Annotated in this window: 88 protein-coding genes, 3 tRNA genes and 2 pseudogenes (2 of these 93 running past the window's edge); 48 read left to right on the top strand and 45 right to left on the bottom strand. The window is 43.1% G+C overall.

Annotation, left to right across the window (positions count from 1 at the left end):
* The 4 genes from cas6 to C511_RS0115205 all read right to left on the bottom strand — a co-directional run.
* Nucleotides 1-157: the 5' portion of a CRISPR-associated endoribonuclease Cas6 gene (gene cas6 / locus C511_RS0115220; RefSeq protein WP_024997198.1), read on the bottom strand. Its footprint begins 515 nt before the window's first position; 157 of the gene's 672 nt are visible here — the first part of the coding sequence; its start codon is at nucleotides 155-157; the stop codon falls past the left edge of the window.
* 324 nt (nucleotides 158-481) lie between these two features.
* Nucleotides 482-554 (bottom strand) — tRNA-Thr (locus C511_RS0115215).
* A 216-nt stretch (nucleotides 555-770) separates the two neighbouring features.
* Nucleotides 771-1,946 carry a molecular chaperone DnaJ gene (dnaJ, locus tag C511_RS0115210; protein ID WP_024997199.1) on the bottom strand — a complete coding sequence of 392 codons (1,176 nt, stop codon included), beginning with the start codon at nucleotides 1,944-1,946 and terminating at the stop codon, nucleotides 771-773.
* 3 nt (nucleotides 1,947-1,949) lie between these two features.
* The gene (locus C511_RS0115205) at nucleotides 1,950-2,558 is read right to left on the bottom strand and encodes a nucleotide exchange factor GrpE (RefSeq protein WP_024997200.1); all 609 of its coding nucleotides are present in this window, start codon (nucleotides 2,556-2,558) and stop codon (nucleotides 1,950-1,952) included.
* 234 nt (nucleotides 2,559-2,792) lie between these two features.
* On the opposite strand from C511_RS0115205, the gene C511_RS0115200 reads away from it, so the two are divergent.
* Entirely contained in the window at nucleotides 2,793-4,412 is a 1,620-nt protein-coding gene (locus C511_RS0115200) for an ABC-F family ATP-binding cassette domain-containing protein (RefSeq protein ID WP_024997201.1), read from the top strand.
* A gap of 353 nt (nucleotides 4,413-4,765) precedes the next feature.
* Here the strand turns inward: C511_RS0115200 and C511_RS0115195 are convergent, their stop codons facing one another.
* Nucleotides 4,766-5,809, bottom strand: a complete 1,044-nt coding sequence (locus C511_RS0115195; RefSeq protein ID WP_024997202.1) for a leucine-rich repeat domain-containing protein — start codon at nucleotides 5,807-5,809, stop codon at nucleotides 4,766-4,768.
* Between the two features lie 124 nt (nucleotides 5,810-5,933).
* Nucleotides 5,934-8,060 carry a Tex family protein gene (locus tag C511_RS0115190; RefSeq protein ID WP_024997203.1) on the bottom strand — a complete coding sequence of 709 codons (2,127 nt, stop codon included), beginning with the start codon at nucleotides 8,058-8,060 and terminating at the stop codon, nucleotides 5,934-5,936.
* Nucleotides 8,061-8,170: 110 nt separating this feature from the next.
* On the opposite strand from C511_RS0115190, the gene C511_RS0115185 reads away from it, so the two are divergent.
* The 6 genes from C511_RS0115185 to C511_RS0115160 all read left to right on the top strand — a co-directional run bounded on the left by C511_RS0115185 (nucleotide 8,171) and on the right by C511_RS0115160 (nucleotide 16,151).
* Complete coding sequence (locus tag C511_RS0115185; protein ID WP_024997204.1) at nucleotides 8,171-10,090, top strand: sensor histidine kinase; 1,920 nt, start codon at nucleotides 8,171-8,173, stop codon at nucleotides 10,088-10,090.
* A gap of 19 nt (nucleotides 10,091-10,109) precedes the next feature.
* Nucleotides 10,110-11,849: a bifunctional metallophosphatase/5'-nucleotidase gene (locus C511_RS0115180; protein WP_024997205.1), complete on the top strand. Its 1,740-nt coding sequence runs from the start codon at nucleotides 10,110-10,112 to the stop codon at nucleotides 11,847-11,849.
* A 12-nt stretch (nucleotides 11,850-11,861) separates the two neighbouring features.
* Entirely contained in the window at nucleotides 11,862-12,347 is a 486-nt protein-coding gene (locus C511_RS0115175) for a GAF domain-containing protein (RefSeq protein ID WP_024997206.1), read from the top strand.
* 44 nt (nucleotides 12,348-12,391) lie between these two features.
* Complete coding sequence (locus C511_RS17625) at nucleotides 12,392-12,736, top strand: hypothetical protein (RefSeq protein WP_027318366.1); 345 nt, start codon at nucleotides 12,392-12,394, stop codon at nucleotides 12,734-12,736.
* A gap of 53 nt (nucleotides 12,737-12,789) precedes the next feature.
* Nucleotides 12,790-15,114 carry a TonB-dependent receptor gene (locus C511_RS0115165; RefSeq protein WP_024997208.1) on the top strand — a complete coding sequence of 775 codons (2,325 nt, stop codon included), beginning with the start codon at nucleotides 12,790-12,792 and terminating at the stop codon, nucleotides 15,112-15,114.
* A gap of 164 nt (nucleotides 15,115-15,278) precedes the next feature.
* On the top strand, nucleotides 15,279-16,151 hold the full coding sequence (locus C511_RS0115160) for a helix-turn-helix domain-containing protein (protein ID WP_027318365.1): 873 nt from the start codon (nucleotides 15,279-15,281) through the stop codon (nucleotides 16,149-16,151).
* 3 nt (nucleotides 16,152-16,154) lie between these two features.
* Here C511_RS0115160 and C511_RS0115155 read toward each other — a convergent pair whose 3' ends face one another.
* Genes C511_RS0115155 through C511_RS0115145 form a run of 3 tightly spaced genes read right to left on the bottom strand, consistent with a single transcriptional unit; the run spans nucleotide 16,155 to nucleotide 21,584 of the window.
* On the bottom strand, nucleotides 16,155-17,423 hold the full coding sequence (locus C511_RS0115155) for a TolC family protein (protein ID WP_024997209.1): 1,269 nt from the start codon (nucleotides 17,421-17,423) through the stop codon (nucleotides 16,155-16,157).
* Nucleotides 17,424-17,463: 40 nt separating this feature from the next.
* Entirely contained in the window at nucleotides 17,464-20,562 is a 3,099-nt protein-coding gene (locus C511_RS0115150) for an efflux RND transporter permease subunit (protein WP_024997210.1), read from the bottom strand.
* Nucleotides 20,559-21,584: an efflux RND transporter periplasmic adaptor subunit gene (locus C511_RS0115145; RefSeq protein WP_034782600.1), complete on the bottom strand. Its 1,026-nt coding sequence runs from the start codon at nucleotides 21,582-21,584 to the stop codon at nucleotides 20,559-20,561. Before C511_RS0115145 ends, C511_RS0115150 begins: the two co-directional genes overlap by 4 nt.
* Before the next feature lie 170 nt (nucleotides 21,585-21,754).
* Here C511_RS0115145 and C511_RS0115140 point away from each other — a divergent pair, with 170 nt between their 5' ends.
* Nucleotides 21,755-22,648 (top strand): helix-turn-helix domain-containing protein, encoded by an 894-nt coding sequence (locus C511_RS0115140; RefSeq protein ID WP_024997212.1) that lies wholly within the window; start codon nucleotides 21,755-21,757, stop codon nucleotides 22,646-22,648.
* 56 nt (nucleotides 22,649-22,704) lie between these two features.
* On the opposite strand, the gene C511_RS0115135 is transcribed toward C511_RS0115140, so the two are convergent.
* The 4 genes from C511_RS0115135 to C511_RS0115120 all read right to left on the bottom strand — a co-directional run bounded on the left by C511_RS0115135 (nucleotide 22,705) and on the right by C511_RS0115120 (nucleotide 29,370).
* Nucleotides 22,705-23,112, bottom strand: a complete 408-nt coding sequence (locus C511_RS0115135) for a DUF4878 domain-containing protein (RefSeq protein WP_024997213.1) — start codon at nucleotides 23,110-23,112, stop codon at nucleotides 22,705-22,707.
* Between the two features lie 33 nt (nucleotides 23,113-23,145).
* Nucleotides 23,146-23,730, bottom strand: coding sequence for a YiiX/YebB-like N1pC/P60 family cysteine hydrolase (locus tag C511_RS0115130; RefSeq protein ID WP_161625906.1), 585 nt, complete (start codon nucleotides 23,728-23,730; stop codon nucleotides 23,146-23,148).
* Nucleotides 23,731-24,009: 279 nt separating this feature from the next.
* Nucleotides 24,010-26,067 carry a RagB/SusD family nutrient uptake outer membrane protein gene (locus C511_RS0115125; protein ID WP_024997214.1) on the bottom strand — a complete coding sequence of 686 codons (2,058 nt, stop codon included), beginning with the start codon at nucleotides 26,065-26,067 and terminating at the stop codon, nucleotides 24,010-24,012.
* A gap of 21 nt (nucleotides 26,068-26,088) precedes the next feature.
* Nucleotides 26,089-29,370 (bottom strand): SusC/RagA family TonB-linked outer membrane protein, encoded by a 3,282-nt coding sequence (locus C511_RS0115120; protein ID WP_024997215.1) that lies wholly within the window; start codon nucleotides 29,368-29,370, stop codon nucleotides 26,089-26,091.
* Nucleotides 29,371-29,681: 311 nt separating this feature from the next.
* Here C511_RS0115120 and C511_RS0115115 point away from each other — a divergent pair, with 311 nt between their 5' ends.
* A complete protein-coding gene (locus tag C511_RS0115115) occupies nucleotides 29,682-32,654 on the top strand; it encodes a two-component regulator propeller domain-containing protein (RefSeq protein WP_027318362.1) in 2,973 nt (990 codons plus the stop codon).
* Here C511_RS0115115 and C511_RS0115110 read toward each other — a convergent pair.
* From C511_RS0115110 to C511_RS17030, 4 genes are all read right to left on the bottom strand, one after another.
* On the bottom strand, nucleotides 32,649-33,230 hold the full coding sequence (locus C511_RS0115110) for a Crp/Fnr family transcriptional regulator (RefSeq protein ID WP_024997218.1): 582 nt from the start codon (nucleotides 33,228-33,230) through the stop codon (nucleotides 32,649-32,651). The genes C511_RS0115115 and C511_RS0115110 overlap by 6 nt on opposite strands.
* A 128-nt stretch (nucleotides 33,231-33,358) precedes the next feature.
* Nucleotides 33,359-33,802: an N-acetylmuramoyl-L-alanine amidase gene (locus C511_RS0115105; RefSeq protein ID WP_024997219.1), complete on the bottom strand. Its 444-nt coding sequence runs from the start codon at nucleotides 33,800-33,802 to the stop codon at nucleotides 33,359-33,361.
* A 5-nt stretch (nucleotides 33,803-33,807) separates the two neighbouring features.
* Nucleotides 33,808-34,080: a hypothetical protein gene (locus C511_RS0115100; protein WP_034782462.1), complete on the bottom strand. Its 273-nt coding sequence runs from the start codon at nucleotides 34,078-34,080 to the stop codon at nucleotides 33,808-33,810.
* Nucleotides 34,081-34,178: 98 nt separating this feature from the next.
* A complete protein-coding gene (locus C511_RS17030; protein ID WP_034782594.1) occupies nucleotides 34,179-34,667 on the bottom strand; it encodes an HU family DNA-binding protein in 489 nt (162 codons plus the stop codon).
* Nucleotides 34,668-34,908: 241 nt separating this feature from the next.
* On the opposite strand from C511_RS17030, the gene C511_RS0115090 reads away from it, so the two are divergent.
* Complete coding sequence (locus C511_RS0115090) at nucleotides 34,909-35,136, top strand: DUF4248 domain-containing protein (protein WP_027317654.1); 228 nt, start codon at nucleotides 34,909-34,911, stop codon at nucleotides 35,134-35,136.
* A 24-nt stretch (nucleotides 35,137-35,160) separates the two neighbouring features.
* Here the strand turns inward: C511_RS0115090 and dnaB are convergent, their stop codons facing one another.
* The 5 genes and pseudogenes from dnaB to C511_RS18485 all read right to left on the bottom strand — a co-directional run.
* Nucleotides 35,161-36,525, bottom strand: coding sequence for a replicative DNA helicase (dnaB, locus tag C511_RS0115085; protein ID WP_024997222.1), 1,365 nt, complete (start codon nucleotides 36,523-36,525; stop codon nucleotides 35,161-35,163).
* A gap of 65 nt (nucleotides 36,526-36,590) precedes the next feature.
* Nucleotides 36,591-37,178, bottom strand: a complete 588-nt coding sequence (locus tag C511_RS0115080; protein ID WP_024997223.1) for a hypothetical protein — start codon at nucleotides 37,176-37,178, stop codon at nucleotides 36,591-36,593.
* Between the two features lie 486 nt (nucleotides 37,179-37,664).
* Nucleotides 37,665-37,940 (bottom strand): DUF4248 domain-containing protein, encoded by a 276-nt coding sequence (locus C511_RS17620; RefSeq protein WP_081698321.1) that lies wholly within the window; start codon nucleotides 37,938-37,940, stop codon nucleotides 37,665-37,667.
* Nucleotides 37,941-38,283: 343 nt separating this feature from the next.
* On the bottom strand, nucleotides 38,284-38,667 hold the full coding sequence (locus tag C511_RS18490) for a 3-oxoacyl-[acyl-carrier-protein] synthase III C-terminal domain-containing protein (RefSeq protein ID WP_316929588.1): 384 nt from the start codon (nucleotides 38,665-38,667) through the stop codon (nucleotides 38,284-38,286).
* An 84-nt stretch (nucleotides 38,668-38,751) separates the two neighbouring features.
* Nucleotides 38,752-38,904, bottom strand: a pseudogene (locus tag C511_RS18485) (hypothetical protein); the annotation flags it as partial.
* 1,002 nt (nucleotides 38,905-39,906) lie between these two features.
* Here C511_RS18485 and C511_RS18000 point away from each other — a divergent pair.
* From C511_RS18000 to C511_RS0115055, 3 genes are all read left to right on the top strand, one after another.
* Entirely contained in the window at nucleotides 39,907-40,218 is a 312-nt protein-coding gene (locus C511_RS18000; protein WP_148297684.1) for a hypothetical protein, read from the top strand.
* A 4-nt stretch (nucleotides 40,219-40,222) separates the two neighbouring features.
* Complete coding sequence (locus C511_RS0115060) at nucleotides 40,223-40,834, top strand: hypothetical protein (RefSeq protein ID WP_024995805.1); 612 nt, start codon at nucleotides 40,223-40,225, stop codon at nucleotides 40,832-40,834.
* Between the two features lie 513 nt (nucleotides 40,835-41,347).
* On the top strand, nucleotides 41,348-42,208 hold the full coding sequence (locus tag C511_RS0115055) for a helix-turn-helix domain-containing protein (protein ID WP_024995804.1): 861 nt from the start codon (nucleotides 41,348-41,350) through the stop codon (nucleotides 42,206-42,208).
* Here the strand turns inward: C511_RS0115055 and C511_RS0115050 are convergent.
* The 3 genes from C511_RS0115050 to C511_RS0115040 are packed head-to-tail and all read right to left on the bottom strand — an operon-like array spanning nucleotide 42,201 to nucleotide 46,328.
* Nucleotides 42,201-43,862 (bottom strand): MFS transporter, encoded by a 1,662-nt coding sequence (locus C511_RS0115050; RefSeq protein ID WP_027318361.1) that lies wholly within the window; start codon nucleotides 43,860-43,862, stop codon nucleotides 42,201-42,203. The two genes, C511_RS0115055 and C511_RS0115050, sit on opposite strands and share 8 nt — an antisense overlap.
* Nucleotides 43,859-44,938 carry an HlyD family secretion protein gene (locus tag C511_RS0115045; protein WP_081698320.1) on the bottom strand — a complete coding sequence of 360 codons (1,080 nt, stop codon included), beginning with the start codon at nucleotides 44,936-44,938 and terminating at the stop codon, nucleotides 43,859-43,861. Before C511_RS0115045 ends, C511_RS0115050 begins: the two co-directional genes overlap by 4 nt.
* Nucleotides 44,939-44,969: 31 nt before the next feature.
* Complete coding sequence (locus C511_RS0115040) at nucleotides 44,970-46,328, bottom strand: TolC family protein (protein WP_024995801.1); 1,359 nt, start codon at nucleotides 46,326-46,328, stop codon at nucleotides 44,970-44,972.
* Nucleotides 46,329-46,879: 551 nt separating this feature from the next.
* Between C511_RS0115040 and C511_RS0115030 the strand changes: the two genes are divergently transcribed.
* Nucleotides 46,880-47,104, top strand: coding sequence for a winged helix-turn-helix domain-containing protein (locus tag C511_RS0115030; RefSeq protein ID WP_024995799.1), 225 nt, complete (start codon nucleotides 46,880-46,882; stop codon nucleotides 47,102-47,104).
* 123 nt (nucleotides 47,105-47,227) lie between these two features.
* On the opposite strand, the gene C511_RS0115025 is transcribed toward C511_RS0115030, so the two are convergent.
* On the bottom strand, nucleotides 47,228-48,139 hold the full coding sequence (locus C511_RS0115025; protein ID WP_024995798.1) for a phospholipase A: 912 nt from the start codon (nucleotides 48,137-48,139) through the stop codon (nucleotides 47,228-47,230).
* A 162-nt stretch (nucleotides 48,140-48,301) separates the two neighbouring features.
* On the opposite strand from C511_RS0115025, the gene C511_RS0115020 reads away from it, so the two are divergent.
* The 10 genes and pseudogenes from C511_RS0115020 (at nucleotide 48,302) to C511_RS0114975 (ending at nucleotide 55,357) form a co-directional block, all read left to right on the top strand.
* A complete protein-coding gene (locus tag C511_RS0115020) occupies nucleotides 48,302-48,952 on the top strand; it encodes an NAD(P)-dependent oxidoreductase (protein WP_024995797.1) in 651 nt (216 codons plus the stop codon).
* A gap of 294 nt (nucleotides 48,953-49,246) precedes the next feature.
* Nucleotides 49,247-50,279: pseudogene (locus tag C511_RS17015) on the top strand (virulence RhuM family protein).
* Nucleotides 50,280-50,432: 153 nt separating this feature from the next.
* Complete coding sequence (locus tag C511_RS0115010) at nucleotides 50,433-50,756, top strand: ArsR/SmtB family transcription factor (protein ID WP_024995796.1); 324 nt, start codon at nucleotides 50,433-50,435, stop codon at nucleotides 50,754-50,756.
* A 96-nt stretch (nucleotides 50,757-50,852) separates the two neighbouring features.
* Nucleotides 50,853-51,308 (top strand): arsenate reductase ArsC, encoded by a 456-nt coding sequence (locus C511_RS0115005; RefSeq protein ID WP_024995795.1) that lies wholly within the window; start codon nucleotides 50,853-50,855, stop codon nucleotides 51,306-51,308.
* A 12-nt stretch (nucleotides 51,309-51,320) separates the two neighbouring features.
* Nucleotides 51,321-52,361, top strand: a complete 1,041-nt coding sequence (arsB, locus tag C511_RS0115000) for an ACR3 family arsenite efflux transporter (protein WP_027318359.1) — start codon at nucleotides 51,321-51,323, stop codon at nucleotides 52,359-52,361.
* A 17-nt stretch (nucleotides 52,362-52,378) separates the two neighbouring features.
* Entirely contained in the window at nucleotides 52,379-52,612 is a 234-nt protein-coding gene (locus tag C511_RS0114995) for a thioredoxin family protein (protein WP_024995794.1), read from the top strand.
* Nucleotides 52,613-52,616: 4 nt separating this feature from the next.
* Nucleotides 52,617-53,054 carry a nitrophenyl compound nitroreductase subunit ArsF family protein gene (locus C511_RS0114990; protein WP_024995793.1) on the top strand — a complete coding sequence of 146 codons (438 nt, stop codon included), beginning with the start codon at nucleotides 52,617-52,619 and terminating at the stop codon, nucleotides 53,052-53,054.
* A gap of 3 nt (nucleotides 53,055-53,057) precedes the next feature.
* Nucleotides 53,058-53,765, top strand: coding sequence for an aromatic aminobenezylarsenical efflux permease ArsG family transporter (locus tag C511_RS0114985; RefSeq protein ID WP_024995792.1), 708 nt, complete (start codon nucleotides 53,058-53,060; stop codon nucleotides 53,763-53,765).
* A gap of 6 nt (nucleotides 53,766-53,771) precedes the next feature.
* On the top strand, nucleotides 53,772-54,740 hold the full coding sequence (locus C511_RS0114980; RefSeq protein WP_027318358.1) for a permease: 969 nt from the start codon (nucleotides 53,772-53,774) through the stop codon (nucleotides 54,738-54,740).
* Nucleotides 54,741-54,847: 107 nt separating this feature from the next.
* Nucleotides 54,848-55,357: a flavodoxin gene (locus C511_RS0114975; protein WP_024995791.1), complete on the top strand. Its 510-nt coding sequence runs from the start codon at nucleotides 54,848-54,850 to the stop codon at nucleotides 55,355-55,357.
* Nucleotides 55,358-55,429: 72 nt separating this feature from the next.
* On the opposite strand, the gene C511_RS0114970 is transcribed toward C511_RS0114975, so the two are convergent.
* Nucleotides 55,430-55,502, bottom strand: a tRNA-Glu gene (locus C511_RS0114970).
* Between the two features lie 46 nt (nucleotides 55,503-55,548).
* Nucleotides 55,549-55,638: transfer RNA gene (locus tag C511_RS0114965), tRNA-Ser, on the bottom strand.
* Nucleotides 55,639-55,881: 243 nt separating this feature from the next.
* Between C511_RS0114965 and C511_RS0114960 the strand changes: the two genes are divergently transcribed.
* Entirely contained in the window at nucleotides 55,882-57,231 is a 1,350-nt protein-coding gene (locus C511_RS0114960) for an MATE family efflux transporter (RefSeq protein ID WP_027318357.1), read from the top strand.
* A 59-nt stretch (nucleotides 57,232-57,290) separates the two neighbouring features.
* Nucleotides 57,291-58,952 (top strand): putative transporter, encoded by a 1,662-nt coding sequence (locus C511_RS0114955; protein WP_024995789.1) that lies wholly within the window; start codon nucleotides 57,291-57,293, stop codon nucleotides 58,950-58,952.
* 66 nt (nucleotides 58,953-59,018) lie between these two features.
* Here the strand turns inward: C511_RS0114955 and C511_RS0114950 are convergent, their stop codons facing one another.
* The 4 genes from C511_RS0114950 to C511_RS0114935 form a co-directional block, all read right to left on the bottom strand.
* The gene (locus C511_RS0114950; protein ID WP_024995788.1) at nucleotides 59,019-60,677 is read right to left on the bottom strand and encodes a long-chain fatty acid--CoA ligase; all 1,659 of its coding nucleotides are present in this window, start codon (nucleotides 60,675-60,677) and stop codon (nucleotides 59,019-59,021) included.
* Nucleotides 60,678-60,752: 75 nt separating this feature from the next.
* Nucleotides 60,753-61,796 carry a GDP-L-fucose synthase family protein gene (locus C511_RS0114945; RefSeq protein ID WP_027318356.1) on the bottom strand — a complete coding sequence of 348 codons (1,044 nt, stop codon included), beginning with the start codon at nucleotides 61,794-61,796 and terminating at the stop codon, nucleotides 60,753-60,755.
* 7 nt (nucleotides 61,797-61,803) lie between these two features.
* The gene (gene gmd / locus C511_RS0114940) at nucleotides 61,804-62,886 is read right to left on the bottom strand and encodes a GDP-mannose 4,6-dehydratase (protein WP_027318355.1); all 1,083 of its coding nucleotides are present in this window, start codon (nucleotides 62,884-62,886) and stop codon (nucleotides 61,804-61,806) included.
* 6 nt (nucleotides 62,887-62,892) lie between these two features.
* Nucleotides 62,893-64,065, bottom strand: a complete 1,173-nt coding sequence (locus tag C511_RS0114935; RefSeq protein ID WP_024995787.1) for a dicarboxylate/amino acid:cation symporter — start codon at nucleotides 64,063-64,065, stop codon at nucleotides 62,893-62,895.
* Nucleotides 64,066-64,173: 108 nt separating this feature from the next.
* Here C511_RS0114935 and gnd point away from each other — a divergent pair, with 108 nt between their 5' ends.
* From gnd to pgl, 3 genes are read left to right on the top strand one after another with little or no spacing between them, the layout of a single operon-like run.
* Nucleotides 64,174-65,646, top strand: coding sequence for a decarboxylating NADP(+)-dependent phosphogluconate dehydrogenase (gene gnd, locus C511_RS0114930; RefSeq protein ID WP_024995786.1), 1,473 nt, complete (start codon nucleotides 64,174-64,176; stop codon nucleotides 65,644-65,646).
* Between the two features lie 24 nt (nucleotides 65,647-65,670).
* Nucleotides 65,671-67,194, top strand: coding sequence for a glucose-6-phosphate dehydrogenase (gene zwf / locus C511_RS0114925; RefSeq protein WP_051260544.1), 1,524 nt, complete (start codon nucleotides 65,671-65,673; stop codon nucleotides 67,192-67,194).
* Nucleotides 67,191-67,901 (top strand): 6-phosphogluconolactonase, encoded by a 711-nt coding sequence (gene pgl, locus C511_RS0114920; protein WP_024995784.1) that lies wholly within the window; start codon nucleotides 67,191-67,193, stop codon nucleotides 67,899-67,901. The genes zwf and pgl overlap by 4 nt, the downstream gene beginning before the upstream one ends.
* Before the next feature lie 295 nt (nucleotides 67,902-68,196).
* On the opposite strand, the gene C511_RS0114910 is transcribed toward pgl, so the two are convergent.
* Genes C511_RS0114910 through C511_RS0114885 form a run of 6 tightly spaced genes read right to left on the bottom strand, consistent with a single transcriptional unit; the run spans nucleotide 68,197 to nucleotide 74,555 of the window.
* Nucleotides 68,197-68,895 carry a LytR/AlgR family response regulator transcription factor gene (locus C511_RS0114910; protein WP_024995783.1) on the bottom strand — a complete coding sequence of 233 codons (699 nt, stop codon included), beginning with the start codon at nucleotides 68,893-68,895 and terminating at the stop codon, nucleotides 68,197-68,199.
* The gene (locus tag C511_RS0114905) at nucleotides 68,892-69,959 is read right to left on the bottom strand and encodes a sensor histidine kinase (RefSeq protein WP_024995782.1); all 1,068 of its coding nucleotides are present in this window, start codon (nucleotides 69,957-69,959) and stop codon (nucleotides 68,892-68,894) included. The genes C511_RS0114910 and C511_RS0114905 overlap by 4 nt, the downstream gene beginning before the upstream one ends.
* Before the next feature lie 25 nt (nucleotides 69,960-69,984).
* The gene (locus C511_RS0114900; RefSeq protein WP_024995781.1) at nucleotides 69,985-71,205 is read right to left on the bottom strand and encodes an ABC transporter permease; all 1,221 of its coding nucleotides are present in this window, start codon (nucleotides 71,203-71,205) and stop codon (nucleotides 69,985-69,987) included.
* Nucleotides 71,206-71,216: 11 nt separating this feature from the next.
* Entirely contained in the window at nucleotides 71,217-71,960 is a 744-nt protein-coding gene (locus C511_RS0114895; protein ID WP_024995780.1) for an ABC transporter ATP-binding protein, read from the bottom strand.
* Between the two features lie 53 nt (nucleotides 71,961-72,013).
* Nucleotides 72,014-73,213, bottom strand: coding sequence for an efflux RND transporter periplasmic adaptor subunit (locus C511_RS0114890; protein WP_226992434.1), 1,200 nt, complete (start codon nucleotides 73,211-73,213; stop codon nucleotides 72,014-72,016).
* Nucleotides 73,214-73,223: 10 nt separating this feature from the next.
* On the bottom strand, nucleotides 73,224-74,555 hold the full coding sequence (locus tag C511_RS0114885; RefSeq protein WP_024995778.1) for a TolC family protein: 1,332 nt from the start codon (nucleotides 74,553-74,555) through the stop codon (nucleotides 73,224-73,226).
* A gap of 189 nt (nucleotides 74,556-74,744) precedes the next feature.
* On the opposite strand from C511_RS0114885, the gene C511_RS0114880 reads away from it, so the two are divergent.
* Genes C511_RS0114880 through C511_RS0114870 form a run of 3 tightly spaced genes read left to right on the top strand, consistent with a single transcriptional unit; the run spans nucleotide 74,745 to nucleotide 77,682 of the window.
* A complete protein-coding gene (locus C511_RS0114880) occupies nucleotides 74,745-74,960 on the top strand; it encodes a DUF4492 domain-containing protein (RefSeq protein ID WP_024995777.1) in 216 nt (71 codons plus the stop codon).
* 13 nt (nucleotides 74,961-74,973) lie between these two features.
* Nucleotides 74,974-76,527 (top strand): cytochrome ubiquinol oxidase subunit I, encoded by a 1,554-nt coding sequence (locus C511_RS0114875; protein WP_027318353.1) that lies wholly within the window; start codon nucleotides 74,974-74,976, stop codon nucleotides 76,525-76,527.
* A 6-nt stretch (nucleotides 76,528-76,533) separates the two neighbouring features.
* A complete protein-coding gene (locus tag C511_RS0114870) occupies nucleotides 76,534-77,682 on the top strand; it encodes a cytochrome d ubiquinol oxidase subunit II (RefSeq protein WP_024995776.1) in 1,149 nt (382 codons plus the stop codon).
* A gap of 236 nt (nucleotides 77,683-77,918) precedes the next feature.
* On the opposite strand, the gene C511_RS0114865 is transcribed toward C511_RS0114870, so the two are convergent.
* The 4 genes from C511_RS0114865 to wecB form a co-directional block, all read right to left on the bottom strand.
* The gene (locus C511_RS0114865) at nucleotides 77,919-78,875 is read right to left on the bottom strand and encodes a D-2-hydroxyacid dehydrogenase (protein WP_024995775.1); all 957 of its coding nucleotides are present in this window, start codon (nucleotides 78,873-78,875) and stop codon (nucleotides 77,919-77,921) included.
* Between the two features lie 42 nt (nucleotides 78,876-78,917).
* Nucleotides 78,918-80,189 (bottom strand): replication-associated recombination protein A, encoded by a 1,272-nt coding sequence (locus tag C511_RS0114860; protein ID WP_024995774.1) that lies wholly within the window; start codon nucleotides 80,187-80,189, stop codon nucleotides 78,918-78,920.
* Between the two features lie 9 nt (nucleotides 80,190-80,198).
* Nucleotides 80,199-82,775 carry a DUF5686 and carboxypeptidase-like regulatory domain-containing protein gene (locus tag C511_RS0114855; protein WP_027318352.1) on the bottom strand — a complete coding sequence of 859 codons (2,577 nt, stop codon included), beginning with the start codon at nucleotides 82,773-82,775 and terminating at the stop codon, nucleotides 80,199-80,201.
* A gap of 185 nt (nucleotides 82,776-82,960) precedes the next feature.
* The gene (gene wecB / locus C511_RS0114850; protein ID WP_024995773.1) at nucleotides 82,961-84,046 is read right to left on the bottom strand and encodes a non-hydrolyzing UDP-N-acetylglucosamine 2-epimerase; all 1,086 of its coding nucleotides are present in this window, start codon (nucleotides 84,044-84,046) and stop codon (nucleotides 82,961-82,963) included.
* An 85-nt stretch (nucleotides 84,047-84,131) separates the two neighbouring features.
* Between wecB and C511_RS0114845 the strand changes: the two genes are divergently transcribed.
* From C511_RS0114845 to C511_RS0114835, 3 genes are all read left to right on the top strand, one after another.
* Complete coding sequence (locus C511_RS0114845) at nucleotides 84,132-84,749, top strand: trimeric intracellular cation channel family protein (protein ID WP_024995772.1); 618 nt, start codon at nucleotides 84,132-84,134, stop codon at nucleotides 84,747-84,749.
* 195 nt (nucleotides 84,750-84,944) lie between these two features.
* Nucleotides 84,945-85,448: an RNA polymerase sigma factor gene (locus C511_RS0114840; protein ID WP_024995771.1), complete on the top strand. Its 504-nt coding sequence runs from the start codon at nucleotides 84,945-84,947 to the stop codon at nucleotides 85,446-85,448.
* A gap of 286 nt (nucleotides 85,449-85,734) precedes the next feature.
* Nucleotides 85,735-87,510, top strand: a complete 1,776-nt coding sequence (locus C511_RS0114835; RefSeq protein WP_024995770.1) for an oxaloacetate decarboxylase — start codon at nucleotides 85,735-85,737, stop codon at nucleotides 87,508-87,510.
* 86 nt (nucleotides 87,511-87,596) lie between these two features.
* Here the strand turns inward: C511_RS0114835 and mtgA are convergent, their stop codons facing one another.
* The 3 genes from mtgA to C511_RS0114820 form a co-directional block, all read right to left on the bottom strand.
* The gene (gene mtgA, locus C511_RS0114830) at nucleotides 87,597-88,283 is read right to left on the bottom strand and encodes a monofunctional biosynthetic peptidoglycan transglycosylase (RefSeq protein ID WP_027318351.1); all 687 of its coding nucleotides are present in this window, start codon (nucleotides 88,281-88,283) and stop codon (nucleotides 87,597-87,599) included.
* A 117-nt stretch (nucleotides 88,284-88,400) separates the two neighbouring features.
* Nucleotides 88,401-89,072, bottom strand: coding sequence for an OmpA family protein (locus tag C511_RS0114825; protein ID WP_024995769.1), 672 nt, complete (start codon nucleotides 89,070-89,072; stop codon nucleotides 88,401-88,403).
* A gap of 123 nt (nucleotides 89,073-89,195) precedes the next feature.
* Nucleotides 89,196-90,548 carry an MATE family efflux transporter gene (locus C511_RS0114820; protein WP_024995768.1) on the bottom strand — a complete coding sequence of 451 codons (1,353 nt, stop codon included), beginning with the start codon at nucleotides 90,546-90,548 and terminating at the stop codon, nucleotides 89,196-89,198.
* Between the two features lie 193 nt (nucleotides 90,549-90,741).
* On the opposite strand from C511_RS0114820, the gene C511_RS0114815 reads away from it, so the two are divergent.
* From C511_RS0114815 to C511_RS0114755, 13 genes are all read left to right on the top strand, one after another.
* Nucleotides 90,742-91,629 carry a sugar phosphate isomerase/epimerase family protein gene (locus tag C511_RS0114815; RefSeq protein WP_024995767.1) on the top strand — a complete coding sequence of 296 codons (888 nt, stop codon included), beginning with the start codon at nucleotides 90,742-90,744 and terminating at the stop codon, nucleotides 91,627-91,629.
* 58 nt (nucleotides 91,630-91,687) lie between these two features.
* The gene (locus tag C511_RS0114810; RefSeq protein ID WP_024995766.1) at nucleotides 91,688-93,178 is read left to right on the top strand and encodes a DUF4992 family lipoprotein; all 1,491 of its coding nucleotides are present in this window, start codon (nucleotides 91,688-91,690) and stop codon (nucleotides 93,176-93,178) included.
* A 32-nt stretch (nucleotides 93,179-93,210) separates the two neighbouring features.
* A complete protein-coding gene (locus tag C511_RS0114805) occupies nucleotides 93,211-96,546 on the top strand; it encodes a SusC/RagA family TonB-linked outer membrane protein (RefSeq protein WP_024995765.1) in 3,336 nt (1,111 codons plus the stop codon).
* Nucleotides 96,547-96,558: 12 nt separating this feature from the next.
* Nucleotides 96,559-98,742: a RagB/SusD family nutrient uptake outer membrane protein gene (locus C511_RS0114800; protein WP_024995764.1), complete on the top strand. Its 2,184-nt coding sequence runs from the start codon at nucleotides 96,559-96,561 to the stop codon at nucleotides 98,740-98,742.
* Nucleotides 98,743-98,942: 200 nt separating this feature from the next.
* Nucleotides 98,943-100,631 (top strand): polysaccharide lyase, encoded by a 1,689-nt coding sequence (locus C511_RS0114795; RefSeq protein WP_027318349.1) that lies wholly within the window; start codon nucleotides 98,943-98,945, stop codon nucleotides 100,629-100,631.
* 17 nt (nucleotides 100,632-100,648) lie between these two features.
* Nucleotides 100,649-101,320, top strand: a complete 672-nt coding sequence (locus tag C511_RS0114790; protein ID WP_024995763.1) for a DUF3826 domain-containing protein — start codon at nucleotides 100,649-100,651, stop codon at nucleotides 101,318-101,320.
* Between the two features lie 189 nt (nucleotides 101,321-101,509).
* Complete coding sequence (locus C511_RS0114785) at nucleotides 101,510-102,433, top strand: glycoside hydrolase family 43 protein (protein WP_024995762.1); 924 nt, start codon at nucleotides 101,510-101,512, stop codon at nucleotides 102,431-102,433.
* A gap of 21 nt (nucleotides 102,434-102,454) precedes the next feature.
* A complete protein-coding gene (locus tag C511_RS0114780; RefSeq protein WP_027318347.1) occupies nucleotides 102,455-105,772 on the top strand; it encodes an MGH1-like glycoside hydrolase domain-containing protein in 3,318 nt (1,105 codons plus the stop codon).
* An 81-nt stretch (nucleotides 105,773-105,853) separates the two neighbouring features.
* Nucleotides 105,854-108,568 carry a glycoside hydrolase family 78 protein gene (locus tag C511_RS0114775; RefSeq protein WP_394356864.1) on the top strand — a complete coding sequence of 905 codons (2,715 nt, stop codon included), beginning with the start codon at nucleotides 105,854-105,856 and terminating at the stop codon, nucleotides 108,566-108,568.
* Nucleotides 108,565-109,896, top strand: coding sequence for a glycoside hydrolase family 28 protein (locus C511_RS0114770; RefSeq protein WP_027318345.1), 1,332 nt, complete (start codon nucleotides 108,565-108,567; stop codon nucleotides 109,894-109,896). Before C511_RS0114775 ends, C511_RS0114770 begins: the two co-directional genes overlap by 4 nt.
* A gap of 5 nt (nucleotides 109,897-109,901) precedes the next feature.
* Complete coding sequence (locus tag C511_RS0114765; protein WP_024995761.1) at nucleotides 109,902-111,869, top strand: 6-O-methylesterase; 1,968 nt, start codon at nucleotides 109,902-109,904, stop codon at nucleotides 111,867-111,869.
* Between the two features lie 206 nt (nucleotides 111,870-112,075).
* Nucleotides 112,076-114,466 carry a glycoside hydrolase family 95 protein gene (locus C511_RS0114760; protein ID WP_244877243.1) on the top strand — a complete coding sequence of 797 codons (2,391 nt, stop codon included), beginning with the start codon at nucleotides 112,076-112,078 and terminating at the stop codon, nucleotides 114,464-114,466.
* Between the two features lie 30 nt (nucleotides 114,467-114,496).
* Nucleotides 114,497-115,343: the 5' portion of a glycoside hydrolase family 140 protein gene (locus C511_RS0114755; RefSeq protein ID WP_148297689.1), read on the top strand. Its footprint extends 620 nt past the window's final position; the window shows 847 of its 1,467 coding nt (coding positions 1-847); the start codon lies at nucleotides 114,497-114,499; the stop codon falls past the right edge of the window.

Below are 115,343 nucleotides of genomic sequence, written 5' to 3'. Positions count from 1 at the left end.
ATTTTTTTCCACCTAGTAACCAAGAAAAAGAATATAGTGAAATTTTATCATGTATTTCATTAGCGCCTAACCATTTGTGAATTGTTCCAACAAGTTTTTGTTGGTAATTAAATGGTACTACAGAAGAATTAGGGGATGTTTGTATGCAAATTTTCATGTCTTTTTTAGTATTAAAAGTTATTATCTAATTAGATTGATTAAAAGAACTATCAATTAACTTTTAGTCAATATTTACAAGATGAAACCAGTTGCGTGAATTAAGTATATTATGTTTGTAATATCCTTTTTTGTTGAATTGTTATGATTCAATTACAAATGTAGTGAAATAAAATGTTACGGTTTGTGGCTTTTGATCTTTTTTTATTTATGTTTAGAAACATAAATAAGAAGTTCGTAGAGGTAAGATATGATGTGTATGGAAAATCGGTTTGTTTGATAGTGAGAATAGTATTATTGACTAAAGATCTGTGTTTCATAGTTGAGCCGGTAGCCGGACTTGAACCGGCGACCTACGCGTTACGAATGCGTTGCTCTACCAACTGAGCTATATCGGCTTGAATTTTACGGTTGCAAATTTATAATATTATATTAAATAGCGTGCCTTAATTTAGAAAAAAGTTTCTGCTTTTTTTAGAAAATACCCGTAAAGCGTTGAAAAACAAGTTGATGCAGGATAAAAAAAATGCAGGCCTAGAAATAAAAATCTCAGGCCTGCAATTTTGAAAAGTTGGCCAACAATTTAAAAAAGTTGGGCAACTTTTATCTATTCGTTAATCGAAGAAGTTCCGGAACTTCTTGAATATTTTTTCCTTCACACCGCTGCTGGGCTTGAAGTTGTCTGAACCTTCCAGTTTCTCCAATGCCGCTTTCTCGTCCTTGCTGAGCGCTTCGGGAATGTATACGCTTACATTGACCAAGAGGTCGCCTGTGCCGTAACCGTTAACCGAGGGTAATCCTTTGCCACGAAGGCGCAGAACCTTACCCGGCTGTGTGCCCGGATCAATTTTTACCTTTACTTTGCTGTCGATGGTAGGAATTTCAACCGCACCACCCAAAGTCGCTGTAGGTACGCTCAGCAGCAAATTATAAATTAAGTCGTTTTCGTCACGAATCAGTTCGGGATGCGCTTCTTCTTCTACCTGAATAAGCAAGTCGCCCGGTATGCCGTTTCGTTTTCCGGCGTTACCTTTTCCTTGCATAGACAGCTGCATGCCTTCCATTACTCCTGCGGGGATGTTTACAGATACCACTTCTTCGCCATACTCGATGCCGTCTCCGTTGCAATGCTTACATTTGTTTTTCACAATCTTGCCCTCGCCACCGCAAGTAGGACAGGTAGTGCGGGTTTGCATCGTGCCCAGAATGGTTTGCTGGTTGCGTATCACCGTTCCGCTTCCCTTACAGGTTGGACAGGTTTCCGAACCGCTGTTGTCTTCTGCGCCGCTGCCGTGACAGTGCGAACAAGGCACGTATTTCTTCAGTTTGAACTTCTTTTCAACGCCATTGGCAATCTCTTTCAGGTTGAGTCTCACCTTCACACGTAAGTCGGAACCGCGAAAACGACGCTGCTGCTGGCCACCACCGCCACCGCCAAAGCCTCCGAAGCCGCCTCCGAAGCCTGAATGTCCACCAAATATATCGCCAAACATAGAGAAAATGTCGTCCATAGACATGTTCTGACCAAAGCCACCGCCAAACGGCCCGCCGTTGCCGGCTGCACCGCCCATGCCCGCGTGTCCGAATTGATCGTAACGGGCTTTCTTATCGGGGTTGCTCAAAACATCGTATGCCTCGGCAGCTTCTTTAAACTTCTCTTCTGCCGTTTTGTCTCCCGGGTTTTTGTCGGGATGGAACTCAATGGCCTTTTTGCGGTATGCCTTTTTTATCTGGTCGGCCGTAGCGTCCTTGCTGACGCCAAGCACTTCATAATAATCTCTTTTCTCCATAACTTATTCTCCTACAACCACTTTAGCGTGACGGATTACTTTTTCGTTCAGTACATATCCCGTCTGCACGCAATCCAGAATTTTGCCTTTCAGTTCTTCAGACGGTGCGGGGATTACAGCGATAGCCTCATGGTAATCAGTATCGAGAATCTGGTTATTTGTTTCAATAACTTTCACTCCATTCTGCCCGAGAATGCCCATGAACTTACTGTAGATAAGTTCAACTCCTTCTTTTACGGCTTGCACATCGGTTGCCGATTCCATTGTTTTAATGGCACGCTCCAAATCGTCGATAACGGGCAGGATGCTGCTGATGCTTTTCTCGCCACCGTTTAAAATCAACTCGGCTTTCTCTTTGAGTGTTCTTTTGCGGTAGTTGTCGAACTCGGCAGACAGGCGAAGGTATTTGTCTTTTTGCTCTTCGATGGTTGCATTGGCTTCTTCCAGCTGGCGCGCCAATTCTTCTTCTACCGACAGAACGGGAGTTTCTTCACCTTGGTTTTGGTTTGTATCAGTGGCAGCCGCTTCTTGTTGCGGTGCGTCTGTACAATCCGTTGTTTCTTCTGTATTTAACTGCTCTTCGTTAAGGGTTTCTTTTTCTTTTGGATCCATATTTATTGTATTATTTTTCATTGTAATTCATGAATGTTGCCCTATGCAGGACAGAATGTCTGCTTTTTAGCCAACAAAAACTTTGCCAATTAACATAAGTTGCCATTACGGCCGGCAAAGGTAATGCTTTTATGTCAGATTGACACCCCCGGCATGCGCTATAATTCATTAAAAATAACTACCTTTGCCGCCGAATCAGATTGAGATAGGAACTAAATAACAAAAAACTATAGAATGATTACAGTTTCAAATGTATCGGTACAGTTTGGTAAAAGGGTATTGTTTAATGATGTAAACCTCAAATTTACCAATGGTAACTGCTACGGCATTATCGGTGCCAACGGTGCCGGAAAATCAACTTTTTTACGTACTATTTACGGTGATCTGGACCCAACAACGGGAACAATCACGCAAGGTCCGGGCGAACGTTTGTCCGTTTTAAGCCAGGACCACTTTAAGTGGGATGCCTTTACGGTAATGGATACCGTGATGATGGGGCACAGTGTGCTTTGGGATATCATGAAGCAGCGTGAAGTGCTGTATGCCAAAGAAGATTTTACAGATGAAGACGGGCTCAAGGTGTCTGAGCTTGAAGAGAGATTTGCTGAACTCGACGGATGGAATGCCGAGAGTGATGCTGCCATGTTGCTTAGCGGACTGGGAGTGAAGGAGGATAAGCACTACGTTTTAGTGGGCGATTTGAGTGGTAAGGAAAAGGTGCGTGTCATGCTGGCACAGGCTCTTTATGGTAATCCCGACAATCTGTTGCTCGATGAGCCTACCAATGACCTCGACATGGAAACGGTTATGTGGCTGGAAGAGTATCTGGCTAATTTTGAACATACGGTGTTGGTGGTAAGTCACGACCGTCACTTCCTCGACTCGGTTTGTACGCATACGGTGGACATTGATTACGGTAAGATTAATATGTTTGCCGGTAACTATAGTTTCTGGTACGAATCCAGTCAGCTGGCACTGCGTCAGCAGCAAAACCAAAAGGCTAAGGCTGAAGAGAAGAAGAAGGAATTGGAAGAGTTTATTCGTCGTTTCAGTGCCAATGTTTCAAAAAGTAAGCAAACTACCAGCCGCAAAAAAATGCTCGAAAAGCTTAATGTGGAGGAAATCAAACCTTCTTCACGCAAGTATCCGGGTATCATCTTTACTCCCGAACGTGAACCGGGTAACCAGATTCTGGAGGTTTCGGGCTTGAGCAAGAAGACGGAAGATGGTGTGGTGCTGTTCAGTGATGTGAACTTCAACGTGGAGAAAGGTGACAAGATTGTGTTCTTGTCGAAAGACCCGCGTGCCATGACTGCTTTCTTTCAAATCATTAACGATAAGATGAAGGCCGATAGTGGTCATTTCAGCTGGGGTGTAACCATTACTACGGCTTATTTGCCGGTTGATAATACAGAATATTTTAATACCGATTTGAACCTGGTAGACTGGTTGAGCCAGTTTGGCGAGGGCAACGAGGTGTACATGAAAGGGTTCCTGGGGCGTATGCTCTTCTCGGGCGAAGAGGTTCTGAAGAAGGTGAACGTGCTTTCGGGAGGTGAGAAGATGCGTTGTATGATTGCGCGCATGCAGCTGAAAAGCGCCAACTGTCTTATACTTGACACACCGACCAACCACCTTGACCTGGAATCTATTCAGGCTTTCAACAATAACTTGAAAACTTACAAGGGTAATATACTTTTCTCCTCACATGACCACGAGTTTATTCAGACAGTGGCCAACCGTGTGATTGAACTTACACCGAATGGTGTGATTGATAAGATGATGGAATATGATGATTATATTACATCGGACCACATCAAGGAGATTCGTACCAGAATGTACGGTGAGGGATAACGATTTGCTCGTTACAAAATCTTTTATACACCCGGGTGTACACATGCTGTACATCCGGGTGTATTGCTATCGTACACCGGGGTGTACGAAATGTGTAGATCCGGGTGGAGACGAAAATTGCTCACCTGCAAAATAAATCAGGTAAGCATGCTAACTGAAATCCTCTATCTAAAGGGTTTAGTTAGCATTATATTGTAAGGAATCAATGCAAAAAAGTTGGTGATACTTGGTGATACTTGGTGACACTTTTTTTTAGCCAAGTGTCACACCTAATAATCTGATTATCAAGTCGCTACAAGGTTGGTGATACTTGGTGATACTTTTTTTCATTCATTTTATGAGGAATGAGCGGTTCATCTCTTATAAACGAGCTTGCTATTCTCTTCGCCAAACAGGTTATCGCCCAATGTAGTGATGCGATTTCCCTTTGCTACTACGTAATGTAGGTTGCTGCATCCCATAAAGGCACCATACTCAATGGCTGTTACCGTTTCGGGCAACTCGAGCGTTCCGCTCAGGCGGCTGCAATTGCTGAAAGCTCTTTGACCAATGGATTTCAGGTGTGCAGGCAGTTGCATGCGTAGCAAATATTTCTTCTGTGCAAACGTAAATTCGGGAATAACGGTGGCATTGGTCTTCTCCATGTTAATGGAAACCAGGTTGGGCATGTAATCGCGTATCAGTTTAAAGTCTGCATTGTCCAGTTTACCTTCCACGGTGAGGAAGTTAATGTTCTTCGGCTGAAAGCCTGCTTTCATAATTTCGTTTTCCAAACTGCTCATTAGTCCTACCTGAATGGTGGCTTCCACCGGTTCGCCTTCAATAAAGGCAAAGTTTTCCCATCTCTTCTTCAGGCGATAGCCGTCACTAGAGCCCAGCGGTACGAAGATAGCGGTTACACTGTCAGCCAATGCTTCGGGCAGCAGGTTGGGAGGGGTTTTCTTCTTTATCTGGCAGATGCTAAGTTGTTCGCATCCTTTGAATGCACCATCTTCAATGTTGCGCGTCTTTTCGGAAAGCACCACTTTGCGCAGCGTGGTTTTGCCTTTGTATGCTCCGTTTTCTTGTTTGCAGAAGGCATAAGCCGGAACGCAGTTGGGAGGGTACACGTAGAACTTATCGGGGTACGTGCCGTCTTTACCCATATACATCTTTATCTCTGCATTCGATATGTCTAAAACTTCCAGGCTGCTAAATTCATCACGAAGATGCCTGAAGTCGATTGCATTAATTTTGCCGGTAAGCGTGAGGTGTGTTACGCTGCGAGCCTCTTCTTCGGTCAGTGCGGAAATCATCTGTCCGGCTTTGCTCACGAAGAAGGTCTTACTCACTTGGGCTACTGAGTTAACAGCACCCGTCACAATCATTAAAACGACTAATAGATGTCTTCTTTTCATGGTACAAAATAAATGTTTAGACAAATATAGCAATATAGTTCAGTAAGCAAATTAGCTTTTTGTATTTTATAGCTAATTTGCTTACCGTGTTAACAAACTATTGTATTTCAAAAGGATTTGTGACTTACTCTATTCCCTTTAAAGTGAGTTGTATGCGTTTGCGTTCTTTGTCTATGCTGAGTACCTTCACCGTGATGTGCTGATGAATGGATACTACTTCGGAAGGATCGGATATGTACCTGTCGGCCATTTGCGAGAGGTGTATCAATCCGTTTTCCTTGATGCCCAGGTCAACAAAAGCGCCGAAGTTGGTGATGTTGCCCACGATGCCGGGCAGTATCATTCCTTCGCGTAAATCGTCGAGTGTACGTATGCTTCTGTCGAATTCAAACACTTTGGCCGTTTCTCGCGGATCTCTTCCCGGCTTGTCGAGCTCCTGCATGATATCGTTCAGTGTTGGCAGTCCCACCGTTGAAGTGATGTACTGTTTCAAGTCGATGCGCCCCCTTAACTCTTTGTTGGCTATTAGTTCGGCAACGGTACACCCCAGGTCTTTGGCCATTTTCTCTACGATGTGATAACTTTCAGGATGCACAGCGGTATTGTCGAGCGGATTTTTGGCGTTGGGTATACGCAGGAAACCGGCACATTGTTCAAACGCCTTGGCACCCATGCGGGGAACTTTCATCAGTTCCTTGCGTGATGCAAACGCACCGTTCTCTGCCCGGTAGTTGGTGATGTTCAACGCCAACTGAGGTCCCAAACCCGAAATGTAAGTAAGCAGGTGACTGCTGGCCGTGTTCAGGTTTACGCCGACCAGGTTCACACAATTCTCCACCGTTTGATCGAGTGCTTTCTTCAGCTTGGTTTGGTCTACATCGTGTTGATATTGCCCCACACCGATTGATTTGGCATCAATCTTAACCAGCTCGGCCAGCGGGTCCATTAGTCTTCTGCCTATAGACACGGCCCCTCTTACCGTTACATCGTAATCGGGAAATTCGTCGCGCGCCACTTTCGAAGCCGAATAGATGGATGCACCCTGTTCGCTCACCACGAAAACCTGTAACTTGCGGTCGAATTGCTGGTTGGTGATAAACTCTTCCGTTTCGCGACTTGCCGTTCCGTTGCCGATGGCTATGGCTTCTATGTTATAAGCCTCCACCATCTTCCTGATTTTGGAAGCAGCTTCTCCTGTTTTGTTCACCGGCGGATGAGGGTATATGTTTTCGTTGTGCAACAAGTTACCTTGTGCATCCAGACATACTACCTTACAGCCGGTCCTGAATCCCGGATCGATACCCAACACTCTTTTCTGTCCCAGGGGAGCAGCCAGCAACAATTGTTTCAGGTTTTCTGTGAACACGCGTATGGCTTCGTCGTCAGCCTTTTCTTTGCTGAGATTTCCCGTCTCGGTTTCTATGGAAGGTTTCAGCAAGCGTTTGTATGCATCTTGCAATGCCTCGGCAACGTAACGTGCACATGCATTGTTACTACGTATAAACATACGTTCCAGTCGGCCAACGCACTCTTCGTCGTCCGGACTGATGCTTACCTTGAGCAAGCCTTCCGATTCTCCTCTGCGGATGGCAAGCAGTCGATGCGAACTGCAACGCTTCAACGGTTCCGAGAAGTCGAAGTAATCGCGGTATTTAATAGCTTCTTCCTCCTTACCCTTGATCACTTTGGAAGAGATCACAGCCTGACGACCGAAAAGGTTTCTCACCGTGTTACGTGCCTGTTCGTCTTCATTAACCATCTCAGCTACAATATCTTGTGCGCCTTTGATGGCTTCGTTTATATCTTTTAACCCATTTTTTAGAAATTGAGCAGCTTTTTCTTCCGGGTTATTTTCCCTTTGCATCATAAGCGTAATGGCCAAAGGCTCCAGTCCTTTCTGTCTGGCTATCTCGGCTTTTGTCTTTCTTTTGGGCTTATACGGAAGGTATATGTCTTCCAGCGTACTGCTTTCCCACGTTTCTTCTATTCTCTTTTTAAGCTCGGGAGTTAGTTTATTCTGCTCTTCTATTGTGTTAATGATTGTTTCTTTTCTTTTGGTGATTTCACATAATTTGTCGTATCGTTCTTTGATATTTCCAATCTGTACTTCATCCAATCCGCCGGTCATTTCCTTACGGTAACGACTTATAAAGGGTATTGTAGCCCCTTCGTTGAGCAGATTAAGTGTACTTTCCACTTGTCTTTCGGTTATGTTGAGTGCTGTGGAAATCAGCAACTGGTAATTTTTCATTTTTTTATGTTTTATGGGATTTGTTTGCAAATATATTCATTTAATCTTTTTGAAAATGCAAAAATATGCTATATTTGCAAATGAAATAATAAAGATATACCCCCTCCCTAATGGCAAAGTTTAGTATTAATAAGCAATATTTGCTATCGCTTGCTCTGGTATTCTTACTCGTTCATCCGGCGAGTGCAGTTTTGGCGGCTGTCCGTCCCAATATACTAATTATAAATTCTTATAATGCCGATGCACAAGGAACTTCCAATAACATCTCGGAGTTTATGGATGAGTATCGGAGGTTGGGTGGAACAGAGAATGTGGTGATAGAAAACATGAACTGTCAAAGCTTTCAGGAATCACCTAAGTGGAAAGGACGCATGCAGGCTATTCTCGATAAGTATATTCATTCATTACGTCCTCGTCTCATAGTTCTGGTAGGGCAGGAGGCTTTTATCTCCTATCAATCTCAGGAAAATCCATTATTGAAAGACATCCCGGTGATATGTGGCATGGTGAGCAGACGCATCATCGATCTGCCGGTTGACAGTGCCCGGGCAGCCAACTGGCAACCTCGTTCCATTGATGTGTCCGACGGTAAGGTGCGTTATCCCATTCGTGGTGGGTATTTGTATAACTATGATGTAGATGCAAATATCTCGCTAATCAGAAAGCTATACCCTCAAACTAAAAATATTGCCTTCTTGTCTGATAACAGCTACGGTGGTGTGGCGCTTCAGGCATTCGTTCGGCAGGAAATGACCAAATACGAAGATCTGCGGTTGATTCAACTTGATGGGCGACATCACACGCTGTATACCATTGTTGACGAGCTGCGCAGCCTTCCACCCCATACTGTATTATTGATTGGAGCATGGAAAATTGATGCGAAGGGTGAATTCTTTATGCGCAATGCTTCTTATGTGATGATGGACGCCAATCCTGAACTTCCGGTGTTCACCCTTTCGAACGCCGGTTTTGGCAGTTGGGCGTTGGGAGGTGTCATGCCTACGTATTTTATTTTTGGCCGTTCGCTAGCTCGCGAAGCTGTTGAGGTTCTGGAGAAGCCCAAGAACTATGATATGAAAGCCAATTTCGTGGAGAATCAGATGATGTTTGATTACATTCGCGTGAATGACAGAAAGCTTTCACTCAATGTGTTGAATGGCAACGATTATCGTTTCATCAATAAGCCGCTTACGTTGTACGAACAGTACAAATATCATCTTTGGGCGTTTGTTGCATTCCTGCTTTTTTTAGTTATCGGGTTTATCTCTTCGCTTTGGTTCTTCCTGCGCACCAAAAAATTAAAAGACTCTCTGGAGGTTTCCGAACAGGAGTTGCGTGTTGCCAAAGAGGCTGCGGAAGAGGCCAGTCGTTTAAAGTCATCTTTCCTGGCGAACATCAGCCATGAAATACGTACTCCACTTAATGCTATAGTCGGTTTCTCAGAAGTGTTGCTTGGCGGAGGGTATACACCCGAGGAGCAAAAGCAATACATGAGTATCATTCAACGCAATTCGGACTTATTACTTAAACTGATTAATGACATCATTGAGGTGTCTACGCTGGAAAGCGAGAACGTTGAGTTTAAATATCAGGAGTGTGATGTCGTTGAATTTTGCAACCAGTTATTGCTTTCGCTGAACTTTGCCGATAGCTCGGAAAATCATTTCCGTTTCGCTTCCTCTCTGGAGAGTTACGTGGCTAAGGTGGAAGTACAGTACTTGCAACAGGTTATCCTCAATTTGCTTTCTAATGCCGATAAGTTTACCAAACAGGGAACTATTACGCTTGAGGTCAGCGTGAATCAGTCGTTCATTGAGTTTGCCGTAGCCGATACCGGCTGTGGCATTCCACAGGAGAAACAACAGGTTGTCTTTGAACGTTTTATAAAACTAAACGACTTTGCTCAGGGTACCGGACTGGGTCTGTCTATCTGCAAATTGATAATACAAAAATGGGGAGGGGAAATTTGGGTGGATCCTGCCTATAGTAAAGGGGCACGTTTTGTGTTTACTCACCCTATCGTTAAATAAATAAGTAATCAAAAATAATATGAAGTTAAAGGTTATTGTCGGTTCATTGGCTTTCTTATTGTCGGCCTCTGCTATGGAGGCGCAGGAAAAGGTCATTGATCTGAAATTTGTGCAAACGAGTGATATGCATGGAAACTACTTCCCATATAGTTTTACGTTACAGAAAGACTGGATTGGTAGTATGGCACGTGTGGCGGCTTTTGTGAAGAAGGAACGCCAGCACTACGGTGAGAATCTGGTTCTTATGGATAACGGAGACATTCTTCAGGGACAGCCGTCTTCGTATTATTATAACTACATTGATACCGTATCGACTCATGTTTGTGCGGACATGATGAACTACATGGGTTACAATGTAGGCAATATGGGAAATCACGACGTGGAAACCGGACACAATGTGTATGACCGCTGGATTAACGAGTGCAATTTCCCTGTGTTGGGTGCCAACATTATTCGTACTTCCGACGGTGAACCTTATCTTCCTCCTTATACCATTATGAAACGTTCGGGGATTAAGATCGCGATATTGGGACTTATCACTCCGGCCATTCCTGCCTGGCTTTCCGAAAACTTGTGGCACGGATTGCGGTTTGACGACATGGAAGAGTCGGCCCGCAAGTGGATGAAGGTGATCCGCGATAAAGAGCGTCCGGATATTGTGATTGGTCTGTTTCACGCCGGACAGGAGTCGATGATGATTGGCGGCAAATACAAGGAAAATGCTTCGCTTGACGTGGCACGCAACGTGCCGGGTTTTGATATCGTGATGATTGGGCACGATCACATAGCCGATTGCAAAAAGATAGCTAACGTAAAAGGTGATTCGGTATTGATTATTGATCCGGCCAATAATGCTGAGTTGGTGAGCAATGTTACGGTAAAGGTGAAAGTGAAACATGGCCGTGTTAGGGATATGGAGGTGAAAGGGGAACTTACCGATATGAATGCTTTTACTCCTTGCCCCGATTTTATGGCTAAGTTCAGCCCGCAGTTTACTGCTTTGAATGAGTTTGTGTCTAAGCGAATCGGTTACTTTACGAAAACCATTAGTTCGTGGGAGGCGTACTTGGGTCCTTCGGCCTTCGTTGACCTCATACATGAACTGCAACTTGAAATATCCGGAGCGGAAATTTCTTTTACCGCGCCGCTTTCTTTCGATGCAAAGATTAATAAAGGGGATGTTCGTGTCGGTGATATGTTTAACTTGTACAAGTATGAAAACATGCTCTATACCATGATGCTTTCGGGTAAAGAGATTAAGAATTACCTCGAAGAATCTTATTACTGGTGGACAAATCAGATGAAATCTCCCTGGGATCACTTACTGTGGCTGAACGACAATTTCAGCGGACACGATGACCGGAGTACTTTTAAGAATTACAGTTTCAACTTCGATTCGGCAGCCGGCATTATTTATACGGTAGATGTTACCAAGCCCAAAGGTAGTAAGATTACCATTGTGAGCATGGCCAACGGTAAACCTTTCAGCATGGATAAGATGTATAAGGTTGCACTCAATTCGTACCGTGGTAACGGGGGAGGAGAATTGCTTACCAAAGGTGCCGGACTCACCGCGGAGGATTTAACCAAACGCTTGGTCAGTTCAACAGACAAAGATTTGCGGTATTACCTCATGCAGTATATTGATGAAAAAGATACGATTGTACCCAAAGCTTTGCACCAATGGAAGTTTATTCCCGAGGAGTGGACTGTTCCGGCAGCCAAGAGAGACGGACGTTTGTTGTTTAACCGCGAATAATTAGGTACGGATATGGCAGAAGATTTACAGATAGCAGAAGGTAGCAAAGAAGAGAAATACCAATCGCTCATTCCTCAGATAGAAGGATTGGTTGATGGTGAAACGGATGTGACGGCTAATTTAGCCAATATTTGTGCTGCGCTGAAAAGCACGTTCCACTTTTTCTGGGTGGGCTTTTATCAGGTGAAAGAAGATCAGCTGGTGCTGGGACCGTTTCAGGGTCCGGTGGCTTGTACCCGTATCCGATACGGAAAAGGGGTGTGCGGCACTGCCTGGAAAGAGGCTGTTACGCAGCTGGTTCCCGATGTGGATGCTTTTCCCGGTCACATAGCTTGCAGCTCGCTTTCGCGATCGGAGATTGTTGTTCCCGTTATGGTTGACGATAAGGTGTGGGGTGTGCTCGATGTGGATAGTGAGGCATTGGCATTCTTTGATGAAACCGACAAAAAGTATCTGGAATATCTTTGCGATGAAATTGTTGCAAAGGTTACAAAGTAATTCGGTTTAAAAGTTATATCTTTGCGCTCTCAAACAATAAGGACATGAGAGCAACGTTGTTTAAAAAGGTATTACTGCCCTTCTTCCTCCTTACGCTGTTTACAGTGTACCAGGCAAGCATTTCGATGTTTACCCACGTACACTACGTAAATGGGGTGATGATAACGCACTCTCACCCTTTCGACGGCAAGCATAAGCACACCAAAAGTGAACTGGTGGTTATCGACCGCTTGTCTCATGCCGTTACCCTCGAAAATCATATTACGTACGACTTTAAACCTTTCTTCCGGGTCTTATTTTCCTTGGAACAGGAAAGGTTATTAGCTCATGTTTCACAATCATTCTTTCAAATACCCTCTTTCCGGGCTCCTCCTTTTTGTGTACTATAATCCCGTTGTATTTTAGTCAAATTTAGTTTAGTACATAAAGAAATAAAATATAAATGAAACAATTAATTGTTGTGCTCATGCTGCTGTGTGCAGGTATGAGTGCTTTAGCCGTTACGCCCGATAATCCGGTAAAGGAAGATCGTGGTCGCGGAAGAGGTAAATGCCTTGTTAAAGGCAAAGTGATTGTCAAAGGAAGCAAAGAAGAGTTGCCTTATGCTACCGTACAGATTATTGGTCTGGATGGTGGAGTGGTTACCAATGAACACGGTGAGTTTGAAATAAACCATTTGGGCAAGGGGCGTCACCGGCTTCGTGTTCGGGCTATGGGGTATCGCACTGAAGAGAGAGAAGTGGTGCTCGACAGTGAGAAACCTGTGGAGACTAACTTTGCTTTGGGTGAAGAGGCTTTTGTAACCGATGAGGTAGTGGTTTCGGCCAATCGCAACGAAGTAAGCCGCAAGGAAGCTCCTGTGGTGGTTAACGTGATGAGTACCAAGTTGTTTGAGATGGTAAACTCTACCGACTTAGCCAAGAGCCTCGATTATCAATCGGGTTTGCGTGTGGAGAACAACTGCCAGAACTGTGGTTTCCCGCAAGTGCGCATCAACGGTCTGGAGGGTCCTTATTCGCAGATATTGATTAACAGTCGCCCGGTAGTCAGTGCGCTTTCAGGGGTGTACGGACTGGAACAAATCCCGGTGAACATGATTGAACGCGTGGAAGTAGTACGCGGTGGAGGTTCGGCTTTGTTTGGCGCTAACGCTGTGGGCGGAACGGTCAATATCATCACGAAAGATCCTATTAATAACTCGTTCCAGGTGTCAAGTACCCTATCGAACATGAACGGTAAGTCGTGGGAGCAGTACATGGGTGCCAATGCATCACTGGTGTCGAGTGATAACACGTACGGCATTGCATTGTATCAGGCTTACCGCAACCGTAATCCTTATGATTCCGATGGTGACGGATTTTCGGAACTGGGTAAGCTTAACATGAATACGTTCGGGTTGCGTACTTATTACCGTCCGTCACAATACAGCCGCATCAACTTGGAGTATCACACAACCAATGAGTTTCGTCGCGGAGGTAATAAGTTTGACTATCAACCGCACGAAGCCGATATTACCGAGCAGACTAAACATATTATAAATAGCGGCGGACTGAGTTACGACCAGTTCTTTAACGAGTACAAGCAGAAGCTCTCTGTTTACGGTTCTGTGCAGCATGTTGACCGCAACAGTTATTACGGTGCGCAGCAGGATCTCAATGCTTATGGTAAAACAGATGATCTTACCTGGGTGGCAGGTGCTATGTTTGTAAGTAACATGGATCATTTGTTGTTTTCACCGGCTACGCTGACTGCCGGAGCTGAGTACCAAAACAATGCCTTGCATGATGTGATGACCGGTTACCATCGCGACATGAAACAAAAGGTGCGCATAGCAGGTGGATTCCTTCAAAGTGAGTGGAAGATGAATCTTCTTACTTTGCTGGCTGGTGCTCGTGTGGACAAGCATAACCTGATTGATAAGGTGATCTTTAGCCCGCGCGTTAACTTACTTTACAAGCCGGTTGAAGATTTTCAGGCGCGTTTAACTTATTCTACCGGATTCCGTGCACCGCAGGCTTATGACGAAGATTTGCACGTTACCGCCGTAGGTGGAGAAGGGGTGAAGATTGTACTGGCCGATGGTTTGCGCGAAGAGCGCTCTAACAGCTACAGCGGGTCGGTAGACTGGACAGCTCACCTGGGACACTGGCAGGCTAATCTATTGCTCGAAGGTTTTTATACCGACCTTAACCACGTATTTGTGCTCGAAGAGATAGGTAAGGATGCCAACGGCGATAAAATCAAAGAACGTCGTAACGGTAAAGGTGCTCGTGTGTACGGGGTTAATATGGATGCTAAGTTGGCACACGGCAAGGAAGCACAGTTCCAGTTAGGCTTTACTGCACAACGTAGCCGTTACAAAACAGCGGAACAATGGACCGGTGATGACGAGGAAGCTCTGTTCACCAAGAAGATGACCCGTACACCCGATTACTACGGTTATTTCACCTTCACCTCTGCACCGTTGAAGAACTTTGATTTTTCTTTATCGGGTGTGTACACCGGTGAAATGCAGGTGCCCCACATGGCAGGATACATTGAGAAATCACGCATGGAAACATCGCCCGACTTCCTAACTGTGAACCTCAAACTGAACTACACCGTTACCTTGAAAGATAAGGTGAAGATGCAGTTCAATACCGGCATACAGAATGCATTCAATAGTTTCCAGAAGGATTTGGATCAGGGTGTGATGCGTGATGCAGGCTATTTCTATGGTCCTACACAACCTCGTACTTATTTCTTTGGAGTGAAGATTTTTAATTAAGAAAACACCCTTTTGAGGGGTGTAATCACTGATAAAAGCTACTGCTTACTGTTCCGTTTCCTGATGGGCTGTTTGCGGTGGCTTTCTTATTTTACATTCTTTGAGAGGGCAGTTTCTTGTTATTTCCCGAATAATGTGTATGTTTGCAAAAATAACATGACTCTATGCCAAAGATACCGCATATCGATTTTTCTACGTTACGTAATTCACTGGAAGAACAAGTTAAAGATAACGATTTTGCACTGTTTAATGATCTGAGCTCCTTGCAGCTGGGCGATAAACCCGAGCGTATGGATTCAGCCATCCTTATTGTATGTGTGGATGGAAGCTGGAAGTTGGGTATCAATCTTAAAGAATATCTACTGGAAGGTGGGAGCGTATTGGTAACTCTTCCCGAACAGATTTTGCAGAGTCTGGAGGTTAGTGAGGACTTTTCCGCTCTCTTTATTGTGGTGTCTCGTCCTATCATGGATACTATTTTTCCACAGATGAAAGACATGCTTTCTTTCTTCTTCTTCCTCAAAGATCAGCCCAACATAACCGTTACCAATGAAGAGATGCATGTGCTGGTGGAATACTACAGCATGCTTTTCCGCAAAGCAGCTCATGCCGATAACTTTTATAAGAAAGAAATTTGTCAGGGTATCATTCTCTCGTTGTTTTATGAATTCTATAACCTGTATCGGCACAAAACACCTCATATTGATGTGACGGAGAATCGCAAAGAAGAGGTTTTTGAGCAGTTTCTGCGTGTGCTTTCAGAAACCTTTCGCAAGGAGCGCAGCGTGAATTACTATGCCAATAAACTTTTTCTGACTTCCAAACACCTGTCACGTGTGGTGAAGGAAATAAGCGGAAAAACGGCCGGCGAATGGATCGACGATTTCGTTATCTTAGAAGCCAAAGCGCTGTTGCGCTCGTCGGAGAGAAGTATTCAGGAAATCTCCGAAGCTTTGCACTTCGCTAATCAGTCGTTTTTCGGCAAATATTTCAAACACCACACGGGTATGTCACCTAAAGAATACCGCAGGCAATAACTATCACCTGCCTGTTGCTTGGAGGTATTGTGTTTGTTTGATCAGGTATTGCGTGTAGGCATCGGTGTGTTGGTTACGGCTTTGTTGCAACAATAGTTGCGAGTCAAGCAAATCACTCAGCGTGGTAGTTCCTGCTTGATAGTAATTGGTGTTCAACCGTACATTTTCCGTAGCCGTAACGACCGACTCTTCTGCCAGCTTTACCTGTTTGTATGACTCTTCCACATCGTTCCACAACTTTTGCATCTGAATGAGCAGTAAGTCGGAGTTATTACGCTGTTCGTTTTGCGCCATCATGGTTTGGAACTTCTGTTTCTTGATGGCGTGCGAACCGCCCCACCAGTCGGATATGGGTACTGACACTTTGGCAAACACCATCGCAGTGGTGTTGTCCTTATCCATCAGATCATCGTACATATAACTAGCGCCAACACCCACGGTGGGTAAGTACTTGCCTACCGTTATCTTTTGTTGCAGGCGGTTGGCCTCCACATTCTTTGCCAGCAGTTGATACTCGGGTGTGGTGAGCAAGGCTGCACCGTGATCTGTGCGAAGCTTTTCCGGACTGGCCGGTTCATCGAAAGAGACCGATTCAAGACTAAGACTGTCGGCTTTGAGTCCCACATACTGTCCCAGCAACATCCGGCTTAGCTTCAATCCGTTTTCCAGTTGCAGGCGGTCACTAGCCACACTATTCTTACGAAGCTGTACTTGCAACAAATCGTTTCGGTTCTTTACTCCCGCCTTTACAGCAGCATCTACATCTTTGTATAGGCTATTCACCAACTGCTCTACTATGGCAAGTGTCTTTAACTTTTCGTTCAAAGATATAATCTGCCAATAATAAACCTCAGTGGTAAGCAGCACTTCTTTTTCAGACTGTTCTTGTTTGAACCTACTGACTTCCACACCCAATTGAGCCAATTTGTTACCATTTACAATTTGTCCGCCGGCAAACAAAGGCTGCGTAACGGTAATGTCGCCCACAATGCCATTCTTTAGTAGCGCTAGCGGCATACCACCTAAATTAGCTTCTACAAGCGGTTGGTTAGCGTTGTAGCCCAGTGCACTGGCACTCAAAGAAGGAAAGAAATTGGTAAACGCTTCTTCCTTTGTTTGTCGGGCGCTGCTTACTTCCAAACGCGCATTCTTCATTCGTGCGTTGTTCTCCAATGCTAGTTTTTTGCATTGTGCCAGCGAATATGCTTGCTGCGCACTTCCCGATACGGATACCATCAGGAAAAGACAGAATCCTATAATTTGATGTCTCATCTTATTTCATTTTATTATTAAACCAAGCCGATATACATTCTTAACTGTTAGCGGCCATACGTTGCACTCCTTTGCGGTCGGCTTTGCGGAACAACATCCAGTAAGCTACCGGTAATACCGTTACCACTAATACCATGGAAATCAGCGTTCCAAAGAAAATGACCGTACCCATAGGCATCCACAGGGAACTTTTTCCCAAGATCATGGGAACTACCCCCATAGAAGCAGCTGCCGATGTGAGGAAAATGGGACGCATGCGTCGTTTTCCTGCTTGTAGAGCAGCATCAAAAACACTCATTTTATGTACTTGTCGAAGCTCCTCGGCATAGTCGAGCATGATGATGCCGTTACGCACCAAGATACCCATCAAACTGATGATACCCAACACAGCAGTTACACTTACATCTACCCCAACCAGCCAGATGCCCAGTGCTGCTCCTAGTAGCGTAAGTGTGATGGCTGCCATAATAAGCAGTGCCATGTTGATGCGCCTGAAGTGGAACAACAAAATAAAGAAGATGATGACGATGGCAATAGCCAAAGCACCAATGATTTGAGGTAATGTTTCTGCATCCGATTCCAGATCACCACCATACGAAAGAGTGGTTCCCTCGGGTAACGAAAGCTCTTTCATGGCTTTTTGTACCTCTTGCGTGGCACTTGTTATGTTTACATTCCGGGCAACTTCGGCTGTTATGGATAGGGTTCTCACCCCGTTTCGCCTTACAATCTGCCCCTCGGTCCAGTCGCTCTCCACCTTGGCTACTTGTCGGAGCGGCACGTATGATGCCCCTCCCCAAACAGGTACGTACACATCGGGCACATCATTGTAGTCGGCCTCCTTACCGTTCTTGTCGGTTTTGAGTACCACTTTAACCGGGTAATCCTTTTCCCATACCGTAGTAAGCGGCATGCCATCGCCAAAGTTGGTTGCCATGTTCATGGCTAAGAAGGTACGGTTTACACCCAGACGAGTTGCTTCGTCTTCATCTAATCGGATGCGCACTCCCGGCAGAGGATCTTCAAAGTTTGTTCGTACCATCCGCAAATCGGGCATAGCTTTCAAACGCTTCATTACCACTTGTGCAGCTGCTTTGAGGTCGGTGAGACTGTCGCCGCTAACTCGTACCTCAATAGGACTGGCAGCTTCCGAATAGTCGAGTTGCTTAAACCGCAACCTGGCATTGGGGAAATAATCGGTATACTTATCGGCATACTCATCGAGTAGTTCCACTGTGGCTTCGTTGCCCTGCGTATTCACAATAAACTGTGCAAAGTTATTTCCAGGTAGTTGCGGTGCGTACGAGGTGTGGAAGCGGGGAGAACCTTCACCGATGAAGGAGGTTACCGAAACCACCCGTTTATCCTTTCTGAGAATGCTTTCCATGCTGTCAGCCACAGCAGCTGTTTGCTCTATGGCGGTACCGGCGGGCAAGTAAAATTCAACAGCAAACTGGTTACGCTCGGCAATAGGCATCAACTTCTGTGGTAGTTGTCCGAAGAGTAGTACCCCGAATACTACACTGGCTACTCCCAAACCCAATGTTGTTTTAGGCCAGCGGAAACAAAGATCCAGCAGCTGATCATATTTGGCTTGAATGACGTCCAGAAAACTCTTCTTGTTCTTTTTAGCATCCGTTTTCAGTCCTTTTCGTATAAAATAATACTGCATAAACGGCACCAGTAGTACGGCTACCAGCAGCGAAATGCCTAAGATGAGGCTGATGGCCCAGGGAAACGACTGCAAAAAGTCATTCATCATGCCTTTGGTGGTAAGCAAGAAAGGTACAAACGTGATACTGATGGCGAGTGTAGCCGAGAAGATCGACTTCAGGAACTCTCGTGCACTGGCTATGGCTGCATGCCAGCGAGATACTCCTTCGCCAATTTTCTCCAGATATGCATCAATGATCACAATGGAGTTGTCGACAATCATACCCAGCGTTACAATGAGCGCTGCCAGTGTTACCGTGTTGAGCTCGATGCCAAACGCATAAAACAGTCCCAGAGAGATAAATATGGAGATAGGAATGGTAGATGCTGCTACCGAGGCTACCTTTAGAGGCATTAGTGCCATGACAACCAAGATTACGGCTACAATGGCAATGAGCAACTCCTTGAGGAATGTACTTACCGAATCGCCCACCACCTGTGCCTGATCTGTAATCTTATACATTTTTACTTCTTGCGGCAGTGATTGTTTGTAAGCCTCCAGTATTTGATCCACTTCCTTGCCCATTTGCACAATGTTGTTGCCCTGTCTCATCTCCATCGACAGTAAAATACACTTCTTACCGTTGTTGCGGATGTATGAGTCTGGATCCGGATATTCTCTGGTGATACGTGCTACATCTTTCAATCGGATGACATGTCCCGACGGATCAGAATAGACAATCTGTTCAGCAATGTCACGGTCACGGTTGTACGATCTGGCAATGTGTATAGGTGCTACATACGCTTTATTATCTACCTCGCCACTCATGGTGGTGAAGCCCTGCGTGAGTAAGTTCAGCCCCATGGTATTTGCGTCAATGCCATACATGCTGAGCTTCTTTTGATCCAGATACACGCTGATTTGTTCCTTTTGCAATCCATAACGACGCAGGTTGGCTACAGCATCTACTGTGCGCAGCTTATCTTCCAATCCTTCCAGGTAACGTTCCAGTTCCCGATAGGTTTTTTGGTCAGATTCCAGCGTAATCAGGATGGCTGCTGTTTCACCGAAGTCGTCGTTTACCTGCAATGCCAATACTCCGGCGGGCAGACTGCTTTTAAACTGCTCCACTCCATGTTTAAACTTCGACCAGAATTCATCTTTGTTCTTTACATTGTCGTTTAGCTCTACGTTGATAAAGACTATTCCGTCTCGGCTACGCGAATATGTTTTTCGTTTCTTCACCTCTTTGTAGCTGAATATGAAGTTTTCCAAGGGTTTGGTCACCTGCTCCTCTATCTCGTCCGATGTAGCACCCGGATAAACCGCCACTACCAGTCCCTGCCTTACTGTAAATGAAGGGAACTCCTGTTTGGGCATCATGTAAAGTCCGTACACGCCGAACCCCACTAACAGGGTAGTGATTAGAATCACTATCTGCCTGTATCTTATAGCCCACTCTATAAAACCTAGTTTCTTTTTCATTTGACTGCAATCTTAGTTCCTTCACTTACCTTTTGATTTCCCGAAACAATCACTTCATCGCCCGGTTGTAGTCCGGCAGTGATTATCACACCTTCTGCGGTCAAATCTCCTGTATTTACCATGCGTTGCGAAGCTGCATTATCTTTAACCACCCACACAAACTTCTTTCCATCAGGTTGTAACTGTACGGTATGGGTAGGCAACACAATACCTGCCTCTGTTTCGCGACTGTGTACACCCACTTTGCACACCATTCCCGGCATCAGCTCGTGTGAGGTATTGTTTAACTTGATTTTAACTTCATAAGTATGTGCCAGCGGATTGGCGGCAATACCTTTCTCGGACACTACACCTGTAAACAGCTTATCGCCCAATGCACCGACTCTTACTTCAGCCTGTTGCCCTTTGTTCACGCGGGAAATTTCCTTTTCGGGAACTGCAATTTTAATGTTTACCGTACTGATGTCTGCCAGTTGCATTACCTCAATACCCGGCATGACATTCATACCCGGTTCAATGCTTTTGCTTGAAATAACCCCACTAAAAGGAGCGTGCAAACCGGCATCCTTCAAACTCTTGCGTGAAATCTGTTCCATGCTTACAGCTTGTTGCAACTTGCTTTGTACCTCTACCCATTTCATTTCGGGCAAACTCCCGTTGTCATAGAGCGACTTCATACGGTTGTATGCATCTTGTGCCTCTTTCAAGCTGGCCAGAGATGCGTTATATGAGTTTTGCAACGTGGCCTTATCGAGCGTTGCCAACAGTTTACCTTTCTGTACATTTTCTCCTTCGGTAACGAAGACTTTGTTTACATTTCCCATTACCTCGAAGCTGAGTGAAGAGGAGGAAACGGCTTCCACTGTTCCCACATAGTTTCGGCTGTTCATGTAGGATGATTCCGACACCTTGACCACTTTCACGGGTACAGCCCGTATTGCTTGATTTTCGTCTTTTTTTCCTGAACAACTTATCCAGATCAGGGCACTTAAGAAAATGCCTGTATACGCAGCTAACTTCATAATAATTTGTATTCTTTAGTTTTATGTAATTTGTTTGCTGCAAAGATGGTGCCATTTAACATCTTAAAAAAGCCCTTGTTTTTATATAAATTGTTCTTTTTTTCGGAATTTGGTTATAAAACTATTGTAGATTAAGAAAGTTTTCTTATGTTTGCGCAAAAAGTAAGATCATGGACTTGTCAAAGCTGCTCGATCCGAACATACCTACATTAAAGAGTTTGCCGGATATCGTTTCTGAAATAAATACAATCGATGATGACTTTGCCATCTTCGATAAACTGGATGATGTACTGTTGATGGATTATCCCAGCAGGCTGGATGTGGCTATCTTTGCACTCTGCCTCAAAGGCAGTTGCCGGCTAGGTATTAACCTGGAAGAATACACGCTTGAACAAGGACAGATGTTCATTGCCATGCCCGATCAGATTATACAGTGTTTCAAGATGTCAGATGATTTTTCGGGAGCTTACATTGTGTTCTCTAAAAACTTCATTGACGGGGTAGTTCCTCGTTTGCATGAAATATTGCCGTTATTCTTTTATATAAATACCCATCCTTGTATAACACTGACTTCCGAGCAACTCGATAGTTTGTTGGAATATCATTCCTTCCTTTGGAAAAAGGTGAGAGCTAGTTACAATTTGTATCGTAGGGAAGTGGTGCGGGGACTTTTCCTCTCGATGATATATGAAATGTACAATTTCTGTTCGCCTTATTTTGCGGCAGAAGAGGGGCGTAATAAACCTCGTCAACAAGAAATATTTGAGGACTTTTTGAAAGAAGTGTCTTTGTCGTATAAAAAGGAGCGGGGTGTCAATTTCTACGCCCGCAAACTTTGCATCACCCCCAAACATTTGTCGTGGGCGGTGAAAGAGGTGAGTGGTAAAACGGCAGGTACCTGGATTGATGAGTCTGTGATACTCGAAGCCAAAACCCTGCTCAAATCATCGGATATGAATATACAGCAGATTTCAGAAGAACTGAACTTTGCCAACCAGTCATTCTTTGGCAAATATTTCAAGCATTACACCGGCATGTCACCCAAGGAATATAGAAAAAAATAAAAACATTCAACCCCAAACCTTGCTGCAACAGCATACGTTTGGGGTTGAATGGGATTTTATTTATCCATAACGATCTTCCAAGTTCCGTCTTGCTTAACGAGGTCGAAATTAGAATCTTCAGCATCACCGTTGCCGTAGGTTTGTTTCAGTACCACCTTGGCCGTATTGCCATCTTCCGAAACTGTTTCCGACAGAATCTCAATGGTTTTGATGCCACCTTTCTCTTCAATGGATTTGGCTCCTTTTTCTTTAAGCAGAGCCACAACCATTTCTTTGTTTTTCTTATTATCTTCGGGAGTAGCTTTTTCGTCAAGAGCTATGGCATCGGCAAATTTTTCATATTCACCTTTCTGAATATACCCGGCATATTTCTTGGCCGCTTCACCCGGAGAGCTGGCCGTGCAGGCAGCCAGAAGCAATGTAGTAACAAACAGCAGTCCCAAATAGATGAGTCCTTTTTTCATAAGCATTTGTTTTTAGAGGTTAATACTAAACAGTTAATACTGATATATCATTGTCAGCTTTTTACTTTGAAACATATCTCCCGGCAGCAGAAAATTACCGTTGAATCCCGGAATGTGTATGGCAGTGAGCTTTCCACCCGATATGTCGACTTTTTCCAAACGATACACATACTCAATAAGTTCCGTGCAATACATGCGCGTAGAGTCCTGTAAATCATAAGTATGGTCAAACAACACCCGCTTGTGGTACAACGCCTTCGCTCTTCGGGCAGCTGAGCAGCACACGGTACTGTCGGCTTTCACCCGCATTACCGCTCCGCTTTTAGCTTTCTCGGAACAGAAGAATGAGGTTATCGGTTCCATTTTTACCCGGTCAGAATCCCCTTTAAATTCAGGTTCTCCGGGTACGGCATGCACCACCATCCAGTCATTGCCTTTGCGCACTACAATGCCGATGTGGGAAAACTGTCCGTCTTCATCGGCAGCCAGTACGGCCCGGCTAATCAATCCTGCGCCTCGCCTGAATACCAGGTCGCCTTCACGCAACAGGCTATCGGCCGGCAAAACCGCTTTCACAGTTGTGTCGCCTTTGTGGCAGGCGGTCGTGGCCGTAATCAAAGCACACAATAAAATGATATGTGGAAATCCTTTTGTTTTCAGAGGTACATGTCCTTTTCATAGTTGCTATGGGAACAAATATAAGGAAAAATATTTAAATGCAACTTTTTAAAACAAAAAAAGGCAATGATGTTTCAACAACAGCATTGCCTTTTTAATTTAATGTTACCTAAAAACGAATCTTTTTTTCCTTGTAATCTTAATACCTTATTGCTGATACAAAGATAAAAAGTTTGTTTGGGATAACATTTGATGTAAATCAAGAAATGTATTTTCTTGCTATTTTTCTGCAGTTTGATCTGCTACAACAGGCCAGAACGGATTCTGGTAAAGTATAGACGTTGACACGTCTGAACCTGAAGTAGCCGTTAACTGAAATTGTTTAACCATGATCGGATTCAGGTAATGCGCCATCTTCCAGGTACAACCGTTGTAGGCAGCCTGACTGGAAGTTCTTTCGAACGGACGCAAATATTCGCTCTTATCTTTGGAGGAAACATTGGCTTGGTTGGAACCATCAGCCACCAGAATCGTTTGACCTTGGCTGTTTAGGTACCAGCTTTCCATCGGGGTGTTCCACAGGTGCATGCCTTCCAGGTGGCTGGGAGTGCTTACTAACTGATCCATAGAGCGCCAGCGACGAAGATCCATGTAGCGAATTCCTTCGGCCATGAACTCACAACGACGTTCGCGACGTATGTTATAAAGGGTTTTATCTGTCAGGATTGCTCCGGCAGTATAAGCTCCCCAGTCGTTTTCAGCTTCCATGCTCATGTTAGTAGCGGCAATGGTTTTGTCAATGTCGGTACTGATGTTGGCACGTTGGCGAATGGCAGTCCAGTACTCACGGGCAGTAGCATCGAGTGTTCCGGTTAGCATGTAACTAGCCTCCATATAGTTGAGTAACGCTTCCACAGCTCTGAAACATACGGCAGCCGTATAACCACCACCGTTTGCATAATGTTTGCGATTGAATGAACCGCCTTTGCGAAGTGCATAGCCGGTAGCATAACCGCGCTCACCATCACCGTTTGTAATGCTAGGATAGGGCTCAACCATAACAGCTTCTGTACCTTCGTTGTTATCGGTTTCAAAAAGAATATTTTTCTGTCCCGGCTCCTTCAAGAATATGCTTAATCGAGAGTCACGGTTCGCTTTCACATCCGCAATGGTTTTATCACCCATGTAGTAACCGTCACCGTTGGCGTATGTTCCGTGAGTATAAACAGGTGTACCGTCTTTCATCAGGAAGTTTTGTACTAATCCGCGTGTTAAACCGATACGGTAATTACCGCGTCCGGCTGCCGAGTTAATGTTATGAGTTGCCAGTCCGCGTGCATATTGACGCCAAAGAAGTACTTCGGAAACCTTTGAAAGGTCTTCTTGCGCAAACATATCAAAATAAGGATTGGCAGGATCTGTTGCCGACTGCTGTAGCACACCGGTGTTTTGAGTGAGACTACCTTTGTACTTATCACCTACAATTTTAGCAGCAGCCACAGCTTGTTCCAAGAAATATTTCACTTCGTTGTCAATGCTTCCGCTGGGGTACTGATAGTTGCTGTATATCTTAGCTCCCGGCCATCCTTCGCCGCCGGGTACAAATGCCGTACCTTTGAAGTTCTTCAACCAGCTACCTTCAAACAATGCCACACGAGATTTTACCAACATGGCTAAGTCCTTATTTATACGAGTGGTAGCCAAATCAACATCACTCATGTAACTGTAAGCCTTGTCGAGATCTGCAAGGATGAAACGAGCTACTTCATTGCGCGGAGCACGTTTGCTTGCTTCACGAAGCGCTGTGGCATCATCGGCAAGTGGTGTTTCGATGATAGGAAAGTCACCAAAAAGCTGAAGCTTCTTGAAGTATTCATAAGCACGTAAAAAGTACATCTCACCAATGTAGTGCTTAATAGTAGGTATACTACCCGAAATAGTATTCTTTGCACCGCTTATATCATCACCAAATTTGGGAAGTGTTTCGGATAAAAAGAAGTTCACGCGATAGATACGCTCAAACTTCCAGTTATCACTTTCACTATGAGGCACTTTCCAGCGATCTGCGGTATAGCGATCGTTGGCAGTTACTTCTATCTGGTTGTCGGTTCCTTTATCCTCGCCAAAGACGCCGTAACCCCACTGACCGAATGAAGGCAGAATGTTGGGATATTCATCATTCAGATTAGCTTCCAGCTGTGCCGCTGTGGAGAAATAGGTCTCGGGAGAAATGGTTGACATGGGCTCTCTGTCAAGGAAATCCTCGCATGACGTAGTTGCAACGGCAATGCTCATTGCCATCAAAGTCTTGAATATATATTTATAATTCGATTTCATGATATTCCTTATTTTAGTGGTTTAAAGTGAAACGCTAAGTCCTACCGACCAAGTTTTAAGAAGCGGATAAGCATTACCACCGCTCTTGATTGGTGCAGCTGCATTGCTGTTGGTATTTCCACCGTTCAAGGTTTCGGGGTCAAACAGTTTAGTTAAGTTGGTACCTGTCCACAAGTTTTCGCCCGATACAAAGACACGGCAATTGGTAATGCCTGCTTTACGAACCAAAGAAGCCGGAATGGTATAACCAATCTGTAAGTTCTTCAAACGGATGTAAGCTGCATTCTGCATGTAACGAGTTTGCACCTCTTGGTTTTTAGTGGTGTTGAATATAGGACGCGGGTAGTATGAGTCGGTGTTGGGGGCAATTTCATGTCCGGCTAAACCGATTGCTTCCGAACGGAAATAGTCTTGATGTTCCTTTAAGCCGGTTGACCACCACATACCCCAGGTTGCATCGGCACCCCAGAACATGTTTGAACCCTGCCAGTAATCACGTTTCATTACGCCTTGGAATAAAGCACGGACATCGAAACCTTTGAAATTTGCATTCAGGTCGAGTCCGAAGTGATAACGCGGTGTATTGTTACCAATCACCTTCAGGTCGCCATGGTCATTCACTGTTTGTGAGCCTTTGGTAATACCCGGTTTTCCATCTAAATCAGCATACATAATATCTCCGGCAGTCCACTCACTGCCAAGCGGTTGTCCGCCAACCTTTGCTAAATGCGCTTGCATTTCAGCGTCTGTTTTGGCAATGCCTACGGTTTCAAAACCCCAGATTTCGCCAATTTCACGACCGGCTACGTAAGAAGAGATAGAGTTGGTGGGGTTACCCGGATAGCTTTCAATGTAAGTACGTGCATCGGACACGTTGAATTTAACACCATAACCCAAGCCAAACTTGGTACGATCTTGCCACCCGATGGTTAATTCCCATCCTTTGGTTTTCAAATCGCAGTTATTTGTTTTAGGAGCAGCAATACCCAATGTGGCAGGAAGTTCTACAGAAGGGCCTACCATGTTGTCAGTGTAACGCACATACGCATCGAGCGAACCGGTTAGGCGGTTGTCAAAGAGACCGAAATCAAGTCCCACATTATAAGTACGTACCTTTTCCCAAGACAGGGCAGTACTGATGAGGCTACCCACATAAGCCGTATTGGGTTTCACGCCGTTTTGTAGCCAGTTTCCGTTAGCTTGTCCCAGAGTCATGGTACGATACGTAGGATACCAACCCGTTGTGTTCATATTACCCAGCTCACCATACGAAAAACGAAGTTTCAATTGGTTGCATGTCTTGGCAAAATCTTCCCAGAAGCTTTCTTGTGCAATGTTGTATCCCAAAGAGAATGAGGGAGATGTTTGCCAGCGATTTCCTCTACGGAAACGAGACGCACCGTCATAACGCAAGTTTACCTCAGCCAGGTAACGACCCTGATAGTCGTAGTTTACCCTGCCGAAGAAACCGGCAGTAGCCCATTCGTTACGGTAGCCACCTACTTCGGGAACCTTATCTTCTCCGGCACCGTTGATGTTCGATATCAAGTCCAGCTCGGGCAGATCTTCCACCTGCAAACCGTAACCTTTTACCTTGAAGAACTTTTGGCGCATTTCTTCCGATTGGAAACCACCCAATACTTTGAAGTTGTGAACATCTTGCAGAGAAAATGAATAAGTAGAATAAATATTCCAGTTCGTATAATTCTCTTTCTTATAATCCTGGTACAAACTAGAAGTACCTTTGGTGTCTATAATGTTACCGGCTACATCGTGATTGTAATAAGGCAAAGTCACCTCACGTGTATCTGCGGAATTGGTGCTGTAGTTGAACTCTACATTGGTTACCCAGTTCTTAATAGGTTCAAAAACCAAACCTGCCTGATGGTAAGTTTTGTCGGTCTGCGTGTTGTAATTGCCACCCATTGCCAGAGACATAGCCGGGGTGTCGGCATTGCTATTGAAGTAATAGCCGTTTTCGTCGTACACCGGAAGGTTAGGCCATGTTTGACGGCCAATTCTTTCGTACAAACCATCGCCGAAGGTAGTGGGGCGATCCAAATCCTGACGCACAAAGCGCAAACTGTAATTGAACTTAACCCATTTGTTTAACTCAGCGTTGAACTTGGCTGTAGCATTGTAACGTTTCAGCTCATCGGAGCCGTGACGAAGCAATCCGTTTTGATCCAAGTAACCTAAAGAAGCATAATAATTAAATTTGCTGCTTCCTCCGCTAACGCTCAGGTTATGCTCTTGCGAGAAATTGTTATCCTTGTATATTTCAGAATACCAGTCAGTGTTTGCATAAGCAGTGGTAAACGGGTCACCGGCTGGTTTTCCCCATACCTTGCCATCTGTTTGCAAACCGCCTTTGTTGGTTCCTCCGGCAGCTTGAAAGTCGAGCATCTGTTGCATCACGCTTTGGTTGAACTGATCTCCCCAATGTGAGTTGCGTGCTGCCGCATTGAAATAGTTGGCAAACGTGTACGAATCCATCATTTCAGGCAGGTTCACTGCACTGTTAATGCGGAAACTGTTGTTGTAATTGATGGTTGTCTTATCTGTACGGCCTTTTTTAGTAGTAACTAAAATAACGCCGAAAGGCGCACGTGAACCGTAAATAGAAGAAGCTGCCGCATCTTTCAATACAGAAATGTTCTCAATATCCTGCGGGTTAACCATATTGATATCGCCTTCCATGCCATCAATTAAAATCAGCGGACTGCCGCTTGATCCGTCGCCAATGGTACCATTACCACGAATGTTGATAGACATGCTTTTGCCTAATTCGCCGGTGTTGGTGGTAATTTGTAAACCCGGGACCAAACCTTGCAACGCCTGTGTAGCATTGGCTACGGGACGTGCCTCAATTTCTTTGGCAGTAGCCAACCCCACTGATCCGGTAAGATTTACCTTCTTTTGCGTACCAAAACCCACAATAACAACTTCGTCGAGTGTTTCGGTGTCCTCTTTAATAGTAATTGCCAGCGTGCTTTTTCCGGCAACCGCAACTTCTTGTGTTTTGTAACCAACAAAGCTGATTACTAAAGTGGCATTGGCAGGTACCTGCAATGTGAAGTTTCCATTTATGTCGGTAATGGTTCCGTTGGTCGTACTGCCTTTGACCAATACACTGGCACCAATAACAGGGTCGCTGCCATCGTTTACGGTACCTTTCACCTGAATTGTGGAACTTTGAGCATTCAGCAACTGAATGTTCAAAAGAAGAGTCATGCAAACCAGTAAAAAGAGAGGCACTCTTTTACGCAGTTCGAGTCTTTCAAAGAATCTTTGCTTTTTCATTGTATAAACTTTAAGATAAAACTAAAATATAACCTTGTTTCAACCAATGGGGTAACTGCCCCGATTGAATTTTAAGTAAAGGTAGGCTTATTGTATTAATAATATATCTGAAAATAATCCTATAAAGTAGAATTATGGTTTTTCCCCTTATTCGGATTATAAATCCACCTCATTATATACTCTAAAACGGTTGAAACACCTGTATTGTTTCTTGGTTCAAAGAGCTTATTTCATTTTAAGTACGCGGTATTGTTGGCACGTAATAAGTGTTTTTTGTATCTTCGCCAAGTTTTAATAACGTAACGTATACAATGAAAGCACTTTTTGTATTTCCGGTCCGCGTGTGCATATCTGTTCATATTCTCTGCCTGTTAATAATATCTCCTTTATTTGCAAGCAAAGGTATTGTTTCACATTTGCAATTTAAAGAGTACTCCACTCTCAACGGACTTCCCAATAATGATGTGCAGACTCTGTTTCAAGACTCAAACGGATTTGTGTGGGTTGGTACCAAATACGGCCTGTTCAGGTATGACGGCTACGGCATACAGGAAATAAAATCCAACCTGCACAACCCCAGTTTACTGACCTCAAATAACATACAGTGTATTACCGAAGATAAACTCAACCGACTGTGGATTGGTACGGATAATGGCTTTAACGTATTTAATAAGAAAACGCGTGCAATAGAAAAGATCATCATTCCCAAGGCCAAAAGCAACAACATAGCACGCATCCTGATTCTAGATAATGATAATGCTCTGATAGGTACTGAAAACGGTTTGTACCGCTATCAATACAGCAGGCAGGCCTTCATTGAACTGACAGCCAAGAATACAGCAGGAGTTTTTAACCCCACTACCGTTAAATCCTTGCTGAAAGACTCTCGTGGTGACGTTTGGATTGGTACGTGGGATAGTGGGTTGTATCGTTTGAACCCCACCACTCAAAAAATGTATCATTATCCTCCGCTCAACCAGCAAAACTCAGCACATTATATTTTTGAAGATTCACGGGGAACTATCTGGGTTGCGGGATGGTCCAACGGACTTCATCGATTGCACTTAGCGGCCAATCGTTCGCTCATCGGTTTTGATACCTTTACCCATGATGTGCGCAACCCTAATAGTTTGGCAGATAACTTGGTATATGCCATTTCAGAAGACCCCCTTACGAAAACCTTATGGGTGGGCGGCAGTGTAGGGTTAAGCATTACTGATGCTGCAAATCCGGGTAAATTCATAAACTATCAGGTACATGCCAGTCCGCACGAACTGCCGGCTGCCGAGATTGATGCTGTTTTGTATGACGCTAACAACAACAAAATGTGGCTAGGATCACTCGGGGGAGGGGTGATTCATACCAATACCAGCAAGCCTTTTTTCCAGAACAATATGACCATCAGCTCTTCCAGGCGCGTGTTTGCCACGTCTATCTATTCTCTTTATGTAGATCAAGATGACTGTTGGATAGGGGTGGAGAATCATGGTGTAATGCGATATTCTCATGATACCGATCAGTACGAGGAGTACAATCAGATTAAAGAATTCGGTCAGATAAAGTCCATGTCGACCGTCTTTGATATTTTGAAAGATCGGCGTAGCCACACCATTTATTTTGCCAGTTACAGTGACGGGTTGTATGTGTACCAAAAAGGAAAGAATGTGAAGAATTACAGATACACCAACTGCCATTTCCTGCCGGTAAATCACCTTACGGCTTTGCATCAAGACAACAAGGGCAATATTTGGATTGCCACAAAAGGAGGGTTGGGGGTTATGGCACCCGACGGATACAGAACGTCAGTTGCTTTATTTGCTATAGGTACAAATAAAGTGGCAGATCCCGATATCCGTGATGTTATTACAGACCATCAGAACAATTTGTGGATGGCTACCTCTACCCAGGGAATTATACGGGTGGAAGCAAACCCTCACGCGCTGCAACAGGCTAAGACACACATCTATAATCCGGCCCGTGGCACGCTTTCGGCTAAACATGTTTTGTGCCTTTTTATCGATTCAAAGAATCAATTATGGGCGGGTACGGAAGGCTCCGGACTGTGCCTGTACGACCCTTCATCGGATACCTTTGTAGATAAGCACCTCGCCTATAATCTTCCCGGAGATATGGTCAGCAGCATCGAGGAAGATGAAAGCGGTAATCTTTGGCTGGGTACGAATAGCGGATTGGTGCGCGTCAGCTCGCCCGGAGACGATGCTGCAACCCGAATACGTATTTTTACCACGGGTGACGGACTGCAAGATAATTATTTTATTCCCAATAGTTCCTGTCATTTTCAGCACAAATTGTATTTTGGTTCCACCAAAGGCTTCATCAGTTTTGTGCCCGAAGAACTAAAGAACGTGTCGCAGAATGTAAACCTTCAGTTGACAGAAATTTACATACGCGGGCGAAAATTGAGCCAGCTACCTGCTGATAAGAGGAGAAAAATATCAGCATATAGTTCGGAATTTACAGAAAGCATTACCGTTCCGTTTGAATATAATGATGTGAGAATTGAGTTTGCTTCGCTAACCTACAACAATCCGCTGCTTAACAAATACGCCTATAAGCTTGAAAACATGGATGACGATTGGAAGTACACCGACGGAACCCATCGATTGGCAGAGTATAACAACCTGCCTTCGGGCAACTATCGGTTCCTGATTAAGGCAACCAATGAAAATGGTGATTGGAGCGATGTGAGGCAGCTTAACATCAAAGTATTGTCGCCCTGGTGGGCTACGTGGTGGGCCTACACCCTTTACACGTTCTTATTAACGCTTTTCGCCTACTATGTGTGGCAAGATGTAAAACGTCGCATAACGCTTAAAAATTCGCTTCGCATACATGTAATGGAAGCCTATAATAAAAACGAAAAGGAGAGACAGATGATTGTTGAGGTTGATAGCATTCGTGTGCCCGGATCGGATGAAGTTTTCCTTGAACAGGCCATTGACTGTGTGAAGAAACACATGACGGATTCTGCGTTTGGAGTGTCTGAATTTGTTGAGGCTATGTCGACCAGCAAAACCACCCTCTATACCCGGCTTAAAGAACTTACCGGAATGAATCTCTCAGGGTTTATTCAGAGCATACGACTGAAGGCTGCCTGTCAAATTATGCAGGAACAACCCGGCATACGTATTTCTGACTTGGCTTATGCCGTAGGATTCAATGACCCTAAATACTTTAGTCGTTGCTTTAAAAACAATTACGGAATGCAACCCAAAGAATATCTTAAAAGATACCAGCCTAAGACGGATCGGGAGGTATTATAAACTGCCTGCTCTTACGCGGCTTAATGTTTCGGGAGTCATGAGCAGATACGAAGCAATGTGTGATAGCGGTGCCCGTTTAATAACTTCCGGATGGGTTTTCATTAGCAGATTGTAACGCTCGCGAGCTGTTTCAAACCTCCACGAATCAGCTTTGATTTGCGATGTGATAAGTGAGAATTCTAGCACTTTACGGTAGAAAATATTGATTTCCCTGATGTCCTCACTTAGTTTGAGCAGTCGGTCGTAGGGCAACAAATACACCGTAGCCGGCTCCAACGCCTCGGCAACCAGACGGGTAGGTTCCTGTTTGAGTAAGCTCTCAATGCACATCAAAATGCAGCCCTCGTATGAGAAATGTTCGGTCACCTCTTTCCCGTTTTTAAAATAATATTGTCGCAACATGCCTTTCGCTACAAAAACGATGTACCTGCTTATCTGACCCTGATGAATAAGCATTTCGCCCTTGTTCAAATCACGGCGTTCTGCCAGATTTTCAAGAATTTTTCTTCCTTCGGGAGTCATTTCAGGGAACCTGGAGTTCACAACGGCAGCTACGGTTTCTTTGAGTAATTCCATTTTTTAAGATGATTTGAATAGTAGGTTATGGCACAAAAATAGCAAAAAAAATGATATAGATCAATTAATGAACCTTAAACAATCAAAAGGGGAGATATAGCATGATGCTCATATCTCCCTTGATTGTCTTAAACCATCACCTCGCTCCCCTCAAAACAAGGGCACTGCTTCACCCACTCCTCCGGTTCAACTTCGCCGTTGTGGTTCAGGTCCGGACTTAAATCCCGATGGCCGCATACCCGGCTGAGGGGATAATCAATCAACAACGTGCGTACCAATACCCGTAGCGAATGCTTCTGATGACAGGTTCGCGTATCTTTGGGCATGCCCCGGCTGTCGAGTCCGCCCTCGTAACAGATGCCGATGCTGTTGGCGTTGTAACCTCGTGCATGCGCACCAACCTGCTCTAGTGGACGGGTGGTGACTATCTTACCGTCCTTGCGAACGTAAAAGTGATAACCCGCACCCTTGAAGCCCCGGCGACGGTGATCCGTCGCCAGATCATGCTCGGAATAGGTGCGGTCTTCGCGCGTGGCCGAACAGTGAATCACAATCAGGTCAATGTGTCTCATACCGCCTACATTCTGGATGAACACTCCTTGGCTGCACACTGCTGCGCCAGCGCTGCCGCCAGCTGCGTTTTCAAGGCAAATAGTTCGGTGTGCATCTCACGAACCTTTTCACTGGTCTCAAAGTAATCTTTGAGCACCTTCTCCAGCTGAGCCACCAGAAACTCGTACTGCCCCTTGATGAGGTCGCTAAACTCTTTGCTGTCCTTTTTATTCGTTTTTACGAAAAATGGAAGAATCACCTTGGTACACTCCAAAACTTTCAAAATAATGGTTTTCATATTCAATTATCCTTATAGATTAAACAAAATTCGTGTATTCTTAAATACTGACAATTAAGTAACGGACGTTTGCACATCCGTTACTTTTGGTTAACAGATTATCTATTAGGATCATCTTCCTCACCCGTGTTTCCTGGTGTGTTTCCTCCGGTATTGCCACCTGTGTTCTCACCCGGTGTTTCATTCTCGGCTACCACCTTGCCCACTGTCTTCTTCTTGAAGGTCAGCGTCTTGATCATCTCCGTGAGGTCAATACCCGGACGGAAAATGATGTGTGCGCCCTTCACCTGATTGGCACTGAAATCATCCTTCTTTTCCACTCCTGTGCTGCTTACCCCTACCTGGAAGCTGCCGAAGTCGCCGAAGCGCACAATCTCCCCTTTGGCCAGACTCTTCATCATGCTATCGATCAGTGCGTAGAGCACTGCTGCGATATCGGCACGCATCACCGTGCAGCCTTCAGAGGCATCTTTGCACAAACTGCGGAAATTCATTTCGCCCGCCGCCTGGGCCATGGCATAAAACTTTTCGGGCTCGTTCTGCTTGGCAGGATTTTTTCGGGCCACTACTGTAACAGGTACACTCATGTTGTAATAAATTAAATGATTAATACTCTTTTCCGAAACGCGGATCAGGGCTGCTCACCAACCCTGTTTCCCGCTCCGGTACAACAAAGATACAACCTGCTCAAAAGCCTTTTTACCGTACTTTACCACTCAAACCGTGCATTGTTTTTATTTGATTAAACGCCTTTGTTTTTCGTTGAAAAACTTGTTTTTCTGCTCGTTAATATGTAAATTTACAGGAGTAAACCAATAAGATAAACTGATGAAAGAAGACGAACCGTTCAGGGTGCGAGCCTACCACAAAGGCATCTTGGCCCATTTGTACAATCCGGGGTTGCCCGTGGAGTCGGCCATGCGCAAACTGCGTAACTGGATACGCAAAAACGAAGACTTGTATGATGCGCTTTACAGCGGCAGAGAAGGTAAAAACGACCACTATTTCACCCGTCGCCAGGTGGAGCTGATTGTGGAACATTTAGGGGAACCGTAATTGGCTCCCCTTTTTTGTGCCGGTTTACTCGGCATTCTTGCTGATCCAAGGCTCGGGTGGCGTATAGTCGGCAATGCGCGTCATGCTCTTGTTGTGCCCAAAGTACACGTTGCCCGTTTGCCCGTTACGATGCTTAGCAATGATAGCAATGCCCAGTCCGTCGGTGGGATATCCGCTCTCCTTATCGGTTGGCAACTGCGCCATGGCAGGGCGATAGAGCAAGATCACCAAATCCGCATCCTGCTCGATGGATCCACTCTCGCGAAGATCCGACAACATCGGTTTGCGCCCCGGACGATTCTCCGATTCACGGTTCAGCTGACTGAGCAAGATGACCGGAATGTTCAGCTCACGCGCCATTAATTTGGCCTTGTGCGTGGCCATAGCCACCTCCTGCTCCCGGTTGCGCGCCTGCTTATCGGGCTTCATTTCGCAGAGCTGCAAGTAGTCGATAAACACCACATCACACAAGCCCTTGCTGTGCAGCATGCGCGCGCTGGCCCGTATGTAATCCATGCCCGCCGTGCCGGTGTCATCAATGCGCATGGGCAGTTGTCCCAGCTCGCTGGCCGCCTTGGTAGCCTCGCTGAGCCCCCAGGCATCCACCTGCCCGCTCTTCCACTGCTCGGCATCAATGTTGGCCTGCGAGAGGATCAGTCGGTCGCCCAACCGTTCGCCCGCCATCTCGATACTGTACACCACCGTATGCCGTCCGGCCTTTGCCGCTGCCGTGGCCAGATGCATGGCGAAGGCCGTTTTGCCCACCGAAGGACGTGCGGCAATGATGTTCAGATCGCCCTTTTGCCAGCCCGCCGTAAGCTTGTCGAGATCGTGCAAGCCGGTAGAAACCCCGGTTATTCCTGCAGCATTGTTGTTGATACGCCCTTCGGCTTCACGCATGGTATCGGCCATGAGCACCTTGAGTTCCCTCAGATTGGTGTTGCATCCAAACTCCTTTTCGATGTTTTCGAGCAGCTTGTGCCCTTCGGCCAGCGTGTCTTCCAGGTCCATGGTTTCATCGGCCGACAAGGCAAACAGCTTGTTGAAGCCCAGTATCAATTGCCTGCGGATAAACTTTTCGTGCACCACCTGCAGGTGATAATCCAAGTGCGTGGAGTTGGCCACGTGCGAGCTGAGCTGCGTAATGAAATACGGTCCGCCGATCTGCTCCAGTTCGCCCCGTCGGCGCAGCTCCTCACTCACGGTGAGAATGTCGATGCCCGTGCCCTGGGTGCTCATGTGCAGCATGGCATCATACACCTTTTGGTGCCTTTGCTCGTAGAACATTTCGGGGCGAATTTTGGTACTTACCAGCGGCATGGCCGTGGTTTCAATGAGACAGGCGCTCAGCACGGCCTGTTCCATGTCAATTGCTTGGGGTTGATTCATGGTAAAAATTTAAAATTAAATATGAATATTGATTCAGAGGAAGTCAGTGGGCATGGCCCGTTTGTTTAGTCTTCGTCTAAAAAAGATTTGTCTTTGAGGTAGTTCACCGCCTGCTTGCAGAAACGCGTATCGGTGAGGTAGTAATAGTAATTATCGATTCCGGTGACAGCCAGTTTCTTTTCGTGCTGTGTGAGCAGGTTCCACTCCTTGCGCGCCCTGCCCACGTTGACTTTGCGCGTTTGCGTGGTGGCGTGATACTCGTCCCAGAACTGCTGAAACAACTCATCGGTCTCCTGATTATCGGCTTCGTACAGTCCGTTAGGGTAATGCGTCATGCGGATGTGTGTCAGGTTAGTGTGCGGGATGATGGAGATTAGATTTTCGAGAACCAGTTTCTTGAAGAAACGTCTGGTTTTAGTGCGCTCCCATCCGAATATCTCCGACCAGTTACTTATGCTGATAAGCGATTCTCCCCTTTTACAGCAAACAGATTTTCCGCGTATGATGCAGGTGGCATCTTTGTAATTCATTCGGTGATACATCGTGATAAACGCCTCGCGTTCCGTAAGCGGTTGGTTACTTAAATTGAAAATTCTAGTTAACAATTCATTGGAAATATAGAGAAAACCGCTAGAAATTTGTTTATTCTTCATGAGTTCTTTTTTAAGAGATTCATATTATTTTTCGGCAAATATAAACGCTGAAATAATACCGTGCAATAGCCCAATCCGTTTCGGTATCGAAAACGATCGATAATGTTCATAATAGTCTGATTTTGTTCAAAATAACCAAAAAAGTAGCGAAAAGACTAAAAAATACAATTTTCGCTCAACTTTGCATAAATTTGCACGATAAATCAAATAAACGATGGAGCTTGAAACAAGCATTCCCGGAGAGCATCAATTAAAACAGCCTTTCAGTTGAGCCGAAGCATCCTGAAAGGCTGTTTTGTCCTGAAAATTAACCTAAAAAATGCGCACACGATTTCGCACATGTTTTTTGTTAGCTAACTTATTGAAAATAAGTTGGTTATGAGGTTTGTTTTTTGTTTATGTGAACACGATGTGCCCATGATATAATATAGAATTAATAATATATATAATAATTCGGAGATTTTCCTTGTGTTTTCGTGAGTTGCCTTAACGGTCTGTTCGATTTTTTCGGATGTTGTAATCTGGGTTGCCCCATTCGTCGAAAAGAAGGTCCACTTGCTGCGGGGTAAACCAGGTAGAATTAACCGTGAATCCTGTATCGTTTAGCCTCTGAATTAAAGTAGAATTTTCATTGAGTTTTTTCTGTAATGCTTTCATCTGAGATCTTGAAGTTAAGTAACAGGGGAAATACAAGGCTGCAATAGCTTTTACAGACAAAAAGCCTGATAGCTGTTCAGGCGTAGGTGATTTGTGTCTCATCATATTAGTTTTGAGAAGTTATATATTTAGATAATTTTAATTTTGCAAATGTAACTATAATATATTACATAAAAACTATATTAATCAAATTATTTTCAAAGAATTATAATTATACAAAATATTATTACAAACAGACCGAGACTTTACACATTATTATATATGAAGGCTTTATAATGTATAATAATATCTTAATAAAAAACAATTGTTCGCCTGCTATTTTTATTTCTAGGCCTAGGATTTTAAAAAGTTGGTGTAGGATTTTTAATTGTTGGGGGGGGAGAAAATAACTCTCTTATTCCGAGAACTATTTAGATATTTATAAATAGTAACAAAGGAGTATAGAACATTAATTCATACGAATCAGACAGGAACCAGCTGAATAGCCTCCTTCAAAAACCGAGATACATATCAAATCGCCGGATTTAAATTTATCGTAATTCTGAGCAAAAACTAACAATGTACTTGCAGATCCGGTATTTCCTAACTCTTCAATATTGTACAATAGTTTGTTTTCTGGAATTCCCAATTCTTTTATAACGTGTTTCAGGATTCTCATATTGGCTTGGTGTCCTATGAAATAAGAGAGTTGATTTATTGAGAAGTCATTTTTAATTAATATATTCTTGGTGTTTTCAATAAGATAATGGCATGCGTGAACAAAAACATCTTTTCCATATGGCATTTTTATTTCTTTATTTTGAAGGTTAAGGAATACTCCATCAGTACCCATGCCTATATTGCCCAGACCTTCAGAAGTTACATCAATAATTTTAGCTGATTTTGTCTCTATATTCTCTTTCGAGAAAAAATAGGCACAGGCTCCATCACCCCATAAATGCCCGCACATACAGTCTTTATCGTCTGAGTAACTGGAATTCCTTTCGGCGCAAACGAGAAGTGCTTTACTTGATATCCCTGTTTCAAAAAAGACTTGATAACTTCTATAGCATTTATTGCAGATGAACATGCAGACGATAAGTAGAAAACCTTTGCTCCGGAAATATTATATTTTTTTTGTATGTAATATCCAGGAGTAGCTATTGTATCACTTGGGGTATATGATGCAAATATTATTAAATCAACATTGCAAATATTGAATGAGAGATTTCTACTTGCTTCTCTCACGGCTTCAAGGCACATATAATTTATTGTCTCATCTTTGTTGGCTCTTGAACGACTTTTTATTCCTGTTCTTTGAAAAATCCACTCGCTTGATAAATTGTTTAGTTTATTAAAGTATTCATTTTCAATTCTTGCTCCTGGAATATAGTATCCAATAGAATTAATATACATATTATTTTTTTTATTGTTGAGGTGCAAAGATTACTATTTTAGAATGAACGTAAAAGCTCATTTTTTCTTTATAATTGATCTAAACATCTGTAGTTATATGTAGTATTGATAAAGAAAATTAAGCCATTATTACAGAAAAATAGAACTTGAATGATGAATACGAATTCAGTACTTTTATAAAGTCAAATATTATTTTGTTTATAGATTCAAAAAAGTGTCCGTGAGGATGTTTATGCGTCTGCATTATTAATTTCATTAAGTTTTTTATTCAGTTAATTTCACTAATTATATGACGCATAATAGATAGTTTGGTTTGTGTTTTTGAAGGTAACTTATTATAAGTTGCCTTCTTTTTATAATAAAGAAAGGTTTGAATACAGAAAAAATGTAATTACTATTTAAATGAATTTAGTATTAATTTCTACAATATAGTCTTATGAGTTATCAACGTTTAGAGTCCGTAATTTATTTACCTTTATATAGGAATATAGTGAATAAAAAAGATCTTTCCAAATTATTTTTTTCATGTGTTTATGGGTTTTATAGTGTTCTGTTACTAATTTACTTGATATTTAATTATGAATCACTTTTGCAGTTGTTGTTGCTCGTGCTCATTTTCTTTGTTTCATTTGTGATAGCGTTGATAATGTATCGTTCATATATAAAAAGCAAACAGATGGTTTATGCTCCTGCTAATATGGTAGTTAGAGAAGCTGTGGCTTATTATAATTTGAGAGATATGGAAATACTTAAGGAGGGTTTGAAAGAGAAGGATTTTTCTATTTTACATAATGTAAAAATAGAGCAAAATAGTAATATCCGATTAGATATATTTGTATCGATGGATAAACGTTTTGTCGCTGCTCAATTATTTCAGTTTGTTCCATACAGATACAAGGCTATCACTCCTATTTACTATTATTATGATGAAATTGCATTAAATTTTATGGAATATTTTGATAATGATTTTTGTGAAATAAAATTATAAAATAATGAATAGGGTAAAAGTTGTTGATACATATAACTTTAACGAATTAAGAGATAAAATATTTTATTCCAATACTTTTGGTCCTAAAAAATATTTGTTTACGAGTTGGAAATATAATTTGTATATCGGACGGAAATTAGTTAAGGTATGGACTGCCGGCAATGAAATGTTGTATGCAGAAAAAGCTCTTTTTGAACTTGCTTTGTCCTTGGAGCATATATGTAGCAATGAAGAATGGTTTGTAGTGCAATTTTCTAATCACATAAAGAATAGAAAAGAAGATGTTCTGGCGTGTCTGGCCATATGTTTTTTTCATTGGGCAGGTGGCAAACAACTTGATTTGAATGAAATGAATAAATCTCTTCGCAAAGATTATTTTGTGGCAAAGAAGTTTATTATGAAGTTGTCTTTTAGTGAGGATGTTAATTTTGCGTTCAGTGTTTTCTTTAACAGGAAGGCTGCTTCGTTACAAACAAAGATTGAAAGTTCATTGATTTGCTTGTTTATTCTCGCCGAAAAATACAACATAGACTTACTGTGGTATATAGACAGACGGCTTGAATATATTGAAAATAGAAGCAATTTGAATAAATTGTTCTCTAAGATTGTCCCATGATGATTTGTTTACAGAAAGGGAAGCACACACTATCATATTTATATTGGAAAAGAAAAATTAGACAGTTTTGTAGGAGAATAGAGCATGTTTAATGTATTATTTTCTTATATCTTTGTCTTTCTAAAATAATTTAGTTTGTTTGAGTTTTAATAAGCAAATCGGCTATTATGTATAGTCTCTTTATTTGTCTATTAGCTGTTTCTGATTTCTTTAGTTATATTTTCGTTTTCAAAAGTCGTAAAGTAAAAGGACACTATTTAGACGAGTAAATCTAATTTTAAGATTTACTAACGGGAAAGCTATCTGTGACAGATGGCTTTCTTCATATTCGTTTGAGCAAATGTAATCAAGTCTGTTAAATTCATTTCGAAACTATTTTTAAAATATTATTATTCACGAAAAGATTTATCATTGTTTTTTTAGTATATTTGGAGCGGAGAATAATTAATGTATAGTTGGGTATGCACAATCTATATGTTGATTTATTTTTTAACAGATTATATTATTTTTGCTATGGATAGTCAATTTATACGTTTTGTTGTATTGCCCAAAGAGTTTTCTTTTTATTCGAATCTGGATAAAGATCAAATAGAGAAATATAAATATCCCACCAGATTAAACGCAGGACTTTTCATGATTATTCTTAAAGGTAAATGTGAACTGTCTATTAATTTAGAAAGTTATATAATTACTGAAGAATCTATAGTGACTGTTATGCCGAATAGCATTATTCAGATGAATAATTATAGTGAAGAGTTTGATGCATACTATCTGGTTATGGTACCTGGATATATGAATGATATAGTACTAATCCAATCAATCATGCCTCATTTGTCTACAATCATGGAAAATCCGGTATTAAATATCGAATCGAAAAAGGATAGGGATTTATTTTTAGATTATTGTAAAATATTTCAGAGAATATATGAGAGGCAGCAGGCTAATCCTGCAACTGAAATCATTCAAAGTTTAATGTCAACTCTCATTTACGGACTTTTGAAAATATGGGAGGTTAGAAAAAATAATTTACCTGATGATTATATAGGAAAGCTAAGCCGAAAGGAAGCAATATATCATCAGTTCATGCTGTGCCTTTTGAAGCATTACCGAGAAGAAAGAGCCGTTTCTTTCTATGCTAATAAACTGTGTATCTCGGCCAAATATCTTAGTGCTGTAATAAAAGATATTAGAGCCAAATCTGTTTTAGCTTTGATAAACGAAGCGGTTATCTTGGATGCAAAAGCGCAGTTAAAGAATTCAAATTTAACAATAATGCAAATATCAGATAGTCTTAATTTTTCAAATCCTTCTTTCTTTACAAAATATTTCAAAAGACATACAGGTATGACCCCTAAGGAATATCGAATTAGTTAATATATTCTTTATTACTTTTAATTTTTTTTTTTATACTGTGATACGAATAAGGCATCGCAATAACTACAACAATACAGGCAATACCCCCATAAATTGTCCAACCCGATATTTCCTTTAATGCGGCCAGTGTGGCTTGAATTTGTATTCGTCCTTTGATTGATTGCGTTGCCAATATTTGAGCATCTTCTACACTTTTTCCCTGCATCATATTGCCCATTTGACTTTGAGTAAATATTCCTGCAATTTCAGGATTAAGCATATCTACATTTTGTGACAATCGGCTGATATAGTACGACTGTTTTTCATTCAATACGTTTGTATATAAGGATGTACCAGCTACTGGCCCTATAACTGAACGGAAAGTCAACATTAAAAATATCCAAGTGGTGAGATACATCATATTCAATTTACGCATACCCCAGATACCTGCTGTTGCATAAAGAATAAGCATTCCAGCTGAGCGGATAATAACAGGGAAAATCATGTTTTCGTATAATCCCATACTTTGTACTTGAAAATACATATATACAGCAGCAATTGTTATAAATAAAAAACCTATGCTGAAGATGTATTTGAAGTGCATATTCAATTTTGCCATTAACGTTGCTAGGATAGCTCCAATCACATACCCTATTAAGCTGTAATTGCTTAATACTGCATTTTGCCAATTATCTATTTTCATTGATATACTGACAAATGTACTCACAAGTATTGAGCTAGAATTTAACACCATAAGCATAACAAAAACCAACAATGCTATTATAACATTTTGGAAAGAGAATATTTTTAAGTCCAAATAAGGGCGTTTGCTATACGTTTCCAAAATAAAAAATACTCCGGTAGATAGAAGCAATATAACTAAAGAATAATTCATCAATGAATTGTCGAACCAATCTAGAGTTTTACCATATATCAAAATAAAGCTAAATGATAATAACAGTAATGAAGCACATACTATATCGCTGAATTTAGTAAACGTCAGACGTATAGCTTTTTTTCTTTTTTGATACACCATTGTTAACTCTACTAATAAGAGGCAAATAAGTGTTAGTGCAATCATGAAATAATACACATACTGCCACATATAGCTGTAGGCAAGCCATGCAGTTACAAATGAACCGAGCTGACCAACCATCAGGAAAAATAAGTATAAAAAAGGCAATGCCATAGCCTTTATTTTTTCCATTTTAGCCTCTGTTTCTTTGGGTACTTCCACGAGTGAGGGTTTCAGTAACGGTACGATGTCTTTTCCGGTAATATATCCCAAGAGACCGAATAGTGTATTGAAGATAAGTATTATACGAATAAAACCGGTAATAAAGCTACATATTATAAGTAGTGGCATTGAGTTTGTCTCAGCACATATATAGCTTATAAAAGCCAAGGCAGAAAGCCCTATCAGATAAACCATTTTTGAACGTCTTATTTCAAGAAATAAAATGGTGAATGGAGTAAAAACAGTCATCCCCACAGCTGTTGCAAAATTAGCATATTGTATATGTTCCGTCATAATGCCCAAACTACCTACCATTTCGCCAGCATTACTTGTGTATGCTCCACTTATAAATAGTGCTGGTACAAACATGAAAACATAAATAAATATGCCTAATGGTTTGGGAACCCAATTATGGAACGGGAGATTAAATCCTTTCATTTTTTTATCTTTGCATTTACTATAGCCATCATACCTGCAGCTAACTTCATATTATCTTCGGAAGACAAATGCTCCAATTCTATTCGCACCGGTATTCGTTGTTGTATTTTGACAAAATTACCTGTTGAATTATCAGCTGGTACTAACGAATATTTCGCTCCTGTTGCATTAGATATTTCAGTGACTTTTCCTTTAAATTTCTTATTGTTGAAAGCGTCAATAGTAATAGTGACGTCTTGCCCTATGTATATATTCTTTATTTGTGTCTCTTTAAAGTTTGCAACTATCCACTTTTGTGTATTGGGTATTATGTATGTTATGTTTTGTCCAGCATTCACCAATTGTCCTTCTTCTAATGCTCTGCGCCCCAGAAACCCGTCACAGGGAGCAGTGATAATAGTGTAAGCCAAGTTGAGCTTGGCCATATCCAATGCTGCCGAAGCCCTCAGAATGGCTGCCTTCGAGTTTCCTCTCTTCTTACGGATTTCTTCCGAAGATGATTCTGCCGTTCTTTTCTGTTGTTTCATTGCATTCAAGCGAGCGGTTGTAGCATCTAAATCTGTTTTTATTTGTTCAACTTGTATAGCTGTAGTAGCATTTCGAGCTAATAAATTTTGATATCTTGTATAATCTGTTTTTAATTTTCTTAGCCGCGTTTCGGTTTCTTCAATATTAGAGTCGAAAACTATAATGTTGCTTTTAGATGTATTTATACTTGCATCAATTACTTGAGAACTGGCTATTGCATCTTGCAAAGAGGCCTCGGCCTCTTTAAGTCTTATTTGGTATTCGCGATCGTCAACAACAAGCAATGTGTCTCCTTTATTTACAAACTGATGCTCTGTAAAATGAATTTTATGAATATATCCTGGAACCTTTATGTTAATGGGTGAAACATATTGTTCTACTTGAGCGTCATTTGTCACTTCATTGCTTTTAAAATTAAGAAATAAATCAATTGCAAAATAGATTCCTATTACTATAATTATTAAACCCATGGCACTCATAAACCAACGAGTGCTACGTAATAATCTCAATTTTCTTAATTTTTTTTTATGATTACTTGGTACTAACATATTTATTTTTTTTATATTATTTCGACGGAATTTATTTATTTGAAAGTTTATCCAACTTACCTGTTAATTTCAACAGTTGCAACTTGATAATTCTGCAATTGTAGTGTGCATTGATAAAGTTGTTTTGTGCATCGGTAAGCCTCATCTCATCTTGCAATAATTCAGTCATTGATACTATTCCTTCTTTATATCTGTCAGCTGTAACTTTATATACATCTTCGGCCAGCAAATAATTATCTTTTTGTTTGGTGTAATTTCTGTAATTATTTAACCAGTCTTTAATTTTATTATCGTAATCTATTTGCATTTTTTTTTCGGTGTCTTCAATCTGAGTTTCTACTTTAAAATAATCTGAATTTGCTTTTTTTCTATTTAACTGTTTGCTAAATCCATCAAATATTGGGATGTTTAAAGATACCCCCCAATACAAAGAGTTGTACCATTTATTAAGCCTATTCGATATATTAGAGTGAAAATAATTGTCAATATGATCAGTGTAGTTGGTGTAGGATAACTGGCCCACTAATGACAGTGATGGAATGTACCCTTGGTTTATTACTTTTATCTGTTTTTTCGTTATGTCTTTTTGAGAGTATAGTATTTTAAATTCATTAAGATCTTTTGATACTCCAGTTAATTCGGGTGCGCTCATCTCGTTGACGCTGACATGAACAAGTGATAAATTTGATTCAAAAGGCAAATTTAATATATATTTTAGTAAATTTAATTGTTGATCATACATAGCTATTGCATTATCGCGTTGTACAATAAGATTTTCAATATTGATATTAACACGTTTTATATCTACATCCATTGCCATACCATTATCGAAGAAGGCTTGGGTTATATCAGCCAATGTCTTGAGACGATTTATATTTTCATTGGTTAGCCTGATTTGTTCAATGGTTGTTTGAGCTAAGTAATATATCTTACATATTTCTAATATGAGATCATCTTTCGCTTTTTCGTATGAATAGTGCGTTAGTTCTTTCATCTTTTGTGCTATGGAAATACTTGTATAAAGGGTTTGGTTGTATAATGGCATAGATAGTTGTACTCCTATAGAAGTATTATACCTTAATCCTTGAGTTGTCATATATGGCATATCCACTCCTAACATAGCTCCCATTCGAGATCCATCGGTAACACTAGAACCTATATCTACATTATTTGTGAAATTACCAAATCCTTTGATTACAGGTAGTAATTTGGCACGGCTTGCAGAGTGTTCATAACTGATTTTGCGAATTTCTTCCGATTGTTTTTTGATAGATAGATTATTTTTGATTCCTATTCTTATGCATTCATCTAGCGCCAGTATATTATCTTGTGCCATAATAAATGTGTTGAGGAATAATGCAACTGTAATAAGCAGTGATATTTTTTTCATGTTTTTAATTCTATGCGTTTTTATATTAGAATGCTCGTGTCGTTTCATTCCCTTCCCTTCAATAACGTTCCCATGTGGATGCTATTTTCGGAAAACAGAATTTTGACACGATCATTTGTTTTAAAGTTTTCGTGGTTTTGATCTATAGTTAGGAATGGCTTTTTGTGTATTTCATACTTCGCCTTCTGGTTCAAGCAGCCATCTTCACTAATATTTCGAAAGTATCTATACATATAAATTTGAATTATTTTTATTGAAGCAAAGAAATGATGATTTAACTTTAAAATGTTTATCTATTTTTCCATAAAAATGTTCCAATCATCATTAAAACATTAGAATTAGACTAACTCTGAATATTGGCAGTGTTTTAATTATGAGTTTTTTATTTGATATTTATCAAGACGATTATCATGGAAAAACGTGGGTTATGACAGGTGTGTTTATTTATTTATATTCAGATAAAGACAAATGTGATGTTTTAACAGGAAATTAGAACATAGATTACTTTGAAGGTTTCCTTACCTTTGAAAACAAACTTTTAAATTAGTATTATGATAAAAAGTGATATTGGCATTAATGCTGGTGTTATCTGGCAACTGCTATCTGAAAAAGGGCAGATATTTATTGTTGAATTGGCTGAGTTAACTCGGTATAGTGATTTTCATTTAGCTCTTGCGTTAGGATGGTTAGCTAGAGAAGATAAAATTAGGTTTGAATACATTGATGGTGATCTGTATGCAAAATTGAATCAACTCTCTTCTGAAATGTATTATTGATTAATTGCTACGGCAGCTTTTGTGAATAGTATTTATGTCTAACCGGCTTAAGAACAAATTAAGGAAATGTTTTGTATTAGTCAAAAATTTTATTCTGTGTGGTGTTATATAGAGTGATTGTTTCTAATACACGCTGTAGAAATCGCCTTTAATGCAAATACCTACGCGGAAGTTAATGGAATAATCTTCGTAGTTGAGTAAGCTGTCGCCTTTACCGTTAAAGAACCGTGCATACAAGTATTGATTGTCCGATTTATGAATTTTGTACGCTACACTCAGGGTGGTGTTCACATTTCCCCATCCTCTTCTGGGGTTTATTTCAGCAGTGCTCCACCACCTGTTGTTGCGGCTCAGGTAGTTGATAGAAAATGTGCCGAACCCTCTGTATCGAAGAAGGTGACTATTGTCACTGCTGATTTCAAGAGGAATCCACACCTTGGTATGGGTGGAAAAACGCGGGTTGAAAAAGTATTTGTAGGCGATGCTCATAAAATTCCAGCTACGCGAATCTTCTTCATCCTTGCCGTTCGACTCATGTTCTATCTGTGCAAAAACAGCACCAACCAGTTTGTTGTTTCGGATGATATATTTACCGAATCCGATGCCCGGATTGTAGTTGAGGTCTCTGAAAGGGCTCGATTTTTTGTATATATCCCAAAAAGCTTTCTGTGTGAAGGTGATATAGGCAAATGAGTTGAACGGCAGGTGGCTTTTCGTGATGCGATGACGTATGCTGAGCTGAAATATAGCATCTGCCGATTCCTTATTTATTTGTTTGTTGAGAGGAACTCCGGTGGCAAAATAACAGTCTTTGAAGATGCCGAATGGAGCCTGTGCATCGAGCATCATTTGCACGTCTTTGCTGCTGGTCTCTATCTGTTTTTTCTCGGAAAGAATGGTACTGCCGATGGCGTTATCTAAATTCTTTTCCAAACTGTCGCGGTTGATAAGGTTGTTGAGGTTATTGTAACTTTGTGCTTGTGATGTAATGGCTGCAAATAGCAAGGGGATAACGAATAATAGCTCTCTTTTCATCTTTTATTTTTCGGCAAAGATCATTCTTTTAACCCGATGTTAAAAGCTCGTTTATTCCTGAATAATGCTCCAAAAGTCAGGAATAACTCTATACTTTTGATCCAAAGTACAAACGTAGTTGTTCTATTAAAAATAGAAAGTATTAATTTAAAAACATAGAGTATGAAAAATGTTGTATTGATTGGAGCGAGTGGTTTTGTGGGAACTGCGTTATTGAATGAATTGCTCAAAAGAGGCCATCGGGTTACGGCTTTGGTACGCAATCCCGATAAAATAAGTGCTCAAAGTGATCAACTGGAGGTTGTAATGGCCGATGTAGCTGATGTGGAGCAGGTAGCAAACCTTTGCAAAGGGAAAGATGCGGTGGTGAGTGCTTACAACCCCGGGTGGACGAACCCAAATATATACGAAGATACGTTGCGCAATTATACGGCAATTCTAGAGGCGGTAAGGCAATCGGGGGTAAAGCGCCTTTTGTGCGTAGGGGGTGCCGGTACCTTGTTCTGTGCTCCGGGTGTGAGATTGCTTGATACCGGTGTGCTGCCCCAAGAAATTATGCCCGGCGTAAAGTCATTGGGTGAATTTTATCTTGGTACGCTGATGAATGAGAAGGAGGTCGATTGGGTATTCTTTTCACCTGCAGGCAATTTAGAACCGGGTGATGCAACCGGCGTCTATCGTTTAGGGAAAGATGATTTGATTGTGGATGCCGGCGGACAAAGCCGTATCACCGTAGGTGACTATGCACTGGCTATGGTCAATGAACTGGAAGAGGAGAATCATCACCGGGAACGATTTACTATTGGGTATTGAGTGGATATAAAATAAAAGTCTAGCCAAAAAGCAATAATCAGCCAAACGAGGACAACTGATTGATTATGTACGTGTAAAGTCCTTTGTTTGGCTGCATTTAAAGCCACTTATTTAGTCTATTCTTATTTTGTTGATAAACAAAGAAATCATTGTTTTTGAATAGCCAAGATATTTTAATAAATTTGCATATCGTGTAACTCAAAATAGAGACGAAGACAGTTAATAGTCTCAAAGAACAACATGCCTTTACTTTAATGGATGGTTTTTTGAAGGATACGAGATAAAATATAGAATATGACTAAAAAAAGGAAACTGAAAATACGCAATAGCACCGCTGAATTTTTAACTTTTGCCTATCAGTCGAAAGGCGATGGAGTGGAAGTGCGTGTACAGGACGGTACCATTTGGTTATCGCAAAAAAATATAGGATTAGTATTTGATACTTCAACTGATAATATTGGTTTGCACATCAAAAACATCTATGCTGAAGGTGAATTGGATGAGGTTTCAACTACCGAGGATTTCTCGGTAGTTCAACAAGAAGGTAGTCGTGAAGTTTGCAGAACGATAAAACATTATAATTTGGATTTGATTATTGCTGTTGGCTATCGTGTTAATTCCAAGCGGGCAACGGCTTTTCGGCAATGGGCAACGGCGATTTTGCGTGATTTTACATTGCGGGGATATCTCATAGACAGAAAACGAATGGAAAACGGTGCCTTTCTTGATGACGATTATTTTGAACGGCTTCTGGAAGAAATTCGCGAGATTCGTTTGTCTGAACGACGATTTTATCAGAAAATCACCGACTTATATGCTACTGCAATGGATTATAATCCGGAATCGTTCACGACCAAAGAGTTTTTTGCAAAGGTTCAAAACAAAATGCACTATGCGGTACATAAACACACCGCTGCCGAATTGATCTATACACGAGCCGACCATAACAAAGAAAATATGGGATTGACTTCTTGGGAGAAAAGTCCAAACGGAAAAATTATAAAAACAGATGTGACGATAGCCAAGAATTATCTCACCGAAACGGAATTGGAATCTCTTGGGCGGATCGTTAATGGTTATTTGGATTTTGCTGAAGAATATGCAAAACGGCATGTTCCCCTTACTATGTCTGATTGGGCGAAACATTTGGACTTAATTTTACAGGCAAATGGAAGTGATTTATTGCAGAATGCAGGAAAAATTACCGCTGCTCTTGCCAAACAACATGCTGAAAAAATATCGCCCTATTCAAGATCGTCTATTTGAATCGGACTTCGACAAAGAAATAAAACGTATTGAAGGTAAGCTAGACAAATCAGACGAATAAAATGTTATCTTCCAGAGATAGTTTGATGAAATATAAAGTAATGCAGGCTGATCAATGAGTTCATTCAAAAGAATATCTCATTTTTCTTCCTGCATTTCTTGCATTTTAAAAATCAGTTCGTATATTTGCGAACAATAAATGAGGGCTATAAAAATGGCAGGTCAGAAATATACCGATAAACAAATTGAAATTGCACGGTTTGCAAAAGCATTGTCAAACCCGGCAAGAATTGCCATACTGGAGTTCTTGGCTTCGCAAGACACGTGCTTCTTTGGCGATATTCACGAAGTGTTGCCCATTGCCAAAGCTACGGTGTCACAGCATTTGAAAGAATTGAAAGAGGCGGGACTCATTCAGGGCGAAATTGAAGCGCCTAAGGTGAAGTACTGCATTCAACGAGATAACTGGAATCTGGCAAAAAGTATTTTCGGTGAGTTCTTCCGTATTTATAACGGTGAGAAGTGCCGGTGTGATTAAGTCCTTTTTTTGTGTAGTATGTTCGTAATATTACGAACTGAAATTAAGAGAATTATAATGATGTATTTTTTTATAAACCAATAAGAAGATTATAACATGAAAGTTTTGATTCTTTGTACAGGAAACAGCTGTCGCAGCCAAATGGCGCACGGCTTCTTGCAATCATTCGATAAAAATATAACAGTATGTTCTGCCGGTACGCAGGCGAGCGGAAAACTCAATGCTGGTGCGGTAAAAGCCATGGCTGAGGTTGGCATTGATATTTCGCATCATACATCGGACCCGGTAGAAAAGTATCTGGGTGAAGAGTGGGATTATGTAATAACCGTATGCGGTGGGGCTAATGAAAATTGTCCGATGTTCATCGGCAAGGTGAACCACCGTTTGCACATCGGATTCGATGATCCTTCACATGCTACCGGCACACCCGAATTTATTGAGAGCGAATTTCGCAGGGTGCGTGATGAAATCAAAAAAGGTTTTCAGGAGTTCTACATCACCCAGATCAGGAAGCAGGAATTGCCTTCTTGCTCTTGCGGAGGAACTTGTTAACTGCTTTGTGTGATGGAAAAGAAACAAGGCATTGGCTTTTTTGAACGTTACCTCACGTTGTGGGTAGCGTTGTGTATTGTGGCAGGTATAGCCATCGGACAGTGGTTTCCGGTGATTCCTCAAACGTTGAGCTTGTTTGAGTATGCCAACGTGTCCATTCCTGTAGCATTGCTTATTTGGTTGATGATTTACCCCATGATGCTGAAAGTCGACTTTCAGAGTGTCAAGGGGGTAGGTAAGCGTCCTCGAGGTATTCTGGTGACGTGCATTACCAATTGGCTCATCAAACCTTTTACCATGTTCGGCATTGCATGGTTGTTCTTTTATGTGATTTTTAAGACGTGGATTCCCGATGCTTTAGCCGATGAATACCTTGCCGGAGCTGTGCTGCTGGGAGCTGCTCCGTGCACGGCCATGGTGTTTGTGTGGAGTTATCTTACAAAAGGAAACGCAGCTTACACCTTGGTGCAGGTAGCGGTGAACGACCTGATTATTTTAGTTGCGTTTGCCCCCATCGTAGCTTTTCTGCTGGGTGTGGGTGGAATTGAAATTCCCTGGGACACGCTGTTACTTTCCGTATTGCTCTTTGTGGTGATTCCTTTGGGAGCGGGCGTACTCACTCGCATTTCGGTAGTGAAGCATAAGGGAGCCGATTACTTCAACAATGTATTTGTGAAGAAGTTCGATAACTTCACCATCGGAGGGTTGTTGCTCACATTGATCATTCTCTTCTCGTTTCAGGGTGAAACGATTCTGGCCAATCCGCTACACATATTGCTGATAGCCGTTCCATTGGTGCTGCAAACGTTTCTCATCTTCTTTATTGCCTACGGATGGTCAAAGGCATGGCATCTGCCACATGATGTAGCTGCTCCGGCAGGTATGATTGGGGCAAGTAACTTCTTTGAACTTGCTGTGGCAGTGGCCATTTCACTGTTTGGCTTACAGTCGGGCGCTGCGTTGGCCACAGTAGTGGGTGTACTGGTTGAGGTACCGGTGATGCTGGCATTGGTGAAGATTGCCAATAATACAAGGAAATATTTTAAAGAATAAATAAATTGATTCAGACTATGGAAATTAAAGTTTTAGGTACGGGTTGTGCCAGTTGCAAAGCTTTGTTTAGCGCAACAGAACAAGCTGTGAAGGAGTTAAACCTTGATGCACAGGTAGTAAAAGAGGAAGATATGCTCAAAATTATGGAGTATAACGTATTGTCACTTCCGGCTTTGGTAGTAGATGGTAAAGTGGTTGCTAAAGGCAAAAAGTTATCTGTAGATGAGGTGAAGAACCTGTTAACCAAATAAGACGATGAAAAAGCTAGTTGTATTTGCGCTCTTGAGCGTCATGATGATTGCCTATAGTGGAAAGGCACAGGTAGCCGGTCCGCAAAAAAACACGGTTGCCAAAGATAGGGTGGAGGTGATGTACTTTCATGGGAAGCAGCGTTGTGTAACCTGTCGTGCCATTGAAAAAGCAACCAAAGAGGTGCTCGATACGTATTTTGTCAATGAGGTAAAAAGTGGTAAAATTCAATACCGCATTATTGATATTTCGCAGCCGGTCAATGAAAAGGTAGCCGATAAGTACGAAGTAAGTTGGTCTTCTTTGTTTGTAAACGGATGGAAGAAGGGTAAGGAAACGAAGAATAACCTTACTGAGTTTGCCTTCTCGTATGCCAAAAGTTCGCCGGCTCAGTTTAAAGCGGGATTGAAAAAGAAGATTGACGAGTTACTTAAGCAGAAATAGGTGATGGAGTTTTTGCAATCATTATTGGAAAACAGCAATCTCCCTGTACTCACGGCCTTTATCTTTGGGTTACTCACGGCCGTGAGCCCTTGTCCGCTGGCGACCAACATTACAGCAATCGGTTTTATCAGTAAGGACATTCAGAGTCGGAACCGCATCTTCTGGAGTGGCATTCTTTATACGCTGGGAAGGGTGATTTCATACACAATACTTGGTTTTATCCTTATTCCCATTCTGCGCGAAGGAGCCAGTATGTTTGCCATTCAGAAAGCAATAAGTAAGTATGGCGATGTATTTATTGCACCTGCTCTGATTCTGATCGGGTTGTTTATGCTTTTTGGTAACCGACTGAATTTGCCGAAGTTTGGTTTCTCTGCAGGTGACAAGACTCAGGCTTTGAAAGGTAGCTGGGGTAGCTTGCTCCTTGGGGCATTGTTTGCCTTGGCTTTTTGTCCCACAAGCGGTGTGTTCTACTTTGGCATGCTCATGCCCATGGCGGCTGCCGAAACAGGTGGTTATCTGCTGCCGGTAGTGTTTGCGTTGGCAACCGGCTTGCCCGTAATTGTTGTGGCGTGGATACTGGCTTACAGCATTGCCGGACTAGGCAAGTTTTACAACCGGATACAGGTTTTTCAGAAGTGGTTTAACCGGGTGGTGGCGGTGCTTTTTATTGTGGTAGGTATCTATTACGCCATTATCAATTATTTATAAAACAGTATGATACAAGATTTTGCTGATTGGTTGGTATATTCAATCATGGGACTTGATGCGCAGTCGCATTTGGGTGCTGCTGTGAATTTTTTCTTTTACGACACGATAAAGATTTTGATTCTGTTGTTTGCTATCAGCGTGCTGATGGGTATTATCAATGCCTATTTTCCGATAGACCGATTACGTAATTACCTCACTACGCACAAGCTGTTTGGCTTGCAATATTTCTTTGCGGCATTGTTTGGTGCCATTACTCCCTTTTGTTCATGCTCCTCCATCCCCTTGTTTATAGGGTTTGTGAAGGGTGGTATTCCCTTAGGCGTAACGTTTGCCTTCCTTATTACTTCTCCTTTGGTGAATGAGGTGGCGGTAGCTATGTTTATGGGTACCTTCGGATTGCGCATAACACTTGTTTACGTTATTAGCGGCATCTTGTTGGGTGTGATAGGAGGTTTTGTATTAGGCCGGTTTAAACTGGAAGCATACTTGAGCGATTGGGTGAAGCAGATTCAACAAAATGCCAATGCGGAAGCAGGCGAATGGGAATCTGAGCGTACACCGTTTATGAAACGCTTGCCTGTTATCATGAAGGATGCGTGGGGCATTGTGAGAGGAGTGTTGCTGTACATACTCATAGGTATTGCTATTGGTGCTTTTATGCACGGATTTGTACCCGAAGGATTCTTTGAACAGTATATGTCAAAAGATAATTGGTTTGCTGTGCCCTTGTCCGTATTACTGGCTGTTCCGATGTATGCCAACGCTGCGGGTATTGTGCCTGTTATTGATGTATTTGTAAGCAAAGGAATTCCTATTGGTACTGCATTGGCTTTTATGATGGCGGTAGTGGGGTTATCTCTTCCGGAAGCTACGTTACTCAAAAAGGTGATGACCTGGCGATTGATCGGCATTTTCTTTGGCGTTATTACGTTGTTCATCATTATTTCCGGTTATCTGTTTAACGCAATTCTATAAACAGAATGGATGCCTGCGTGTGACAATAAAAAATCACTATTTGTGGGTATTTGCTATCAGCTGCTCTTGTTGTTTCTTTGTAGAATCATATAAAACATTAAATGAACATGAAGAAAGTTGCTTTGTTTTTTGGTTCTACTACCGGAACCTGCGAGGAAATAGCCTACAAGATTGCTAAACAGTTAAATCTGTCGAAATCTGATGTGTACAACGTAACCGATTTGTCGGCCGATAAAGTTGCTGAATATGAGGTACTGCTTCTGGGTACTTCAACTTGGGGAGATGGCGAATTGCAAGACGATTGGTATGACGGGATTGAAGTGCTTAAAGGAGTTGATTTAGCCGATAAAACGGTTGCTCTCTTCGGTTGTGGCGATTCAGAATCATATAGCGATACTTTTTGCGACGGCATAGGGTTACTTTATAAGGATCTGAAGGCATCGGGTTGCACATTTATAGGTGACAAAGTACCTACGGATAGTTATGAATTTGCTTCTTCACTGGCTGTAGATAACGGCGCTTTTGTGGGATTGGCCATTGATGACTTAAATCAAAGTGACCTGACAGATGCTCGCATTGAAGATTGGGTGAATGAGTTGAAAAGAGAAATTGGTTAGTTTCAATAGTTTGCCAAACAAAAGGGCTTTCATTCGCATTGAATGAAAGCCCTTTTAAATTATTATAGCCTGTAGTGCGTCCGGGGATCGAACCCGAGTTTCCGCCGTGAGAGGGCGGCGTCCTAGGCCACTAGACGAATGCACCGGATTTGAAAAGAGTCTAATTAATTGTTGCCAATTAATTAGACTCGTGGCGGAAGCTGGGGGATTCGAACCCCCGGTACGGTTACCCGTACGGCAGTTTAGCAAACTGCTGGTTTCAGCCACTCACCCAAACTTCCTTAAACCCGCGTTTTCTCTCAAACGCGGTGCAAATATAGGATGAACTTTTGGACTACACAAATCTTTCTGCGATATTTTTTTAGCACTTTTAGCCCTTTATTTACTAATCGCCTAGCTTTCAGAGGAATAATACATTGTTTTTTTTTAATATCAGTTCATTGCAATATGTATTTTGATGTGTATCAATACAACTTGTCGTACTTTTGAGTAATTTTGCGCCCCGAAAGAAAAGGAGGAAAGTAGTGGCTGAGGTAATTCGACAGGAAAATATAAGGAGGCGGTTATTTAAACTGGCGGCTCCTATCTTTATTGAGACTTTGCTAATTATGATGCTGGGAGCAGTAGATGTGATTATGCTGAGCAGACATTCTGATAACAGTGTGGCGGCCGTGGGGGTGGTCAATCAGATTATTGTGCTGACTTTCCTTATTTTTGAAGTGATCAACCTGGGAACTTCGGTGCTTTGTTCGCAGTACTTAGGTGCAAAGATGCACAAGAATGTGGTGCAGGTGGTAGGCGTGTCATTGCTTATGAATTTGGTAGTGGGAGTGTCAGTCAGTCTGTTCCTCTTTAGTATGAACGAAACCATTCTGCAATGGATGGGACTGACTCCCGAATTAATGAAGGATGGAACCGATTACATGCGTATCGTGGGGGCATTTGCTTTCTTTCAGGCAATTTCACTGACCTTATCGGCTTCGCTTAGAAGTGCCAATAAGGCCATTTACCCTATGATGGTTACAGTGGTGGTGAATGTACTGAATATTATCGGTAATTACACATTGATTTTTGGTGAGTTTGGCTTTCCGGAGATGGGTGTCGAAGGGGCGGCTATCTCTACTGCTTTCAGCCGGGGAGTATCTATGGTAATCCTCTTTATCATCTTGTTCAAGAAACACATTCGTAAGTTCCCGCTTGCTTATTTCAGACCTTTCCCTTTCAAAGAGTTGAAGAATTTGTTGAAGGTAGGATTACCGTCGGCCGGAGAGCAGTTGTCGTATAGTTCCTCGCAGGTGGTTATTACTTATTTTATTAATGTGCTGGGTACGGAGGCATTGGCGGCCCGAACATACTCGGTGAATATCATCATGTTTTCTTTCTTGTTTTGCATTGCCATTGCGCAAGGGGGTGCTATCTGCATAGGGCATCTTATAGGTGAGAAACGTCCGCACGCAGCCTTTCTGTTGGGCAAATATGTGATGAAGAAATCCGTGTTGATCACGGTGTGTCTTTCATTAATTACTGCGCTGATGGGACCTTTTATATTCGGCTGGCTTACTACCAACGAGCAGATTATCCGAATGGGTGTTACGATACTAGCCATTGATGTGATCCTGGAAATAGGCAGACCTATTAATATCTTTGCAACCAATGCGTTGAGAGCAGCCGGCGATGTGAATTATCCTTTTTATCTGGGTTTGGTGGTGATGTGGAGTGTGGCCGTTGGTTGTGGTTATCTCTTTGGAATTCATTGGGGTTGGGGGCTTGCCGGCATGTGGGTAGCCTTTCTTCTTGACGAAAATATAAGGGGTATAGTCTTTGTTCGCCGTTGGTATGGAATGAAATGGGTGAAAAAAAGCTTTGTAAAGTGACTTTTTGATAATGAATTAATAGTATCTTTGCAGCCCGTAACCAACTAACGGTTTTTCTGATGGAATGGCTTTCTAGTTTATTTTTAGAACACTCGGCTCTGCAAGCTGTAGTTATTATATCTCTCATTTCTGCCATAGGTCTTGGACTGGGTAAGGTCAAGATATTCGGCATCACACTCGGAGTAACTTTCGTTTTCTTTGCCGGTATTCTGGCCGGACATCTGGGACTTTCAGTCGATTCGCAAATGCTTAATTATGCAGAAAGTTTCGGGTTGGTTATTTTTGTTTATGCCCTCGGTCTGCAAGTGGGGCCGGGTTTCTTTGCCTCGTTCAGAAAGGAAGGAGTGACGTTGAATATGCTGGCGGTTGCAGTGGTACTTCTCGGTACGGCTCTTTGCATAACGGCTACTGTTTTTACGGGCATTTCTTTGCCCGATGCGGTGGGTATTCTTTGTGGTGCAACAACAAATACGCCTGCACTGGGTGCTGCCCAACAAACACTGAAACAGCTGGGCATGGAGAGTAATACGCCTGCATTGGGTTGTGCAGTGGCTTACCCGCTAGGTGTTATCGGAGTTATTTTAGCTGTATTGCTGATCAGAAAATTATTGGTTAGGAAGGAAGATTTGGTACTAAACCAAAAAGACGAAACCAATAAAACATATATTGCAGCTTTTCAAGTACACAATCCGGCTATTTTCAATAAAAGCATTAAAGAGATTGCACAGCTGAGTTATCCAAAATTTGTGATATCACGGTTGTGGAGAGACGGTAATGTTAGCATTCCTACTTCCGAGAAGATTATTAAGGAGGGAGACCGCTTACTGGTGGTTACTGCTGAAAAAGATGTGCTGGCACTTACCGTATTGTTTGGACAACAGGAAAATACGGATTGGAACAAGGAGGATATTGACTGGAATGCCATCGACAGGCAGCTGGTGTCGCAACGCATCGTTGTAACTCGTCCGGAACTGAATGGAAAGAAGTTGGGTTCGTTGAGGCTTAGAAATACGTATGGTATAAATATAAGTCGCGTGTATCGTGCGGGAGTGCAGCTGCTGGCTACTCCTGAACTGACTTTGCAGCTGGGCGACAGGCTTACGGTAGTAGGAGAGGCTGCTGCTATTCAAAATGTGGAGAAGGTTCTTGGTAATGCGGTTAAAAGCTTAAATGAGCCTAACTTAGTGGCTGTATTTGTGGGTATTGTTTTGGGATTGGCACTAGGGGCTATTCCTTTTGCTGTGCCTGGAGTAAGTGTGCCTGTGAAGTTGGGACTGGCTGGTGGACCGATTATTGTGGGTATTCTGATTGGTACCTTTGGACCGCGTTTACACATGGTTACTTATACTACCCGTAGTGCCAATCTCATGCTTCGGGCATTAGGATTGTCTATGTATCTGGCTTGTCTGGGACTTGATGCAGGAGCACATTTCTTTGATACGATTTTCCGTCCGGAGGGCTTGTTGTGGATTGGCGTGGGATTTGGTATGACGATCATTCCGGTTTTATTGGTGGGCATTATAGCATTTAAGTTTATGAAGATTGATTTTGGTTCTGTATCGGGTATGCTCTGTGGAAGCATGGCCAACCCTATGGCGCTGAACTACGCCAATGATACCATTCCCGGTGATAATCCTTCTGTTTCTTATGCTACTGTTTATCCGTTGTCGATGTTTCTTCGGGTGATTATAGCGCAGATTATCCTTCTGTTTTTTCTGTAAAAGATAAAACAAGAACGGCCGAAAGTAAGTACTGACGGCCGTTCTTGTTTTATAATGTTTTCTGTTTTATCCTTTTGCTTCTTGGTATAAAAAGCGTTTGATGCTTTTCTTCGGTGTCTTTTCAAACTCCTCAGGATAAATTTTCACCTTGGTAATCTGACTGTAGCCGGGAAGCGTAGCATTCAGTGCCACACGATTTTCTTCCATGAGTCCTTCCATATCTTCATTCTTCAAGCCATGTGCAAAGGCGTCGTCAAAGTCGGGATATACAAGTGCCACAAGCTTTTCATTTTGCTGCACAATAATACTTTCGGCAACGTATGGCAGGTTGTTCAATCTATCTTCTATTTCTTCCGGATAAATGTTTTGTCCGCTAGGCCCAAGCAGCATATTTTTGCTACGTCCTTTGATGGTTACATTGCCTTCGGCATCCATCAACGCAAGGTCACCGGTATGAAGCCAACCATCGGCATCGAGAACCTGAGCTGTTGCTTCTTCATTTTTGTAATAGCCCAACATGACATTAGCTCCACGGCACACAATTTCTCCGGGAATATTTTCAGGATCGGGTGATAATACTTTCACTTCCATGCGAGGTACTTGCTTTCCGCAAGATGCAGGCTTAAATGATTTCCAGTCTTCGTAACAGATTATGGGACCGCACTCCGTCATGCCGTAGCCTACTGTATAAGGGAATTCTATCATTTGCAGGAATTGTTCTATTTCCTGGTTGAAAGCAGCTCCGCCAATAACAACTTCGGCAAAGTTACCTCCGAAAGCATTGATTACCTGCTCGCGAACAGTGGCTTTTATCTTATCATTTATAATAGGTACCTTCAACAGAATCTTCATGGTTGGAGTTTCTAGTTTGGGCAGTACGTTCTTCTTGATAATCTTTTCAATAATAAGTGGTACGGCTATCACCAAATTGGGCTTAACTTCTGCAAATGCCTGGAAGATAATTTTGGGACTGGGCATGCGGGTGAGGAAGAATATCTGGCAACCGGCCGAGAATTCATATAAGAACTCAAAAGCCAGTCCGTACATGTGCGCCATGGGAAGCATGGACACAATCTTGTCTTCCGGTTTCAGTGTTAAAACCTCGAAAGCAAATTTGGTGTTCGACCACAAGCTGCGATAAGGTAACATAACCCCTTTGGAATAACTGGTGGTACCCGATGTGTAATTGATAACAGCTAGTTCCTCAGGCTGATCTTTGTGATAGTTAATATGTTCCTGGCGGAAATTCTTGGGGTATTTCTTTCCAAAAAGTTCGTTGAGGTGTTCGCGAGCGGCTGTGAGTTGTTCGCTTCGCGATACCAGCAATGAAAAATCATTCATCAGCACGACTCCTTCAATGAGGGGCATGGCAGCTTCGTTGAGATTCTCCCACACCATATCGCCCACAAACAGAAGTTTGGCTTCGGAATGATTCACTATATTATGTACATTATCGGCCTTGAACTCATGCAAAATAGGAACTGCAATCGCTCCGTATGTCAGCGTAGCCAGAAAACTGACTCCCCAGTGGGAACTGTTACGACCGCAGATGGCTATTTTATCTCCCTTCTTAACACCGCTTTCTTCAAAAAGGATATGTACCTTTTCTATCTTACGGGCAACGTCTTTATACTGCAGGGTGGCGCCTTTGTAATCTGTTAAGGCGTTAAGATCCCAATGGTTTTTAATACTGTTTTCGATGTAAGCAATAAAACTTTGTTCCATTGTATATTTGCACATTTAAATTAAATCTGTGCAAATATATGGTTTTATCTGGGTATAGCAAATAAAAAAGATGCTTTATTTCAAATACCATTCATACATCCGTTGCACCCCTTCTTCAATCTCAATGCGATGGTGCCAGCCCAATGCATGCAGCTTGGAAGGGTCGGTAAGCTTGCGCATGGTACCGTCGGGTTTGCTACTGTCGAACGTTAGCTTTCCTGTGTAACCAACCGTTTTCATGATCAGTTCAGCCAGTGCCTTGATGCTAATCTCTTTGCCCGTACCGATGTTGATGTGTGAACGGGCATCTTTGAAATCTACCTGCTCCATAATGAATACCGAGGCATCGGCCATCTCTTCACTCCAGAGGAACTCACGCAACGGAGTACCCGTTCCCCAAAGTTCCACGCCGTTTTCGCTGATGCCGTATTTCTTCAGGATGTGGAGAATCTCTTCCTGACTGTACTGTCCGTTTACACCTTCCACAGGACGGAGGTTCAGGTCCTTGAGCACCGCCTCCCAGTTCCCCTCTTTCAAGCAATGGGCCAGGTGAATCTTTCGTATCATCGCAGGCAATACGTGGCTGCGTTCCAAGTCGAAGTTATCATGAGGACCGTACAGGTTCGTGGGCATCACAGCAATGTAATTGGTGCCGTATTGCAGATTGAAGCTCTCACACATTTTCAGTCCGGCTATCTTGGCGATGGCGTACGGCTCGTTGGTCTGTTCCAGCGGTGCGGTAAGCAGTTCCGTTTCTTTTATGGGTTGGTGGGCATCACGCGGATAGATGCAAGTACTGCCCAGAAAGAGCAGCTTCTTTACGTTGTGACGAAAGCTTTCACCGATCACGTTCTGCTGAATTTGCAGGTTCTTGTAGATGAAATCGGCCCGGTAGGTATTGTTGGCCATGATGCCTCCCACGTGAGCGGCAGCCAGAATCACATACTCGGGTTGTTCGGCATCGAAGAACGCACGAACGGCTACACTATCCATCAAATCGAGTTCGTGGTGGCTCTTACCTATCAGGTTGGTATATCCTTTCTGAAGAAGGTTGTTCCAGATGGCAGAACCCACCAGTCCGCGGTGTCCTGCCACATATATCTTTGCATTTTTCTCCATCTTGTTCTTACTTGTCCAGTTCCTGACGCAGGTGCAGCTTGCGAACAAACTTCATGTCGTGTGCTGCCATGATGCGTACCAGTTCGGGGAATGAGGTTTTGGTGGGGTTCCAGCCCAGCAGGGTACGTGCCTTGGTGGGGTCGCCCAACAGTTGTTCCACTTCGGCCGGACGGAAGTACCTGGGGTCTACCTCTACCAGCACTCTGCCGGTGGCGGTATCGATACCTTTTTCATCGACTCCCTCGCCTTCCCAGCGTAAGGTGATGCCTACTTCTTTGAAGGCCAGGGTGGCAAACTCGCGAACGGTGTGGTATTCTCCCGTGGCAATCACGAAATCTTCGGGCACATCGTGTTGCAGGATGAGCCACATGCACTCCACATAATCTTTGGCGTAGCCCCAGTCGCGCAGGGCGTCGAGGTTACCCAGGTAGAGTTTGTCCTGAAAGCCTTGTGCTATGCGGGCAGCTGCCAGTGTTATTTTGCGGGTAACGAAGGTTTCGCCGCGGCGTTCGCTTTCGTGGTTAAACAGGATGCCGTTAACGGCAAACATGCCGTAGCTTTCGCGGTAGTTCTTGGTAATCCAGAAACCGTATTGTTTGGCTACACCGTAGGGTGAACGGGGGTAGAACGGGGTGGTTTCCTTTTGGGGAACTTCCTGAACGAGTCCGTAAAGCTCGGATGTAGAGGCCTGATAGATCTTGGTTTTCTTTTCCAGTCCCAGGATACGCACGGCTTCGAGCATGCGCAAGGTGCCGATGGCATCAGCTTCGGCGGTGTATTCGGGCACATCGAAGGATACTTTGACGTGGCTCTGTGCGGCCAGGTTGTAGATTTCATCGGGTTGTACCATCTGTATGATGCGGATAAGCGAACTGCTGTCGGTCATGTCACCGTAGTGCAGGTTTATTAATCGCTTTTGTCTCATATCACGCACCCACTCGTCAAAATACAAGTGTTCAATGCGTCCTGTATTGAATGAAGATGAACGGCGTAAAATGCCATGTACCTCATAATCTTTCTGCAAAAGGAACTCGGCCAGAAACGAGCCGTCTTGTCCGGTGATACCGGTGATTAATGCTACTTTTTTCATATCTTGTTACTTCATGTAGTTTTCTTTGTGGGTTATTTTATCGATGACAAGTGCAATGGCACCATCGCCTGTAACATTGCAGGCTGTTCCGAAACTATCCATCGCAATGTAGAGAGCAATCATTAATGCTTGCTCGGCCTCTCCGAAACCAAGCATGGATTGTAGAATACCCAGTGCAGCCATGATAGCTCCTCCCGGAACGCCTGGTGCAGCTACCATGGTGATGCCTAGCATCAGTATGAATCCGGCGAATAAATAGAAATCGTATGGCATGCCCTGCATAATCATTAAGGCCAGTGCACAGGCTACAATCTTCAGGGTACTGCCCGACAGATGAATGGTTGCACACAAGGGAATTACAAATCCTGCAATATCTGCCGATACCCCGTTCTTCTTGGTTTGTTCCAAGGTAACGGGAATGGTTGCTGCTGATGATTGGGTGCCCAATGCTGTGAAATAGGCAGGCATCATGCGTGCCAATAGTTTCAATGGGTTTCGTTTGACAAATAAAGCAGCTACCGAATATTGAAAGATCAGCAGGAAAATATGCAGTGCGAAAATGATTCCGATGATTTTAATAAATACAATTAGTATGGAATATACTTCACCTGTATGTGCCATATTAAGAAATATGCCGAATATATAAATAGGCAGAAAAGGCAAAATGACCCGATTAATGAGTTGCACAATGATAACCTGGAAGTCATTGACTACTTCTTTCAACGCTCCGCCACGCATGCTTGCCAGCCCCAATCCGAGTGTAAATGAAAGCACAAGTGCAGTCATTACGCTAATTACAGGCGGAATAGAGATGCTAAAATAAGGCATTGCATTGGGAATCTTGTCGACTTCGGCCAGCGAACTTCCCGGTGTAATGATGCCAGGGAAGAAAGCACTTCCTACTGCATACGAAAGAAAACCTGAGAATAATGTGGCCCCGTATGCGATAAGAACGGTAATGAGCAATAGTTTTCCGGCTTTGTTACCAATATCGGAGATTGCCACGGTAACCAATCCGAGAATAATAAGAGGAATGGAAAAACTTAAAAACTCGCTGAAAAGAACATTAAACGTAGCAAATATACGTATCAGGGGTAGTGGTAAGAAATTACCGCAAATAACCCCTATAAGAATTGCAATAATGATACGCGACAGTAGTCCTAATTGTATTTTTCTCATACCTTGTATTTCTTGTTATCGGCAAAAGTAGTAATTTCTCACGAACAAATACCTTTGACTTATCGTTATACTCAAAAATAACAAACTAAAAAAATACAGCAAACAATTATGAGCAACAAAAAAACAGATATCGGACTGATTGGTCTGGCTGTTATGGGCGAAAATCTGGCCCTTAACATGGAAAGTAAAAATTGGCAGGTTTCAGTTTATAACCGTACTGTTCCGGGTGTGGAAGAAGGTGTGGTTGATCGTTTTGTAAACGGCAGAGCTAAGGGAAAAAATATACAAGGATTCACTGATATAAAGGATTTTGTAGCTTCGATAGAGGCTCCTCGTAAAATCATGATGATGGTTCGTGCGGGAAGTGCAGTCGACGAATTGATGGAGCAGTTGTTTCCTCTGTTGTCGCCCGGTGATATTTTGATTGATGGTGGAAACTCTAATTATGAAGATACGAATCGCAGGGTGGAGCTGACTGAGTCAAAAGGATTTTTCTTTGTGGGTTCCGGCGTATCAGGCGGTGAAGAAGGAGCATTAAATGGGGCTTCTATCATGCCGGGAGGTTCTGCAGCTGCATGGCCTCACGTAAAACCTATCTTGCAAAGCATTGCTGCAAAGGCTTCCGACGGTACACCCTGTTGTGAATGGGTTGGACCGGCTGGCTCGGGACATTTTGTGAAGATGATTCACAACGGTATTGAGTATGGTGACATGCAGTTGATAGGTGAGGCTTATTGGGTCATGAAGAAGTTGTTGAGCCTCAACAATGAGGAGATGTCTTCCATTTTTGCAAATTGGAATGAAGGAAAACTTCGCAGTTACCTGATTGAAATTACGGCTAATATATTGAAACATAAAGATAAGGCAGGCGGCTATTTGGTTGATAAGATTCTGGATGCTGCCGGACAAAAAGGAACGGGCAAATGGTCGGTTATCAATGCGATGGAGTTGGGTATGCCACTGGGACTTATTGCTACCGCCGTATTTGAACGTAGCTTGTCTGCGCAGAAAGGATTGCGTGAAACGGCTGCTAAGGCTTATCAGCATGGACATTTGCAGGCTGTATACAATAAACCTGAATTAGTGAAGGATATCTATTCTGCACTTTATGCTTCTAAACTAGTATCGTACGCACAAGGATTTGCTGTTTTGAAAAAGGCATCGGATACTTTTGGTTGGAATTTAAATCTGCCTTCAATAGCCCGCATGTGGCGTGGAGGATGTATTATTCGAAGTGCGTTTTTGAATGATATTGCGGCTGCTTTCGAAGCGGTCGACAAACCTGAACATTTGTTGTTGGCTCCTTATTTTAAAGAAGAAATGAAGAAGTTACTACCGGGATGGAAAAACCTGGTTGCACAATCTATGCGTGAGGAACTTCCCGTACCGGCTTTCTCTTCAGCATTGAATTATTTCTTCTCAATGGTTTCAGATAGGTTGCCCGCTAATCTGGTGCAAGCTCAACGCGATTATTTCGGAGCGCATACTTTTGAACGTGTTGATAATCTTAGGGGAGTTTTCTTCCATGAAAACTGGACCGGACATGGTGGTGATACCAAGTCGGGTACTTATAATGTATAATCTTTGTAATTTGAATGAGTTATGATGAATAATCGCATATACACGGCAGACAAACCTTTTGTAATGGTAATCTTCGGCGCTTCGGGCGATTTGACCAAGCGTAAGTTGATGCCTGCACTTTACTCTTTGTTTAAAGATAATCGTTTGCCAAAGGAATTTTCCATACTGGGTGTGGGACGAACGGTTTATTCAGATAGCCAATATCGTTCGTATATATTGGATGAGATTAAGAAATTTATTAAGGAAGAAGATCAGAATGAAACATGGATAGATGCGTTTATTTCTCATTTATACTATTTATCTATTGATCCTGCCATTGAATCAGAATACGGATTGTTAAGCTGTAGGCTGGAAGAATTGGGAGGTGAAGAGCGTCCAGATAATGTTTTGTTTTACTTGGCTACTCCTCCTTCTTTATATGGTGTGATACCTCTGCATTTGAAAAAGTGGAAGCTGAATACCAAAAATTCACGCATCATTGTTGAGAAACCTTTTGGCTATGATCTGGAGTCGGCACAAAAGCTTAATAAGATATATTCTTCTGTTTTTGAAGAAAGGCAGATTTATCGTATTGATCATTTCCTTGGCAAGGAAACAGCGCAGAACTTGCTGGCATTTCGTTTTGCCAACGGCATATTTGAACCCCTGTGGAACAGGAAATACATTGATTATGTGGAGGTGACGGCCGTCGAAAACCTAGGTATTGAGTCGCGTGGAGGTTTTTATGAAACAGCAGGAGCTTTGAGAGACATGGTACAAAACCACCTTATTCAATTGGTGGCACTTACAGCCATGGAACCACCTGCCGTGTTCAATGCCGATAACTTCCGAAATGAAGTGGTGAAGGTATATGAGTCGCTGACTCCTTTAAATGAAGTTGATTTGAACGAACACATTGTAAGAGGTCAATATACGGCTTCCAATTCAAAGAAAGGATATCGTGAAGAAAAAGGAGTAAATCCCGAATCACGTACAGAAACATACATCGCTATGAAGCTGGGTATCAGCAATTGGAGATGGAGCGGAGTGCCTTTTTATATTCGTACAGGTAAGCAAATGCCGACCAAGGTAACGGAGATTGTTGTGCACTTCAAAGAAACTCCTCATCAGGTGTTTCACTCTGCAGATGGAAATGAGCATCCAATGGCTAATAAACTTATCTTGCGTTTGCAACCTAACGAAGGGATTGTTCTTAAGTTTGGAATGAAAATGCCTGGACCAGGCTTTGAAATCAAACAAGTGACCATGGACTTTAGTTATGATAAACTGGGAGGTGTACCTTCGGGCGATGCTTATGCGCGACTAATAGAAGACTGTATTTTAGGTGACGCAACGCTCTTTACTCGCAGTGATGCTGTTGAGGCTTCCTGGAAGTTCTTTGATCCGGTGCTGAACTATTGGACTAACAATGCAGATGCTCCTTTGTATGGCTATCCGGCTGGCACCTGGGGACCACTTGAAAGTGAAGCGATGATGCATGAACACGGAGCAGAGTGGACCAACCCCTGTAAGAATTTAACGAATACTGATCAATATTGCGAGTTATGAAAAGGTTCATTTATCCATCTTCCATAGAAACGGCGCGTGCATTAACCTTGCATCTCATTAAACTTTTGAATGATGAACCCGAAAAGGTCTTTCATATTGCATTCAGTGGTGGCTCAACTCCCGCATTGATGTTTGATGTGTGGGCAAATGAATATAGTAATATAACTCCTTGGGAACGTATTAAGGTTTGGTGGGTTGATGAGCGTTGTGTTCGCCCGGAAAACTCCGAGAGCAATTACGGCATGATGCGTATGTTATTGCTCGACGTAGTCCCCATTCCGCATTCAAACATATTCAGGATAATGGGTGAGAATAAGCCTGCTGATGAAGCTGTTCGTTACTCACATTTGGTAAGGAAAAACTTACCCGTGGAAAACGATATGCCTGTATTCGACATTGTTTTGTTAGGAGCGGGTAATGACGGACATACTTCTTCTATCTTTCCGGGACAAGAACACTTGCTTACTTCATCAGAAGTTTACGAGGCTACTTATAATCCCAACAGTGGTCAGAGTCGGATTGCGTTGACTGGACAACCCATTATCAATGCCGAAAAGGTTATCTTCCTGATTATGGGAAAAGAAAAGGCTGATGTAGTGTCAGAGATTTGTATGTCGGGCGATACGGGTCCGGCTGCTTATGTGGCGCATCATGCACGTGAAGTTGAATTATTCCTTGATCAGAGTGCAGCTGCTAAGCTTAAATAAAGAATGTTTTTTTGATTATTTGATTGTAATATGTGTAATGAAGTCTGTCTTCCGAAAGGGGGCAGGCTTTTTTATTTTGAGCAGGAAATATGGGATATATAAAAAAATATCCTCCTTACCCGGACGCTACCGGAAGGAGGATACTAACACAAAAACTAAACTAGACTTAACTAAACTATTCTATTGCGGAGTTTCACAACTCCTATCTGTTCGGTGCAAAGATATAGAGAACATTTTTAATACGCAAACAATAATCAATAAAATTTAGGTTTTTATCGACGAAACGGCTGAAAGATCAGCTTCTTTCATCAAGAAAACTTTGAAAGGCCTGTTTATAACTGTCGCTTATAGGAATATAAGTTTTATCAAAAACAATTCTTCCGCGATCAATGATACGTATTTTCTCTTTTTGAACGATATATGATCTGTGCACTCGCATAAAACGATTGGTAGGTAAGAGTTCCTCCATTGATTTCATACTCATCAGAGAGAGTATGGGTTTAGGAGAATCTTCCAGATAAATTTTGATGTAATCTTTTAGCCCTTCTATGTAGAGTATCTTTTTCAATTCAATTTGTACCAGCTTGTAGTCACTTTTTACGTAAATACTTTCCTTTTCTTCCGGCTTTTGAACCAGGTCGAACCATTGAAGTGCTTTATTGGCTGCCTGCAGAAAATCAGGGTAAGAGATCGGTTTCAATAAATAGTCGAGCGCATTGACTCTGTAACCGTCAATAGCATACTGACCGAAAGCCGTAGTAAATACAATACGTGTTTGAGAGTCAACCATTCTCGAAAACTCTAATCCGTTAAGTTCCGGCATTTGTATGTCGAGGAACAAAAGATTTACCTTCATGTCGGGCAATTCTTTCATGGCCTGCATGGCGCTTGAATATTTTCCTGTCAGGTTGAGGAAAGGAGTTTTGTTAACGTAACTCTCCAGCAAGCTTAGTGCAAGAGGTTCATCGTCTACTATTGCGCAATTCAATATCATAATCTGTTGTTTGTTGGGGTGAGATATAATTTAGAAATATATTCCTTTCCGTCGGCCGACAGATACTTTTCCCATTTGTAATGGTTGGGATAAAGTAATTCAAGGCGTTTGCTTACCTGCTCCAGTCCGATGCCCGAACCACTCTTATCCATTTTATTCTTTGGGAAATTACTGTTGGTTATCTCACAGTAAATGAGGTTGGGCTTTTCGTTGAGTACAATGCGAATAAAACTAGGCTCGGTAGGAGAGATGCCGTGCTTGAACGCATTTTCAATGAGCGAGATAAAAATAAGTGGTGCAATGAATGTCTTGCTTTCCGGTTGGATGTCAATGACAGTTTCCACCTTAACATTATCGGTAAGGCGTATGCGCATCAGTTCAATGTAATTCTGAATAAAATCTGCTTCCTGTCCCAGTGGCACATACGTGTGTTGGTTCTCGTAAAGTACATGCCTTAACAGTTTGCTCAAGTCTTGCACAGCTTGCTGTGCTTTATCACTGTTGAATGCGATCAATGCATATATATTATTCAGCGTGTTGAGTAAGAAGTGCGGATTTAACTGGTTACGCAAATTCCTTAACTCAGCTTCCGTTCTGCTCTTTTCAGCTTCACGAAGAGCCAGTTCCGACTCACGCCACCTGCCGCTCATGCGTATGGCAGCACTTAATCCGATGGTAAAGATAAGACTAACCGTGTCTCTGAGTGTGAAAATCCACCGGGGCGGTGCATTCGGTTTTCGTTTGGGAATATTAGGTTCCATTAAAGTGAAACTCAATTCTTGCCACACTTGAAGTGCAATTCCCATTATGATCACTAAAAAGACATTATAAATGATATACTTCCGGTTCTGATTAGTGAATAAATAACGTGGAATTAAAACAAGATAGTTGATATAGAACACAATAAGAAAAGCCAGAGGAACCGTCATGTGCCGCAGGTAGATGCTCCAATTGAACACATTGGTTCCCCGCTCTAAGAAGAAGAACGGGAAGCCAAATACAATACCCCAGCTGATGATATGTATGATTACGCCAAACGGCTTGGTGTTAACAGGTTGTTTCATATTTACAAATATACAATTATTTTTGTTATTCGTATCTGATAGCCTCAATAGGATCCAAATCGGCTGCTTTCTTGGCAGGATACCAACCAAAGAATACCCCCGTTACGGTACAAACTGCAAAGCTAAGCATGACACTCCACGGTTGAATGTAAATGGGCCAATGAGCCAACACCTTTACTCCCAAGGAAGCACCTACACCTATTATAACTCCAATAATACCTCCGGTAATACTGATTAAGATAGCTTCAATGAGAAATTGGCTCAATATATCAATGCCGCGAGCACCTACCGACATACGCAGACCTATTTCACGGGTTCGCTCAGTTACACTTACATACATGATGTTCATGATTCCGATACCACCTACAATTAAACTGATTCCGGCAATACAGGCGAGCAACGTTGTCATCAAGTCGGTTGTAGAATTGAGCATGGTGCTTAACTCTTGTTGCGAACGAATGTTGAAGTCATCATCATCACCATCTTTCAGTTTGTGGTTACTGCGTAAAAGTGTGGTAATTTCTTCTGTAGCCTGATCGGTCATATCTTCCGAAAGAGCTGAGGTAAAGATACCTTGCAGATAAGTAACCGCCAACAAACGTTTCATCACGGTGGTGTACGGAGCCAATACAACGGCATCCTGATCTTGTCCCATGGAGTTGTAACCTTTGGCTTTGAGCACCCCCACAATGCGAAAAGGAATTTTGTTGAAACGAATGATACGTCCCACCGGATCACCTCCATCGGGGAAAAGATTATCGGCAATGGTTTTACCGATAACACAGACTTTTGAACTGCTTTGTATATCGGCATCCGTAAACATGTCACCGTTTTCCACACTCAACTGACGGATGCTGAGATAGTCGGTGTTAACCCCACTTACACTACCCGGATAGTTGTTGGCTCCATAAATAAACTGCCCCGAACTGCTCACGTTGGGACTCACGGCCGACAAGTATTTGGTCTTGTCCTGCAAGGCATGGAAGTCGGCCAACTTCAGCGTCTGCATGGCGCTGGGATCCTGACGAACACCGCCACGCATATCGGCACCGGGATTAATCATAATCATGTTTGATCCCATCTCGGCTATCTGACTTTGAATACTTCTCTTCGAACCTTGTCCGATGGCGAGCATGGTAATCACCGAAGCAACTCCGATGATGATACCCAACATGGTAAGAAAAGCCCGGAGCTTGTTGTTGGCCAAAGCCCGTAATGCTATTTTAAATAAATTAGTTCCATTCATAATTTGGTCAGTTATAATTCTTCCGGAAGCGGCAACGATGCCAGCACCGATGCAGCCGACTGGATGGAAGGGTTCACTTTATCTTCCTTCACTTGTCCGTCGCGCAACACAATGTTGCGACTGCTGTATTGAGCAATTTCCGGGTTATGCGTTACAAAAATGATGGTTCTCCCTTCCTTGTGAAGCTGTTGAAAAAGAACCAAAATCTCAAAAGAAGTGCGACTGTCGAGGTTACCCGTTGCCTCATCGGCCAAGATCACGGCCGGATTGTTAACCAATGCCCGGGCAATGGCCACACGCTGCATTTGTCCGCCACTCATCTGATTGCTTTTGTGCATCAAACGATCACCCAAGCCCACCGCCTTCAATGCTTCAACGGCACGGTTCTTTCGCTCGGTGGCGTTGATGGCTGCGTTGTACATAAGCGGCAGCTCCACGTTTTCAATCGCAGTAGTTTTAGCCAGCAGGTTGTAGCTTTGAAAAACGAACCCGATCTTTCGGTTTCGCAGTATGGCCCTTTCATTTTTGATCATGGTACGTACCGGAATGCCGTCGAGTAAATATTCGCCGCTGCTGGGCGTATCCAGGCAACCCAATGTGTTGAGCAAGGTTGACTTGCCCGAACCCGAGGTTCCCATGATTGTAACAAACTCTCCCTCGTTGATGGTAAACGAGATGCCCCTAAGTGCATGCACCGTCTCTTCACCTACCTGAAAGTTACGCTTGATATCCGTTAATTCTATAATTTTCTTCATCACATAAACGCTTTTGTTTGTAGTCATCGGGATTCAGTAAGAACCCCGTGACCTTACTTCTTCTTACTTCCCGGTCGGCTGGGCATGAAAGGAGACGATTCCTTCTGCGCACCACTGTCGCCCTGAGATGCCGATGCACCATCACCCGGCATCTTTCCGCTGGTTGCACCTGTTATAATCACATCACCTTCGCTGATTCCGCCGGTAATTTCAGTCATCACACCATTGCTGATGCCCACTGTAACCGCATGTGCCTTGAACGTATTGCCTTGGCGTGTCCACAACTTATGTTCACCCTGAGCATCAACCACTTTGTCCTCCGCACCGATAATTCCCTTTTCAGGCGTAAAGCGCAAAGCCTTGGCAGGAACACTTAGCACATTATTCTTTTCGAGCGTATAAATGGTGATGTTGGCAGTCAGTCCCGGTTTCAACTTCAAATCAGGATTGGGGGCAGAAACAACCACTTCGTACGTAACCACGTTGCTGGTGGTGGTGGCCTCTTGGCGTACCTGAGTGACCTTACCCTCAAAAGTATCATTAGGAAATGCATCTACCGTAAAGGTTACACGTTGACCTTCCTGCACATCACCTATATCGGCCTCATCCACATCGGCAATTACCCGCATGTCTGTGAGGTCGTTGGCGATGGTAAACAGAGTAGGCGTGCTGAAAGAAGCAGCTACTGTTTGTCCTTCCTCCACAGCCCGGCTCAACACCACGCCATCGATAGGAGAATAAATGGTGGCGTAACCCAGATTCGTTTCAGCCTTTGCCAAATCGTTGCGACTAATGTTATAAGAGTTGCGCGCCTTCTCGTAGCTGTACCAAGCCGTTTCATAATCCGTATCGGAAACAAGCTTCTTTTCGTGCAATGTCTTTATACGAGTATAGTTCTTCAGTTGATAATCATACTCCGTCTTAGCGTTCTGCAAATTACTTTTAGCCGTGGCCAATGTGTTTTGCAGGTTTATTTTATCCAGCTCGGCAAGAACCTGTCCTTTTTTGACCACACTGTTATAATCAACATAAATCTTATTGATGATACCCGAAACCTGAGTACCTACTTCCACTTCAGTAACAGGTTCGATGGTACCGGTAGCTGTTACCGAATTACTGATGTTGCCTTTGGTTACCTTAGCTGTTTCATAAGTAACCTTGTTTTTGGGCGCTGGCCCCCAGAACATCCACACGGCTGCACCGACAACGAGTATGGCAGCAACGACAAGGGTGATTTTCTTTTTATTCATCATCGTTCTTTATTTATAATTTTATATTTTCTCCCTGATAGAAACGTAGGAGCTGACTGTTGAGTATCGCCATGTATTTGGCTTGTAACACCTCTTGTTTGGCCGACAAAAGATTATTTTTCTCACTGAGCAGCTCAACGGTATTCTTCATTCCCAAGTTAAATTGTTCACTGATCAGGTTGTAGCTGACTTCCGTGCTGCGGAGTTTTTCACTGGCAGCAGCGAAACTTTGCTGCGCACTATTGGCATCCAGCCAAAGACTCTCTATTGTTTTGAAAAGCGTCTTTTCCTGATCGAGCTGATCGAGCTGACTGCTCTGATATTGCAGCTTGGCTTTCTGAACGGCGCTCTTGGTTTCACGGTTATTAAAGATAGGAACCGAAATAGTTAGCCCCAGAGAGTTATTCCAACCGTTCTTTACCTGTTGACTGAAGGTAAAGTCGCTTCCGCTGGTGTGACTTGTTCCGATACCTGCACTCAGACTAAGAGTTGGCATGTAGCCCGATTTGGCAATGGCAATGCTAAGTTTTGAAGCATCAACGCTCAACTTACTTGCCTCGATCTCCGGGCGTAAAGCCAATGCCGTTCTGTAAACATCCATTTTAGTGGGCAGCGGATTCAACACATCGGCGTCGGCCAAGGCCGGCATAGCTATCTGCATTTCTTCTTCGCCATCCAGTTCCAATAATTGTTTTAATTGTAATTTATAGTTCTGCAAAGCAGCTTGTGCCGTAACCAGTTGGTATTTATCTGTACTGCACTGCGATTCCAGCTGAGCGTAATCACTTTGAGCAATGGAACCGGCAGCAAGCAACTCTTTGGCACGGTCTCTTTGTGCTTCGGACACCTTCAACGTGCTTTCGTTGATTTTCACCGATTCGGCTGCATAGAGAACCTGCACATAAATTTGAGTGATAGAGGTTTGAATGTCGTTTTCACTTTCAGAAACCGTAAGCTCCGCTATACGGCTGTTCAGCTTCTGCTGTTCAATAGTCTTAAGATTCCTACCACCGTTGTAAACAGTCCACGACGCATTTAGTCCGTAATTGCCGTTGTAGCTGTTTTCTTTCTGACTGTTGTCTTCGGTGAGCGGACGGTTTACGTAGTTCTGACTGGTGCTAAACGAGAGGCTCGGGAAGAGAGCTGCCTTGGCTGTCTTGACATCAATGCTGCTGCTTTCCGCAGAGATTCTGTTCTTCCGTACACTTATGTTTTGCTGCAATGCATATTCAATGCAATTGCTCAGTGTCCACTCGGCAGGGCGTTCAACCGTTTGAGCCGACAAGCCGCTGCAAACAGTGGCAAGTCCTACCATGAATACTGTGATCTTTTTGACGTTTATCATAATTCTTATTATTGATATTACTGGCAACAAAGTTACTTTGATACTTTTTTAGCAACAAAATAGATAGACCGCTGAACAAAATGTATCGTCCAAAGTGTTTTATTCATCGATAATTGCTTTTTGTTTATTTGTTTGTAATTAGATTATTGTTAGCTTTGTAAAGCTCAATAATTATAGAATGATACGGATATGAATATTATAAAACGCATTTGGAACTTCTACTATGAGGGCTTTCGGAGTATGACACTGGGTAAAACTCTGTGGCTCATCATTCTGATAAAACTGTTTATCATGTTCTTTATTTTAAAACTTTTCTTTTTCCCAAACTTTCTGAATAGCCGCCCCGAGGGCGAAAGCAAGGAAGAGTTTGTGGGCAAAGAATTAATTAATCGTGCAAATCCTTAATTTTTAGTACATTATGATAGAAAGTATTGATACTTCACTGGTCGACTGGTCGAGAGCTCAATTTGCTTTGACCGCCATGTATCACTGGATTTTCGTTCCGCTAACGCTGGGACTGGCTGTGGTTATGGGCATTATGGAAACTCTTTATTACAAAACAGGCAATGAGTTCTGGAAACACACGGCCAAGTTCTGGATGAAGTTGTTTGGTATTAACTTCGCCGTTGGTGTTGCCACCGGAATTATTTTGGAGTTTGAGTTTGGAACGAACTGGAGTAATTACTCTTGGTTTGTGGGCGATATATTTGGAGCTCCTCTGGCTATTGAAGGCATGCTGGCATTCTTTATGGAAGCTACCTTTATAGCTGTGATGTTCTTCGGGTGGAACAAAGTAAGCAAAGGCTTTCACTTGGCTTCAACGTGGCTCACCGGACTGGGAGCGACTTTGTCGGCCTGGTGGATTCTTGTTGCCAATGCCTGGATGCAATACCCGGTAGGGATGGAATTCAACCCCGACACCGTGCGCAATGAAATGGTCGATTTCTGGGCGGTGGCCACCTCTCCCGTAGCCGTTAACAAGTTCTTCCACACCGTTCTTTCAGGATGGGTGCTGGGAGCCATCTTCGTTGTGGGCGTGAGCGCCTGGTTCTTACTCAAGAAACGCCACAAAGAGTTTGCTTTGCAAAGCATTAAAATAGGAGCGATCTTTGGATTGGTATCCACCTTGCTCTCGGCTTGGACGGGCGACGGCTCCGGTTATCAGGTTGCTAAAACACAACCCATGAAACTGGCCGCTATGGAAGGATATTACGAAGGAAGAGAAGGTGCCGGACTGGTGGCTGTGGGTTTACTCAACCCCGACAAAGAGAAATATAACGACGGGAAAGATCCTTTTATCTTCCGTGTAGAAATACCACAGATGCTTTCTTTGCTTGCAAAGCGCGAGTTGAATGCATTTGTGCCGGGGGTGAAAGACATTATTGAAGGCGGATACGTGCAAAAAGACGGCACGGTGGCGCTCTCGGCAGCAGAGAAAATAGAGCGGGGGAAGAAGGCCATTGCCGCATTGGCTTCCTATCGTTCGGCAAAGAAAGAAGGAAACACAGCAACGGCCGACTCAGCTTATGTTACGTTGCAAGAGAACATGGCTTACTTTGGGTACGGATACATTAAAGATGTACACCATCTGGTGCCCAATGTTCCGATTACTTTCTATGCATTTCGCATTATGGTTATGCTAGGTTTCTACTTTATTCTGTTCTTTGCCGTGGTGTTGTTCCTGGTTTACAAAGACAAGCTTGCCGAAATGAAATGGATGCATTGGATTGCTTTGCTGACTATTCCGCTGGGTTACATAGCCGCCGAAGCAGGCTGGGTAGTTGCCGAATGCGGTCGTCAACCGTGGGCTATTCAAGATTTGCTGCCTACAGCGGCTTCCGTGTCGCGCGTTAGCGTAGGCTCCGTACAGTTAACATTCTATATTTTCCTTGTATTGTTTACCGTGATGCTGATTGCCGAAGTGGGTATTATGCTGCGCGAAATCAAAAAAGGACCCGAACTAAATAAATAACATACTATGGATACATACGTTTTACTTCAACATTATTGGTGGTTTGTGGTATCATTGCTGGCTGCCATACTGGTATTCCTTCTGTTTGTTCAGGGAGGCAATTCATTGTTGCTCTCCTTACCCAAAACAGAAGCTCAGCGTAAGATGATGGTGAACTCAACCGGACGAAAATGGGAGTTTACCTTTACCACGCTGGTCACATTTGGTGGTGGTTTCTTCGCCTCCTTCCCGTTGTTTTACAGCACAAGTTTTGGCGGGGCTTATTGGCTGTGGATGATTATTCTCTTTAGCTTTGTGCTTCAGGCGGTGAGCTATGAGTTTCAAAGTAAGGCAGGCAATTTGTTGGGACAGAAAACTTATCGGATGTTTCTGGTTATCAATGGTGTACTGGGTCCGCTCTTATTGGGTGGGGCAGTGGCTACTTTCTTTACCGGTTCCAACTTCTTAGTGAATAAAGAAAACATAACCGACAGCGTGATGCCCGTTATAAGTAGTTGGGCCAACAGCTGGCACGGACTCGATGCGCTTCTTAATCCGTGGAATGTGGCGCTTGGTTTGGCTGTGTTCTTCCTGGCACGGGTGCAGGGGTTGCTTTACTTTTTGAATAACATCAACGATGAAGAGTTGAATTTGCGTACCCGCAAGGCTTTAATTCCTAATGCACTGTTGTTCTTAGTGTTTTTCCTGTCGTTTGTCATCAGGACCTTGTTGGCCGAAGGCTACGCAGTAAATCCCGATACACAGGAGATTTTTATGCAACCTTATAAATACGCTATCAATTTCATAGAGATGCCTACTATATTGGTCACTTTCTTGGTGGGAGTGGTGCTGGTTCTCTTTGGAATCGGACGAAGCATTTTTAGTAAGAAGTTCGACAAAGGTGTTTGGTATTCGGGAATAGGAACCGTATTTACGGTGTTGTCTTTATTGCTCGTGGCCGGATACAATGACACGGCTTACTATCCGTCGGCTGTTGATTTGCAAAGTTCGCTGACGCTGGCCAACAGTAGTTCCAGTTTGTTCACGTTGAAAACCATGGCTTACGTTTCCATTTTGGTGCCGTTTGTGCTGGCTTATATCTTTTATGCGTGGCGAAGCATCGATAACCGTAAGATTGATACGGAAGAGATTAACGGGAGCGGTCATGCTTATTAATGCAACTTCCCGTAACGATTGAGATGGTTTTTCATCCGGTCGTGACAAGACCATAAAAAGTTGGCCTAGGATTTAAAATCGTAGGCCAACTTTTTTTATTTGCAGGTCAACAATTTTAAATCGTAGGCCTAGAAAAAACCTCTTTATGTTTTTGAAAAACATAATGGTCTTTTTAAAAAACATAAAGAGGTTTTAGAAAAAGTCCGTGAGGCGTTGAAAACCTCGTAACCGGACGCTTATCGGGCTACATTGTTAACCGGTTTACCTGCCTGAAAGGCTTTGATGTTTTCTACTAGAATGTCCATCAAACGAGTACGAGCTTCCAGGCTAGCCCAGGCAATGTGCGGAGTGATGTAACAGTTCCGTGCTGTGAGTAACGGATTATCGGCCTTGGGCGGTTCGCTCGATAACACATCGAGTCCGGCGGCATAGAGCTTACCGGCATTTAGCGCATCGGCCAAATCCTGCTCGTTCACCAGCGGTCCGCGACCGGTGTTGATGAGTATGGCCGTAGGCTTCATTAAACGAAGACGCTCAGCGTTGACCAATTCTTTGGTCTCGTCGGTAAGCGGGCAATGTAAACTAACGATGTCACATTCGCTGAAGAGCTCATCCAGCGTACGCTTCTTGATTTCAGGCGGCAATTGCAAAGATGATTTGGAAGTATAAGCCGTAACCTGCATGCCAAAACCAATAGCGATGCGGGCGGTGTTGAAACCCGTATGACCCAGTCCCACCAATCCTATTTTCTTCTCGCGAAGTTCAATAAGCGGCGTGTCCCAGAAACAAAAGTCGGCATTGTTAGTCCACCTTCCTTTGCGTACTTCCTCGGAATGATGCTGCACTTGCTGAGCAATGTTCAAGATGTGTGCAAAAACCATCTGCGCCACAGATGGCGTGCTGTATGCCGGGATGTTGGTTACCACGATACCTTTTTCGCGGGCGGCACCAACGTTGACCACATTGTAGCCCGTGGCCAGTACGCCGATGTATTTAAGATCAGGCAATGCCTCCATGATTTCGGCGCTAATGACGGTTTTGTTTGTCAGAATTGCCTCGGCACCTGCCGAGCGCTCTATGACCTCTTCGGAGGAAGTGCGGTCGTAAACGGTCAGTTCGCCCAGTTGGCTCACTGCATCCCACGACAAATCGCCGGGGTTTAGCCCGTAACCATCTAAAACTACTATTTTCATACGATTTTATTTTATGCTCCGGTTGCAAAGAGCCGGGCAGGTTTACTTGTTGTACTTCTCACCCCACAGTTGCTTCATCTGCTCCAGGTGTTTGTTCTCAGCCGCGTTGTTTTGCGGTTGCCATATACGACGCTCCTTCACCTCGTCGGGCAAATACTGCTGGTTCACAAAATTGCCTTCGTAACTGTGGGCATATTTGTATTCCTGCCCGTAACCCAACTGTTTCATCAGCTTGGTGGGGGCATTTCGCAAGTGCAAAGGCACGGGCAGATTGCCTGTTTCGCGTACTAATTCAATGGCGCTGTTAATAGCCATGTAGGCCGAATTACTTTTCGGACTCGTGGCTAGGTAAATAGTCGTTTCCGCCAGCGGAATACGTCCTTCGGGCCAGCCTATTTTCATCAGCGTATCGAAGCAGGCATTGGCCAGCAGTAAAGCATTGGGGTTAGCTAACCCGATGTCTTCAGCGGCCGAAATAACCAGTCGGCGGGCAATAAAAGCAGGATCTTCACCGCCTTCCACCATACGCGCCAGCCAGTATATGGCACCGTCGGGGTCACTTCCGCGAATCGATTTGATGAAAGCCGAGATGATGTCGTAGTGCATTTCGCCGTCTTTGTCGTATGCCAGCGGATTTTGTTGCAAGCGTTCGGTGACAATTTCATCGGTTATCACCACTTTGTTCTCGGTTTCCGATTCCACCACCAGTTCCAATATGTTGAGCAGTTTGCGGGCATCACCACCCGAGAAGCGCAACATCGCTGAGGTTTCTTGCACCGTAATTTCGCGTTGCTTCAGTATTTCATCTGTTCGGATGGCTCTTTCGAGTAATTCCAGTAAATCTTCCTTTTCGAGCGACTTAAGCACGTAGAGTTGGCAGCGGGAGAGGAGTGGTCTGATCACTTCAAAAGACGGATTCTCGGTCGTTGCGCCAATGAGTGTTACCGTGCCGTGTTCAACGGCTCCGAGCAAAGAGTCTTGTTGCGACTTGCTGAAGCGGTGAATTTCGTCAATAAACAGAATGGGACTGGCTTGAGAGAAGAAGCGGTTGCTTTTAGCTCTTTCAATTACATCGCGCACATCTTTCACCCCCGAAGTAACAGCACTCAAGGTGTAAAAAGGAGTTTCCAGCTTGTTGGCTATGATCTGCGCAAGAGTTGTTTTACCAACGCCCGGAGGTCCCCACAAGATGAACGAAGAGATGCGCCCCGCATCAATCATTTTGCGCAGAATGGCACCCGGTCCTACCAAGTGTTTCTGTCCTATGTAGTCATCTAATGTTTTAGGTCTTAGTCTTTCCGCCAGTGGTTGCATACGTACATTTTAAAAAGTCATCATCATCATGAACCGGATTCCCTCTTTGTTGATGTTGGGGTTGTCCAGATAGGTTAACCGGCGTACATATTCAATGTGCAATATCTTGAAGATGTTATGAATACCGATACTTGCTTCTAGGTAAGGAACTTTAGGATCCATCACAAAACTGGTAGGCATACCGTCTCGTGTGGGGAAGCGGAAAAGATCCTTATCATTGGGATTCTCGTACGGATTGTTTTTGTCGGTCAGCGATCCGTAGAGCGCGCGGAAGCGGAATACTTCCCTCCATTTTAATTTTTTGATGAGCGGAATGCGGTTGAAAAGCTTTCCGTTCATATCATACGTAAACGAGGCCGATGCATATCGGTCGTTCAGGAACTCCATGTTGTTAACCAGGTTGAAGGTTTCGCGCTGCGTAATGTACGAGAGGTTGGCCTCCGGTAATATAAGCAATGGGAACGGAACCTTGCTCCATTGAATACCTCCTTTGAAAGTGATGTCGATTTTTCCCCAAGAAGACAGCCAGAAACGTTTCCATGCACTGGCTTCGGTGAGGTGGAAGTTATAGTCGCCGCCCATAATTCCTTTTACACCCATGGTGTGCGAAAGGGTAAATACCGGTGCATCCAGCGACACGGGGAAACGACGTTGTTTGGTGTTCACAAAAGTTTCGCCCGGTGCATAACGCAGCGTTGCGTTCAGTTCCGTTGTTGTAATATCATGAATTCTGGCTTGATCATCGGTCAGCGTGGCGTCGTTACGAAGATATTCCAGTTTACCTGTAGGTTCATCGTTACGGTTTCTTCCCATCAGTTTGATAGAGAAGCCTCCGGCAGTCTCCAAATCGTAAGTCAACGTGGCATCGCGCACGTACGACATCTGGTCAACTGTTGTTGTTTTCCAGGCTACGAAAACGTTATCTTTGTCTGTTGCCAGGAATTTATCCATGGGTGACATCACATCGTAACTATATGAGAAGCTCAGGTTGTTTTTAGGATATTCCCACGGAAGGTATTTACGTTTGTTGAACGCATAAAGCAATTCGCCTTTGTATTTCCATTTCTGATCCTTGAAACCATAGGCTGCATAGCCGCTTAAAAACCAATGCGGGTCAAAGTTTCCGGTTGTTTGGCCGCTCAGACGCAAACGTGTTCCGTCAATGTAATTGCTTGACACCATGGTGTTAATAGGTCCGAAGTCGAACTTGCTGGGATTGTCTTTTGTTCCTGTCTCCACATAATTTTCAATCAATGCCTTGGCACCGAAAATAATGAATTTGAAGCCCGGAATTTGTTGTAGCTGATTGACAAACAAGTCCATGCTGCTCTCCGTTTTCGTGAGCGGCACTTGTCGGTAGGTCGACCAAAACTCATCCGTTTTGGTTAACATGTCAGTCTCTTTAATTACATCGCCCTTCAACTTGAATAAACGTGCTTCAATCGGATCGAAAGAGTGGCTGGTATATTTCGTTGTGCGCTCCACTTGTATGCCTTGCATGGATTTGAATAAAGCCAAGTCCACAATCATGTCATCATCGGTTAGCACCCATTGTCCGTTCGACAGTTGTTCGTAGTTCTGAATAATGTCGAGATTCTCCACAAAGTTGACTCCCGATTTCTTTGGTAGGTTCATCAGGCAGCGTTTCACGGCGTAAGTAGAGTCTTTCAATACGTACAAATGCCCTGTGAAGCCGAAGTCTTGTGAGTTTTGCGGCACGAAAGTCAAGTGCACACACTCGTGCTTGTCAACCATAACCGTGTCCATCAGGTAAAACTTATAGAACGAAATGGCCGATTCCGAAATGGGACTCACAAAAGGTGTTTGCAGCAATCGGATGTTGTTGTCGTATATGTTCACGTCCGAAAAGACATCTTTCAATACCGTTGACAACATATCACCTGTTGAAAAGAGTTCATCTATTCCGCTGGTATTCACCCCTTTTATGATTGTTTTTTCTGTCTTGGGATCTTTGCGATACAGAATTTGCGAAGCAGTTTCCTGAATGGAGATAGGCAAAATCATCTTATTGGTTCGAGGCGATACTTCTACCTGTTTGGCCAGGAACGAAAACTTCTTGTAGACGCCCTTCTCTAGCTTTTCCGGGGTGATGTCATTCAAAGACGTCTTCATCTTTTGGTATTTGTCTACCTTGAAGTAGTCATTTTCTTCTATTCGTAAAGCAGATTTGTTAGCAATCACCTTGCGCATGAAGTCCACTGCCGGATTGTTTTTTCTGGAATACTTTTCTTTTTGAGGCTTGATCACCACTTCTTTCAATTGAATGTCTGCCGGAGATAGCTTGACGTTCAACTCTTTTGCTCCTGAGGGGATGGTTACTACTTTGGTTACATATCCGATGGCCGAGAAGGTCACTTTGTTCCAACCTCTGCGTGTTTCAATTTTATACACGCCGTTAACATCTGTGATGCCGCCCACGCCTTTTCCTTCGTAAAAAACAGATATGTACATTAACGGCTCATTGGTAATGGAGTCGGTAACTACGCCTGTAAGCTGTCCAAAGGCTTTCGGGACAATTATTGTCAGTAAGAATAGTATTATTAGTTTGCGAGATATATTCTTCATACCTAATGTAATAAGGTTACAAAGTTAGCAAATTGTTGATATAAACCTCATGTTGTAACAGTTTTTATGCAACTTTTGTGAATTCTAAACCGCTAAATAGGAGAATATGACCACTCTTAAATGAAAATACCCTGCTCAATTTCTTTTTGAACAGGGTAACTATGCATTTTTATGTCTATATTCTTTTATGCCTCTGATAATATTTGTATAATTCTTTCGGCCGTTCTTCCGTCCCATCGTTCGGGCAGGGTGCCTTCTTTCCATTCATCTTTCATTAACTTGCCCAGGGCGGTAGCCAGTTGTGCGGCATCTTCGCCCACCAGTTCATTGGTTCCCATGCTGCAAGTCTCCGGGTGTTCGGCGTAAGTGTTAAGTGTTATGCACGGAATGCCAAGGAAAGTGGCTTCTTCGGCCACGTTACCCGAGTCGGTTATAATGCCTTTGGCTTTGTTCATCAGGTATCCGAAGAACAAATAGCTTTGCGGCGGAAGTATGTGAAGGTTGTCGGCCTGAATATTCAATTCCTTGATCGCATCGGCTACATAGGTGTGTAGCGGAGCCACAATGGGCATGCCGTTTGATTCCTTCACGAGGGTTTGCATCAGTTGCTTTAGGTTCTCCTTATTAGTAAGGATGGCGTGACGGTTCATCGTGAATAACAAATAGTTTTGTTCTTTCAGGTTTAGCACGTCAAACCAAACGGGGCGCAATAACCGGTGACGATTGTAACGGATGTTGTCTACCAATATATTTCCTACATAGTATACGTGTTCGTTTTCCAGGCCCGACTGGTTCAGGTTGCGGTTAGCTACCATGCCGGCGGTAAAAAGGTAATCAGACAGTCCGTCCGTAATCATTCGGTTTACTTCTTTGGGCATGCTCATGTCAAACGAACGTGTTCCTGCCACCAGATGCGCTACTTTTATGTTTTGTTTCTTGGCAACAATGGCACAACTCATGGTAGAAGTCAAATCGTCAACCACTAATACAACGTGTGCCGGGTTTTGAGCCAGTTCTCGTTCAAACGCAATCATGATGCCTGCGGTTAGTTCTGTGGGGTTATTTCCCGTTACGCCCAGATATACATCAGGAGCTTTCATGTTAAGGTCGGCAAATAAGGATGCATCTAAACTGGCATCGTTTTTGGAACCTGTATAAACAAGCCTGTAAAAGATTCGTTTACCCTGAGCTTGCGCAGCCCCTATGGCTCTGATGATAGGCGCAATCTTCATGAAATTGGGGCGTGCCCCTGCAACTATTGTTATCTTCATTTCTTTTTTATGATACTTTTTCGATGAACAAAAGTACGGTTTCTTTTGGAATTTATTTGTTTCTTTGCATATAAAATGCTTAGATATGCCAACATTTGTTCAAGTAATAGAATTTATAGGGACGTTTGCCTTTGCTATAAGCGGCATTCGCCTGGCTTCCGCCAAACAGTTTGACTGGTTTGGGGCTTATGTAGTAGGATTGGCCACTGCCATTGGCGGCGGTACTATTCGTGATGTGTTGTTAGATGTAACTCCTTTCTGGATGACAGACCCGGTTTATCTTATTTGTTCGGCTCTGGCTTTGCTTTGGGTTATCTTCTTCGGAAAGCTGCTGATTCATCTTCACAATACTTTCTTTTTGTTCGATAGCATCGGTCTGGCTCTTTTTACTGTAGTAGGAGTAGGCAAGACTCTTGCGTTGGGCTATCCTTTCTGGGTGGCCATTATTATGGGTAGCATTACGGGTGCGGCCGGCGGTGTGATTCGTGATGTCTTTATTAATGAGATTCCTTTGATTTTTAGAAAGGAGATTTACGCCATTGCATGTGTGATTGGGGGACTGACTTATTCGGTTTGTGATTATGCCGGTTTAGACCTCATTTTAACACAAATATTGAGCGGATTAAGTGTTTTTGTGGTTCGCATACTGGCCGTTAAATACAAAATTTGTCTCCCGATTTTAAAAGGAACTGATGTTGACTAAACAAATGTTCACGTAAATGAAGCTCCATTTTGATGTTTCTACACCCGAAGGCTGACAAATAGCACCTGAAAACTGTTTTTTGTTAGTTTTCACCCTAAATAAAGATGGATTTTCCCTTGCTTTTCTTAGCAAAAAGTTTTATACTTGCATTCAGAGAATCAACAACATAATATTCACTTATAAAAACAGCAAAGTATGAAAAGTTTAAGCTTCAAAAAAGATTTAATAGGAATTCAGGAAGAATTGCTTCGCTTTGCATATAAATTAACTGCCAATCGCGAAGAAGCAAATGATTTGTTGCAAGAGACTTCATTAAAGGCATTAGATAATGAAGACAAGTATATACCGGATACAAACTTTAAAGGTTGGATGTACACCATCATGCGTAACATCTTTATCAATAACTATCGTAAGATTGTACGCGATCAGACGTACGTTGACCAGACCGATAACTTGTATCACCTGAATTTACCACAAGATTCCGGATTCGAAAGCACTGAAGGAGCTTACGATCTAAAAGAAATGCATCGCATAGTAAATGCATTACCTAAAGAGTATAAGGTTCCTTTCTCAATGCACGTGGCCGGATTTAAGTATAGGGAAATTGCCGAAAAACTCGATCTGCCTTTGGGTACGGTGAAGAGTCGCATATTCTTTACCCGTCAGAGATTGCAGCAAGAGCTTAAAGACTTTGTGTAACACCAACGACATCTCTCATAGGTTTTAAGTAAATAAATAGTTTTTATAGTTGAAGCAGCCGGCAAATTTGTCGGCTGCTTTTTTGAATCCATGCAATAATGAGGCCGTTTAAATGCCTTTTTTCTCAATAAATGCCCTAATTGCTTAGTCGACTTGTCAATCTGATAAAATATTCGTATAATATACAAAATATACCTTTTTTAGTTATCAATATGTTATCTTCTTTTCGTAACTTTGTACCAGAAAACTAACCAATTTATAGAGTACACCCTTTAACCTAAAGCAAATGAAAAAGGAGATTAAATTCAGCCTGGTCTACCGCGACATGTGGCAGTCTTCAGGAAAGTATCAACCGCGTGTAGATCAGTTGGTACGTATTGCTCCATTGATCGTCGAGATGGGTTGTTTTGCCCGCGTAGAGACGAATGGAGGAGCTTTTGAACAGGTGAACCTGCTTTACGGAGAAAATCCTAATAAAGCAGTTCGTCAGTTTACTAAATTTTTTAATGAAGCAGGCATTCAGACTCACATGCTTGATCGTGGTCTTAACGGCTTGCGCATGTACCCGGTTCCGGCCGACGTACGTAAACTGATGTATAAGGTTAAAAAAGCTCAGGGAGTAGATATCACCCGTATCTTCTGTGGGCTGAATGAAGTCAGAAACATCATTCCTTCTATTAAGTATGCACTTGCAGCAGGCATGATTCCTCAGGCAACTCTTTGCATCACTTTCTCGCCCGTTCACACAGTGGAGTATTATGCAGCCATTGCCAACCAGCTTATCGAAGCCGGTGCTCCCGAAATCTGTTTGAAAGACATGGCAGGAATTGGTCGCCCGGGCATGCTGGGACAGTTGACTCGAACCATTAAGGAAAAACATCCGGAAGTGATTATTCAGTATCACGGTCATTCGGGTCCCGGACTCTCTATGGCTTCTATTCTGGAAGTTTGCGAAAATGGTGCCGACATTATCGACGTGGCTATGGAACCTTTATCATGGGGTAAAGTACACTCGGATGTGATATCTGTTCAGGCTATGCTAAAGGACAAAGGGTTCCAGGTTCCTGAAATCAACATGAAGGCTTACATGAAAGCTCGTTCAATGACGCAAGAGTTCATTGATGATTTCTTGGGTTATTTCATGGATGCAACCAACAAACACATGTCTTCTTTACTTTTGACGTGTGGTTTGCCCGGTGGTATGATGGGATCTATGATGGCCGACCTTAAAGGCGTTCATGCAGGGATCAACATGATTTTGAGAAGTAAGAACAAACCGAAGTTAACACTCGACGACTTGCTGGTTATGCTTTTCGAAGAAGTTGAATACGTATGGCCTAAGCTTGGTTATCCTCCTTTGGTAACTCCTTTCAGTCAGTACGTGAAGAACGTAGCGCTGATGAACATTATGTCGCAAGTCAAAGAGGAACCGCGCTGGAGTATGATTGATAATAATACGTGGGACATGATTTTGGGTAAGAGTGGAAAACTTCCAGGAGCATTAGCACCTGAAATCATTGAACTGGCCAAAGAGAAGGGATTGCAGTTTACTGACGAAGATCCGCAAACTAACTTCCCCGATCAGCTGGATGCGTATAGAGCTGAAATGAAGGAGAATGGTTGGGAATCAGGAGAAGACGATGAGGAATTGTTTGAATTGGCAATGCATGATCGTCAATACCGCGACTACAAATCTGGTGTTGCAAAGAAACGCTTCGAAGAAGAGTTGCAACGTGCCAAAGATGCTGCATTGGCTTCCAAAGGGTTCTCAGAAGAAGAGGTTCGTAAGTTTAAACGTTCTAAGGCTGAACCTATTACTGCTCTCGAAAAAGGGCGCGTAATTTGGGAAATTGATGTTGAATCAGCTTCTTTAGCTCCATCTGTAGGAAAGGTATACAACCCGGAAGAAACATTCTGTTATATCTCTACCCCGTGGGGTACGCATGATAAAATGCTGGCTAACTTTAAAGGACGTATTATTGAGGTTTGTGCTAAGCAAGGCAGTATTGTGAATAAGGGAGATGTGCTTGCTTACATTGAAAGAACAGATCTTGCTTCATAAGAAGAGAGTATCATTTGATAAAATAAAAAAAGGCAGTGAATCAAATCATTGCCTTTTTTTATTTGGGGTTTGCAAGCATATACTTTTCACTTCTCAGGAAAAGGAGGCAGCAAACGCATGAGACGTAATATTTGCTGTTGCCTTCTGAGAATATAGGAAGACGGATTGGTCGAATTAAAACGGATAGGGTTGGGGAGGGTTGCGGCTATCAAAGCACATTGGCCTTTGCTCAGCCTAGCTGCCTTCGTGTTGAATTTATATTGGGCGGCAGCTTCTGCACCATAAATACCTTTGCCCATTTCAATGGAATTGAGATAAACTTCCATGATTCGCTCTTTGGACCATGCTAGCTCTATGAGCGCTGTAAAGTAGACTTCAAATCCTTTTCTAATCCATGAGGAACGCGGCCATAAGAAAACATTCTTGGCTGTTTGCTGGCTAATGGTGCTGGCTCCCCTTTTCTTTCTGCGGGTTTCGTTTTCTTTCATGGCCTTTTTTATTTCAATCATATCGAAGCCGTTGTGCGTAGGAAACCGGTTGTCTTCCGATGCTATGACGGCCATTGGCAGATGCTTGGATATTTTTTCTATTGGCACCCATTTGTGTCTGAGTATTGGCTTCTCTCCGTCAATCATTTGTTCTCCACACCTTATTATCATTAGTGGAGTTACGTATACGGGAATGTATTTGTAAGCTACCACTGCAAAAATGGTAGACAAGAAGAAGAAAATCAAAATGTTGCGCAGTACGCGGATAACCTTTTTGAAAGTCATACTTGTTTTGCTTTGAGATTAACTGTACTTAAAAAGAGATTTCACAAACCATGCCAACTGATTTTTCAATTGAATAGTTTGTGAAATCTTTATTTTTGCACGATACTGCGTAGTAGATTATCTACCAGCCTCTGCGTTCTTAATCATCTGTTCACTAGCATACATGTAGATTTCTACACGACGATTTTGTTCTGCACTTTGAGCTTCGTTGTATTGTGAATAACCAACGCCTTCAACACTTTTAAATTGTGAGGAGGAAACTCCGCAAGATTGCAGGTAATTTTTCACTGCTTGTGCACGTTTGGTTGAAACAGTTTGATTAGCTTCGTAGGTACCAACTTTATCAGTGTGACCGATAATGGCAATATCCAAAGTAGGATCAGCTTTCAATATACCGGCAAATTCACTCAATGAACTTTTAGATGAAGCACTTAAAGTTGATGAGTTGAATCCGAAAAGTATACCTGATTCAAAGGTTACTTTGACTGCACTTAAACCGTTAGCATCAGTGATCTTCTCAACATTTGCTCCTTCAATTTTAGCAGCTTCTGCGGCATTCTTATCCATCTTGCGACCAATAAGAGCTCCGGCTGTGCCACCTACTGCCGTTCCAATTGCTGCTCCAATGAGTGCACCTTTACCTTTACCGGCAATACCACCGATGATAGCACCTAATGCTGCACCCGAACCGGCACCAATTGCTCCGCCTTTAACTGTGTTACTTGTACCGCAGCTACCAAATACTAAAGCTGCACTTAAGAATAATGCTAAAAATTTAATCTTTTTCATACTTGTTGATTTTACATGTTTTGTTTAGGTCTAAAACAATACAAAGATATAAATAGTTTTTGATTCCGGGACAATTATGAATAAAACAAATTTGTCTTTATAAGGCTAATTTGTGTAATGTGTTCATTTGCAGGTAGATACATTGTATATTACTTTGTGCTTTATAAGAATAAACCAAACCGTTAATATTAACCCTTTTAAGATACTTGTAATGCTGATGGCCCACCATATACCATTGACTCCCATTCCTTGCTTAACTAAAAAGATTGCGAGTGGAATTCGCAAATAATTGAGTGCAATGCTGATTATTGCGGGAGGTATCGTTTTTCCTATTCCGTAAAAAACGCCTTGCATGGTAATTTCAAGCATCATAAATAACTGTGAATATCCCATGATGAGAAGATATTCTCCTCCGGCCAGGTATGCTTTGGGTTCCGGAACGAAGACTGAGAATACCTCTTTACCGAAACAGATAAAAAGCAAGGTGCAGAATGTCCCGAATATAAATGTCATCCAAAGAGTTGTATGCCAAGCTTTAACTACGCGGTGAGTTTGTCCGGCTGCATAATTCTGAGCAATGAATGCACCTAATCCTGTCGAAAATCCTTGTGAAGTATTCCAGGTGATTGCCTCAATCTGTCCGCCTGTAGTCAACGACATTAATCCGATATGGCCACCCACCGCCGATGCGGTACGGCCCAGGAACATATTTACAAAAGCGAATAACGTATTAAAGCCTGCTACCGGTAAACCTAATTTTAAAATTCGTTGGGTATATTTCTTCTGGAGTTTACATATAAAGGGAAAGTAACCAAATAGTCTGTTCTTATACCTTAATTGATATACGAAAAGTAGGAAAACAAATCCTTGAGCAATCCAAGTGGCATAAGCCGCTCCGTTAGTCCCTAACCGTAACCCGAAAATAAATAAGGGATCGAGCGCGATATTAAGAATTAACCCAGTTCCACTTATATAAAAAGGTATTTTACTTCTTCCGGCTGCGTTATAAATTCCCGTAAATGCAGCAGAGAGAAAAGTGAATGGTAATGCAGTGGAGACAATCCGCAGGTACGAGACGGCATTTTCTGAAATGCTTGCTTCCAACTCATAAATTTGAATAATGAAATGGGCCCCTCCAAAAAGTATAGTTCCCCAAATGACTGATATAATTAATGCTATGGAGATATTATGACTGGCAAACTTTCTGGCGTCATCAAAGTTTTGGGCTCCAATTGACTGCCCAACACTGACTTCAGATCCTACCTTATTTAATAAGGCGATGGAACTCGACATCCAAATAAGGATTCCCACTGCTCCAACAGCTGCTGCTGCTTCACTACCAATTCGGCCTACCCATGCCATGTCAGTCAGGCTATATGCCATTTGAATGAATGAAGTAGCCATAATAGGCATTGCCAAATTGAACAATTGGCTTCGTATGGGGCCCTGAGTCAGATTCTTTATTCCTGTATTCATATAAGTGCTTGTACTACACTCTCGAGTATTGCTTTATGAGAGTGTTTTTGAAATGCCTGCAAAGGTAGTTAAATTAATGTTTTATACCAATCTATTTTTTTTTATAAGTTTTTCACCTTAAGTGATTACATAATAAAAAGGTATTCGTCATAACTAATGAAACTCTAAAAACAACTAATATAAATTTAAGAAGATGAAAGCCCGATTTGCCTTGTTACTAGTGCTTTATCTCTTTTTCGGTTTAGCTGTGGAAGCGGGTACACTCTCTAACTCAAAAAAGAGAAGTGTACGCCCGTATAAAATTGCTGTATGTGATTGGATGGTTCTGAAGCGTCAGAAAATAGGTATCTTTGAATTGGTAAAGGGCCTTGGAGCAGACGGCGTTGAACTTGATATGGGAGGACTCGGAAAGCGAGATTCATTCGATAATAAATTGAGGCAATCTCATTTTCAGGTACTTTTTAATGATAAGGCAAAAGAATATAAATTAGAAGTGCCTTCAATCGCTATGTCGGGTTTTTACGCTCAATCATTCGTTGACAGGACCAACTATGTTGATTTGGTAGCCGATTGCCTTAATACGATGAAAGTGATGGGTGCCAAAGTGGCTTTCTTACCTTTGGGAGTTCAGTGCGATCTGAATAAACGCCCGGAAATACGTCCTGAACTCGTAAAAAGACTTAAGCGTGTGGGTGATATGGCATGGAAAGAAGGACTCGTAATAGGTATAGAGACTTCGCTTGATGCTAAAAATGAATTAGCTTTGCTGCGTGAAATCAATTCCAAGGGAATTAAGATATACTATAATTTTCAAAATGCTCTTGTGAATGGTCGGAATTTATATAATGAACTTCAATTGTTAGGCAAAGATAATATCTGCCAGATTCATTGTACCGATACCGATGGTGTGTTACTGAAAAACAATACTCGTTTGGATATGGCTAAAGTAAAACGAACGCTCGATCGAATGAAGTGGAACGGTTGGTTGGTGGTTGAAAGATCACGTGATACTAAAGATGTGCATAACGTAAAGAGGAATTACGGAATGAACGTTGAATACTTGAAATGCATTTTTAAATAATAATATGAAAAGTAAAGTTGTTAATAATTTGTTTAATTTAAAATTTAATCTATGAATTATGAAGAGTAAATTTAAAAATCTAGGTAATCTCTGTTGCCTGTTGATGTTTCTCTTTGTTGTTTCTTGTGCTAATGGCATTGATGATAACGAACGATTTTCGGGAGGTGTGACAAATGCTCAATTGGAATCACCCGAAATCAATGAGAATTGTTTTTCAACACTGCTTCATTTAGATGGATCAGAGAGTGTTAAAATTACATGGCCTGTTGTTTATGGTGCCGGAGGTTATTTGTTTAACCTAAGTATTGTAGATGATCCTTCTAACCCTGTAATATTAGTAAAAGATAGTATCGTTGATGGCTGTTCTGTTATCTTTGACAAATTGGAAGATACCAAGTATCAAGTTAGCGTAAAAGCCTTAGGTAATGATAACTTGAATAATAAGGAAGCAACATCGGCCACTGTGTATGCTTATTCTACTTTGGTGCCTGCGGTTACTATCCCGGAGGGAACAGATATAGCCGAGTATATTATGGCTAACTTGCAATCAAGTACGCAAGAACAGGGATTTGAGCTTTTAGCTGGTAAAACTTATACATTGAATGGTCTTGTTGATTTTGATTTGAATACAGTTACTTTCCGTGGCGATAAAACAAACAGACCGACTGTTATTGTTGGCCCTTCAGGTGGTTTGATGACTCAAGGTGGTTTGAAAGTGAAATTTATTAATTTCGATTGTACGGAAATGACTCAGATCGGAATCCTTACATTAAGTGGCACTCCTTCTGAAACGATTTCAACTACCACGTTAGGCTACATTGCTGATGGCGCTAATCAAAGCGGTTATGTTATTGAAAATCCTGTTATTTTTCAAGAGTGTAATTTTAAAAATCTAAAAAATAGTTTCCTTTATGGTAATGCTAAAAACTGGAGTTTGCGTGACTTTAGAATTACCGACTGTATTGTACAACTCGATAACTCAGGTTCTAATCCTGTTATTAACCTACAAGGAGCAAGCAACGGTCTTATTAAGGAACTGAAAATTAAAAACAGCACTTTCTATAATCTAAGTGATAATAGTTCTGCTTACTTTATTCGTTATAGTAATTCAAGTAATGCTCAGCCCAAGAAGATTTTTGGTAACTCGGGTAACTCTTCTACTTTTGATATTTCCTATAATACATTTAGTAAGACGATGAATGGTAAAGATTTTGCTAACAATTTGGCAAATACTAATACATTGGTATTTAACGTTCATCATAATATATTCTACGACACATACCGATTAAATAAATTATTATCTTCTCAGGGTAAAATATACACAGAAGGTAATACGATATTTGGCGTTTTAAAGACTGTAGACTCAAGTGATACAACTAAAAAAGATGCAAGTGGTAATTATTATGCTATTCTAGAAGATCCGCAGTTTGTCGGACCAATAAACACTGCATTTGATTTGTCACAAGACAATGGTGGCGTTAATTTCACACCGGCAGGCCCTGTCGCTCTTAAATACAAGAGTGGTGATCCTCGTTGGTATGGAGAATAATTATATGAACTACAAATATTAATGCTATAATAATGAAATATAATAATAGTATAAACAAAATGTGGTTGGGTGTTTTGCTGATGTTTGTCATGACTTTATCTGCTTACGCACAGAAAACCCAAACGTATAAAGGAGTTGTTCTTGATGAAACGGAACAACCTGTTATTGGAGCGGCTGTAAAAGTCGTAGGTACAACCATCGGTGTGATTACTGATTTTGATGGTAAGTTCTCTTTGCAAGTTCCTGAGGGTAAAGTTGTAGAAGTAACTTTTGTTGGGTACGCTCCACAAAAGATTTCTGATTTGAAAAAGACAACGATCATCTTAAAAGAAGATGCACAATTACTGGATGAAGTTGTAGTGGTTGGTTATGGAACCCAAAAGAAAGCACATTTAACGGGAGCTATTGCAACCGTTCCAATGGATGACATTCAAGACTTGTCAGGCGGTGGCTTAGCTTCTTCATTGAGCGGTATGGTGAATGGTTTAAGTGTTAGTGGTGGACAATCTCGTCCGGGTGAGAATGCCCGTATTTACATTCGTGATACTAGCTCTCTCAGTGAAATAGGCAGTGATTCTCAAGAACCTTTGTATGTAATTGATGGTTATATCTACCCCAATGACGTAAAGATCGGTAATTCCACTCAGAATTTGGGAGCCACAGCTTTCAATAACCTTGATCCTTCGGTAATTGAAAGTATATCTGTGCTAAAGGATGCAGCCGCAGCAGTGTACGGAGCTCGTGCTGCAAATGGTGTAATTCTTGTTACAACCAAAAAAGGACAATTGGGGGCGCCTCAAATTTCATATAGCGGAACCTTCGGTATTGCCGATGAAGTGTCTCGTCCTAAGATGTTGAGTGCATATAATTATGGTAGACTATATAATGCCATAACTGACGCTGACCCTAAAAAGGCCATACCTATAAGTCGTAAAGATGATTTGTACCAAGCGGATGAATTAGAAGCCATGAAGGGTCTGAACTATGATTTGCTTGATAAATACTGGAAGACTGCATTCACTATGAAGCACGGTGTTAACATTAGTGGAGCAACAGAAAAAGCAAACTACTTTGCTGATATTTCATACTTCACTCAAGATGGTAACTTAGGAAAACTTGATTATAATCGTTGGAACTACCGTGCCGGTGTTGACGTTAAGGTTAGCAAATGGCTAAAAGCAAACCTGACAGTTGCAGGTGATTATGGAAAAAAGAATACGCCGAACGTGAAAGTCGGCGGTACAAGTGATGAAAAAGATTATAACTTATTGCTAACCCGTCCTTATTACATACCGGAGGAGGTAAATGGTAAACCTATTGTAGCTTATGGTATTAGTAATGCTGAAGCAAACGATAATCAAAACTATTCATATTCGGTACTACAAAATTCAGGTGACTACAGCCGTAATATGACTTCAAATATGAATGTTAACGGTAGTGTAGAATATGATTTTGGTTGGAATGAGATATTGAAAGGATTGAAACTCAAATTCTCTTATTCTAAGAGTATAAACTCGGATAAGAATAATCAATATGGTTCTGATTATACTATTTACACCTTGGTTAATCGTTCGGGTAGTGGTTCTCACTTGTATACGCCAGTTGCCGGTCAAAATTACGATAATATCATTTCAGAAAGCAATTTTCGTAGTACGACCATATCTAACGGATCACCTTCTTATTTATGGCGTGATATGAATCGTACTGATAACTATCAGGTAAACTTTACTGCATCTTATTCACGTAATTTTGGCGCACACCATGTAGGTGGGTTATTCTCCATCGAAAAGTCTGAGGCAGAAAGTGAATTCCTAAGAGGAAGTGTGTCTGATCCTTATGAGTTTACAACCGGTCAATCGAACTCGGCTGAAGCAAATACGATGACTACTGTATTTACTCGTTCAGAGTCTGGCACTATGTCATACATCGGACGTTTAAATTATGCTTATGCTGATAGGTATTTGCTTGAAGTGTTATTACGTTCTGATTCGTCAACTAAGTTTGCACCTGAAAATTATTGGGGGTTGTTTCCTTCTGCTTCTTTGGGATGGATTATTTCACAAGAAAAATGGATGGAGAGATTTAAGTGGGTAGATTATTTAAAAGTACGTGCTTCATTTGGTTTAACTGGTCGTGATAATACTTATGCTTGGCAATGGATGCAGGTGTATGCTCAGGATGCTAATAAAGGTCCTATGTTTGGTACTAATATTAGTGATGGTACAAAAAATCGTATTACTATAAATAAAAACAATTCAGCTGTTAATCGGGATGTTCATTGGGATAAATCGTATAAAGCTAACTTCGGTGTTGATTTAACAACTTTGAATAATCGTTTAGCATTGAATTTGGATGCCTATTATGTACAGAACCGTGAAATGTTGATGAATATTTCTCAATCTATTCCGGGTATTGTTGGAACTCAGTCAGCCGCAACTAATTTGGGTGAAATGGATAATTACGGTGTCGAATTATCTGCTACGTGGAGAGATAAGATAGGAAAAGACTTCAAATACAAGATTGGTATCAATACTGGTTATACTGATAATAAAGTACTTGTAATGGACTGGGATACTCAAAATGTTTATCGTAAAATTACCAAAAATCATCGTTCTGATATAGGAACATGGGGTATGCAGTGTATTGGTATGTTCCGTAGTTTTCAAGATATTGAAGAGTATTTCGCAAAATACAATATAACTTCTTACATGGGAAGAACAAAAGATAACGTTCTTCCTGGAATGTTAATATATAAGGATGTTCGTGGGGCTCAACAATCTGATGGGTCATACGCTGGTCCAGACGGTATAGTTGATAGTGAAAATGATCAGGTTCATTTGTCCAATCGTTCTAATCCTTATGGGTTCACTACTAATTTAAGTGCTGAGTGGAAAGGCCTTTCAATAACAGCCCAAATCAATGCAAGTTGGGGAGGATATAGTATGATTCCTACGGCTGCGCTGAAACCTGGCACTGGTATTGAATATACAAACATGCCTTCCTTCTGGAATCCAGATGATATGTTTGTTTACAACGATATCTATGATGGCTCAGGTAATATGGTGATGGCTGCTAATCGTGATGCAAAGTTACCTAATTTGAATTATTCAGATGTTAACAGTGTAGCATCTACATTCTGGAGAGTAAGTGGTACTCGGGTACAATTGAATCGTGTCACATTGGCTTATGCTATTCCTTCAAAGTATACTAAAATTGTAGGTGTTCAGAGCTGTCGATTTAACGTAACAGGACAGAATTTATTAAGTCTGTACAATCCATATCCGGATAATTTCATTGATCCAATGTATAGTTACGGAAGCTATCCTACACTAAGAAAAATTACTATAGGTGTTAATCTTACATTTTAAACGAAGTTGATAATGAAAAGAAATAATATAAAATTACTTAGTCAGGTTCTGATTTCAGCTTTTGTTCTATCTTCCTGTAGCGACAGCTTCTTAGAAGATAAAAAGAACTATGATAATGTGAATACTGGGATCTATGATTATTTTAGCGGAGCTAATGCCCGTGTGAGTGATGTCTATTCCTGGTCATTACCCGATCCCAATTCTGATGCAAACTGGAAATATAACTGTACCGGTAATGCCGATGATCAATCAAAATCAACGGAGGAATATAGTGGCTTTGGAGCATTTGTAAATCCACAGGCTGAAATGACGGTTATGGGTGGAACTAAAGTACAAGATTTCTTCCATAATCAGGCAAACAACATTCAGGCTTCTGTATGGGGACGCATTCGTAACATCAATGATGTAATCAGGGGTATTACTGAGGGTGCATTATCACAAGAAGAAAAAGATAAGTTGTTAGGACAAGTTTATTTTTTTCGTGCATGGTGTTACTATAATTTAGTAAAATGGTATGGTGGTGTACCTATTGTGAAGGATGTTTTGGAACCCGTTGAATCTTCAGTTGTTCCTCGCTCTTCAGCAAAAGCATGTATTGAGTTCATTTGTGAAGACTTAGATAAATCGGCTGAAATGTTATCTGCAGCAACTATCAATGGTGGCTGGTCATCAAGTGAAGACTGGGGCCGTGTAACTTCCGGTACTGCTTTGGCCCTAAAAGGACGCGTTTTGTTGCTTTGGGCAAGCCCTATGTTCAACAGAGCTAATGACGTTACTCGTTGGAATACCGCTTATGAAGAAATAAAGAAATCAATACCGGTTCTTAATGCGTGTGGTTATGGTTTGTACCAAACAAGCAATAATGTGAATGGATCTGATTTTGCAGCTTTATTTTCAACCGTAAAGAGCTCTGAAGCTGTATTTGCAACTCTTTTCAATACAGTACAGAGTGGAGATGGCCAAAAGAATAACAATTGGGAACGTGGTATACGTCCTAAGAACTCAACGGGAAGTGGCAAGGAAGCTTCTGCCATGATGGTAGATATGTTCCCAATGGCTGACGGAAAGAAACCTGCGCTTACTAATACGTATAATAAGTTAGAAGGTTCAGAGTATACTTACGATGAAAATTATCCGTTTATGAATCGTGACCCACGTTTTTATCGTACGTTTGCATTCCCTGGTGTGCGTTGGGCTTACTCAGGTGATCCTACTCAAGCGAATTCTGACAATCCTTCATACGATAGTGGAAAAAACTATGAATTATGGAACTATGTATGGTATACCAACCTTGATGATCAGGGAAATGCTGAAAGTGGTAATTCTTATGGAGCAGATAATTTATTATCCAATAAGAAAGGACTTTATGTACGTAAACGCTCCGATGATTTAGATGTAAATACAAGTTCGCTATACAATTGGGCTGCAACCGATAACAATGGCGGTTTTGCTTATTCTGCAGCTCCTTACCTTGAAATTCGCTATGCGGAAGTATTGCTTAATTATGCCGAAGCAGCTTGCGGATCCGGTCACATGAGTGAGGCTGTTGAGCAGTTGCAGAAAATTCGTGCTCGCGCGGGCTATACGGCTGCTAATAATTATGGATTGCAAACTGATTTGGCTGCAGATCAGGCCGCTTGTATGTCGGCAGTTCTTTATGAACGTCAAATAGAGTTGGCTTACGAAGGAAAACGTTTTGATGACCTTCGTCGCTGGATGTTGTTTGATGGTGGTATTAGCCAAGCTAATGGAGCTCCTAGCACATGGACCTTGACTGGCTGGGGTGGTAATACATGTACTTACTTAGGGTTCAAACCTCTGAATGGCCAACGCCGTGAAAATATGGAATTCCGTGTACAGGATTCTTATGGACTCGGTGGTACGACGAAAGTTTCAGACCCATTGGTTGTGGCAGGCGTAACTCGTCCTGCTGCCGTTGATTACCGCAAAGAACTGACTACTCAGCTTGAACAATTGAAAGAGTTTTATGCAAGTAAGTTAGTTCGTAAGTTAAAGAAGGGTGATGCTCGTGATCAAAATCATGTTGATTTGACTATGCAATTCTATCCGAAGTATTACTTCTTAGGTTTTGCACAAGGGGCACAGAATAGCAATAAAGACTTGTTGCAAACTATTGGTTGGGAAGATTATAACAATGCTGGAGCAAACGGAACATTTGACCCGCTGGCAGAATAATTTTAGATTAGAATCATTAAGTGAATAGAAAAGGATTGGGAAACTTTGTAAGAAGTTCCCAGTCCTTTTTCCATTATATGTTTGCCGATTAATACTACCTTCTGATTCATTAAATAATAAAAAAACTCCTCGTCACCGATTACAAATCTCCCTAAAAATAGTCTAATAAATAAGTGAACTAAAAACTCAATACTGAAAATATGAGAAAAAGATGGATTTTTGCGATTTGTGCCATTGCTTTGATGGCGCCGGTCAGCGTAGTTAAGGCACAGTATCCTCAGGAACCGAAAGAGGTGAAAGAGGCTGTGAAGAAAAGGATGGATGAAGAGTACAAACTTTCTGACGAAGCTTGGGAAAAGGCTCTTCCTACTATCGAAAAAGAAGCAAAAGAAGGAAAACCTTATATTCCTTGGGCAGCAAGACCAACTGATCTTCCTCAGGCTAAAATACCTTCTTTCCCCGGTGCCGAAGGTGGTGGTATGTTCAGCTTCGGAGGCCGTGGAGGTAAAGTGATTACAGTTACCAATTTGAATGACCGTGGACCCGGATCTTTCCGTGAGGCTTGCGAAACAGGTGGAGCACGTATTGTTGTCTTTAATGTTTCGGGTATCATCCGTTTAAAAACACCTATTATTGTACGCGCACCTTATATTACTATTGCCGGACAAACAGCTCCGGGTGATGGTGTTTGTATTGCAGGTGAGTCATTCTGGGTAAACACACACGATGTTGTGGTACGTCACATGCGTTTCCGCAGAGGAGAAACCAATGTAGGTCGTCGTGACGATGCATTTGGTGGTAACCCGGTGGGTAACATTATGATTGACCACTGTTCATGTACTTGGGGATTGGATGAAAACATCTCATTCTATCGTCACATGTTCAGTCCGGGTGCCGATTACAAAGACCTGAAGTTGCCTACAGTGAACGTAACTATACAGAATACGATCTCTGCAAAAGCACTCGATACTTACAACCATGCATTTGGTAGCACGTTGGGAGGAGAGAATTGTTCTTTCATGCGTAACCTTTGGGCAAGCAATGCCGGACGTAACCCGTCAATTGGTTGGAACGGTGTGTTTAACTTCGTGAACAATGTAACCTATAATTGGGTGCACCGTTCGGTTGATGGTGGTGACTATACCGCACTTTACAACATGATTAATAACTACTTCAAACCGGGTCCGTTGACTCCGAAAAACACGCCTGTGGGGCACCGTATTTTGAAACCGGAATCGGGTCGTAGCAAATTGGGATATTATGTGTTTGGCCGTGTATATGCCAGCGGTAATATCATGGAAGGCTATGATGCTATTACTAAAGACAACTGGGCTGGTGGTATTCAGGTTCAGGAGCAAGCAAATACAGATGGTTACACTGAGAATATGAAGTGGAATGAGCCTTTCCCAATGCCTCACTTAACTATTATGCCTGCCAAAGATGCTTATAAGTATGTGTTGAAGAATGTAGGAGCTACCATACCAAGCCGTGACATCGTTGATGAAAGAATAGTTGAAGAAGTTGAAACCGGCAAACCTTATTACGTAGAAGGTTTGGATCCTAACTCATTCTACCAATTCGAGCATCGTCGTTTGCCTAACGACTCTTATAAGCAAGGTATCATTACTGACATCAGTCAGGTGGGTGGTTATCCCGAATACAAAGGTACTCCTTATGTGGATACTGATGGTGACGGAATGCCCGATGCATGGGAAAAAGCCAATGGGCTGAACCCGAACGATCCTTCAGATGCAGTTAAAGATTGCACCGGCGACGGATACACGAACATTGAAAAATACATCAATGGTATCAGCACAAAGAAGAAAGTTGACTGGACAAACCTGAAGAACAACTACGATACATTGGCTAAGAAAGGTAAATTAATGTAATGACAAACCCGATGAAAATGAAAGTAATTCACCTTTTCTTTTGCTTCCTTTTCGTAGCTGTGGCTTCGGCTCAGGCTATTGATTTGGATAAGCAAAACCGTGATCCTAAATATGTGGAATCTATCGTTGGCAGATCGCAGAAGATTGTCGACAAGCTTGGTATCGCTGATAAAACAGTTCAGCAAGAGGTTTGCAACATCATTGCGAACCGTTACTTTGAGCTGAATGACATTTACGAAAAACGTGATGCTAAAGTAAAGCAAATTAAAGAGTCGGGAATTACCGGTACGGCGAAGCAGGAAGCGCTTAGCGCTGCTGAGTTTGAGAAAGATGCAGCTTTGTATCGCTCGCACTTTGCTTTCCCTGCTAACCTTTCATTGTTCCTCAATGAAAAGCAAATTGAGCAGGTGAAAGACGGTATTACCTTCGGTGTCGTTATGGTGACCTATACGGCAACTTTGGATATGATTCCATCTTTGAAACAGGAAGAGAAGGAGCAAATATATGCCTGGTTAGTTGAAGCACGCGAGTTTGCACTCGACGCTGAGAGCTCAAACAAAAAGCACGAAGCATTTGGCAAGTACAAAGGACGTATCAATAACTATCTTTCAAAAAGAGGATATGACCTCGTAAAAGAGAGAGAAGCTTGGTATAAACGTATCAAGGAAAAAGAGGCACAGAAAAAATAACTTAGTTTAATTCTGTTTTTTATGTGAAGAAGGAGCGTTCTGTGTATGCAGAGGCTCCTTCTTCTTTTATACGTTAATCAATTTACCTGTTTTTTATCTCCTTTCGTGCTTGTTAATTGAGTACACAATGGCTACTTCTACGTCTTTTTTACTAAATAGAATAAATTTGAATCAGATAAAAATACAAGTATGAATAAGCCCTTCATTTTGTGGATTACATTTTTCTTGTTTATGTTCGTTTCTTGTAAACAGGAAAAAGACTATTACGTTTTCACTTCTTTTCATGAACCTGCTACCGATGGTCTGCGTTTTCTCTATAGCGCTGATGGCGTTCATTGGGATAGCATTGCAGGCACGTGGCTGAAACCGGAAATTGGCAAGCAGCAGATCATGAGAGATCCGTCAATGGTACAAACGCCCGACGGAACATTTCATTTGGTGTGGACTACAAGTTGGAAGGGCGATTTAGGTTTTGGTTATGCATCTTCAAAAGACCTTATTCACTGGTCGGAGCAGAAAATGATTCCGGTTATGGCTCATGACACGACTACGGTTAATGTATGGGCTCCCGAGATTTTTTATGATGATGAACAGCAACAATTCATGGTTGTTTGGGCATCATGCGTACCCAATCGTTTCCCTCGTGGAGTAGAGGAGGTGAAGAACAATCATCGCCTGTATTACATTACCACCAAAGATTTCAATACGGTGTCCGAAACTAAATTGCTTTATGATCCCGGTTTCAGTAGCATTGATGCCGTTATAGTAAAGAGAGCTGCCAAAGATTACGTCATGGTTCTAAAAGACAATACCCGCGCAAACCGTAACTTGAAGATAGCCTTTGCTTCATCTCCTTACGGACCTTATTCCGAGGCATCTGCAGCGTTCACCGAACCTTTTGTTGAGGGTCCTACGGTTGAAAAGGTAGGCGATGATTATATGATTTATTTTGATGTTTATAAAAAGAAGATATATGGTGCCGTGAAAACACGTGATTTTATTCATTTCACTAACGAAACGGCCCACATCAGTGTTCCTCAGGGACATAAGCATGGAACCATTTGCAAGGTTCCCAAAGCTATTGTCGACGGGTTAATTAAAAATCAGAAGTAATAAACACCTAACGTATAAACCATGAAATATATCAGTCAATCTTTACTTGCTCTGGCAATGGGCTGTTTGGCAGCCTTACCTGCTTCTGCTCAGGATAAAATTCATTATACGGGAACCGAACTGGCTAACCCGGCTTATCACGACGGACAACTTAGTCCGGTGGTGGGGGTGCATAATATTCAGATTATGCGTGCCAACCGTGAATTTCCCGATTCGTCGAATGGTAACGGGTGGACTTACAATCACCAGCCGATGCTGGCTTATTGGAACGGACAGTTTTATTATCAATACTTGTGTGATCCGGTTGATGAGCACGTGCCACCTTCGCACACGGTGCTGATGACTTCAAAGGATGGCTATCATTGGACCAATCCGCAAATCGTATTTCCGGAGTACAAGGTGCCCGACGGATACACCAAAGCCGGTCGTCAAGACGTGGCAAAGAACCTGATTGCTATTATGCATCAACGTGTAGGGTTTTATGTTTCCAAATCGGGTAAGCTCATCACCATGGGTAACTACGGCGTAGCGATGGATAAAAAAGACGATCCCAATGATGGTAACGGCATTGGTCGTGTGGTACGTGAGATAAAGAAAGACGGTACTTACGGACCCATTTACTTCATCTACTACAATCACGGCTTTAATGAAAAGAACACCGCTTTTCCCTATTTCAAACGAAGCAAGGATAAGGCGTTTGTGAAAGCTTGCCAAGAGATACTCGATAATCCGCTTTATCGCATGCAATGGGTGGAAGAGGCCGATCGCAATGATCCTATCATTCCTCTGAACAAAGAATACAAAGCGTTTAACTACTATACTCTTCCCGATGGGAAAATTGCCTGTTTGTGGAAGCATGCACTGACTTCCATCAGCGAAGACGGAGGCAATAACTGGGCTGAGCCGGTATTGCGTGCCAAAGGTTTTGTGAATAGCAATGCTAAAATATGGGGACAACGTTTAAGCGACGGTACGTATGCAACCGTATACAACCCGTCGGAATTCCGTTGGCCGCTCGCTATTTCATTGAGTAAAGACGGTTTGGAGTACACCACGCTCAACCTGGTTCACGGTGAAATTACCCCCATGCGTTACGGTGGTAACTATAAATCATACGGTCCGCAATACGTTCGCGGCATTCAGGAAGGCAACGGCACACCGAAAGACGGTGATTTGTGGGTTGCTTACAGTGTGAATAAGGAAGATATGTGGGTTTCACGCATTCCGGTTCCGGTCAAGCTAAAGGCCGCTGCACATGCCGATGATGATTTCTCACAATTTGCCGAACTGTCGCAGTTAACCGATTGGAATATCTATTCTCCCGTATGGGCACCTGTGTCGCTCGATAAAAACTGGTTGCTGTTGCAAGACAAAGATCCGTTTGATTATGCCAAAATAGAACGCAAGATTCCTGCAACGAAGGAACTGAAAGTAGCCTTTGATTTGCAGGCCGGTCAAAACGATAAAGGCACACTTCAAATTGAATTTCTTGATGAGAACGGCATTGCCTGTTCACGTTTGGAACTGACGGCCGATGGCGTTTTGCGTGCTAAGGGTGGCTCGCGTTTCGGTAACATCATGAAATACGAAGCGGGCAAAACATACCATGTTGAAGCCTTATTGTCTGTGGCTAACAGAAGCATTCAGGTGTTTGTTGACGGAAAGAAGGCGGGTACACGTATGTTCTATGCTCCTGTTGCTGCTATTGAGCGAATTGCTTTCCGTACGGGTGAGCTGAGACAATTTCCTACACCGGAAACACCGGCCGATCAGACTTACGACCTGCCCAATGCCGGCGCGCAAGATGCTTTGAGTACTTTCCGTGTGGCCAACTTCAAAACCTCTTCGACCGATGTGGATGCAACCGCTGCTTTCCTGAAGTATGCTACTTTCAGTCATTATGCTGATTACTTCAATAACATGGAAGATGAAAACATCGCTCAGGCTATTCCTAACTCCGAAGCATCGGCTTGGATGGAACAGAATATTCCGTTGTTTGAATGTCCTCAGAAGAATTTCGAAGAGATGTATTACTATCGTTGGTGGAGTCTGCGCAAGCACATCAAAAACACTCCGGCAGGTTATGGAATGACCGAATTCTTGGTCAATCGTTCGTATGCTGATAAGTATAACCTCATTGCCTGCGCCATTGGTCACCACATTTATGAGAGTCGCTGGTTGAGAGATCCGAAGTATCTGGATCAGATTATACATACTTGGTACCGCGGTAACGAAGGCGGACCGATGAAGAAGATGAATAAATTCAGTTCATGGAATGCAGATGCCATTTACAACCGTTTCTTGGTTGATGGCGATAAAGACTTTCTACTCGATATGATGACCGATTTGGATACCGAATACAAACGTTGGGAAAGCACCAACCGCCTGAAGAATGGTTTGTACTGGCAGGGTGATGTGCAAGACGGCATGGAAGAATCGATCAGTGGCGGTCGCCGTAAGCAATATGCTCGTCCTACCATCAATAGCTATATGTACGGTAATGCCAAAGCGCTTTCAAACATGGGATTGTTGGCTGGCAACGAAGGTATTGCCATGAAGTATGCTTTGAAGGCCGATACCTTGAAGCAGTTGGTTGAAGGCAAATTGTGGAACGAGCGTCATCAGTTCTTTGAAACCATGCGCACAGATTCTTCTGCCAATGTGCGCGAAGCTATCGGTTACATTCCTTGGTATTTCAATCTGCCCGATGCACGCAAGCATGATGTGGCTTGGAAGGAAGTCATGGACGAAAAAGGTTTCTTGGCTCCTTACGGTATGACTACTGCCGAACGTCGTCACCCAGAGTTCCGTACGCGTGGTGTGGGCAAGTGCGAGTGGGATGGGGCTATCTGGCCTTTCGCTTCGGCTCAAACGCTTACGGCTATGGCCAACTTTATGAATAACTATCCGCAAACGGTGCTCACTGACAGTGTGTACTTCCGTCAGATGGAGTTGTATGTGGAATCTCAATACCACCGTGGTCGTCCGTATATTGGTGAGTATCTCGATGAAGTTACCGGCTATTGGTTGAAAGGTGATCAGGAGCGTTCACGTTATTACAATCACTCTACTTTCAACGATTTGGTGATTACCGGTTTAGTAGGTTTACGTCCGCGCACAGACAACACAATTGAAGTGAATCCGTTGATACCGGAGGACAAGTGGAACTGGTTCTGTTTGGACAATGTATTGTATCACGGCCACAACATTTCTATTGTTTGGGACAAGGACGGATCTCGTTATCATGCAGGCAAGGGGCTTCGTGTATATGTGAACGGCAAACTGGTGGGACAATCTGACCGTTTGCAGCGACTGGTATGCAAGGATGTTTTGAACTAATCAGCATTTATGGGCTATAGCAATAAAATAATAGTATGTTTTTTTATCGGGTTGCTTTACTCTTTCCGTAGCCTCTGGGCCATGGAAGTGGTAAAACCCACCTGTGAAATGACGGTCGACCCGCTATGCGTAAGTACGTTGACGCCTCACTTTGGGTGGCAACTGACTTCGTCCGTACAGGCCGATGCACAAACAGCTTATGCCATTGAAGTCTACGCCCTACAGGGCGCAAAGCGTACGCTGGTATGGCAATCGGGCAAAAAAGTGTCTTCTCAAAGTCAACATGTGCCCTATGGAGGTGCTCCGCTTACACCGGCACAAAAATATAGTTGGAAAGTACAAGTTTGGGATGCAGCAGGGAAGCTTGCTGCCTGGAGTGCAGAGGCTGTTTTCGGCATAGCTCCTTCAAGTTCTTTCTTTCAAAATGCGCATTGGGTAGGAGCCATTACGCAACAGCAGGCTAAACTACCTGCTGGTCGAAAATTCCACGGTACCGACATGAAGAAGCCTGAGGTGAAGGCGTTGTGGGATGCTGTAGACAGTTTGTCGTCCAAGAGCATCAGCCTGCGACGCAGCTTTACCGTGAATAAAAAAATAGTCGGGGCAATGGTTTACGTTTGCGGTCTGGGACATTATGAACTCAGCCTGAATGGTCAGAAGGTGGGCAACAGCGAGTTTGCCCCTCTGTGGAGCGACTACGACAAAACGGTGTATTACAACGCCTACGATGTGACTTCTTTGCTGAAAGAAGGAGTCAACGCTATAGGTGCTTTACTAGGCAATGGATTTTACAATGTGCAGGGTGGCGGACGATACCGCAAACTGCAAATCGGTTTCGGGCCACCTACTTTGTTGCTCAAGATGGTGATTACCCATGCAGACGGCACACAGGAAGAAATTTGTTCGGATGCCCACTGGAAGTACGCTTTGAGTCCGGTTACTTTCAATAGCATATACGGTGGTGAAAGCTACGATGCCCGCTTGGAACAAAAGGGATGGAACACTGCTGCTTTCCATGATGCTGACTGGAAACCGGTGGTGATTCAGGAAGCACCCAAAGGGACCCTTCGTCCGCAAGAGGCTTCACCGGTGAAAATCATGGAGCGTTATGGCATTCAGAAAGTAACCCGGCTGACGGCTCAACAGGTAGAGGCGGCATCGAAGTCGACCAAAAGAACGGTGGATCCTTTGGCTATGGTGCTCGACATGGGGCAGAACCTGGCCGGTTTTCCGGAGATTACCGTGCGTGGCAAGAAAGGACAAAAAGTAACCTTGCTTGTGGCCGAAGCACTTACCGATGAGGGGGCTGTTAACCAAAGACAGACAGGGCGTCAGCACTATTACGAATACACCCTCAAAGGTGAAGGAGACGAAACGTGGCATCCGCGTTTCTCATACTATGGTTTCCGCTACATTCAGGTTGAAGGAGCCGTATTGAAAGGACAGAAGAACCCGCAGAAACTTCCTGTAATCAAAAACATACAGTCATGCTTTGTATATAACTCGGCTCGTGATGTAGCCACTTTCCGTTGCTCCAACGACGTGTTCAACAGTGCACACCGCATTATAGGCAAGGCCGTGCGCAGCAACATGCAATCGGTGTTTACCGACTGTCCGCACCGTGAAAAGCTGGGCTGGCTGGAACAATTGCACCTCAATGGTCCCGGTTTGTTGTACAACTATGACCTGACCACCCTCTTTCCCAAGGTGATGCAAGACATGGCCGATGCACAACACGACAACGGCATGGTTCCCACTACGGCACCTCAGTATGTAGTGTTTGAAGGCCCGGGCATGGATGTGTTTGCCGACTCTCCCGAGTGGGGTTCATCCATGGTTATTTTGCCGTTTATGTATTACGAAACCTACGGTGATGCTTCGCTTATAGAGCGTTACTACCGTAATATGCGCGCTTATGTGGACTATCTCACTTCGCGTGCACAGAACCACATTGTTTCGTTTGGTTTAGGTGATTGGTATGACTACGGCGATTTCCGTGCAGGTTTCTCGCGTAACACACCCGTTCCGCTGGTTGCTACGGCACACTATTACCTCGATATTTGCTACCTAGAACAGGCAGCACGTATGGTAGGTAACAAGTACGACGAAAATTATTATGCTGCCCTCAAAGCAAAGGTGAAAGCTGCATTCAACGATACATTCTTTCACCCCGAAACAGCTCAATATGGCACAGGCAGTCAGTGCAGCAATGCATTGCCGCTCTTCCTCGGTCTGGTGGAAGATGGAACACGCCCACAAGTGCTCCAAAATTTGGTGAAGGACATCAAAGCACACGGTAATCGCCTCACAACGGGTGATGTGGGCAACCGTTACCTGTTCCAGGCATTGGCGCGCAACGGACTCAATGAGCTGATGTACACCATGCATAATCACGAAGAAGCACCCGGCTATGGCTTTCAGCTGAAATTTGGCGCTACTACGCTTACCGAGCAGTGGGATCCGCGTCAGGGCTCGTCGTGGAATCACTTCATGATGGGACAGATTGACGAGTGGTTTTTTGCTTCATTGGCTGGTATTCAGGCCGATCCGTCGGCTCCGGGGTATCAGGATTTTGTGATAGCTCCCCAACCCGTGGGCGATTTGAAACAAGTAGAAGCTACCTTCCAAACGCTTTACGGAACCATTTCAGTGAATTGGACCAAAGAAAATGGTATCTTTACCCTCCGGACAAATGTGCCGGTCAACTGTTCGGCCCAATTGTTTATGCCCGGCGAAGAAACGCCCCGCCTGTTAAAGAGCGGCAGTTATTCATTTACTAAAAACTTAGAACGATGAACATACGTATTCTATTATTCTCCCTATTGATCGGCTTGCCTTTTGCCATGCGTGCAGAACGTGTTGACATGCGTGCGGCAGGTGCCAAAGCGAATGGTACTACGCTCAATACCCGGTTGATTAACCAAACCATCGACAGGCTTAGCAAGGGTGGCGGTGGTACGCTGTTTTTCCCTGCGGGGCGCTACCTCACAGGTTCTATCGTGATGAAGAGTAACATCACGCTGGAGCTGGAAGCCGGTGCCACACTGCTCTTTTCCGATGATTTCGACCAATACCTTCCGTTTGTGGAAATGCGTTACGAAGGGGTGATGATGAAGAGTTTTTCGCCGCTTATTTATGCGGTAGATGCCGAGAATATTACCATAAAAGGAGAAGGTACTCTCGATGGTCAGGGCAAAAAATGGTGGATGGAGTTTTTCCGTGTCATGATTGACTTGAAGGACAACGGTGTGAGAGACATCAATAAATACCAGCCCATGTGGGACAAGGCCAATGATACGAAAGCATTGTACGCCGAAACGAATGAAGATTATGTAAACACGTTGCAGAGACGCTTTTTCCGTCCGCCATTCATTCAGCCTTTGCGCTGCAAGAATGTGAAGATTGAGGGAGTGAAGATTGTTAACTCTCCCTTCTGGACTGTCAATCCGCAGTTTTGCGATAACGTTACGGTGAAGGGTGTAACCATTCACAACGTGCCTTCGCCCAATACGGATGGCATCAACCCTGAATCGTGCAGCAACGTGCACATCAGTGACTGCCACATTTCGGTAGGTGATGACTGTATCACCATCAAATCTGGACGCGATTTGCAGGGTCGCAAAGCCGCTGCTCCGTGCCAGAATATTACCATTACCAATTGCACCATGCTGGCAGGTCATGGTGGTGTAGTGATTGGTAGTGAAATGAGTGGGGGAGTGAGCAAGGTGGTTATCAGCAATTGTGTGTTCGATGGAACCAACAGGGGGATTCGTCTGAAATCAAGCCGCGGTCGCGGGGGTGTGGTGGAAGATATTCGCATCAGCAACATCGTGATGCGCAACATCAAGAACGAGGCCATTGTAATGGACCTGATGTACAGCAACATGCCTGCCGAACCGCTGAGCGAGCGTACGCCGATCTTTAGAGATATTCATGTTTCCGGACTGACTGCCCGTGACGTGAAAACACCAATTTTTATCAGAGGTCTCGACGAGGCACCCATCTCGGATGTTTCCTTGCGCGACATCAACATACAGAGTCGTGAGAAACCTCAGTTTTTGAATTACAAGAACCTATCATTGACCGATGTAACGATCAACGGTCAAACAATAACACTGGAATGATACCGATGAAGAAATTAGTCATGGCAGCCATGCTGCTAAGCTCTGCAGGAGCAAATGCACAGACATACGAAAACCAGTTTGCTCGTCCGCTGCACGACGTGCTGGCCGACATACAAACACGTTTCAACGTGCGCCTGAAATATGATATCGATACGGTAGGCAAGGTACTTCCTTATGCCGATTTCCGCATTCGCCCGTACTCTGTTGAAGAGTCACTCACCAACGTATTGGCACCGTTCGACTATAAGTTTGTGAAGCAAGATGCGCAAACGTACAAACTTAAAGTATATGAGTATGCACGTCGCACAGATGCCGACGGAGAAAAAATGCTGGCTCACCTGCAAGCACTGTATGCCGATAAAGCATCATGGGAGCAACGGAAGGCTTGTTTGCGTGCCGAGGTACGTAGCAAGTTAGGACTCGATTCTTTGATGGCCAAACGGGTGATAAGTAAACCCATCCTTTCCAAAATACGCAAGTTCGATGGCTACACCGTTCAGAACTTTGCGTTGGAAACCTTGCCTGGACTGTACGTTTGCGGTTCCATATACACCCCTCGTACTTCGGGGAAACATGCGTTGATAGTTTGTCCCAACGGACATTTCGGTGGCGGGCGCTACCGCGAAGATCAACAGCAACGCATGGGTACACTGGCACGTATGGGAGCTGTTTGTGTGGATTATGATCTCTTTGGTTGGGGCGAATCGGCTTTGCAGGTAGGCGGTGCGGCTCACCGTTCCAGTGCGGCGCACATCATTCAGGCAATGAACGGACTTTCCATTCTCGATTACATGCTTACCCGCAAAGATATTGATAAAACCCGTGTAGGGGTAAACGGCGGTTCCGGTGGTGGAACGCAGACTGTTTTACTCACTGCACTCGACGAACGTTTTACGGCTGCGGCACCGGTCGTAAGTCTGGCTTCACACTTCGATGGTGGCTGCCCCTGCGAAAGCGGCATGCCTGTTTCACTAGCTTGTGGAGGAACCAATAATGCCGAATTGGCTGCCATGTTTGCCCCACGTCCCCTGCTGGTGGTTTCCGATGGCAAGGACTGGACAGCGAGTGTGCCTACATTGGAACTCCCTTACCTGCAAAAAGTGTACGGATTTTACGGAGCGGCAGATAAGGTGACCAATGTACATCTTCCTCAGGAAGGGCATGATTTTGGTATTAACAAACGCACGGCTGTCTATGACTTCTTTGCTTCGGTGTTTAGTCTTGATAAGAGCAAGTTCGATGAGAAGAAAGTAACCATCGAACCTCAGGAGGTTATGTTTAGCTTTGGCAATAAGGGTGAGTTGATGCCTGCAACGGCCATCCGCTCGTTCGATGCCTTGGCGGTGTATTTTGATAAAGGCAGGTTTGCCCAACTGCAATCCGATTTGAGTTTAGAGAAAAAAGCAGCCGAATGGGTAGCTTCTTTGCAACTGAAAGACCAGAAAACAGCCGGATACGTTACCACGCTGATTTATAATCACCTGCGTGCTGTGCGCGATTGGCACAACGATCATCCTTTTACCACTATTCCCGAAGGCATTAATCCGCTCACGGGCAGTCCGCTCAGCGAGCTGGAACGCTCCCTGATAGCCGATTCGGCCATGCCGAAAGAGGTGCACACCAAGCTGATGAACGGCTTGCGTAAGTCACTTACCGAGGAGCAGGTAGAGGCTATTCTCGATAAATATACGGTGGGTAAAGTGGCTTTCACCATGAACGGTTACAAGTCCATTGTGCCCGACCTCACAGAGAAGGAGGAAGCTACCATTTTGGCTCATCTCAAGCAGGCTCGCGAACAGGCTATCGACTACAAAAGCATGAAGCAGATTTCGGCTGTGTTCGAGATGTACAAGAATAAGTGTGAGGCATATCTGAACAACAACGGTCGCAACTGGCGTCAGCTTTTCAAGGCTTACGTTGACAAGGTGAAGGCCGAAAAGGCTGCTAAAAAAGCAGCGGAGCAGAAGCAATAAGGTGGCGGTAATGCTCCCAATTGCTCGGGGCATTTGAGTGGATTGCTCGTTGCAATTGGTGCAATTGCTCGTGGCAGATTTCAAACTGCTCGTGGCTCTTGGATAAGAAAGTGTTTAAACGTTGAAAAACGAAATAAATAATGATGAAAAATAAATCTTTGTTACGAACAGCAGCTGTATGGGCTGTGGGACTGGTGTCGCTGTCGATGCAGGCTCGCGAATACAAACTGTGGTATGACAAACCGGCGGCGGTGTGGACAGAAGCGCTACCGCTGGGAAACGGACGGCTGGGAGCCATGGTATTTGGCACTCCGGGTGTGGAGCAAATTCAGCTGAACGAGGAGACTATCTGGGCAGGTAGACCCAATAACAACGCCAACCCCGATGCTTTGGAGTACATCCCCAAGGTACGCGAACTGGTCTTTGCCGGCAAGTACCTCGAAGCACAAACCTTGGCTACGGAGAAGGTGATGGCCAAAACCAACTCGGGCATGCCTTACCAAACGTTTGGCGATTTGCGCATTTCCTTTCCCGGACATACCCGTTACACGGATTATTACAGAGAATTAAGTCTGGACTCGGCCCGCACGGTGGTGCGCTACAAGGTGGATGGCGTTACGTACCGTCGTGAAACCATCACGTCGTTCACCTCGCAGGTGGTGATGGTTCGTCTCACCGCCGATAAACCCGGAATGATTACCTGCAATGCATTGCTTACTACACCGCATCAGGATCCGGTTATTGCTTCGGATGGCAATTGTGTAACACTATCGGGGGTGTCTTCGTGGCACGAGGGGCTCAAAGGTAAGGTCTTGTTTCAAGGTCGCCTCACGGCTACTACGCAAGGAGGAAAAGTAAGTTGTCAGGACGGTACACTCTCTGTTGAGGGAGCCGATGAAGCGGTATTGTATGTATCCATTGCTACCAATTTTAATAACTATAAAAACATCGACGGCAATGAAGTGGAGCGCTCAAAAGACTTTCTGGACAAGGCTTTAAAGCGTTCCTATGCCGACGATGTGAAAGCTCACGTGGCTTACTTCCGTCAGTTCATGGATCGGTCGTCTCTGGACTTGGGCGACGATCAGTTTCCCCATGTAACAACAGACATGCGTGTGGAGCGTTTCAAGGAAACGAATGATGCGTTCTTGGTAGCTACTTACTTCAAATTCGGCAGATACTTGCTGATCTGTTCTTCGCAACCGGGTGGACAACCGGCTAATCTTCAGGGCATCTGGAACGATAAACTCTTCCCGTCGTGGGACAGTAAATATACGTGCAACATCAACCTCGAAATGAACTATTGGCCCTCAGAGGTGACCAACCTCAGCGAACTGAACGAACCGCTCTTTAAGTTGATTAAGGAAGTGAGTGAAACCGGACGCGAAACGGCTAAAACCATGTATGGTGCCGATGGCTGGGTGTTGCATCACAATACAGATATATGGCGCATAACGGGTGCACTCGACAAAGCACCGTCGGGCATGTGGCCATCGGGTGGGGCATGGCTGTGCCGTCACCTGTGGGAAAGATACCTTTACACAGGCGATGTGGCATTTCTGCGCTCGGCTTACCCCATTATGAAAGAGGCAGGCGTGTTCTTTGATCAAACGATGGTGAAAGAGCCCGTGCACGGTTGGCTGGTGGTTTGCCCCAGTAACTCGCCCGAGAATGTACATGCAGGCAGTGAAGGCAAGGCTACCACGGCAGCAGGTTGCACCATGGACAACCAGCTGGTGTTCGATCTCTGGTCGGCTATCATCACCTCGGCACGTGTGTTGGGTGTAGATGCTGCCTTTGCTGCACACCTGGAGCAACGCATAGCCCAGCTGCCTCCTATGCAGGTGGGACGATGGGGACAATTGCAGGAGTGGATGTTCGATTGGGATGACCCCAACGATGTGCATCGTCACATTTCACACCTCTACGGTTTGTTTCCCAGCAACCAGATTTCCCCTTACCGTACACCGGCTTTGTTTGACGCAGCCCGTACCTCACTCATTCACCGTGGCGATCCCTCAACCGGATGGAGCATGGGCTGGAAGGTGTGCCTCTGGGCCCGTTTGCTCGATGGTGACCATGCATATAAACTCATAACCGATCAGCTCACACTGGTGCGCAACGAGAAGAAAAAAGGAGGTACATACCCTAACCTGTTTGATGCACATCCGCCTTTCCAGATTGACGGTAACTTTGGCTGTACGGCCGGCATTGCCGAAATGTTGATGCAGAGTTACGACGGATTCATCTACTTGCTCCCCGCACTGCCTTCGCTGTGGAAAGAGGGAGAGGTGAAGGGACTGATGGCTAGGGGAGGCTTTGAGCTCAACCTGAAGTGGAAAAACGGAAAAGTAGAACGGCTTACCATTAAGTCGCACGCCGGTGGCAACTGTCGTCTGCGTTCGCTCCATCCGCTTAGCGCCAAAGGCCTGAAGAAAGCCAAAGGAAAGAATCCCAACGCACTCTATGAAGTGCCCGTCATAGCACAACCTTTGGTCAATGAATCGGCCAAGTTGAATAAAGTGGAATTGAAACCTACTTATTTATATGACCTTCCTACTCGTGCAGGAAAGGAATATGTAGTTATTGGAAAATAAAAAGAATAAATAATAAACGCGAATGATATGATGAAGACAAATGTTTTTTGGTATTTCTTGTTTTTGTTGATGTTAACAGCCGGTAACGCGTCGGCTCAGAAGAAAACAGCGAAAACGTACATCCCCTGGAGTAACGGTAAATTGGTTGTTTCTGAAGAAGGTCGTTACCTGAAACATGAAAACGGAGCGCCTTTCTTTTGGTTGGGTGAAACCGGATGGCTTTTGCCCGAACGCCTGAACCGCGATGAAGCGGAATATTATCTGGAACAATGCAAACAAAGAGGTTACAATGTGGTTCAGGTGCAAACCATGAACAATGTTCCCTCCATGAATGCCTACGGACAATACTCGTTGGTTGATGGTTTCAACTTCAAAGACATCAACAAGAAAGGGGTGTACGGTTACTGGGATCACATGGATTATATCATTAAAACAGCGGCCAACAAAGGTATCTACATCGGTATGGTGTGCATCTGGGGAACTCCCGTCAGCAAAGGTCAGATGAGCGTCAAAGAGGCTCAGGCTTACGGTAAATTCCTGGCAGAGAGATACAAGAACGAACCCAATGTTATTTGGTTCATTGGTGGCGACATTCGTGGCGATGTGAAAACTGCCGAATGGGAAGCACTAGCCAAAAGCATCCGTGCGATTGATAAAAACCACCTGATGACTTTCCATCCGCGGGGTCGTACCACATCGGCTATGTGGTTTAACAAAGCTGAGTGGTTGGACTTCAACATGTTCCAGAGCGGACACCGTCGTTACGGTCAACGCAATGGCGATGGTGATTACCCCATTGAAGAGAATACCGAGGAAGATAACTGGCGTTTTGTGGACAGAAGCTTTGCTGAGAAACCGCTGAAACCGGTTATCGACG

The organism is Bacteroides graminisolvens DSM 19988 = JCM 15093 (assembly GCF_000428125.1).
In the GTDB taxonomy this organism is placed as follows: domain Bacteria; phylum Bacteroidota; class Bacteroidia; order Bacteroidales; family Bacteroidaceae; genus Bacteroides; species Bacteroides graminisolvens.
This window is presented reverse-complemented; position numbering and strand designations above follow the sequence as displayed.

What these genes read in the sequence shown, in the direction of transcription:
- dnaJ (WP_024997199.1), bottom strand. Translation starts at nt 1,946, where the DNA reads ATGGAGAAAAGAGATTATTATGAAGTGCTTGGCGTCAGCAAGGACGCT.
- C511_RS0115205 (WP_024997200.1), bottom strand. Translation starts at nt 2,558, where the DNA reads ATGGATCCAAAAGAAAAAGAAACCCTTAACGAAGAGCAGTTAAATACA.
- C511_RS0115200 (WP_024997201.1), top strand. Translation starts at nt 2,793, where the DNA reads ATGATTACAGTTTCAAATGTATCGGTACAGTTTGGTAAAAGGGTATTG.
- C511_RS0115195 (WP_024997202.1), bottom strand. Translation starts at nt 5,809, where the DNA reads ATGAAAAGAAGACATCTATTAGTCGTTTTAATGATTGTGACGGGTGCT.
- C511_RS0115190 (WP_024997203.1), bottom strand. Translation starts at nt 8,060, where the DNA reads ATGAAAAATTACCAGTTGCTGATTTCCACAGCACTCAACATAACCGAA.
- C511_RS0115185 (WP_024997204.1), top strand. Translation starts at nt 8,171, where the DNA reads ATGGCAAAGTTTAGTATTAATAAGCAATATTTGCTATCGCTTGCTCTG.
- C511_RS0115180 (WP_024997205.1), top strand. Translation starts at nt 10,110, where the DNA reads ATGAAGTTAAAGGTTATTGTCGGTTCATTGGCTTTCTTATTGTCGGCC.
- C511_RS0115175 (WP_024997206.1), top strand. Translation starts at nt 11,862, where the DNA reads ATGGCAGAAGATTTACAGATAGCAGAAGGTAGCAAAGAAGAGAAATAC.
- C511_RS17625 (WP_027318366.1), top strand. Translation starts at nt 12,392, where the DNA reads ATGAGAGCAACGTTGTTTAAAAAGGTATTACTGCCCTTCTTCCTCCTT.
- C511_RS0115165 (WP_024997208.1), top strand. Translation starts at nt 12,790, where the DNA reads ATGAAACAATTAATTGTTGTGCTCATGCTGCTGTGTGCAGGTATGAGT.
- C511_RS0115160 (WP_027318365.1), top strand. Translation starts at nt 15,279, where the DNA reads ATGCCAAAGATACCGCATATCGATTTTTCTACGTTACGTAATTCACTG.
- C511_RS0115155 (WP_024997209.1), bottom strand. Translation starts at nt 17,423, where the DNA reads ATGAGACATCAAATTATAGGATTCTGTCTTTTCCTGATGGTATCCGTA.
- C511_RS0115150 (WP_024997210.1), bottom strand. Translation starts at nt 20,562, where the DNA reads ATGAAAAAGAAACTAGGTTTTATAGAGTGGGCTATAAGATACAGGCAG.
- C511_RS0115145 (WP_034782600.1), bottom strand. Translation starts at nt 21,584, where the DNA reads ATGAAGTTAGCTGCGTATACAGGCATTTTCTTAAGTGCCCTGATCTGG.
- C511_RS0115140 (WP_024997212.1), top strand. Translation starts at nt 21,755, where the DNA reads ATGGACTTGTCAAAGCTGCTCGATCCGAACATACCTACATTAAAGAGT.
- C511_RS0115135 (WP_024997213.1), bottom strand. Translation starts at nt 23,112, where the DNA reads ATGAAAAAAGGACTCATCTATTTGGGACTGCTGTTTGTTACTACATTG.
- C511_RS0115125 (WP_024997214.1), bottom strand. Translation starts at nt 26,067, where the DNA reads ATGAAATCGAATTATAAATATATATTCAAGACTTTGATGGCAATGAGC.
- C511_RS0115120 (WP_024997215.1), bottom strand. Translation starts at nt 29,370, where the DNA reads ATGAAAAAGCAAAGATTCTTTGAAAGACTCGAACTGCGTAAAAGAGTG.
- C511_RS0115115 (WP_027318362.1), top strand. Translation starts at nt 29,682, where the DNA reads ATGAAAGCACTTTTTGTATTTCCGGTCCGCGTGTGCATATCTGTTCAT.
- C511_RS0115110 (WP_024997218.1), bottom strand. Translation starts at nt 33,230, where the DNA reads ATGGAATTACTCAAAGAAACCGTAGCTGCCGTTGTGAACTCCAGGTTC.
- C511_RS0115105 (WP_024997219.1), bottom strand. Translation starts at nt 33,802, where the DNA reads ATGAGACACATTGACCTGATTGTGATTCACTGTTCGGCCACGCGCGAA.
- C511_RS0115100 (WP_034782462.1), bottom strand. Translation starts at nt 34,080, where the DNA reads ATGAAAACCATTATTTTGAAAGTTTTGGAGTGTACCAAGGTGATTCTT.
- C511_RS17030 (WP_034782594.1), bottom strand. Translation starts at nt 34,667, where the DNA reads ATGAGTGTACCTGTTACAGTAGTGGCCCGAAAAAATCCTGCCAAGCAG.
- C511_RS0115090 (WP_027317654.1), top strand. Translation starts at nt 34,909, where the DNA reads ATGAAAGAAGACGAACCGTTCAGGGTGCGAGCCTACCACAAAGGCATC.
- dnaB (WP_024997222.1), bottom strand. Translation starts at nt 36,525, where the DNA reads ATGAATCAACCCCAAGCAATTGACATGGAACAGGCCGTGCTGAGCGCC.
- C511_RS0115080 (WP_024997223.1), bottom strand. Translation starts at nt 37,178, where the DNA reads ATGAAGAATAAACAAATTTCTAGCGGTTTTCTCTATATTTCCAATGAA.
- C511_RS17620 (WP_081698321.1), bottom strand. Translation starts at nt 37,940, where the DNA reads ATGATGAGACACAAATCACCTACGCCTGAACAGCTATCAGGCTTTTTG.
- C511_RS18490 (WP_316929588.1), bottom strand. Translation starts at nt 38,667, where the DNA reads ATGGGTACTGATGGAGTATTCCTTAACCTTCAAAATAAAGAAATAAAA.
- C511_RS18000 (WP_148297684.1), top strand. Translation starts at nt 39,907, where the DNA reads ATGGTTTATGCTCCTGCTAATATGGTAGTTAGAGAAGCTGTGGCTTAT.
- C511_RS0115060 (WP_024995805.1), top strand. Translation starts at nt 40,223, where the DNA reads ATGAATAGGGTAAAAGTTGTTGATACATATAACTTTAACGAATTAAGA.
- C511_RS0115055 (WP_024995804.1), top strand. Translation starts at nt 41,348, where the DNA reads ATGGATAGTCAATTTATACGTTTTGTTGTATTGCCCAAAGAGTTTTCT.
- C511_RS0115050 (WP_027318361.1), bottom strand. Translation starts at nt 43,862, where the DNA reads ATGAAAGGATTTAATCTCCCGTTCCATAATTGGGTTCCCAAACCATTA.
- C511_RS0115045 (WP_081698320.1), bottom strand. Translation starts at nt 44,938, where the DNA reads ATGTTAGTACCAAGTAATCATAAAAAAAAATTAAGAAAATTGAGATTA.
- C511_RS0115040 (WP_024995801.1), bottom strand. Translation starts at nt 46,328, where the DNA reads ATGAAAAAAATATCACTGCTTATTACAGTTGCATTATTCCTCAACACA.
- C511_RS0115030 (WP_024995799.1), top strand. Translation starts at nt 46,880, where the DNA reads ATGATAAAAAGTGATATTGGCATTAATGCTGGTGTTATCTGGCAACTG.
- C511_RS0115025 (WP_024995798.1), bottom strand. Translation starts at nt 48,139, where the DNA reads ATGAAAAGAGAGCTATTATTCGTTATCCCCTTGCTATTTGCAGCCATT.
- C511_RS0115020 (WP_024995797.1), top strand. Translation starts at nt 48,302, where the DNA reads ATGAAAAATGTTGTATTGATTGGAGCGAGTGGTTTTGTGGGAACTGCG.
- C511_RS0115010 (WP_024995796.1), top strand. Translation starts at nt 50,433, where the DNA reads ATGGCAGGTCAGAAATATACCGATAAACAAATTGAAATTGCACGGTTT.
- C511_RS0115005 (WP_024995795.1), top strand. Translation starts at nt 50,853, where the DNA reads ATGAAAGTTTTGATTCTTTGTACAGGAAACAGCTGTCGCAGCCAAATG.
- arsB (WP_027318359.1), top strand. Translation starts at nt 51,321, where the DNA reads ATGGAAAAGAAACAAGGCATTGGCTTTTTTGAACGTTACCTCACGTTG.
- C511_RS0114995 (WP_024995794.1), top strand. Translation starts at nt 52,379, where the DNA reads ATGGAAATTAAAGTTTTAGGTACGGGTTGTGCCAGTTGCAAAGCTTTG.
- C511_RS0114990 (WP_024995793.1), top strand. Translation starts at nt 52,617, where the DNA reads ATGAAAAAGCTAGTTGTATTTGCGCTCTTGAGCGTCATGATGATTGCC.
- C511_RS0114985 (WP_024995792.1), top strand. Translation starts at nt 53,058, where the DNA reads ATGGAGTTTTTGCAATCATTATTGGAAAACAGCAATCTCCCTGTACTC.
- C511_RS0114980 (WP_027318358.1), top strand. Translation starts at nt 53,772, where the DNA reads ATGATACAAGATTTTGCTGATTGGTTGGTATATTCAATCATGGGACTT.
- C511_RS0114975 (WP_024995791.1), top strand. Translation starts at nt 54,848, where the DNA reads ATGAAGAAAGTTGCTTTGTTTTTTGGTTCTACTACCGGAACCTGCGAG.
- C511_RS0114955 (WP_024995789.1), top strand. Translation starts at nt 57,291, where the DNA reads ATGGAATGGCTTTCTAGTTTATTTTTAGAACACTCGGCTCTGCAAGCT.
- C511_RS0114950 (WP_024995788.1), bottom strand. Translation starts at nt 60,677, where the DNA reads ATGGAACAAAGTTTTATTGCTTACATCGAAAACAGTATTAAAAACCAT.
- C511_RS0114945 (WP_027318356.1), bottom strand. Translation starts at nt 61,796, where the DNA reads ATGGAGAAAAATGCAAAGATATATGTGGCAGGACACCGCGGACTGGTG.
- gmd (WP_027318355.1), bottom strand. Translation starts at nt 62,886, where the DNA reads ATGAAAAAAGTAGCATTAATCACCGGTATCACCGGACAAGACGGCTCG.
- C511_RS0114935 (WP_024995787.1), bottom strand. Translation starts at nt 64,065, where the DNA reads ATGAGAAAAATACAATTAGGACTACTGTCGCGTATCATTATTGCAATT.
- gnd (WP_024995786.1), top strand. Translation starts at nt 64,174, where the DNA reads ATGAGCAACAAAAAAACAGATATCGGACTGATTGGTCTGGCTGTTATG.
- zwf (WP_051260544.1), top strand. Translation starts at nt 65,671, where the DNA reads ATGAATAATCGCATATACACGGCAGACAAACCTTTTGTAATGGTAATC.
- pgl (WP_024995784.1), top strand. Translation starts at nt 67,191, where the DNA reads ATGAAAAGGTTCATTTATCCATCTTCCATAGAAACGGCGCGTGCATTA.
- C511_RS0114910 (WP_024995783.1), bottom strand. Translation starts at nt 68,895, where the DNA reads ATGATATTGAATTGCGCAATAGTAGACGATGAACCTCTTGCACTAAGC.
- C511_RS0114905 (WP_024995782.1), bottom strand. Translation starts at nt 69,959, where the DNA reads ATGAAACAACCTGTTAACACCAAGCCGTTTGGCGTAATCATACATATC.
- C511_RS0114900 (WP_024995781.1), bottom strand. Translation starts at nt 71,205, where the DNA reads ATGAATGGAACTAATTTATTTAAAATAGCATTACGGGCTTTGGCCAAC.
- C511_RS0114895 (WP_024995780.1), bottom strand. Translation starts at nt 71,960, where the DNA reads ATGAAGAAAATTATAGAATTAACGGATATCAAGCGTAACTTTCAGGTA.
- C511_RS0114890 (WP_226992434.1), bottom strand. Translation starts at nt 73,213, where the DNA reads ATGATGAATAAAAAGAAAATCACCCTTGTCGTTGCTGCCATACTCGTT.
- C511_RS0114885 (WP_024995778.1), bottom strand. Translation starts at nt 74,555, where the DNA reads ATGATAAACGTCAAAAAGATCACAGTATTCATGGTAGGACTTGCCACT.
- C511_RS0114880 (WP_024995777.1), top strand. Translation starts at nt 74,745, where the DNA reads ATGAATATTATAAAACGCATTTGGAACTTCTACTATGAGGGCTTTCGG.
- C511_RS0114875 (WP_027318353.1), top strand. Translation starts at nt 74,974, where the DNA reads ATGATAGAAAGTATTGATACTTCACTGGTCGACTGGTCGAGAGCTCAA.
- C511_RS0114870 (WP_024995776.1), top strand. Translation starts at nt 76,534, where the DNA reads ATGGATACATACGTTTTACTTCAACATTATTGGTGGTTTGTGGTATCA.
- C511_RS0114865 (WP_024995775.1), bottom strand. Translation starts at nt 78,875, where the DNA reads ATGAAAATAGTAGTTTTAGATGGTTACGGGCTAAACCCCGGCGATTTG.
- C511_RS0114860 (WP_024995774.1), bottom strand. Translation starts at nt 80,189, where the DNA reads ATGCAACCACTGGCGGAAAGACTAAGACCTAAAACATTAGATGACTAC.
- C511_RS0114855 (WP_027318352.1), bottom strand. Translation starts at nt 82,775, where the DNA reads ATGAAGAATATATCTCGCAAACTAATAATACTATTCTTACTGACAATA.
- wecB (WP_024995773.1), bottom strand. Translation starts at nt 84,046, where the DNA reads ATGAAGATAACAATAGTTGCAGGGGCACGCCCCAATTTCATGAAGATT.
- C511_RS0114845 (WP_024995772.1), top strand. Translation starts at nt 84,132, where the DNA reads ATGCCAACATTTGTTCAAGTAATAGAATTTATAGGGACGTTTGCCTTT.
- C511_RS0114840 (WP_024995771.1), top strand. Translation starts at nt 84,945, where the DNA reads ATGAAAAGTTTAAGCTTCAAAAAAGATTTAATAGGAATTCAGGAAGAA.
- C511_RS0114835 (WP_024995770.1), top strand. Translation starts at nt 85,735, where the DNA reads ATGAAAAAGGAGATTAAATTCAGCCTGGTCTACCGCGACATGTGGCAG.
- mtgA (WP_027318351.1), bottom strand. Translation starts at nt 88,283, where the DNA reads ATGACTTTCAAAAAGGTTATCCGCGTACTGCGCAACATTTTGATTTTC.
- C511_RS0114825 (WP_024995769.1), bottom strand. Translation starts at nt 89,072, where the DNA reads ATGAAAAAGATTAAATTTTTAGCATTATTCTTAAGTGCAGCTTTAGTA.
- C511_RS0114820 (WP_024995768.1), bottom strand. Translation starts at nt 90,548, where the DNA reads ATGAATACAGGAATAAAGAATCTGACTCAGGGCCCCATACGAAGCCAA.
- C511_RS0114815 (WP_024995767.1), top strand. Translation starts at nt 90,742, where the DNA reads ATGAAAGCCCGATTTGCCTTGTTACTAGTGCTTTATCTCTTTTTCGGT.
- C511_RS0114810 (WP_024995766.1), top strand. Translation starts at nt 91,688, where the DNA reads ATGAAGAGTAAATTTAAAAATCTAGGTAATCTCTGTTGCCTGTTGATG.
- C511_RS0114805 (WP_024995765.1), top strand. Translation starts at nt 93,211, where the DNA reads ATGAAATATAATAATAGTATAAACAAAATGTGGTTGGGTGTTTTGCTG.
- C511_RS0114800 (WP_024995764.1), top strand. Translation starts at nt 96,559, where the DNA reads ATGAAAAGAAATAATATAAAATTACTTAGTCAGGTTCTGATTTCAGCT.
- C511_RS0114795 (WP_027318349.1), top strand. Translation starts at nt 98,943, where the DNA reads ATGAGAAAAAGATGGATTTTTGCGATTTGTGCCATTGCTTTGATGGCG.
- C511_RS0114790 (WP_024995763.1), top strand. Translation starts at nt 100,649, where the DNA reads ATGAAAGTAATTCACCTTTTCTTTTGCTTCCTTTTCGTAGCTGTGGCT.
- C511_RS0114785 (WP_024995762.1), top strand. Translation starts at nt 101,510, where the DNA reads ATGAATAAGCCCTTCATTTTGTGGATTACATTTTTCTTGTTTATGTTC.
- C511_RS0114780 (WP_027318347.1), top strand. Translation starts at nt 102,455, where the DNA reads ATGAAATATATCAGTCAATCTTTACTTGCTCTGGCAATGGGCTGTTTG.
- C511_RS0114775 (WP_394356864.1), top strand. Translation starts at nt 105,854, where the DNA reads ATGGAAGTGGTAAAACCCACCTGTGAAATGACGGTCGACCCGCTATGC.
- C511_RS0114770 (WP_027318345.1), top strand. Translation starts at nt 108,565, where the DNA reads ATGAACATACGTATTCTATTATTCTCCCTATTGATCGGCTTGCCTTTT.
- C511_RS0114765 (WP_024995761.1), top strand. Translation starts at nt 109,902, where the DNA reads ATGAAGAAATTAGTCATGGCAGCCATGCTGCTAAGCTCTGCAGGAGCA.
- C511_RS0114760 (WP_244877243.1), top strand. Translation starts at nt 112,076, where the DNA reads ATGCAGGCTCGCGAATACAAACTGTGGTATGACAAACCGGCGGCGGTG.